General features: G+C 61.8%; 82 protein-coding genes and 2 pseudogenes (1 of these 84 only partly in view). 40 read left to right on the forward strand and 44 right to left on the reverse strand.

The genetic code is table 11. The features are described from left to right. Positions 1-525: the 3' portion of an LOG family protein gene (locus NET03_RS10180; RefSeq protein WP_252128808.1), read on the forward strand. It extends 81 nt beyond the left edge of the window; the window shows 525 of its 606 coding nt (coding positions 82-606); its start codon lies off the left edge, out of view; the stop codon is at positions 523-525. Here the strand turns inward: NET03_RS10180 and NET03_RS10185 are convergent. After that, positions 522-1286 (reverse strand): VOC family protein, encoded by a 765-nt coding sequence (locus tag NET03_RS10185; RefSeq protein WP_252128809.1) that lies wholly within the window; start codon positions 1284-1286, stop codon positions 522-524. The two genes, NET03_RS10180 and NET03_RS10185, sit on opposite strands and share 4 nt — an antisense overlap. Positions 1287-2004: 718 nt before the next feature. On the opposite strand from NET03_RS10185, the gene mbhE reads away from it, so the two are divergent. The 7 genes and pseudogenes from mbhE to mnhG all read left to right on the forward strand — a co-directional run bounded on the left by mbhE (position 2005) and on the right by mnhG (position 7859). Next, the gene (gene mbhE, locus NET03_RS10190) at positions 2005-4326 is read left to right on the forward strand and encodes a hydrogen gas-evolving membrane-bound hydrogenase subunit E (protein ID WP_252128810.1); all 2322 of its coding nucleotides are present in this window, start codon (positions 2005-2007) and stop codon (positions 4324-4326) included. Continuing rightward, a complete protein-coding gene (locus NET03_RS10195; protein WP_252128811.1) occupies positions 4326-4748 on the forward strand; it encodes a Na+/H+ antiporter subunit B in 423 nt (140 codons plus the stop codon). The genes mbhE and NET03_RS10195 overlap by 1 nt, the downstream gene beginning before the upstream one ends. 3 nt (positions 4749-4751) lie before the next feature. Beyond that, positions 4752-5093 (forward strand): annotated as a pseudogene (locus tag NET03_RS10200) (Na+/H+ antiporter subunit C); the annotation flags it as partial. Between the two features lie 87 nt (positions 5094-5180). After that, positions 5181-6695: a Na+/H+ antiporter subunit D gene (locus NET03_RS10205; protein ID WP_252128813.1), complete on the forward strand. Its 1515-nt coding sequence runs from the start codon at positions 5181-5183 to the stop codon at positions 6693-6695. A 2-nt stretch (positions 6696-6697) separates the two neighbouring features. After that, complete coding sequence (locus tag NET03_RS10210) at positions 6698-7171, forward strand: Na+/H+ antiporter subunit E (protein WP_252128814.1); 474 nt, start codon at positions 6698-6700, stop codon at positions 7169-7171. Further along, positions 7168-7461: a monovalent cation/H+ antiporter complex subunit F gene (locus tag NET03_RS10215; RefSeq protein ID WP_252128815.1), complete on the forward strand. Its 294-nt coding sequence runs from the start codon at positions 7168-7170 to the stop codon at positions 7459-7461. The genes NET03_RS10210 and NET03_RS10215 overlap by 4 nt, the downstream gene beginning before the upstream one ends. Beyond that, positions 7458-7859: a monovalent cation/H(+) antiporter subunit G gene (mnhG, locus tag NET03_RS10220; RefSeq protein WP_252128816.1), complete on the forward strand. Its 402-nt coding sequence runs from the start codon at positions 7458-7460 to the stop codon at positions 7857-7859. The genes NET03_RS10215 and mnhG overlap by 4 nt, the downstream gene beginning before the upstream one ends. A gap of 15 nt (positions 7860-7874) precedes the next feature. Here the strand turns inward: mnhG and NET03_RS10225 are convergent, their stop codons facing one another. From NET03_RS10225 to NET03_RS10250, 6 genes are all read right to left on the reverse strand, one after another. Then, the gene (locus tag NET03_RS10225; protein ID WP_252128817.1) at positions 7875-8120 is read right to left on the reverse strand and encodes a hypothetical protein; all 246 of its coding nucleotides are present in this window, start codon (positions 8118-8120) and stop codon (positions 7875-7877) included. 26 nt (positions 8121-8146) lie between these two features. Further along, entirely contained in the window at positions 8147-8491 is a 345-nt protein-coding gene (locus NET03_RS10230) for a cupin domain-containing protein (protein WP_252128818.1), read from the reverse strand. Between the two features lie 19 nt (positions 8492-8510). After that, the gene (trpS, locus tag NET03_RS10235) at positions 8511-9515 is read right to left on the reverse strand and encodes a tryptophan--tRNA ligase (protein ID WP_252128819.1); all 1005 of its coding nucleotides are present in this window, start codon (positions 9513-9515) and stop codon (positions 8511-8513) included. A 685-nt stretch (positions 9516-10200) separates the two neighbouring features. Then, complete coding sequence (locus NET03_RS10240) at positions 10201-10617, reverse strand: acyl-CoA thioesterase (RefSeq protein ID WP_252128820.1); 417 nt, start codon at positions 10615-10617, stop codon at positions 10201-10203. Positions 10618-10647: 30 nt separating this feature from the next. Further along, on the reverse strand, positions 10648-11874 hold the full coding sequence (locus NET03_RS10245) for an MFS transporter (protein WP_252128821.1): 1227 nt from the start codon (positions 11872-11874) through the stop codon (positions 10648-10650). 21 nt (positions 11875-11895) lie between these two features. Next, complete coding sequence (locus NET03_RS10250) at positions 11896-13170, reverse strand: MFS transporter (protein ID WP_252128822.1); 1275 nt, start codon at positions 13168-13170, stop codon at positions 11896-11898. A 307-nt stretch (positions 13171-13477) separates the two neighbouring features. Here NET03_RS10250 and NET03_RS10255 point away from each other — a divergent pair, with 307 nt between their 5' ends. Next, positions 13478-14761: an aspartate aminotransferase family protein gene (locus tag NET03_RS10255; RefSeq protein ID WP_252128823.1), complete on the forward strand. Its 1284-nt coding sequence runs from the start codon at positions 13478-13480 to the stop codon at positions 14759-14761. A gap of 652 nt (positions 14762-15413) precedes the next feature. After that, a complete protein-coding gene (locus tag NET03_RS10260; RefSeq protein ID WP_252128824.1) occupies positions 15414-15902 on the forward strand; it encodes a VOC family protein in 489 nt (162 codons plus the stop codon). Between the two features lie 149 nt (positions 15903-16051). Here NET03_RS10260 and glpK read toward each other — a convergent pair. Next, positions 16052-17569, reverse strand: a pseudogene (gene glpK / locus NET03_RS13855) (glycerol kinase GlpK). A 205-nt stretch (positions 17570-17774) separates the two neighbouring features. Further along, positions 17775-19466 (reverse strand): glycerol-3-phosphate dehydrogenase/oxidase, encoded by a 1692-nt coding sequence (locus NET03_RS10275; RefSeq protein WP_252128825.1) that lies wholly within the window; start codon positions 19464-19466, stop codon positions 17775-17777. A 596-nt stretch (positions 19467-20062) separates the two neighbouring features. On the opposite strand from NET03_RS10275, the gene NET03_RS10280 reads away from it, so the two are divergent. The 4 genes from NET03_RS10280 to NET03_RS10295 all read left to right on the forward strand — a co-directional run bounded on the left by NET03_RS10280 (position 20063) and on the right by NET03_RS10295 (position 24845). Next, positions 20063-21718: a PDZ domain-containing protein gene (locus NET03_RS10280; RefSeq protein WP_252128826.1), complete on the forward strand. Its 1656-nt coding sequence runs from the start codon at positions 20063-20065 to the stop codon at positions 21716-21718. Between the two features lie 188 nt (positions 21719-21906). Next, entirely contained in the window at positions 21907-22755 is an 849-nt protein-coding gene (locus NET03_RS10285) for a YhjD/YihY/BrkB family envelope integrity protein (RefSeq protein WP_252128827.1), read from the forward strand. Between the two features lie 73 nt (positions 22756-22828). Continuing rightward, positions 22829-23857, forward strand: coding sequence for a thiamine pyrophosphate-dependent dehydrogenase E1 component subunit alpha (locus tag NET03_RS10290; protein ID WP_252128828.1), 1029 nt, complete (start codon positions 22829-22831; stop codon positions 23855-23857). Between the two features lie 22 nt (positions 23858-23879). Beyond that, positions 23880-24845 carry an alpha-ketoacid dehydrogenase subunit beta gene (locus tag NET03_RS10295; RefSeq protein ID WP_252128829.1) on the forward strand — a complete coding sequence of 322 codons (966 nt, stop codon included), beginning with the start codon at positions 23880-23882 and terminating at the stop codon, positions 24843-24845. Positions 24846-25127: 282 nt separating this feature from the next. Here the strand turns inward: NET03_RS10295 and NET03_RS10300 are convergent, their stop codons facing one another. Continuing rightward, on the reverse strand, positions 25128-26801 hold the full coding sequence (locus tag NET03_RS10300; RefSeq protein ID WP_252128830.1) for an FAD-dependent thymidylate synthase: 1674 nt from the start codon (positions 26799-26801) through the stop codon (positions 25128-25130). 882 nt (positions 26802-27683) lie between these two features. On the opposite strand from NET03_RS10300, the gene NET03_RS10305 reads away from it, so the two are divergent. The 4 genes from NET03_RS10305 (at position 27684) to NET03_RS10320 (ending at position 30843) form a co-directional block, all read left to right on the forward strand. Then, positions 27684-28577: a KaiC domain-containing protein gene (locus NET03_RS10305; protein WP_252128831.1), complete on the forward strand. Its 894-nt coding sequence runs from the start codon at positions 27684-27686 to the stop codon at positions 28575-28577. Continuing rightward, positions 28574-28963 carry a regulator gene (locus tag NET03_RS10310; RefSeq protein ID WP_252128832.1) on the forward strand — a complete coding sequence of 130 codons (390 nt, stop codon included), beginning with the start codon at positions 28574-28576 and terminating at the stop codon, positions 28961-28963. Before NET03_RS10305 ends, NET03_RS10310 begins: the two co-directional genes overlap by 4 nt. Before the next feature lie 964 nt (positions 28964-29927). After that, positions 29928-30323 carry a hypothetical protein gene (locus NET03_RS10315; protein WP_252128833.1) on the forward strand — a complete coding sequence of 132 codons (396 nt, stop codon included), beginning with the start codon at positions 29928-29930 and terminating at the stop codon, positions 30321-30323. A gap of 4 nt (positions 30324-30327) precedes the next feature. After that, entirely contained in the window at positions 30328-30843 is a 516-nt protein-coding gene (locus NET03_RS10320; RefSeq protein WP_252128834.1) for an NUDIX domain-containing protein, read from the forward strand. Between the two features lie 868 nt (positions 30844-31711). Here NET03_RS10320 and NET03_RS10325 read toward each other — a convergent pair. Genes NET03_RS10325 through NET03_RS10335 form a run of 3 tightly spaced genes read right to left on the reverse strand, consistent with a single transcriptional unit; the run spans position 31712 to position 34976 of the window. Beyond that, positions 31712-33133 (reverse strand): ABC transporter substrate-binding protein, encoded by a 1422-nt coding sequence (locus NET03_RS10325; RefSeq protein ID WP_252128835.1) that lies wholly within the window; start codon positions 33131-33133, stop codon positions 31712-31714. Between the two features lie 45 nt (positions 33134-33178). Next, positions 33179-34021: a carbohydrate ABC transporter permease gene (locus tag NET03_RS10330; RefSeq protein WP_252128836.1), complete on the reverse strand. Its 843-nt coding sequence runs from the start codon at positions 34019-34021 to the stop codon at positions 33179-33181. Beyond that, entirely contained in the window at positions 34014-34976 is a 963-nt protein-coding gene (locus NET03_RS10335) for a carbohydrate ABC transporter permease (RefSeq protein ID WP_252128837.1), read from the reverse strand. The genes NET03_RS10330 and NET03_RS10335 overlap by 8 nt, the downstream gene beginning before the upstream one ends. Before the next feature lie 198 nt (positions 34977-35174). On the opposite strand from NET03_RS10335, the gene NET03_RS10340 reads away from it, so the two are divergent. The 5 genes from NET03_RS10340 to menH all read left to right on the forward strand — a co-directional run bounded on the left by NET03_RS10340 (position 35175) and on the right by menH (position 41018). Then, entirely contained in the window at positions 35175-36029 is an 855-nt protein-coding gene (locus NET03_RS10340) for a glycerophosphodiester phosphodiesterase (protein WP_252128838.1), read from the forward strand. Between the two features lie 369 nt (positions 36030-36398). Beyond that, entirely contained in the window at positions 36399-37058 is a 660-nt protein-coding gene (locus NET03_RS10345) for a TetR/AcrR family transcriptional regulator (RefSeq protein WP_252128839.1), read from the forward strand. After that, positions 37058-38434 carry an isochorismate synthase gene (locus NET03_RS10350; RefSeq protein WP_252128840.1) on the forward strand — a complete coding sequence of 459 codons (1377 nt, stop codon included), beginning with the start codon at positions 37058-37060 and terminating at the stop codon, positions 38432-38434. The genes NET03_RS10345 and NET03_RS10350 overlap by 1 nt, the downstream gene beginning before the upstream one ends. 5 nt (positions 38435-38439) lie before the next feature. Further along, a complete protein-coding gene (menD, locus tag NET03_RS10355; protein ID WP_252128841.1) occupies positions 38440-40188 on the forward strand; it encodes a 2-succinyl-5-enolpyruvyl-6-hydroxy-3-cyclohexene-1-carboxylic-acid synthase in 1749 nt (582 codons plus the stop codon). A gap of 14 nt (positions 40189-40202) precedes the next feature. Next, complete coding sequence (gene menH / locus NET03_RS10360; protein ID WP_252128842.1) at positions 40203-41018, forward strand: 2-succinyl-6-hydroxy-2,4-cyclohexadiene-1-carboxylate synthase; 816 nt, start codon at positions 40203-40205, stop codon at positions 41016-41018. A gap of 26 nt (positions 41019-41044) precedes the next feature. Here menH and NET03_RS10365 read toward each other — a convergent pair whose 3' ends face one another. From NET03_RS10365 to NET03_RS10390, 6 genes are all read right to left on the reverse strand, one after another. After that, positions 41045-42073, reverse strand: coding sequence for a hypothetical protein (locus NET03_RS10365; RefSeq protein ID WP_252128843.1), 1029 nt, complete (start codon positions 42071-42073; stop codon positions 41045-41047). Positions 42074-42649: 576 nt separating this feature from the next. Next, the gene (locus tag NET03_RS10370) at positions 42650-43804 is read right to left on the reverse strand and encodes a hypothetical protein (RefSeq protein ID WP_252128844.1); all 1155 of its coding nucleotides are present in this window, start codon (positions 43802-43804) and stop codon (positions 42650-42652) included. Positions 43805-44185: 381 nt separating this feature from the next. Continuing rightward, positions 44186-45034 carry an alpha/beta fold hydrolase gene (locus NET03_RS10375; protein WP_252128845.1) on the reverse strand — a complete coding sequence of 283 codons (849 nt, stop codon included), beginning with the start codon at positions 45032-45034 and terminating at the stop codon, positions 44186-44188. Positions 45035-45052: 18 nt separating this feature from the next. After that, complete coding sequence (locus tag NET03_RS10380) at positions 45053-45973, reverse strand: GerMN domain-containing protein (protein ID WP_252128846.1); 921 nt, start codon at positions 45971-45973, stop codon at positions 45053-45055. Positions 45974-46061: 88 nt separating this feature from the next. Further along, entirely contained in the window at positions 46062-47186 is a 1125-nt protein-coding gene (locus NET03_RS10385) for an LCP family protein (protein WP_252128847.1), read from the reverse strand. A gap of 116 nt (positions 47187-47302) precedes the next feature. After that, positions 47303-48658 carry a bifunctional folylpolyglutamate synthase/dihydrofolate synthase gene (locus NET03_RS10390; RefSeq protein WP_252128848.1) on the reverse strand — a complete coding sequence of 452 codons (1356 nt, stop codon included), beginning with the start codon at positions 48656-48658 and terminating at the stop codon, positions 47303-47305. Between the two features lie 189 nt (positions 48659-48847). Here NET03_RS10390 and NET03_RS10395 point away from each other — a divergent pair, with 189 nt between their 5' ends. The 10 genes from NET03_RS10395 to NET03_RS10435 all read left to right on the forward strand — a co-directional run bounded on the left by NET03_RS10395 (position 48848) and on the right by NET03_RS10435 (position 63363). Then, complete coding sequence (locus NET03_RS10395) at positions 48848-49486, forward strand: orotate phosphoribosyltransferase (RefSeq protein ID WP_252128849.1); 639 nt, start codon at positions 48848-48850, stop codon at positions 49484-49486. Positions 49487-49508: 22 nt separating this feature from the next. Beyond that, entirely contained in the window at positions 49509-50324 is an 816-nt protein-coding gene (locus tag NET03_RS10400; protein WP_252128850.1) for a cyclase family protein, read from the forward strand. 226 nt (positions 50325-50550) lie between these two features. Beyond that, positions 50551-50679, forward strand: a complete 129-nt coding sequence (locus NET03_RS13620; protein WP_286207378.1) for a hypothetical protein — start codon at positions 50551-50553, stop codon at positions 50677-50679. A 289-nt stretch (positions 50680-50968) separates the two neighbouring features. After that, complete coding sequence (locus NET03_RS10405; RefSeq protein WP_252128851.1) at positions 50969-53284, forward strand: glycosyltransferase; 2316 nt, start codon at positions 50969-50971, stop codon at positions 53282-53284. A gap of 80 nt (positions 53285-53364) precedes the next feature. Then, on the forward strand, positions 53365-54936 hold the full coding sequence (locus tag NET03_RS10410; protein WP_252128852.1) for an ArnT family glycosyltransferase: 1572 nt from the start codon (positions 53365-53367) through the stop codon (positions 54934-54936). Continuing rightward, positions 54933-56321 (forward strand): alkaline phosphatase family protein, encoded by a 1389-nt coding sequence (locus NET03_RS10415; RefSeq protein ID WP_252128853.1) that lies wholly within the window; start codon positions 54933-54935, stop codon positions 56319-56321. The genes NET03_RS10410 and NET03_RS10415 overlap by 4 nt, the downstream gene beginning before the upstream one ends. After that, positions 56321-58393 carry a hypothetical protein gene (locus NET03_RS10420; protein ID WP_252128854.1) on the forward strand — a complete coding sequence of 691 codons (2073 nt, stop codon included), beginning with the start codon at positions 56321-56323 and terminating at the stop codon, positions 58391-58393. Before NET03_RS10415 ends, NET03_RS10420 begins: the two co-directional genes overlap by 1 nt. After that, the gene (locus tag NET03_RS10425; protein WP_252128855.1) at positions 58390-59541 is read left to right on the forward strand and encodes a glycoside hydrolase family 71/99 protein; all 1152 of its coding nucleotides are present in this window, start codon (positions 58390-58392) and stop codon (positions 59539-59541) included. The genes NET03_RS10420 and NET03_RS10425 overlap by 4 nt, the downstream gene beginning before the upstream one ends. A gap of 8 nt (positions 59542-59549) precedes the next feature. After that, positions 59550-62414: a hypothetical protein gene (locus NET03_RS10430; RefSeq protein WP_252128856.1), complete on the forward strand. Its 2865-nt coding sequence runs from the start codon at positions 59550-59552 to the stop codon at positions 62412-62414. Continuing rightward, the gene (locus NET03_RS10435) at positions 62401-63363 is read left to right on the forward strand and encodes a hypothetical protein (RefSeq protein WP_252128857.1); all 963 of its coding nucleotides are present in this window, start codon (positions 62401-62403) and stop codon (positions 63361-63363) included. Before NET03_RS10430 ends, NET03_RS10435 begins: the two co-directional genes overlap by 14 nt. A 2-nt stretch (positions 63364-63365) precedes the next feature. Here NET03_RS10435 and NET03_RS10440 read toward each other — a convergent pair whose 3' ends face one another. From NET03_RS10440 to NET03_RS10465, 6 genes are all read right to left on the reverse strand, one after another. Further along, positions 63366-64166 (reverse strand): ABC transporter permease, encoded by an 801-nt coding sequence (locus tag NET03_RS10440; protein ID WP_252128858.1) that lies wholly within the window; start codon positions 64164-64166, stop codon positions 63366-63368. 11 nt (positions 64167-64177) lie between these two features. Continuing rightward, positions 64178-65419 carry an ABC transporter substrate-binding protein gene (locus NET03_RS10445; RefSeq protein WP_252128859.1) on the reverse strand — a complete coding sequence of 414 codons (1242 nt, stop codon included), beginning with the start codon at positions 65417-65419 and terminating at the stop codon, positions 64178-64180. Next, on the reverse strand, positions 65419-66189 hold the full coding sequence (locus NET03_RS10450) for an ABC transporter ATP-binding protein (protein ID WP_252128860.1): 771 nt from the start codon (positions 66187-66189) through the stop codon (positions 65419-65421). Before NET03_RS10450 ends, NET03_RS10445 begins: the two co-directional genes overlap by 1 nt. Continuing rightward, positions 66156-67259, reverse strand: a complete 1104-nt coding sequence (locus NET03_RS10455) for an acyl-CoA dehydrogenase family protein (RefSeq protein WP_252128861.1) — start codon at positions 67257-67259, stop codon at positions 66156-66158. Before NET03_RS10455 ends, NET03_RS10450 begins: the two co-directional genes overlap by 34 nt. Positions 67260-67269: 10 nt before the next feature. After that, on the reverse strand, positions 67270-67791 hold the full coding sequence (locus tag NET03_RS10460) for a DUF4242 domain-containing protein (protein ID WP_252128862.1): 522 nt from the start codon (positions 67789-67791) through the stop codon (positions 67270-67272). 565 nt (positions 67792-68356) lie between these two features. Continuing rightward, positions 68357-68794 (reverse strand): cupin domain-containing protein, encoded by a 438-nt coding sequence (locus NET03_RS10465; RefSeq protein WP_252128863.1) that lies wholly within the window; start codon positions 68792-68794, stop codon positions 68357-68359. Positions 68795-68885: 91 nt separating this feature from the next. Between NET03_RS10465 and NET03_RS10470 the strand changes: the two genes are divergently transcribed. Then, positions 68886-69341 carry a TIGR03668 family PPOX class F420-dependent oxidoreductase gene (locus tag NET03_RS10470; protein WP_252128864.1) on the forward strand — a complete coding sequence of 152 codons (456 nt, stop codon included), beginning with the start codon at positions 68886-68888 and terminating at the stop codon, positions 69339-69341. Between the two features lie 38 nt (positions 69342-69379). Here NET03_RS10470 and NET03_RS10475 read toward each other — a convergent pair whose 3' ends face one another. Continuing rightward, complete coding sequence (locus NET03_RS10475) at positions 69380-69637, reverse strand: hypothetical protein (protein ID WP_252128865.1); 258 nt, start codon at positions 69635-69637, stop codon at positions 69380-69382. A gap of 123 nt (positions 69638-69760) precedes the next feature. Next, positions 69761-71833 carry a hypothetical protein gene (locus NET03_RS10480; protein WP_252128866.1) on the reverse strand — a complete coding sequence of 691 codons (2073 nt, stop codon included), beginning with the start codon at positions 71831-71833 and terminating at the stop codon, positions 69761-69763. Between the two features lie 728 nt (positions 71834-72561). Here NET03_RS10480 and NET03_RS10485 point away from each other — a divergent pair. The 3 genes from NET03_RS10485 (at position 72562) to NET03_RS10495 (ending at position 78015) form a co-directional block, all read left to right on the forward strand. Beyond that, the gene (locus tag NET03_RS10485; RefSeq protein WP_252128867.1) at positions 72562-75012 is read left to right on the forward strand and encodes a CBM96 family carbohydrate-binding protein; all 2451 of its coding nucleotides are present in this window, start codon (positions 72562-72564) and stop codon (positions 75010-75012) included. Between the two features lie 784 nt (positions 75013-75796). Next, the gene (locus tag NET03_RS10490) at positions 75797-77107 is read left to right on the forward strand and encodes an Nramp family divalent metal transporter (RefSeq protein WP_503008163.1); all 1311 of its coding nucleotides are present in this window, start codon (positions 75797-75799) and stop codon (positions 77105-77107) included. Next, positions 77107-78015: a universal stress protein gene (locus NET03_RS10495; RefSeq protein ID WP_252128869.1), complete on the forward strand. Its 909-nt coding sequence runs from the start codon at positions 77107-77109 to the stop codon at positions 78013-78015. The genes NET03_RS10490 and NET03_RS10495 overlap by 1 nt, the downstream gene beginning before the upstream one ends. 170 nt (positions 78016-78185) lie before the next feature. Here NET03_RS10495 and NET03_RS10500 read toward each other — a convergent pair whose 3' ends face one another. Beyond that, the gene (locus tag NET03_RS10500; protein ID WP_252128870.1) at positions 78186-78758 is read right to left on the reverse strand and encodes a Uma2 family endonuclease; all 573 of its coding nucleotides are present in this window, start codon (positions 78756-78758) and stop codon (positions 78186-78188) included. A gap of 1109 nt (positions 78759-79867) precedes the next feature. On the opposite strand from NET03_RS10500, the gene NET03_RS10505 reads away from it, so the two are divergent. Then, on the forward strand, positions 79868-81466 hold the full coding sequence (locus tag NET03_RS10505; RefSeq protein ID WP_252128871.1) for a multicopper oxidase family protein: 1599 nt from the start codon (positions 79868-79870) through the stop codon (positions 81464-81466). A gap of 107 nt (positions 81467-81573) precedes the next feature. Here NET03_RS10505 and NET03_RS10510 read toward each other — a convergent pair whose 3' ends face one another. The 8 genes from NET03_RS10510 to NET03_RS10545 form a co-directional block, all read right to left on the reverse strand. Further along, complete coding sequence (locus NET03_RS10510; RefSeq protein ID WP_252128872.1) at positions 81574-82395, reverse strand: SDR family NAD(P)-dependent oxidoreductase; 822 nt, start codon at positions 82393-82395, stop codon at positions 81574-81576. A 58-nt stretch (positions 82396-82453) separates the two neighbouring features. Then, entirely contained in the window at positions 82454-83269 is an 816-nt protein-coding gene (locus NET03_RS10515) for an SDR family NAD(P)-dependent oxidoreductase (protein WP_252128873.1), read from the reverse strand. Positions 83270-84529: 1260 nt separating this feature from the next. Continuing rightward, positions 84530-85198, reverse strand: coding sequence for a sulfite exporter TauE/SafE family protein (locus tag NET03_RS10520; protein ID WP_252128874.1), 669 nt, complete (start codon positions 85196-85198; stop codon positions 84530-84532). Positions 85199-85204: 6 nt separating this feature from the next. Further along, positions 85205-86029: a hypothetical protein gene (locus NET03_RS10525; protein ID WP_252128875.1), complete on the reverse strand. Its 825-nt coding sequence runs from the start codon at positions 86027-86029 to the stop codon at positions 85205-85207. Continuing rightward, positions 86029-86886 carry an ABC transporter permease gene (locus NET03_RS10530; protein WP_252128876.1) on the reverse strand — a complete coding sequence of 286 codons (858 nt, stop codon included), beginning with the start codon at positions 86884-86886 and terminating at the stop codon, positions 86029-86031. Before NET03_RS10530 ends, NET03_RS10525 begins: the two co-directional genes overlap by 1 nt. After that, entirely contained in the window at positions 86883-87788 is a 906-nt protein-coding gene (gene modA / locus NET03_RS10535; protein ID WP_252128877.1) for a molybdate ABC transporter substrate-binding protein, read from the reverse strand. Before modA ends, NET03_RS10530 begins: the two co-directional genes overlap by 4 nt. 26 nt (positions 87789-87814) lie before the next feature. Beyond that, complete coding sequence (locus NET03_RS10540; protein WP_252128878.1) at positions 87815-88933, reverse strand: XRE family transcriptional regulator; 1119 nt, start codon at positions 88931-88933, stop codon at positions 87815-87817. 487 nt (positions 88934-89420) lie between these two features. Next, positions 89421-89669 carry a hypothetical protein gene (locus NET03_RS10545; RefSeq protein ID WP_252128879.1) on the reverse strand — a complete coding sequence of 83 codons (249 nt, stop codon included), beginning with the start codon at positions 89667-89669 and terminating at the stop codon, positions 89421-89423. A 144-nt stretch (positions 89670-89813) separates the two neighbouring features. On the opposite strand from NET03_RS10545, the gene NET03_RS10550 reads away from it, so the two are divergent. Then, complete coding sequence (locus NET03_RS10550) at positions 89814-90602, forward strand: hypothetical protein (protein ID WP_252128880.1); 789 nt, start codon at positions 89814-89816, stop codon at positions 90600-90602. Positions 90603-90607: 5 nt separating this feature from the next. Continuing rightward, positions 90608-91402 (forward strand): hypothetical protein, encoded by a 795-nt coding sequence (locus NET03_RS10555; RefSeq protein ID WP_252128881.1) that lies wholly within the window; start codon positions 90608-90610, stop codon positions 91400-91402. Between the two features lie 593 nt (positions 91403-91995). Here the strand turns inward: NET03_RS10555 and NET03_RS10560 are convergent. From NET03_RS10560 to NET03_RS10595, 8 genes are all read right to left on the reverse strand, one after another. Next, positions 91996-92670, reverse strand: coding sequence for a sortase (locus tag NET03_RS10560; protein ID WP_252128882.1), 675 nt, complete (start codon positions 92668-92670; stop codon positions 91996-91998). A gap of 3 nt (positions 92671-92673) precedes the next feature. Beyond that, positions 92674-93039: a flagellar protein FliT gene (locus NET03_RS10565; RefSeq protein ID WP_252128883.1), complete on the reverse strand. Its 366-nt coding sequence runs from the start codon at positions 93037-93039 to the stop codon at positions 92674-92676. Between the two features lie 10 nt (positions 93040-93049). Then, positions 93050-93460: a flagellar export chaperone FliS gene (gene fliS, locus NET03_RS10570; RefSeq protein WP_252128884.1), complete on the reverse strand. Its 411-nt coding sequence runs from the start codon at positions 93458-93460 to the stop codon at positions 93050-93052. A 22-nt stretch (positions 93461-93482) separates the two neighbouring features. Continuing rightward, positions 93483-95462 (reverse strand): flagellar filament capping protein FliD, encoded by a 1980-nt coding sequence (fliD, locus tag NET03_RS10575; protein ID WP_252128885.1) that lies wholly within the window; start codon positions 95460-95462, stop codon positions 93483-93485. Positions 95463-95511: 49 nt separating this feature from the next. Next, the gene (locus NET03_RS10580; RefSeq protein ID WP_252128886.1) at positions 95512-95877 is read right to left on the reverse strand and encodes a flagellar protein FlaG; all 366 of its coding nucleotides are present in this window, start codon (positions 95875-95877) and stop codon (positions 95512-95514) included. Between the two features lie 261 nt (positions 95878-96138). After that, entirely contained in the window at positions 96139-98247 is a 2109-nt protein-coding gene (locus NET03_RS10585) for a methyl-accepting chemotaxis protein (protein ID WP_252128887.1), read from the reverse strand. 228 nt (positions 98248-98475) lie between these two features. Then, on the reverse strand, positions 98476-100458 hold the full coding sequence (locus NET03_RS10590) for a methyl-accepting chemotaxis protein (protein WP_252128888.1): 1983 nt from the start codon (positions 100456-100458) through the stop codon (positions 98476-98478). Between the two features lie 247 nt (positions 100459-100705). Beyond that, the gene (locus tag NET03_RS10595) at positions 100706-103753 is read right to left on the reverse strand and encodes a chemotaxis protein CheW (RefSeq protein ID WP_252128889.1); all 3048 of its coding nucleotides are present in this window, start codon (positions 103751-103753) and stop codon (positions 100706-100708) included. Positions 103754-103958: the final 205 nt, after the last annotated feature.

Raw genomic sequence — 103958 nt, forward strand, 5'->3', positions numbered from 1 at the left:
CATGCCGAGCGTCTTGCCCGGCTCCTTGCGGAGCGTGGTATTGGGATCGTCTACGGTGGCGGGAGCATTGGACTCATGGGCGTGGTCGCTGACGCCGCGCTCGAAGCAGGTGGTGAGGTGATCGGCGTGATTCCTGAGGTCCTCATGGCACGCGAATTTGCACATCCGAACCTCACCCACCTCCATATCGTTCGCACAATGCACGAGCGCAAGGCACTCATGTCAGATCTCGCCGATGGGTTCGTCGCACTTCCCGGTGGCTTCGGGACACTCGACGAACTCTTCGAGATCGTGACGTGGGCTCAGCTGGGTATCCATAGTAAACCAGTGGTGCTCCTCAACTCTGCCGACTACTACCGGCATTTGCTCGCCAGCGTCCGTCACGCGGTCGAGGAGGGTTTTATCACCCCGGAGCACGCTGGGCTCCTGGTTGTGACCGATGACCCCGAAGAGGCAGTCGAAGCTTTGTTAACCTATCAACCACCGATTGCGGTCCCACGCTGGGTGGGACGTGAAGAGCGCTAGCCCCCCAATCGCCGGAGCTGGAAGTGCGCGGTCCCCAACACGACCTCCGCATCGGTCCAGGCCCACAAGCGAGCGAGCGCCGGTCCCGGTCCGAGCCGTTCCATGCGCTCGACAAGTAGCGGGTTTCCGCCGGCGGCCAGCCCGATACGCTGCGGCCCCACCGCGAAGTAGTGCACTGTCACACCGAACTCGGCATCGTGCACCAGTTCACCATCCGTCGCAGTCACTGCTCGCCAGAGCTCGACCGCGTGAGACAGATCCGGTACCGCGATGAGAACCTCCGCCAAACCGCGCGTTCCGTTTGCATGCTCAGCCTGCTGCCCATGTGGGACGCGTTCAATACGTGGTGTCACATCCTCGATGAGGAATGGAACCAGACCAGTGAGTTCGTCCAGTGGTGTCGCTCCCTTCCAGGCAATCGTCACTCCATCTGGCCGCCGCCTGCTGCCCTCACTGAGACGTAGTGTGATGCCGCGTGCGACAATTTGCTCAACATCAGCCTCGAGACCGTCGCTTAGAAGGCAAAGATCGATCATCCCCCCACCTAGCTCGCGATACCGGTACCAGCGATGCTCTGGATGCGGTTCGCGAAAGGCGATGAGCTCCAAGTACGAGCCATCCGCGAACCCGATTAAGGCATTGTGAGTACCTGTTGGGTGCTCACCACCCCGCACGACCGTAAACCCAGCCTCGTGATATGCCTGAATCGCAGCCTCGAGATCCTCGACCAGGATCACAAGATGATCAACGTGTTGCAACATAGTTACCCTCCTCTGCACTCTCCGAGGCCTATCGTCCCAGTGTATCGGCGGTCTAGGCTCTTGCGCTTCCCCAATTTACCAATGCTGGTTCTTGTACGGTCTAAGAATGCACGGCGACTCTCACTCTCACGCAAAGGCTCATTGGCACAGCCTCCACCCGTTGCCAGAGAGAACCGCATCCTGAGTTCCCGCTCTTGGCCTCAATGTGCTGAACATGACCACGAGAGGCGACCGGCACTCGGCCTCTCCACACAAGCTGCTTTTGGTTCTGCTGCTCTCCCATGCCCCCAACCCTACCAACCGCTGAGCTCAGAAGTAGGAGAGCGTTAGAGCTCCAAGCACTTTCCACCCCCTAGTGCGAGCAACCATACGAGACATGGTTGCTCGAGTGCATCACTGCAGGACCTTTTGAGCAAGGAGTAGAGCCCCCTGGAGGATGACGACTACCCGTGGCAAGGCAAACATCTTCCTGCAGGACCCTAAGGCTGCACACGATGGGATCCTTGAGACCAGCCAGACGTTCTTGCCGAAGCGGAACGCATCTAGGTACACTGGCCGAAGCCGTGCCAGCGGCTCGCGGCAGCTCGAGGTTTCCGCGAGACGACCGAAGGTCGTTCGGCTGTCCCGCGGGAGCACTCGAGAGTGACGGCGACTGCTTGCTCCCGCACAGCCATGTGAAGGTTCGAGTCCGAGGTCGCTCAGGACGAAGGACTGAATGATGGGTGTCAGCCTCGCGCTCCTAGGGCTTCTCGCATTTGCCGCGCCTTGGCTCGCAGCCCGATTGCAACAGCGTTTCGGTTACCTCGCAGCGCTCGTTTCAGGCGGGACGTTTGTCTGGTTCGCCCTTCAACTGCCTCATGTCGTGGGCGGTGCCGAGCGGCTCGAGGAGCTTCCTTGGTTACCGACGCTTGGGACAACGCTGAGTTTGCGCCTGGACGGCCTTTCGCTCACTTTCGCGCTTCTCATCACCGGGATCGGAGCGCTCGTTGCGCTCTACGTCGTCGGGTATCTGGAAAATCACCCCCGACTCCCGCGTTTCTGGACCTCACTCCTCCTGTTTGAGACTACGATGCTCGGACTCGTTTTGGCCGACGATATTGTCCTGCTCTTCGTCTTTTGGGAACTCACAAGTGTCTCCTCCTTCTTCCTCATCGGCTTTGCGGATGAGCGCCCGCGCGCGCGGGCAAACGCCCAGCAAGCCCTGATCGTCACGGTGGCCGGGGGTCTTGCACTCCTTGTGGGGCTGCTCCTGCTTGCCCAGCAGCAAGGGAGTTTCCGTCTGCGCGAGCTCGTGACCATGGGTTCCCTACAGCCACCCGAGACGCTCATCACTGTGGCATTCCTGCTTATCCTCTTGGGCGCTGCAACGAAGTCTGCGCAGTTCCCCTTTCACTTCTGGCTCCCCAACGCCATGGAGGCGCCCACACCGGTGAGTGCGTACCTGCACTCGGCGACCATGGTCAAGGCAGGGATCTATCTCCTCGCCCGACTTCACCCAGTCTTGGGTAGTCACCCCTGGTGGCAACCATCACTCCTCACTCTCGGACTGCTCACTGCGCTCACGGGAGCGGCACTCGCGATACCGCAGCGCGACTTGAAGCGTCTCCTCGCTTATAGCACCGTGAGTGCGCTCGGGACGTTAGTCTTTCTCCTCGGCTTGGGAGACGCCGGGGTAAAGCCATTCGCACTCTTTCTCATCGCCCACGCTCTCTATAAAGGCGGAGCGTTTTTGGCTGCCGGTGCCATCGAGCACGTCACAGAACGGCGAACGCTCGACGCACTCGGTGGTCTCTGGCGAACCGCGCCGGTCCTCGCTGGTGCGACTGGGTTGGTGGTACTGGTTGCTGCTGGCCTGCCGCCCACGCTTGGATTCGTTTCCAAAGAAGCAATCCTGGAACTTGGTGTCGAAACGCTGTCTCCGCTGCTCCTCCTTCCCCTCCTTCTCGCCTTCGTCGGTCAAACCACCGTGGCGTGGCTCCTCCTCCGGCCACTTCTGGCACGTCCACCGGAGAGTCTCCACCTGCACCATGCACACTGGTTCTCGCTTCTGACTGGGCCGATGCTTCTTGGGCTGATCGCCTTGGGAGGAGGTTTTGCGCTCGATCCCCTTAGATCGTTGATCGCCGCAGTGATTGCCAGCGTGCAGGGAGCAACGCCTCCTCCAGTGAAGCTCACCCTCTGGCACGGGTTCACGGTGGCACTTGGCACGAGTGGTTTTATCCTCCTCTCCGCTGGACTGATCGCCGCGGTCTGGCCGCGCATCGCGCCCGTGGGGGACCGTCTGGCAATTACGGAACCGCTCGCCGAGCGCCCCCGCGGGCTCGGCCGTCTGGCACCCGAACGAGGCTACCAGTCACTCATGAGCATGGTTCTGCGCTTTGCCGACGTGCAGACCCGACTCCTTCAGAACGGCTATCTCCGTGTTTATGTGACGGTTATCGTCGCTACCGCGATCCTGTTGATCATCGTCAGTGTGCTGCGCAGCGGGCTGACGATACCGGCTCCGCTCCCACCTTTGACAATCGTCGATCTGCTCGATGCCGTTCTCGTGCTGATTATCATTGTCAGTAGCTTTGTCACCGTGCGTGCCACTGAGCGACTCGTCGCCGTTGCGGCGCTGGGCGCACTGGGGTTCAGCCTCGCTCTGCTCTACGCACGGTATGGTGCACCGGACTTGGCACTCACCCAAGTCCTGGTTGATACCCTGACGGTCGTCCTCTTAGTCTTTGCCTTCTACCGATTACCCCGGTACGCACAGCTTTCCTCGACTCCAGCACGCATCCGTGATGCCGTCCTTGCAACTGCCTTTGGTGTTGTAATGGGCGTCTTTGCGCTGCTGGTTCACTTCTTTCGGTACCCGGAACGCATTTCCAGCTATTTCGCCGAACAGGTGTATGAGGCCGCTCACGGGCGCAATGTGGTGAACGTGATTCTGGTTGATTTCCGTGCATTGGACACGCTCGGTGAGATTACCGTTCTTGGGCTCGCTGCACTCGGTGTCGCTGCGCTACTCGCTGTTGGGAAGGGGGCTCGGGACTGATGACTGCGCTCCCGTCGCTCATCCTGCGTACCGCTGTCCGGTGGATCTCCCCCCTACTGCTGTTGTTTAGTCTCTTCCTGCTTCTGCGTGGACACTACGAACCGGGGGGAGGCTTCAGCGGTGGCCTCATCGCTGCGACCGGTTTTGCGCTTCTCACCTTCGGCTATAGTTTGAACACGGCACGGCGTTTGTTGCGGGTACCTCCGATCACGCTCGTTGCCGTCGGTATCGGTCTCAGCCTTGCAACCGGGATCCTTGCGCTCATCACCGGGAAACCGTTCCTTACCGGACTTTGGGTCAAGGTTCCTCTTGCCGGGACAGTGACGCTCGAACTTGGCACCCCACTTCTCTTTGACGTCGGCGTGTACCTCACAGTCATCGGCGCGACCCTCACAATGCTGTTTGAGTTCGCAGAGGAGTGAACAATGGAGTTCCTCTTTGCGATCATGATCGGAACACTCTATGGCTGCTCGCTCTACCTCCTGCTGCGCCGTAGCATTGTCAAGCTCGCTATTGGGCTTATCCTTCTTGGCAATGGAGCAAATCTCCTCATCTTCAGTGCCGGCGGCTTGGTACGGGGTCGCCCACCGCTGGTGCCAGAGGACGCCACCAGCGTGCCCGCCCCGTACGCCGACCCGCTCCCGCAAGCACTGATCCTGACCGCCATCGTCATCAGCTTCGGCGTACTCGTCTTCGCTGTCGCGCTGATCTATCGAACATACCGCGCCCTGGCCACTGATGACCTCGACGATCTGACCGCGACCGACCGGCTCGGCGAAGTCCCTGAGGCAGCCCACCAGCCAGTCGTGCCGGTCGGTGTGTCGGCATCGAATTCCCAGGACGGACGGTAAGATATGGGTCTCCTGGTTACCTTACCGCTGCTCCTTTCCTTGGCTTTCAGCCTGACCCTCTTTGCAGTACGTCGCCGCCGAACGGCGAGCCACGTTCTCGCCATCATCGGTGCCTCGGCACTCCTCGCCTTAGCCATCGCCCTGCTTGTCGTCGTCGCACGTGAGGGGCTCCAAGTGGTCGCTTTGGGAGAGTGGCCCGCACCTTACGGCATTGTCCTGGTCGCTGACCTCTTCAGTGCAGCGATGGTTCTGATCTGTGCCTTGGTCTCCTGGGCAACGATCGTCTATGCGACTGCGTGGATCGACCCAGAACGTGAACGGACGGGCTTCTACCCACTGGTCTTTGCCTTACTTCTGGGAGTTAATGGGGCTTTCCTGACCGGTGACCTTTTCAACCTTTATGTATGGTTCGAGGTCATGCTGATGGCGTCGTTCGTTCTCTTGGTTCTCGGAGCCGAACGAGGACAGGTGGAGGGTGGAATCAAGTACGTGTCGCTCAATTTGCTCGCCTCGGCGTTCTTCCTCAGCGCTACCGGCATCCTCTACGGCATAAGTGGGACTCTCAACTTTGCTGACCTCAGCCGAGTACTTTCAGGCACCGACCCCCGAATCCTTGATCTGGTCGCTGTCCTATTCGGGATCGCCTTCGGCATCAAGGCAGGAGTGTTTCCCCTCTTCTTCTGGTTACCAGCATCCTATCACACACCCCCCGTACCGGTCTCAGCACTCTTCGCTGGTCTGCTGACCAAGGTGGGAGTCTACGCCCTCGTCCGCGTCTTCACCCTCCTCTTTGTCCACAATCCCGGGTGGACACATACGCTCCTTCTTGGCTGTGCGGCGCTCACTATGCTCACCGGGGTCTTTGGTGCACTGGCGCAACACGACGTCCGGCGCATCCTCTCATTCCACATCGTCAGCCAGATCGGCTATATGATCTTCGGTCTTGCCCTACTTACTCCGCTCGGCCTTGCAAGCAGTGTCTTCTACTTGATTCACCACATTGTCGTGAAGACCAACCTGTTTCTAATCGGAGGTCTCATCGAGCGCGCATTCGGTACTGGCTCACTCGATCGGCTCGGTGGGATATTTCGAGAGCGTGCCTGGCTCGGACTATTGTTCCTGATTCCGGCATTCTCCCTTGCAGGTATTCCTCCGCTCTCCGGCTTCACCGCAAAGCTCCTCGTTATCCGTGCCGGACTTGCCACGCATTCTTATCTTGCAACGGCAATCGCCGTCGTCGTCGGGCTCTTCACGCTCCTCTCTATGTTGAAGATCTGGAACGAGGCATTCTGGAAAGCTCCGCCCGAAGGAGGACACGCAGACACGGCTTCCGTCCAGTACAACGCTCGTCTCATTCTCCCGACCATCGTGCTCGCTGCGGTCACGCTCTATCTTGGTATTGCGGGTGAGATGCTACTGGGGCTGTCCATGAAAGCCGCCGAGCAACTGCTCGACCCGGCCGGCTACCGTGCTGCTGTGCTTGGGACAGTCAATCCTGTAGTAATCGCTGGAGGTTGAGGATGCGGGGGTTCCTCTTAAACGTGTTGCTTGCACTGGTTTGGACGATGGCCGTCGGGCGGTTCACCTTTCCCCAACTGCTGCTCGGGTTTGTCCTTGGCTTCATCATCGTCGCGATTATCGAGCCACTCTGGGGCAGCCCGAGGTACTTCCCGCGGATCACCCAGGGACTCCGCTTTGTCCTCTTCTTCTTCCGGGAACTGGTGCTCAGTAATCTCCGTATCGCCTATGACGTTGTAACCCCCAGACTCCAAGCCCGGCCACAAATCATCGCGATCCCTCTGGAAGCGCGCACCGACACGGAGATCACCTTGCTCGCCAACTTCTTAACACTGACCCCTGGGACACTTCCCCTCGATGTCTCCGCCGACCGGCGCGTGCTCTACGTCCACGCGATGTACGTCGACGACCATGACCGCTTTATCGAAGAGATCAAGCGCGGTATGGAGGCTCGCCTACTGGAGGCACTCCGATGACCGAGCGGCTCGTCGGTCTTCCTGTCTCCTCACCCCTCTTAACGATCGCGATGGTCATCCTCGTCGCTGCTCTGCTCCTTGCGCTCGTCCGCATTGTGCGTGGACCAACAATCCCTGATCGGGTCATTGCGCTTGACTTAACTGCTTCGCTCGTCGTCGGGCTGTTGCTTTTACTCGGAGCCGTACTGCAGCTGTTAGCGATCGTCGATATCGCCATCGTCCTTGCGCTGATCGCCTTTCTCGGCACCGTTGCCTTCGCCTCGCTGATCGAACGGAGGACCCGCGAATGATCGCGCTGGTAACTGGACTGCTCGCTTTCAGCGGTGCACTCTTAATGCTGATCGCTGCGGTAGGACTCCTTCGGATGCCGGACTTCTACATGCGCATGCAAGCAGCAGCCAAGGCCGGCACGCTGGGTATCCTCTTGATCGTCGCCGCCACGGGGATCACTCTTGGAAGTCTCTCCGCGTTGCTGCATGCCTTTCTGGCGAGTCTCTTCTTCCTCCTGACCACACCAATTGCAGCACACCTGCTCGGGCGGGCTGCCTACCTTTCGGGCATCCGCCCCATGGTCCTTGAGGATGAACTCGCTGGGCGTTACCACCCAGCGACACATGAGCTCCGTAGCAATAATGCTCCGGCCGCCTCCACACCAGGAAGCGACCGAATCGAGGAGACTCCGGCCTAGAGGTCGGGATCTGCTTTACCGCTTCCCCGTGGCCTCCTTCTGTTCCTCATCGCCTACTTGCCGCTTCTGCGCCTTGCGGGCAGCTCGCCACCGCAACATCGCCACAGCATCCTCGGGCGTGAGCGGCACACGCCCCTCCTTCGACTGACGGTACTTAAATGGATATCGGTGAGGCACACTGTGCTTCGGTTGCTTCAGCCGCTGGTTGACTCGCTTTCCTGCCTGCCGACGAAGCTTCTTGACCATCGATTCGACCGCCATTTGTGCTTCCTCCCATTTCCTCTACTTCACGGCGCCCTCTCGCGCCGCGGCACAAACATGTTCAACGTCTCGACTTCTTCGTCACCGACGACGGAGGCTCCATGTGGGACAGCAGAGCGGATCACCACCACATCACCCGGCTCGCAGACGATCTCTGAGCCATCCACCTGCAGAGCGAGCCGTCCACGCAGTACAACTGTGACCTGCTCTTCAGGATGCGCATGCGTCGGAAAAACCGCCCCCGGAGCGTAGCGATAGCGCACGAGCGTCTGCCGCTCGCCATGTACAGTCTGGCGGATGACACCCGGCTGCGGGCACTCCGGTTCGATTGTCTCCCACCGATAGCGTGTGACGGCCGGCAGCTCCTTCATCGGTCCACCTGCTTCCACGTCAGTCGAGTGGCGGGAGCCCGAGTCCGCAACGCTCACGCACCACTGCCATCTTTGCTGCCGCGAGCTCGCGCGCTTTGGCCGCACCTTCCTGGAGCGTTCGGATGACAATCGCTGGGCTTGCGGCGAGTTCTTCCAGCCGCTCCTGGATGGGTGTGAGCGCTGAAATGATCACCTCGGCCAAATCCTGTTTAAACTGGCCGTACCCTTTGCCTGCATACCGCTCCTCGAGTTCGGGAATTGGAATACCGGCGAGAAGCGAGTAGATCGTCAGCAGATTTGAGATGGCTGGCTTGCGCTCTTCGTCGTAACGAATCACCGTCTCCGAGTCGGTCACTGCCCTCCGAATCTTGCGGCGGATGACATCGGGCGGATCACGCAGTTCAATCCGACTGTCCGGATCCGGGTCACTTTTGCTCATCTTCTTCGTCGGATCCGTCAGCGACATGATGCGGGCGCCAGCAGGCTTGATGTCCGCTTCCGGTACCACAAAGGTCTCACCGAAAGTGTGGTTAAACCGGATCGCCACATCGCGCGTCAGCTCGATGTGCTGTTTCTGGTCTTCTCCGACTGGCACGACCGCTGCATCGTAGAGCAGGATGTCAGCCGCCTGCAGGACCGGATAGAAGAACAGCCCGGCACCGACGCGCTCCTGCCCCTTGGATTTCTCCTTGAACTGCGTCATGCGCCGGAGCTCCCCGAAGGTTGCCAGCGTCCCCAGGATCCAGCACAGCTCGGTGTGCTCCCGCACGTCGGATTGAACGAAGAGAATCGAACGTTCCGGGTCGATCCCTGCGGCAAGCAACACACTCGCCACCTCAAGCGTCCGCTGGCGGAGCTCCACCGGGTCGTACGGGACGGTCATGGCGTGGAGATCAACAATGCTGAAGATATTGTCGTATTGATCTTGCTGGAGCACCCAGTTCCGGATTGCCCCGAGATAGTTTCCCAGGTGAATACCACCAGTCGGCTGGATTCCCGAGAACGCACGCGGCTTCCCCGCCATCCTCGCTCCTCCCAATTTCCGACCCACGAGGATACCATGACGACCGGAACGCGATCGCGATGGCAGTACGGGTCAGAAACTCCGGTGTTGCCTATCCCCTTCATCGGGAGCGAATCTTTCGATCCAGACAATTGGCGTCCTCGGCCTCGTCCGCCGCTACGCCGACCGCTTCTTCCTAGCCTCTTGCTCGTTCGGATCCGTGCGGCCCACTCAGGCGAGCGTGCGATACCGGCTTTGCTTTGGCCGTGGCCCAAGACAGCTCTCGTATGGCTCGGGTGAAGGCCAGCCCCGAGCCAGATGCCAGGGTAGACACATCACCCTGACGAAGTGTCCCTTGGTAGACCAAACCTGGTACGCACCTTCCGCCGCGCCAGTTCAGGCCACAGAAAAGTACGGAATCTCGGTAAGGCGCACCACCCTCCTGGCCACTCACCTAGGGTCCTGCGCCTCCGACGTCCAAGCACACGCGCGCCATCCCTCCGCACCATGCGATACGGCCCCACACATGCTGTCCGCGCACTGCACATCATGTCTCTCTGGCTCTCGGGTGATCGAGGACTCCGTCCCAGAGGTTCCAGTGTCCAACACCCTAAGACTCAAGAAACCGCTGGACACACCTTACGGCCAGTCTGTTGTCGGGCATCCCCAGCTGACATCGCCTAGACAAGCACGACACTGTGCTCCTTCAGACTGAAGACTCACCCGCCTCGAACGCTCGGCGGAGTTCCTCTGGTACTGGAACTGGCCGCATGGTCCGTGCATCGACAAAAACCTGCACAAGATGTCCCGTGACCGCTGGCTCTTCCTCTCCGTCCTTCACCAGAGCGAAGTCCAGCCGGAGCGATGACCGCCCGATCCTGCTCACCCAAAGACGACACACACCTCGGTCGTGCACCCACAGTGGCTTCCGATAGTCCGCCTCCACGTGGACACGTGGGTTAACGATCCCGAGTTCTCGCATCATCCGCAGCGTGTAGCCGAGCCCGCGGAAAAGGGCGTACTCGGCCTGCATCACGTAGCGGAAAACGTTTGGATAGAAGATCAACTCCGCAGGATCCGCATCACCCCAGTAAACCACGAACGGTACTTCCACTTGCCGCACACGTACTCCTCTCCGTTCAACCTCTCGCTGCTATCTCGTGGATCGCACCGCTGGTTCCGCCATCACCTCCTGCACTGGCAACTGTTCGTTCGAGCGTATCAGGAAAGCAGCGGGCAAGGCTAAAGTAATCAATGCTCCACCGGCCACAGCGAACGGAAGCCAGGCCCCGTGCGTGTAGAGCACAGCACTGCCCAGCGCGCTCAATGCCGCACCGGAGATTCCGGCCGTTGTATATGCCCCTTGTACCCGCCCCTGGTGCTGTGGCCCCGCAAGCGCGGAGAGATACGCGTCGACAGACGGAGTTAACAACCCCGCAATTGCTCCTTCAACGGCGCCAAGCACTAACAAGGCAGGAATAGACGGGACACCGTACCCAACGATCACCCCCCCGAGCAATGTCGACAACACGGCGACACGACGCCAGCGAGGTCGGTGGTTCGCCAAGCGCGCTCCGATCGGCAAGGTGACAAGATTGGCGACGGAGAAGGTCGTATAGCTGATCCCCAAGACGAAGTCGCTTGCACCCAGCTCTTTGAGGTAAATGCTCCAGATCCCGCTGAAGATACCCACTGGAACCTCGAAGGCGAAGGCCAAAAGCATCGCAGCGAACAAGGCTCCACCCAAGATCGTGCGGAACGAATCGCGTCCTGCGCGCGGTACTGTCCCTGCTGCCGTCGTGCTCAGACGCCGGAAGGCCAGGAGAACGGGAAGCGCAAGCAGCATTTCCCCGAAACCGCTGAGCAAGAGGAGTACGACTTTCCCAACGAAGCTCGAGAGAAGACCACCAATCGCCGGTCCCAAGAGCCATCCCACGTTGAACATACCCCAGAAGGCGGCGAACGCTTCGCCACGACGCTCCACGGGCGTCAAGTCAGCGAGCAGCGCCCGCATGGCCGGGTAAATCAGCGAAAGCCCAACCCCCTGGAGCACGCGCAGAGCAATAAATGCAGCGGGGCTTTCCGCCCAAACGAATGCTGCCGTCGCGGCGCCCTCAATAATCAGGCCTGCAACGACAGGTCGCACCCGCCCAATACGATCAGCCAGCGCCCCAGCCGGGAAGAAGAAAACCAGCTGTGCGAGCATGAACGCTGAGGCCATGAGCCCAACAGTGCCATAGGAGGCTCCGCGTTCACGAGCGATGAGCGCAATGAACGGCACCACCAACCCAGTTATGAGCCCCGCAAGCAGGGTGAGGCCGAGCACCAGACGGAGCATCGGTTGCCGGAGTACCCACGGACGCGGGATCAAGTTGCGCATACCCGACGCTCCCCGGACAACTCAACCAACGCGGGACGCTGTTCGCGAGCGCTCCACCCACACCGATGACCGCCAGAGGATCGGGAAACGCAGCGTCACCACACCAACCGCCACAACCGCGAGCAGCGCAAGCATGCTGACCGCAAGCGGGGCACCCCACGTGTCGGCCAGCGCTCCGGCCGGCAACGTCCCAAGCGGCAGTAGTCCCCATGTCAAGAGATAGACGCTGTAAACACGACCGCGCACCGTATCTTCCACTGTGAGCTGTAGCAGCGTATTTGTCGCCGCCATATACACCGCACCAGTCACACCAGCGGCAAAGAGAAAAAGTCCGGCTAACCACGCAAATGGAGCCTGTGCGAACGCCAACACTGCCGTCGCAAAGAGGCCAACACTGACCACCAGGACCCGCGGTGACTCCCCGATATGCCGACGAGCCGCTACCGCGACCGAGCCGATGACCGCGCCGAGACCGTTCAGCGCCATGAGGATGCCGAGACCGGTTGCCCCCACTCCAAGTTCGTCACGAGCAAAAACCGGCAGAAAGTTCATGTACGGGAAAAGAAGCAGTGTCGGGAGCGCAGCGAGCACCATCAGCGCCAACAGCTGCTCGCGCCGCCAGACCACTTCTACACCTTCAACAAATGCTCGCCAGAAGGACCCCCCGCTCGAAGCCGGGCGAACGCGAGGCAGCCGCGCAGTAATTGCCACCGAGAGCAGTTGAAAGAGTGCGCAGACCCCAAAGGCTCCCGCCAGACCAACCGCTCCGACCAGCGGGCCAGCCAGGGCCGGGCCCACGATGCGCGGCGCGTTCTGGGCTGTCGACGTCAGTGCCACCGCGTTGACCAGCGCCTCGCGACCGACGACATTCGCCACCAGCGCGCTGCGCGTCCCAAACACAAACGCCATCCCGGTTCCCGAAAGGAAGGCAGCGGCCAGGAGCTGCCATGGTTGGAGTCGGTCAAGCCACAGGAGGACCACGAGCAACACGGTCACGACAGTAACAAGCACTTGCGCAGTCAGCAACACGAACCGACGGTCCAATCGGTCGATTACTACTCCCGCCGGGAGACTCACGAGCAGCATCGGGATCCCGTTCAAGAATCCTGTCAGTCCGACGAAAAACGGGGAATCGGTCAGGACAAGCGCCAACCATCCGGAGAGCAGCGACCACATCCAGAACGCCGCGTTGGTCGCAAGCGTCGTCCCGAACAGCAGTCTGAATGCCGGATAGACTCGCAACGAGTAAAGTGCTCCACCACGGCCAGCGGGCCGCTGCTCGAGGGACTCCACCACAGTCACGCCCCCCACACGCGCCCGATCCTACCACGCCGTTGGGCAAGAGGAACGCCTGGTCTTCCTCTGTGTCGGGAGCGCCTGACGATCCAGTTCGCCAGGTTTCCATCATGGGCCACAGCGTGATGGACCAAGCATCACATGCTACCTGTAGCGCATTCTCCCAACCCGCGGCCACATCGTCACCTCAGCCGTGTCGTGCACACCCGGAATCATCACACCGTACGGCACACATCAGCGTTAGAATGAGCCGGGGGCAGAAAGCATTGGGGCCGGTCATCGCGAGAATAGGATGAGGAGTATGCCGATGGGCACCATCGAAAAGTATCGGGAATACGTCTGCACCAGCTTCGTCGCTGCAGTTGAGCCGATCGCGGTCGAGCGCGCCAGCGGCGCGACCGTCGTCGACGTGAACGGGCGCGAATATATCGACTGCTTTGCTGGGATCGCCGTCACCAACGCTGGGCACTGCCATCCGAAAGTGATCGCTGCGGCTAAAGCCCAGGCCGACAAACTGGTCCATGCCGCAAGTTACGTCTACCATGTCCCAGTCGTAGCCGATCTGGCTGAACGTCTGGCCCAGATTACTCCTGGTGCGCTTCAGAAGACGTTCTTTGGGAACAGCGGTGCTGAGGGGATTGAGACAGCTCTCCGCATGGCGAAGGCGTATACGGGCCGCAACGAATTTCTTGCGCTAACACACTCATTCCACGGTCGCACGGTCGGCACACTCTCTGTCACTGGCAACATGCAGCGCAAGAAACGCGGTGGCCCCTACCTCCCTGGCGTCGCCTTTGCACCCGCCCCGTACCTCTATCGTAACCCCTTCGGCACCGATGATCCCGAAATCCTCGCCCAGCGCTGCGCCGAGATGGTTGAGTGGGCAATCAAGTATCAAACCTCGGGTAACGTGGCCGCCTTCATTGCCGAGCCAGTCATGGGCGAAGGCGGTATCATCGTCCCGCCCGCGAACTACTTCCGCTATGTCAAAGACGTCTTGGACCGTTATGGCATTCTGTTCATCGCTGACGAGGTACAGAGCGGGTTCGGGCGCACTGGGAAGTTCTTTGCCATCGAACACTACGGTGTTGAGCCCGACATTATGGTCATGGCCAAAGGCATTGCCGATGGCTTCCCACTTTCCGCATGCATCGCCCGTGCGGAGATCGCCGACTCGTTCCAGCCCGGTGAACACCTCTCCACCTTCGGCGGCAATCCGGTGTCCTGTGCCGCCGCCCTGGCCAATATCGAGGTCATGCTGGAGGAAGACCTGCCCGGCCAAGCTGCCCGTAAGGGCGAGTACGTCCTTGCACAGCTGCGTGAGCTCGCGACGGAACATGAGCTGATCGGCGATGTCCGCGGGCTTGGGCTGATGATCGGCGTCGAGCTCGTCACTGACCGCCGCACGAAGCAGCCGGCAACGAAGCAGGCTGCGGCCTTGCGTGCCTACTGTCGCGAGCATGGCGTCTTGATCGGCGTGGGTGGACAAGAAGGCAATGTGGTGCGTATCCAACCGCCGCTGACGATCTCCTGGGAGCAACTTGAACGGGCGCTGGCTGTCCTCGCCGAGGGGTTGCGGGTGATCACCTGAGACTATCGCCAGCCAGGAGCTGCAGGACTGCGCAACATTCAAAGCCAGCAGCTTACGGCAGGGCTCCGCTCGCTGAGAGCACGTCGCATCAGCTCTTCGCATTCGGGTTGGGTGACACGGCACCCTTCACGGGAGCCACCGCCAGCTTGCCCGGCCATTAGGCTGCTGCGAGTCGCCTGTTCAAGATCTCAATCCCTACACGGAGAACAACCCGATGGGCGCTCCTGGCACGCCCACCGTGGGTCTTTGACTCCGTGGGCAGCACCATTTCCCCTTGACTCAGCCTGCATGCGAGCGGCTCATCGCAAAGCTGCCTGACCACGTCTCTCTCGATCCATGGCCAGAAACCTGAACTCGACTCACAACATGCATGGCGCTTGGGACATCTCCACACCGACTGCATCAACCGCATGTCATGGGTGGGAGCTCCGCCAGCAGCAAACTGCCAGCGCCGTGAACCTGCGCAATACACGACGCATGATCACGCATGTCTGCAAATTTCACCTCCAACCCTCTTCACGGTCCAGGAAGGACTCCTCCCATAGACTTCCTCCAGCTTGTCGCAACCTGCTCCATCTTCCGCAGTGAAACTGGTACACTCACCATATCAATCAGCAAGAGCTGTTCGTTGCACGGGAAGGGAGCGCATCACATGCCGACTCGGGCGCTGAACCACGTCAGCATCGTCGCCAAAAACCTTGAAGAATCTGTCCGCTTCTACGAGGAGGTCTTCGGTCTTGTCCGCATCCCTACTCCCAACTTCGGCCACCCGGTCCAGTGGCTGCGTGTCGGTGACCTCCAACTCCATCTTTTCGAGCGGCCGGAGGATGCGCGTCGATACGCACATTTTGCGTTGACTGTCGATAACCTCCCAGCCATCTATGAAAAGGCGCACGAACGTGGTTGCCTGGACAGCGACACCTTTAGTCACTTTCTGGTGGAGTTGCCGAATGGGAACATCCAGCTTTACCTTCGTGATCCAGCTGGAAATTTGATCGAAGTTGACTACCCGAATGCCGAACTCCTTCCACCCGAGCTCCGTGCTCAGTGTGTCCGTCTCGCCGACCGTCACCCACAGAACGAGTGGAATCTCCAGGCAACACTTTTTCTGGAGGCACTCCCTGCGTCTTCCGCCGGGTAGGCGGGTAGATTGGCACGCCCGAAAGGTACGCTTGGTGTCATCTGATGCATGCCTCGAGGGGGCGTGGTAGAGCTGCTCCCGCGATTGCATCGCCTACTTACCCTCACCGCTGCTTCCGCAGACCACGGCGAAGCGCTCCATGCTACGCATCACACCTCGACCAAGCCGAAACTACGTTCCACTGCCTTCTTCCAGCCCGCATAGAGTGCCTCGCGTTGTTCGGCCGGCATGAGGGGAATCCAGCGTCTTGCTTCTCGCCAGTAATGAGCAATTTCCTCCTGGCTTTCCCAATACCCTACCGCCAGTCCCGCCGCATACGCTGCACCAAGTGACGTCGTCTCGCTGACCAGAGGACAGACGATCGGAACGCCCAAAATATCTGCCTGGAACTGCATGAGAAACTCGTTGCGCACCATCCCACCATCGACGCGGAGTTCGGCAAGCGGAATGTCGGAGTCCGCCACCATCGCTTCCACGACGCCCCGCGTCTGGTACGCGGTTGCCTCCAGTACTGCTCGTGCCACATGTCCGCGGTGGATAAAGCGCGTCAAGCCGACAATGACACCACGAGCATCCAGACGCCAGTACGGCGCGAACGCTCCAGAAAAGAACGGGACGAAGTAGATCCCGCCATTGTCCTCGACAGAACGGGCCAGTTCCTCCACCTCGGCTGGCTCGCTGATCAGTCCCAAGTTGTCACGCAACCACTGCACCAGAGCACCAGCGATCGCGATTGAGCCTTCAAGGGCGTAGACACAGGGACCGTCGTCGCCAAATCGGTACGCCACCGTGGTCAGCAGGCCGGCCTTCGAGGGGATCGGCTCTGTGCCCGTATTGAGGAGTAGGAAGCAGCCGGTTCCATAGGTGTTCTTGGCCATCCCCGACCGCAGGCCAGCCTGTCCAAGGAGCGCTGCCTGTTGGTCGCCGAGATCGCCGCACACTGGTACCGCCGCCCCAAGCGGCCCATCAGCCGCGGTGAAGCCATACACTCTTGGATCAGAGCTTGGTCGAATCGCTGGCAGCATCTCACGCGGGATTCTCAAAAGCTGAAGCAGATCCTCATCCCAATCCAGCGTACGCAGACTCATGAGCATCGTGCGGCTGGCATTCGTCACATCGGTAACGTGCGCCCCACCCCGCGGCCCTCCAGTGAGCCATTAGATCAGCCACGTATCTAGAGTGCCGAAGAGCGCCCCCCCCCGCTCCGCATCAGCCCGAAGTGCAGCAATGTGGTCGAGCAGCCAGCGCAGGTTGGGGCCTGAAAAATAGGTGCTGATCGGCAATCCGGTTCGCTCCCGAAAGAGCGGGCCATACCCCTCGCGCTCTAGCTGGGCGCAAATCTGATCGGTGCGCGTATCCTGCCACACAAGTGCGTTCGTATACGGCTGGCCCGTCTGGCGATTCCAGACCACAGTTGTCTCACGCTGGTTGGTAATCCCAATGGCAGCGATCGCTCCTCCCGGCACCCCAGCCCGTGCCAGTGCTTCCTGCACGACTTCCTGCGTCTGCTGCCAGATCTCCCGCGGGTCGTGCTCAACCCACCCTGGTTGGGGATAGATCTGTCGATGCTCGCGCTGACCCATGCTGATCACCTTGCTTTCACGGTCGAAGATCATTGCTCGTGTACTCGTCGTCCCCTGATCGATAGCGAGCACCAAGCGGCTCATCGTCTCTCCCCTTCCGCTGTCTTCGCTCGCTGGCTTGACGCGCTCGCATGCCAGGCAGACATTGCCGCCGTTCGCTCTCGGGTACGGCACACGGGGCGCTCTTTTGCGTCTGGCAACCTCCAGCACAACCACAGCGCCGCTATCACGGTGAAAACCCTTCCCTGCGCACTCTTCGTCTTTCTCCCGAACTCCGACGCTCCTACTCTCAGGTCACCGCGAGCGATGCTCCAATGCCCTGCTCGCTCGCACAGAGCGCCAGGACACGCTGTCGATAGGTGTCCATATGGCACGCAAGCTCATCCGGCTCCCAGCCGAGCTCGCGCGCCATCAGTTCTCCAACCGCCGAGAGCGCCCCGAGTCCGTGCTGCCGATCCGCGAACAGCACCCACGTGCGGCGCTCCAACACGTCTCCGATCCACAGCGCGAGTTCGTTCCGGCATGCGTACACCACTTCAGCCAAGAGGTATGGCAGTCCACGGACGATCGGCGATGCCAGCCGCTCATCCTCTGCTGCAAGCTCCAGGACGGAACGTGCGTCGGTGCCATATGCACGCAGTAGCCACGGTACGCTTTCCTCGACGCTGAGCTGCTGCGCCAACGTAACGATCGCCGGTATTGCTTCCTCCAGTCTCTCGCGTCCGACCAGTGGCAAACGCGCCGTCACATGGCGCACTGGCTGCCTCAGCCGCCGTTGGATCCGGTCCACCGTCTCCTCCGCCATTCGCCGATAGGTGGTGAGCTTGCCACCGAGAATGGAGATCAGCCCGCTTTCATGCTCAATGAGCTCGTGCGAGCGCGAAAGCTGTGCCGTCACCTCGGCAACGCCACGCCGGATGAGCGGCCGGTAGCCCGCGTAGGCGCTGATCACATCGGCCCGCGAGATCCCCACGTCGAAATACTGGTTGGCATGGTCAAGGAGGAAGTCCACGTCGCTATCGTCCGCCCGCGGGTTATCGAGCGGCCCAGCACCGGTGTCAGTCGTCCCGAGGATCGCGCGCCCCTCATACGGTATGACAAACAAGAGCCGTCCGTCACTCGTCTCCGGAATGACCACCGCAGCTTGCGTCACCCCGACTCGCTCCCGGGGCAGCACCAGATGCACCCCCTTGCTCGGCGCAATGTGGACTGTTGGTGTCCCCAAAGCGAGCCGTTCGATTTCCTCTCCCCAGATCCCCGTCGCATTGACAAAAATGCGCGCCTGAATCGTGAACTCTTCGCCGGTCAGCTCGTCCCGCACCTGCGCCGCACGCAACTGACCACCACTGCGCTCGAAGCCGATAACCGCACAGTAGTTGCAGATCGTTGCCCCATGCCTACGGGCCGACGCCAGGACGTTCATCACCAAACGTGCATCGTTCGTCCGCGCGTCGAAATACCCAAAGATCCCCAGCAGACCGCCCGTTCGCAGTGCCGGGACGATGTCCTGGACTGCTGACAGATTCAGCCGACGATGGCACTCAATATTGCGGCGGCCCGCCAGAAGGTCGTAGGCGAGTAGACCGAGCTCCAGGTACCCAAAGAGCAACGGCCCAGCCGGGGGGACAAACCGTAATCCCAGGGGCCGCCGATTGAAGCGGAAGATTGGAAGGACAAACAGCAAGGGCTCGACGAGTCGTGGTGCGTTGTGGAGCAAAAGTCCTCGCTCGACAAGCGCCTCACGTACCGGTCCAATATCAAGCTGCGGCAAGTAACGGATCCCACCATGCACAAGCTTCGTCGAAGAGCAACTCGTGCCGCTGGCGAAGTCGCGTCGCTCAACCAGCGCCACCCGCAGCCCACGAGCAGCAGCATCGAGCGCCACCCCTGCACCCGTAATCCCTCCACCGATGATGAGGACATCAAAGACGCTCCGGCGGAGCTGGTCCAGCAAGGAGGGGCGACTCTCCATTGGTTGCATGCAAACCATCCTCTCCAAGAGTCGATCAAGAGAAATCAGTGACGCTGCACACGATGGTGCGGCGCCGACTGCTGCTGGTCGGTGATCACAGACATTCCGACTGCTCACGATCCTCGCGAGGTCTCCACCTCGCCGATCGCCTTGCGATGAGGAACTCGCGCAGCTAGACAGGGTACCACCGAACGCTCTCGCATCGCTGCGCCAACCCCTCGATCCTCCTTGCTTCGATTCGCGCTCTCTCCTGGGGGGTCAACCCGCTCTGCAGGCAGCTCGTTTCCTCAGCCGCCCACCCTCTATCAGCTTCTCGTATTGCCACGTACTTCCGCGACCTCTGTCACCAGAAGAGCGCCTCGCCGACGTGCTGCCCATCTCGTCCGGAATCTCGCTGCTTCGAGACACCGAGCATTACTCACCCTCCATCGGCGCTGGGCCACAGGTGGCTGCCCATCGACCCCCCACTCTGTATCCCTTCGCGTCGCCAACCCAGGAGATGAACGTAGACGTGTTGGGAACTCCTGCCCCTGACTGGATTCCTTGAGCAACACGCTTGCCTGCACTACACTCCGCTGCGAGCGACGTTACGTGGAAGGCATACCATGAACGGCAGGACAGCTGGATCACAGCTCCTCGTAGCATCCAAAGCACATCACAAGTTCAGCCTGCTGCTTGCCTTGGCGCTTCTCCTGACAGGTTGCCGTGGCTTCCCCGCGCTTGACGGTACACATCGCACTCCCACCGTCCCGCGTCCAAGCGAGACTGAACTCGCCTGGAACGAGGTCGAAGCCCGCCTCGCGCCTGCCACGGTGCTCATCCGCTTTGAACTGCCGCAAGCTGGTCCATTTCTGGCCACGGGTGTCGCGTACGCACCGGGGTTCCTCCTTACCATCGCTCCACCACTTGAGGGCGGAGCACCCCAGCGTGTTCAGGTGCTCCTGCCTGGGTCGAGCGAACCACGCCCAGCCGAACTCCGCGGTGTCAGTCCCTGTGACGGTATTGCCGTTGTGGCACTGCAGCCAACCACGGATCTGTCACTTGCCCCTTTGGGCAGCGCGAGTGAGACGGACATTGGCATCGATGTCCTCGTCTACGGCCACTCAGCATCCGATTCCGATGGTGCGCCTGTGAGCGCACCGGCCGTCATCGCGGGGGTCACCACCGACACACGTCGCGCGATCGAGGAGATTGGCGTGACGATCGACCTGAGCGGCTTCACCGAGGGCTCACTCCTCGTCAACCGGCATGCCGCAGTGCTCGGTCTCTTGCTCCCAACCGGCCTGTTCTTGCCTGCCGAACGTGCCCGTGCCGCGGCCGACGTGCTGGCCGAAGGACGCGGCCTCCTCTGGCTGGGCCTCGGCCTCAGCCCGCACCGCAACCCACAACGCTTCGGGACAGACAAGGGACTCGTTGTTCTCCGCGTGACTCCGAACGGCCCAGCAGCCAGCGCTGGGATCGAACCCGGGATGTTGCTCACGCACGTCGACGGCACCGAACTCGAGTCGTTCGCTCAACTCTGTGGTATCCTGCGCCAGCACCGGCAAGGGGACGATCTACCCATCGAACTTCGACAGGTCACTGACCAGGAACTCATCGTTACCCAGGCACGTCCTCGCATTGGTGAATCCGCCCAAGTGCCCTTGACTGAGCTCCGCCGTGACCCACGGCCGCGTCCCGTGAGGACGCCGGTGACGACAACGTGGACGTTCGACCGCCCCGAGGAGGCTGCCGATTGGCCGACCGGTTCTAGTCAAGTAGGAACTGGCGAGCTCCGTGACGGGAGCTATGTCATCACGCTTAATCAGCCAAACGCGTTCGGGATCTTCCCTCCCCTCTCGCTCGGCGCTGGCACCGACCAGCGCATCACCGCCCGTGTCAGCCTCCCCGAGAATGCCGGTGCTGGTATGATTGTCCGCTCGAGCCAGGAGCCCAACGGTTCTCGCAATCTGTACTTGTGTGCCGTCGTCCGTGCGGGAGGGCAACTCGTGGCGACCTGCTCACTGGCCGTCGCCGGGCAGTCCGCTGTCCTCCTGCCCGTCACCCCACTTGCGGCGATCGATCCCGCGACCGACCCACTGGAACTTGAGCTCGCAGCCCAGGACACGCAGCTTATCTTCCGCGTGGCGGGGGAAACCGTCGCCGAGTTGGATGACCCGCTGCTTGGCTACGGCCAGGTCGCACTCTGGGTTGAGAGCTTCGACACTGTGCCGGTCACAGTCCGCTTCCACGAGGTACACGTCGAGCTTCTACCTCGGTGAGTAGGCGACGCTGGTAACGCGTTGGCCCGTCCCGCAGCAAGGTGCCACAGCCGGCTCTGTCATCGATGATCAGAGATGGACGACTTGCTCTGTCTCCACAACACCATGCGAGCGTAGTAACACGTGCACGACAGAGAAAGGAAAAGTCTCCGAGTGCGCTAAGTGGAAGCCTGGAGAGGACACGAGAAGTGCAGGTACTGCGATGCGTCCGAACCATTGAGCGTGTCGCCAGAGTTTGCTCCTTGTGGCGGGCATACCAATTCTTTGCACAACGCGATGGTGCGCTGTATGCTGCTGCCATTGCCTATGCAGCAGTGCTCTCGCTCGGCCCATTTCTGTTCGCCTTGGCAACACTCGGCGGTCTCCTGTTACGCGACTATGTGGCCCCGGCAACGATCATCGACTGGGTGACAACGCAACTCCCACAAACTGCGGCTCTCGCACCATTGCTCACATCGATGCTGGAACGGCAAGCTGAGGTGGCCAGCGGCCTCCTGGCTGTGGCCAGCGTGCTGCTCAGCCTGTGGGCAGCAAGCCTACTTGGCAGCACATTGCGTCATGCGCTGCGTGCTGTTGCTGCGCCGGCACTGCCTCGTGCTCCGCTCCGCGAACGCCTGATCGGTCTTTCAGCGACGCTGATCGCGCTCTTTACTGCTATCGCCTGGCTCGGCATCCTGGGGATTGTTGGTGGGCTCCTCGTCCAGCTCCCGTTCGTCTGGCGGTCCGTGATCGGGCTCGCCGCCTCCTGGCTCCTCTTCGCCGCCCTTTACGCATTTCTGCTCCCAGGGCCACGCTTACCCTACCCTGCGATCGTGCAGAGCAGCCTCCTCGCGGCGGGCTCCTGGGAACTCGCCAAGGCAATTCTCGCATTCCTTGCTCGAGGCCTAGGGCGATCGAGTGAGGTCTACGGCTTGCTCGGCGCGCTCGTCGCGCTCCTCGTCGCCGCACACGTTGCAGCGATGATCACGCTATATGGTGCGATCGTCGCAGTCATCTTAGCAGAGGATCGGTTCCACAGAGCTGAACAATCGACTTGAGCGCTGAAGCGTCATCCGCGATGATGCTCATACGGACGGGTCGCAACCGGACAGCCGAACGGAGGAGGCAACGATGCACCCCTTACCCTATCCCGATCGGGAGCGTGCGCTCTGGATCTACCGCCAAATGGTGCGCATCCGCGAGTTCGAAGAGCGCGTGAAGCGTACCTTTACTGAGCATCCCGGCATGATCCGCGGGCACACCCATCTTGGTGACGGTGCCGAGGCAACGATCGTCGGGGCGATCGCGGCCATCCGCCCAGACGACTACGTCCTTGCCACCTACCGCTGCCACGGCTATCTCATTGCGCTTGGGAGCTCTCCACGCGCCATGATGGCCGAAATCTACGGCAAGGCGACAGGACTCTCGCACGGGCTCGCCGGTTCGATGCACCTGGCAGACCCCGAGCACCAGTTCCTCGGCACCTCGGGGATTGTCGGGCAAGGCATCCCGCATGCGACCGGCGTCGCACTCGCGATTCAGGTCCGTGGCAGCGATCAGGTTGTGCTTTGCTTCTTTGGAGACGGTGCCGCAAAGCAAGGAGCATTCCACGAGTCGCTCAACATCGCCTCGCTCTGGAAACTGCCTGTGGTCTACATCCTGGAGAACAACCTGTACCAGGCGGTGACGCGCGTCGAGATGGAGGACGCCAATGCCGCCGCTGGCGAGCCGCTTTCCACTAAGGCTCGAGCCTACTCGATGCCCGGTGTGACAATAGACGGCACTGACCCGATCGCCGTCTTGACGACTGTTGCCAACGCTGTCGAGCGCGCACGACGCGGTGAAGGGCCAACGCTGATTGAATCAGTCTTCTATCGTTTCAGTGCGCATGGCAACATCATCGTCCCACCACCGGTGCCGCTGCACTTCGAAGAGCATGAAGCCCTCACCATTTACCAGTGCGCCGATGAGTACGAGCAGTGGCGCCAGCGCGATCCAATCCCGCGGTTCCGTGCGTGGCTCGGTGGGATCGGAGTATCAGAAGACGAACTTGTTGCGATCGAATCGGCCGCCCGCGAGGAGATGGACGATGCCGTGCGGTTCGCGCTGGAGAGCCCTTGGCCTGAGCCGGACATTCTCCAGCGCTACGTCTATGCCTAAGACAGAGAAGGGAGCAGCAAGCATGACCCGGGAGATCCCGTACATCCAAGCGATCATGGAGGCAATCACCGAAGAGATGCAGCGCGACCCCAACGTGATCTTTTACGGCCAGGAGCAAGCGGTCAGCGATGAGGACCCGATGGTTGTCGCTTTTGGTCGCAAGCGGGTCCGACCAACACCAATCTCGGAAACGGCCGAGATCGGCATGGCAGTTGGGGCGGCAATGGTCGGGCTCCGTCCGGTCGTGGAGCTCCTGATGACTGACTTCATCCTGGTCGCGCTCGACCAGGTGGTCAATGAAGCGGCACGGGTGTACTTCAAGACCGCCGGCCGGGTCAAAGTCCCAATCGTCCTCAAGGCTGGCTACGGTTTTGCCGCCGGGTGGTCCGTGCAACATGCGAATTGTTGGTATAACCTCTTCATGGGGGTTCCCGGCCTCAAAGTCGTCGTCCCCTCTACGCCCGCCGATGCGAAGGGGCTGATGAAAGCAGCTATCCGCGACGACAATCCGGTCGTCTATCTCCACAACTACATGCTCACCCTCGTACCAGGCCCGGTGCCAGACGGGGATGTCGAGGTCCCGATTGGCGTCGCTGACGTAAAGCGGTCAGGCCGCGACGTCACCGTCATCGCCACTGGCTGGATGGTGCAGCGTTCGCTCGAAGCGGCTGACCTGCTCGCCCAGGAGGGGATCGACGTCGAGGTCGTCGATCCCCGCTCGCTCGCCCCGCTCGACCTCGACACCCTCGTCGCCTCAGTCGAGAAGACGCGGCGGGTTGTGCTGGTCGATCAGGCACCACGCCATGCCTCGGCTTCCGCCCTGATTGCCGCGGAAATCGCCGAGCGCGCATTTGGTGCGCTAACTACACCACCGCGCCTCGTCACCGCGCTCGACACGAGCGTTCCGTACTCCAAACCACTCGAAGACGCAGTGATCCCGAGTGTCGAGCGCATTGTGCAGGCAATACGCGAAGTCGTCCAGGCCTAAGGAGCATTTGGAGATCTGTCCTCGAGCCAACCAGACGGAACCTCCTGCCGGTGAAGACGACAGGTCATAGCCGGCACCGGCAGGAGGAGAGCTCTGCCTTTTTCTTCTTCCTCAGCAAAAACGAACGTCCAGCAGAGGACGAGTTTCTTCCGTCCGGGGCGCACGGCACGCGCCGACGCCCTTGTACCGTTCTCCAGAAGAAAACGGTTTCCCCTCTTCAACAGCAGGAATCATGCGCCAACCGACCAGAGAATCCTGGATCACATGGCTGGTTGAATAAGCCTACAAAACGCGGCGCACACGCAGGGCATCGGGGTTGTATCCTCGCCAGACCGGGACACCACAATACCGCTCTCCTTCGGGGCAGGGTGGATGAAGCCCCGCACGATCGCGCAGGACGCACGGTGGTTGCGCCACATACTGCCCGATCCGCGGCAGGACTTGGCGCACCTGCTCCGTTTCCTGTCGCGCTGTTTCCCAGATTTCCCACTGGGCGTCAAAGCACAAGCGCTTGATCCACTTCCAAAGATAGGCAAGGAGTGTTCCAGACTCGTAAAACCGTACATGGTGCGCGTTCGGTAAGAGATAGAGCGCGTACTCGGCCGGTACTCCGGCATCAAGCAGTCGGTTCTTTGTCTCCCAGAGCACGCGAATTGTTTCCAGATACTCGTCAAGCGCTGCTGGTACGCGCGCGATGTCCTCGGGAACGATGACATCCGGCTCTTCCCGAAGATGCGCCAACAAGACCGGTCCAGAGCTCAGCGTCCCACGATGGCGCTGGTTCTGGGCATCTTCCGCTCCACTGATCCGCTTTTGGAACGTGAAGGACACGTGTGTCAGCGTCTGCATCAGCTTGGAGTGCATCGCCAAAAACAGCGGATGTCCCAGGTAGTGGTTCTTCGCTGGATCGAGCACCAGGGCAATAGCGGTATCGTCATCAAGCTCAGCCCGTGACCGACCCAGCACTGCACGCACCGCATCTGCCAGCACACGCTCCGCATCTGGGGTGTGAGCTACAAGTCGCGAATGGTACGGCCCAAGCGCCTCATCGAACTCGCGGAAGAACGCCTCACTCGCACTCCGCTCGAGTGCCGCCGTAAACGACTGCAACACCTGATATTCCAACGTCTCCTCAAGAGCCAGCACCGCGGGATCAAGCGGATGGCCCGGAGCACCAAGGAAGTTGGGATCGACCGCGAGCACCTCCTCGACCATCCGATTGACGACGTACCGCACTTCCCGAGGAGCATCCAATTGATTGGCCAGTACAAAGTAGCGAAGCAGCGTGAGCGCGTTGACGGTGTGGTAGAGATGCGCTGGTGTCGCCAGCGGAAGCACATAGCGCGCCACTTCCTGCGCCCGGCGCTGCACCGCCGTCCGCACCCGTTCTTGCACTTCTGGACGTTGACTCCGCGCACGCGCTGGGAAGACTTCGGCGTAGCGCACAGCAAGATCAGGCGTCAGGAGCTCGACTAACCGACGGTATCCGGCTAGCGCCCGCTCCATAGCTGCCCGATAGAGCGCATCCAGGGGCGCGGGGAGTTCCGGCGTCACCATCGTCGCGCCGGTCACCTCGCGGTAGCGCTGTGAGACCTGCTCCGAGTTGTAGAACGGGTGATGGTGAAAGAACGACCAAATGGCCAGACGCGAGACACCGTCCAGTACAAAGACAAAGTGGGCATGTTGAAACGTCGTGTGATGGCCTGCAGCAAACAGGTCCGGGTACAAGGCAGCGGCTCGCTCACGCCGTGCAGCACGTGCCGCATCACCGTTGCCGGCAACGAGTTCAGCCACACGCTCGACATTCGCCGGCCGTGCCCCATAACACGACCACGCAGCGGCCACCGTCAGCGCGAAGGGGTGCGTACTCGACTCGCTCCGCACCAGCCGCACGGTTGGCGGCGGCGAGCGGAACGGATACTCAACATCCAGCGACTGAATCGGTACCGTCGCCATCGGCGCCCCCTCTCGCGCTTGACCCGCTCCGAGTGTACGTCCAGCTATCACCCAGTGTAGCACAGTGTACGTACACTGGACGAGTGACCTCCAGCGTGTTTTGCCACCGTAGCTCCCTTGCTCCCACCGTTGGGGCGCTGCGACCGTTCGGGTGCGCGGCAGCCTCTCGATCGGCTCGGCGCAAGCGCTGCAACCGGCTACAGGACGGCCACGACAGAGGAGTACTTCAGGCGCAGCAGCTGCATACTCGATGACCACAAAGAGCACACAGCCGATCAAGCACCTCGCCACGCAACTCCGGATGCCTGGGATCTCCAGTCCCCTTCGACAATTCTCCTGGTTCACCTCAGGCTTTCCTCGGGCCAGCCCCCTCTTGGGGCAATCCCGCTCCAAGAGCGACACACCACGTCACGCTGGGCTCACCATTCATAAGCGCATGACCGTGGCGTTCAGCACTGTTTTGTCTCACTGGCAAGGGAATCATCCGGGACATTGCGTATCCGCAAAGCCCGCCATGAAAGCGCAAGCCCCAACGAACGCCCGCGGCGCGCCGCACTGCGCACAGGCCGCCAGGAGTTCCCGTCCGACTGCAGTACCCCGGCCGTACCCTCGGAAGGAACGCCACTTCCGCAGCATGAACCGACAGACCCGGCGGAGGATGGCCGACAACCTGCCAAAAGGGCGTTCCTACTGACGAGTCTCAATCTTCAGCGTGTCTCTTCGTCCTGATGTCTCCCGGAGAAGCATTGGAACAGCGGAGAGCATCCCACTCATCGCCCAACTGTCGCTCCATGAGACCACCGCACCTCACTCAGTGCTCAGGTATCGTTCGTACAGCACCGACGACTGCGCGAGATCGTTGAAGAACGAGGGAGCAAACCGATGCGCGAGCATGAACCGCTTGTTGAGGCAGTGACCCCGCTCGCCGAACTTGCCGAGAAGGTACCGACGCTGGAAGGCGTGCCAACCGGCGTCCCCGGGCTGGACGAACTCTTCTTTGTCACCGAATGGCGGGACGGCAAGCCGATGCGCCGTACGCTCGGCGGAATCCCGCGCTACGCCGTGCTCCAGGTGACTGGTGTCTCCGACACTGGCAAGAGTCTTATGGTCGAGCAGTTCGCGGTCGAGCGCGCCCGGCACGGAGAAACCTGCGTCTTCGTTACGACTGAGGCACCTGGGCCCTTTGCCGCGCTCAGCTTGCAACTCCGCGCCCGGGCGATGGGTGTCCCGGTCGAGACGATCGATCGCTCCGTCGTTTTGATCGACGCCGCAACACACACGAACCTGGCACACGATCTCGGCACACTCCTGAGCACGCTTGCCTACGCGATCCGCACGTATCGCGCGAAGGCCGTCGTCATTGACTCGTTGACCGGTTTCTACGAGGCGCGCGAAATGCAGGCGCGCGAGATCGTCCGGCCGCTGTACCTCTTCTTAAAGAGATGGCATCAGACCGCCCTCGCCGTCTCCCAGAAACGAAGCGGGCACGAGCTCCTCACCGCGGAAGCCGCCGGCGGCTTCGCCGTCGGTCATATCCTTGACGGCTCGCTCGTCCTCGCCAAGCAGACGATCCTCTCCCCTCAGCAGGCTCGTCTCTACCGCACTCCAATCGGCGAGACGGTCCGGCTCTTCCGCATCGACGGTTGCCGCCTGAGCGGACACGACACGACAACGCATCTGCTCGAGATCACCCCCGAGGGCTTAGTTCGCATCGGCCCGCAGCTGACCGAGTTGGTACGCAGCGCTCACGCCCGTGAAGAGGAGGGCGAAGAATGACTCCGATTGAGGTCACACCACAGCCACCCGATATCGACCAGCGGGCACTCCGCGTCTTTCTCAAGGCGATCGAACTGGTCGGGGGACCGCGCCAACTCGTGGAACTCCGCCGTCTCACCTGGCTGCCAAGCCTGATGGAGGCGGCCTACGCCGTCGTCTTGGCTGAGGAACATCACTGGTCAGCCGAGGAGATCGCCCGTTTCCTCGGCGTCTCGACCGCTGCCGTGCGCCACCTCTTGCGAGCGCCAGAGGCGGCAGTACTGGAGCGCTTGCGCGGCGAGGAGCCAAGCGAGCACAACGTCCATGTCGCTGGTGGACTCGCCAAACTGGCACTCGACGCCTTGCGACGGGAGGAAGAGAGCAGCTCGCCTGAGCCCGAAGAGTGAGGTGAACGGCCGCACTACTCTATTGTAGACAACCCGTCCGGCTTCCGCGTTTGTGAACGCGGGGTCTCTCAGCAAGGCACCTGCGCCTCAGGTCGTGTCTCCCAACACAACGCGAGGCGCACGGCTGCCCGAGGCGCAAGTCTGGATGGCCAACGCTGCATCTCTACCTCTTGTGGATTTTCTCTCCCCATTCACTGCTGCCGGAGAGCACTGCGTCATGGCAAGAATGGCTGTGTATGTCCTGCTCTTGCTGCGATCGTCGTGGATCGGGTCCAGCCAGCTCGGATTGCACGAGTCTTTGCTCGGCTCGCTATTGACGAGTCTCGACGCCTCGACACGTGCAAAGAGGCCCAGGCGGATTCTCGGCTCCTCATGCGCGGTATTCCCGCAGTGGTCACTGTGGCCTTGACTGGGAACCCCATCGTGTCGGCAACGACGGTTTGTTACTGCCCACCGCATGGAGTGAATGCTGGACACGCGTGACCCTCCCAATTGTCAAGCCTGCGATCCGTTGAGGCACGAGGCATCTCCCTGGAGACGGGGAACACGCTGTGCCCCCCTGGAAAGGCCTTGACCAGTCAAGTGCCGTCGAACAGCCCTGCCTTCGTCGCACCGTATGCAATCGTCGGGGAGGACGACGCGCACCAACTGCTCCACTCGGCAACCGAGCCCTCCAGAACACCAGGCGCACAGTTTGCAGAGCCCGAGTCGGAGCTTGGCAGGGGGCCACAGCCGACCAGATCAGCGAGACACGAGGAGAAACGATGGTTCCGGCATCCTAGGCCAGAGAGAGCGGCTGCTCGGCGTGCTTGGGAAACCAAGGAAGACTGTCTTCCCTGTCATCGGGCAGCGGCACGATGCTCCTACACCAGAAGTACGAAATTCCCACTTTCCTGCCAGTGAACTGGGTGGTATGCTGCGAGCGTGTCACACCGAGACGCACGGTGAATGACAGGATGGATGCATGGTTGGAGAGATCGAAACCTGGGACGGCACCCCGGAACGCGAGGATCTGAGCTGGTTGACCGAGCCGCCACTCTATTGGATCGTCGAGCATCACGAACCGCTCCCGCCCATTCCGGGCCTTGCCTACCTGGCGACCAACCGCTATGCCGACACTGCGTACGATCAGACCCTCGTCGCTACTCCCGACGAACCGCAGTTAATCGAACTGCTTCGCTCAGTACCCGGCGTCCGAGCGATCGATCCCGGCTATCTCCGCTATTTCTTCCAACAGGACACGGTGATCGCCGTCGTCAACGGCGCCGCGATCACCTGGTTCGAATCGGTTGACGAAGCCCTTCAGTGGGATCCCTTCGCCGATCCAGAGACAACCCTCCCACCCGGCCCGAGCTGCTGAGGCAATGCCCGCGCCTGACATCCTTGCCGTTTTCACCGTCACCCTTCTCTTCGCCGGGGATCACTGTCTCCTGCTCGAACGGAGTTCTCACCGGGCACGGCTCCCCGGCTTCTGGACGGGCATCGGCGGCCGCGTCGAGCCCCATGAGTTGAACCGACTCGCCCAAGCCGCCCGTCGCGAGCTCGCGGAGGAAATGGGAATCTCCCTTGACACCCTCCCCACAATCGTCTTGCGCCGCGTGCTTCTGCAGCACCGCCCGACAAGTGCTGAGCTGACGGTGCTCCTCTACTTCACTGGTGAACTCCCTGAGGCGATACCCCTGCCACCCGGACCGGAGGGAATATTCCACTGGGTCAACACCTCAACCCTCGAGACACTCCCCCTCGCCGATAACGCCCGGCTTATCCTCCCAAACCTCGTGACCGACCAGATCCGCGACCCCCAAGGCATCGAGCCGGTCAAACTTGGCATCGCCCGCTGTGATGCAAGCGGCCGCGTCTTGGACGTGCTTTGGGGGTGAGTGCCACGCACCACAACACCTTGGTGGTCCATACCTTACAACGGGTCGGACGCACCTCTCCCTCCGTGGCGACCCGCAGGGAGTCGTGGAAGACAGCGCAACGATTCCCCTCCTGAACCGGCCAGAATACTCGGGTGGAATTCCAAGGCGTCTTTTCTCTCGGCATTGATCACCGCCCCGCACCGACAAGGGACACTTGTCCGCAAAGACGCCGGGTACAGGAGAGCGGCAGAAGAAGGGCAGTACGCGACAAACAACGCACGCTGGACCGGCAGTTAACTGCGTCAAGCCATATAAGCAACCACTCGATTGACCACAGACGACACTCAGAGATCAACGATTATCACCTACTTCTTGACGGATGGACTCCTGCCCCACTTGCAGTCAAGGGACGGTACGTACCACCCCATCTGGGCATTCTGAATAGCATCAACAGGCGCTGAGAAGACACCCCGTGGGCTACCCGAGATCGCACCCAGTCCGCGGACGCACTATCCCAACTGGTCACCTCGGCCAATCTGCTACTGGCGACTCCTTGATCGCTGTGCTGTGGTCCCCATGTCAAGCACCACAGTGCACGAGGGCCCTGAGCAAGCGTCCGTTGTCATCGCGGGTACACCGTCCTTCAGCTCCGCAGCATGGCTTCGTGGTTAGTGTGCGCTATGGCAGTCCTCCAGTATCGTGCTTTTTCTTCGGTCTGCTCACACGGCGCATGGCCGGTGGGGGTCATGACGTCACGGTGCGTATCTCGGTCATAGCCGGTAGCAGTCGCCGCACAACCGCCCCAGTAAGGAGAACACCCCGGTCCCCGCTGGCAGCGGGAACCAGGGTTCCGGATGGGGCGAGCACCGGCAAACCAAGAGAACAATTAGCCTTCACGACGCTTCAGCTGCTCCACGACCGGCTTCGCCTCGCGTTCTAGCGTCTTGGCTACGTCCGCAAAGACAGTCCCCGGGTCCTCAAGTTGCACGGTCACACGTTCCAGACCTTTTCCAATGATCTGGTCGCCGTTCGGGATCCACACACGGGCGGCATCCTGCTGGCGCGTCTTTGGCAGCTGATCGACGGCCGTCTTGAAGTTCGGGTTCTGTTGGTAGAACTGCTGCATCTCTGAGCTCTGGACCGCCGACTTCCTCACCGGCATGTACCCAGTATTCTGTGACCACCACATGGTGTTCTCACGCGATGTTGCAAACGCCAAATACTTGAACGCCGCTTCCTGGATCTCCTTGGGCTTGTTCTTCAAGATCGCGAGGCCGGCACCGCCCGTGCAGCAACCAAATCCCTTGGGTCCCTCTGGCAAGAACGAGGTTCCAACCGGGAAGCTCGCCGACTTTGTGATTCCCCGCAGCGATGCTGTCGATGCCATCATCGCTACCGCTGCACCATTGACGAAGTCGGCGACAATGTCCTTCGATGGTACCGCCCACCCATCCCTGACCGTCGAGAGATAAAATCTGCCGGCTTCCACCGCGGGGGCTTCCTGAATGCGGATCGTGAAGTCCGGATCCGAGTAGCGGCCGCCCCACTGCCACACCACCGGCTGGAAGAGCCAGGCAATGTACGATGCGGCACTCGGATGTGCGAAGGCATAGCGTACAGTCTTACCACCTTCTTGCTTGACCAGCTTTGGCACCCATTCGACAAACTCTTCCCACGTCTTCGGCCCACGATCAGGCAGGCCAGCTTCCTGCCACGCCTGCTTGTTGTAGTAGAAGAGCGGAGTTGAGCGGGCGAACGGTACCCAGTAGATCACTCCCTTGCGAGTACCCTCCTCGATCAAGGGATCCACATAGTCCTTGGTATCGATTTGGTTGGCAGCAAAGAGGTCGTTTAGGGGCAGGAGGACATCGTTCAAGTAAAACTTGAACCACCACACGTCCGACAGCAATACGATGTCCGGTGTTGTTCCTGCTGCGAGCGCCTGTGTCAATTTTTGCGCAGTCTCCTCGTAGCTTCCCTGGTACTGATAGTCGACCACGACCTCGTTCTGCGACTCGTTGAAACGCTTGACCATTCCCTGCTCGGCTTCACCGAGGTTTCCGCTGAACGATCCCCAGTAGACCACCTTGACCGTCGATCCGGGAGTCTTCACCACCGCTGGCGCAGTCGGTGTAGCCATACCGCTCGTTGCTGGGGCTGCGGTGGGGCTGGGGGCCGCCCCGCCTCCGGTCATCGCCGGTGCGGACGTCGGTGTTGCTTGCTGCTGACCACAGGCAGCGAGCAACGCCACCCCCGATAGGCCACCCAAAGCGAGCAACAAACGGCGGCGAGTCAAGTTCTGCGGCATCGTGTCCCTCCTCAACACTTTAACAACCCACTTCCACGCCATCATTCATCCCTTCAGCGCGCCACCTCCGATTCCCTTCACAATCCAGCGCTGCGCTACCACGTAGACGACCAGCATCGGGAGGAGCGCCATCACGGTGCCAGCCAGGATCGGCCCCCAGTTCTGGACCCCCTCGACCTGGTAGAGGTACGCGACTCCGATCGGCACCGTACGCCACTCCAGTCGGTTGGTCGCCACCAGAGGCCACAGGAAGTCGTTCCAATGTGCCACCAGGTAAATCACGAGAAACGTCACAATGACTGGCTGAGAAAGTGGAAGCACAACGTGTCGGATCAACCCCGGATGTCCACAGCCATCCAACCGTGCCGCATCCAGGAGGTCACGAGGCAGCGTGAGAAAATGTTGACGGAAGAGAAAGACTCCAAACGCAACGGCTGCCACCGGAATAATCAACCCCTGGTAGGTGTTGATCCATCCCAGTCTTGCGATCGTCAAGTAGTTCGGCAGCAAAGTCACTGTGCTGGGTACCAGCAAGGCAGCGATTATGAGAGCAAAGATGAGCCCCTTACCGCGCACCCGCAGGAAAACGAGCGCATACGCGGAGAGCAGGGCAAAGAACAGCTCTAAGGTGACCGCCCCGAGCGTCGTAACGATACTGTTGACAAAGAAGCGTCCAAACGGTACCGCTTGCCAGGCTGCGACAAAATTAACCCATTGTGGATCGCTCGGGATCCAGACGGGCGGGAAGGTGTAGATCTCTCGGTTGGTTTTGAGTGCACCGGTTGCCACCCAGTACAGCGGCAATCCCATGACGACAACTACTGCCAAGACCATGAGCCCGAGAAGTACGCGTCCCACCAAACGTCGCCACCGGATCCTGCTAGTCATAGGAAACCCTCCGCTCACCGATGCGCACTTGCAGCAGGCTGATCACAGCCAGTAAGGCAAAGAGCACCACCGCTGCCGCTGCGGCACGTCCCGCGTTAAAAGCAACGAATCCTTGTTCCCAGATGTAGAAAAGGAGCGTCGTCGTTGCGTTGACCGGGCCACCATCGGTCAACACCTTGATCAGGTCAAAGGCCTGGAAGGAGCTAATCGTTGAGACAACAACGAGGAAGAGCGTGATCGGTCCGAGCTGCGGCATCGTGACAAACCGGAAACGCTCCAGCATCCCAGCACCGTCGACCGTCGCCGCCTCATACAGCTCCTTCGGAATCCGTTGCAGCCCGGCGAGATAAACGATGGTCGTGAACCCTACGTTCTTCCAGATGTAGACAAGGATTACTGCAACCATCGCCAGCCGAGGATGATTGAGCCAGTCTGGCGACACCGTCCCCAGCCAACTCGCGACCTCTGCAACAACACCAAAACGCGGGTTTAACATGTTGACCCAGAACACCGCGACCGCGGCACCACTCAGAACATAGGGGGCAAAGACCACACCGCGTGCGAGTGCGATCCCACGCAACGGCTGGTCGAGGAGCAGCGCGAACAACAGCCCCAGTACGACCGTCCCACCGACCGTTCCTACCGTAAAGACGACCGTATTGCGGGACACTTCGCGGAACTCGCTGTCCTCCAGTAAGAAGCGATAGTTCTCAAGTCCCACAAAAAGCTTGCTCGGGCTAATCAAGTCCCACTGCATCAGACTTAGGTAGGCGTTGTAAACCAGAGGCCAGTACGTGAAGACGGCGAGAAGCAACAAGTTCGGTGCAACCAAGAGCACGAAGAGTGGCCAATCCCCGAGCCGCCGCCGAAGGTGAAGCAGGAGCGCATTACTCGTGGTTGGGGTTGCCATCTTCGCCATGCGCTCCCGTTCCACGACGTCGATTGAGCGCTCCATCCTCACGCCTCCGCAGGCCTCATCCTGTCCTGACCCCATTCCTATCCGCCTGTGGAGGGGCAGATGTTGCGCTGCTGTTGCGATCGCCACGACTCGACTTGCCTGCAACTCGGAGAAGTCACAAAACGGCAAACAAGAACGTGTGCTTACCACCGAACATCAGAGGGAGCGATGGCAAAGTGCCGAGAGGAGACTGCGATGCTCAAGAACCCTCGTCTCCAGTCACTGAGCGGACGCTTCCCGAAGCGCCCCAGGATCATCGCCCATCGCGGCGCTTCGGGACTCGTCCCAGAGAATACGTTGACCGCCTTCGTCCTTGCCGCCGAGCAAGGGGCCGATATGGTCGAGCTTGACCTACGCCTCAGTAAGGATGGACACCTTGTTGTTCTCCACGATGCCTCTCTGGAGCGAACGACGAACGGTAGGGGATTCGTCCATGAGCACACTCTCGCCGAGCTCCAGCAGCTCGACGCCGGCTACGCCTTCACCCTTGACGGAGGCGCGACCTTCCCTTTCCGGGGGCTGAGACTCCGGATTCCTACACTCGAGGAAGTCATTGCCTCAATCCCTCAGCACCTCGGCATCAATACCGAAATCAAGTCAGCCCCGTGGGACCCAGCTGACCGCCAGCGCGGCCAGGTGATCGCCGAGAAGCTGGTCGCGCTCGTGCGGAGGCACCCTGATCTCCGCGAGCGCTTGCTTGTCTCGTCATTCGATGCCGCAGTACTCGACACCGTACGACACCTGGAGCCAGAACTCCCGCTCGGGCTCTGCACAATGCCCATCGCGCCACTTCCGGAGCAGCTCCGCACCACGGTCGAGCGCGGCTACGAGGCTTTCCATCCAACCGATATCGGGTTTGACGAACACGGCACTGCAGTCGTGCAAAGCGCCCACCTTGCTGGACTTCTCGTCAACGTTTGGACGATTGACTCTCCCGAGCGTGCCGTTGAACTCGCAGCGCTCGGTATCGACGGCATCATCACAGACTATCCAGAAGCGACCCGAAAGGCGATCGACCGAGCTCTGGGGTCCTTCACGGCTCGGCGGTAACTTCTGACACGGGGCAAGCTGGAACCGAGACACCCTGCAAACGGTCAGCGTGGTCGGTTTACCTCGGCGTCGGTGGAGCCTGCACAGAGGTTGACGGGGCACTGTTCTTCCCTAGCCGCTGACGTCCACCTCCCCACCTCATCTCCTCACCGTCATCCGGCGGTGCTACTCCCTCGACGGCCCAGTGAACAGCAACCCACCATGCCCTCCGGGGAGCACGCAGCACTGTTGGTGGCCACTGCGAATGCTCGCCTCAGCATGGACTCTTTGAAAGGCCAGCCTCCATGACGCTCGATCACCGCGACAGTCCGGTGAACCGTGCTACACTGAAACCCGACTGACGCGTCGGTCGGATTCAGGGAGGAGACCGTGCGCGGACACGACAGCCCAGCTCCCGAAGTGGCCACATCCACGGGCGCACTACAGCTGCGCGCCCGCGAACGCCGCGAGCGGATCCTCGACGCCGCGTTGCAGGTGTTCACGCGCCGCGGCTATCGCGAAGCGACGATGGACGACGTCGCCATCGCAGCCCGGACCTCCAAAGGCGGGGTCTACTTTCACTTCCCGGGAAAGGAAGCGCTGTTCCTCGCGCTCCTTGACCGCAGCGCCCAACTCTTACTCCGTCGGACCAACGAAGCGCTCGCTACTGCTCCCGATCCTGCTGGCAAGCTTGACGCGGCCCTCGACGTGATCTTGCGCCTCTTCAGCGAACACCATGCACTCGCTCGTCTCTTCCTCGTGGAGGCGCTCGCCGCTGGGCCAGCTGTCCACCATGCGCTCATCGAAGTACGGTACCGTTTCGCGACGCTCATCGCCTCCGAACTGGAGCGCGCTCAGGAGCAAGGCGCCATTCCTCCGCTCGACGCGCACCTCGCCGCCACGGCCTGTTTTGGCGCCGTCTATGAAGTGGTGACACAGTGGCTCCTCAGCGGGCAACCAGCCGAACTGACGCAGGCCGCACCGGAGCTGCGCCGACTGCTCCGCCGCATGCTCGGCATCCCGGAATCCCCCGAGAACAGGAAGACATGATGCGACGAGATGTGCTCGCCTCGACGTTTGCTGACCTGTGGGCGATCGCCGAGCGTCGTGCGCGCGCGCTGCGGCGACCAGTGCTCCTCAGTTGGTCGAAGCTCATTGAGCCGCTCGACCCGATCGCGCTCTTCGCCGCCGACACGAGCAGTACTCCACGAATCCTCTGGCTGATGCCGCAGACCGGTGAAGCCATCGTCGGGCTCCGCTGCCAACGCTTACCGATCCAGGAGATGATCCCAACCCCGAGCTCCGCGCTTGCCCGACTTGCCCACAGCTGGCGATGGCACACTGCGGAAGCCGTGCAGGAAGGGCCCCTCGCCCCCCTTGCCTTTGCCGGTTGTGCCTTCGACCCGGAAGACCCACGGATCGACACCTGGTGGGAACCGTTCGGCAATCTCCAAGCCTTCCTTCCTCGTCTCGCCTACGTGCAGCGCGGTGAGCTGTCGGCCCAACTCGTGCAGCAGACTGTTCGGCCGGACGACCTCGTGCCACTGACCACGCCAGCGTGGCCACCGGCGACGCCAACCTCATTGAAAACGCCGCTTTCAGTCGTGAGACGATGCGATCGAGTCTCGCGTGCGCACTGGGCCGAACTGGTCGAGACTGCACGCAATGCCATCCGCCGCGGCGAACTTCGCAAAGTCGTCCTCGCCCGCGCGGTTGAACTGATCGCCGAGCGACCGTTCTCGCTCGAGATCACGCTCCGGGCACTCGCCGAGCGCTACCCGACCTGTACCATCTTCGCGGTTGGCATCGGCGAGACCGTCTTCCTTGGCGCGACACCGGAGCGACTCGTCAAGGTCGAAAACGGTACTGTCATGACAGTGGCCCTGGCCGGCTCAGCTCCCCGGAGCGCCGATCCTACTCAGGACAAAACTGCGGCTGCCCAACTCCTCAAGAGCCAAAAAGATCGACATGAGCACGTGCTGGTTGTTGAGGCAATCCGCACGGCACTCCTCCCAGTGTGTCAACGGCTCGCTGTACCAGACGAGCCCCAGCTCCTCTCAATCGCAAACGTTCATCACCTTGCAACGCCGATCGCTGGTGTTCTGGCAGACGGTCAGGGCGCGCTCGACGTCGCCGCGAGACTCCACCCGACCCCTGCGGTTGGCGGGACACCCCGTGAGGCCGCGCTCGCCTTCATCCGTACCTACGAGCCTATCCCGCGCGGCTGGTACGCCGGTGCCCTTGGTTGGATAACTGCCAGCGGAGACGGGGAGTTCGTCGTTGGGCTCCGCTCCGGTATTGTCTGGGGCACGGTGGCGCGGCTCTACGCTGGCTGTGGCATCGTCGCCGACTCCGACCCAGTTGCAGAATGGGACGAGTCAGAAGCGAAGCTCCGTCCCATGCTCGAGGTCCTCGGAGGTGCGTGACACGCATGAACGACCGCGAGGCACTTGGTACCACCGTGGCCACATTTGTCCAGTCCCTGGCGGACGCGGGACTCCGGCATGCCTGTTTCGCACCCGGCTCGCGCTCCACTCCGCTCGTCCTGGCACTCGTCCGCGAACCACGTATTCGCCTCTGGGATCATCTGGACGAGCGCTCGATGGGCTACTTCGCGCTGGGTCTCGCCCGTGCACTCGACGAACCGGTAGCCGTGGTGACGACCTCCGGTACAGCTGCAGCGAACCTCCTGCCAGCCGTCGTCGAGGCCAACCTCTCTCTCGTTCCCCTCATCGTCCTCACCGCTGACCGACCACCGGAACTGCGTGACACCGGCGCACCCCAGACCATCGACCAACTGCGCCTTTACGGGTCGCACGTCAAGTGGTTCGCGGAGACACCACTCCCCGACGCGACGCCGCTTACACGGCGTGCTGCCGGGACAATCGCTCGCCGTGCCGTCACAGTGGCCCGCGCGCTCCCGCCTGGCCCCGTCCACGTCAACCTTCCCTTCCGCGAGCCACTCATTCCGTGTTTTACCAGTCCACCCGAACAACGAGACGGTCAGGCGCTCACACTGAGCACACAGCCAAATGGACAAGCGCTGGAGCCACTTGTCGAACTCCTCGCGACACATCCACGAGGGATTATCGTTGCCGGACCTCAATTCGATCCAGCACTCGCCGATGCAGTCATCGAACTCGCCGCGCTTCTCGGCTACCCAATCCTGGCCGATCCGCTCTCCCAGCTCCGTGCCGGACCGCATCCGCGCGAGCTCGTGCTCGACGCGTATGACGCCATGCTGCGGGAGCCAGCCGCTGTTGCCGCACTGGCCCCCGAACTCGTGCTACGGATCGGGGGGTTCCCGACCTCAAAGTCGTTGCAGCTTGCACTTGACGCCTGGGGAGAGGCAATCCATGTCCTGATCACTCCAGGGAACTGGCCGGACCCCCTGCACCGCGCCGGATGGGTCGTCTGTGGCTCACTGAGGCCGACGCTTCGCACACTTGCCAGGCTGCTCGCAGAGCGTGTCCCCCATTCTGACATCGTCTGGAGTGCTCGATGGGTACGACTCGACCGAGTCACACGGTCAGCACTGACCCAAGGACTGTCCCGGCTCGAGGAGCCGTTTGAGGGACGCGTCTTCACCGAACTTGCAACGCTGCTGCCAGACGGCGCGGCACTCGTCGCCGGCAACAGCATGCCAGTCCGCGACCTCGACAGTTTCTTCCCCACGATTGAGCAGCGGGTACAGATTTTCGCAAACCGGGGCGCCAACGGCATCGACGGCGTGACCTCGACGGCCCTTGGTATCGCTGCCGTGCACCCTGGCCCCACTGTGCTCGTCACGGGTGATCTTTCCTTCTACCACGACCTGACCGGACTCCTCGCTGCGCGACGCCATCAGCTGCGGGCAACGATCGTGCTCCTCAACAATAACGGTGGTGGTATCTTCTCGTTCCTACCGCAGGCATCTGAGGTACCCGAGCACTTCGAATTCCTCTTCGGCACTCCTCATGGCCTCGACTTCCGTCATGCGGCAGCGCTCTTCGGCCTAGAGTATCGGCAGCCCCCCAACTGGTCGAGTTTCCGTGCTGCGCTCCGCGCGTCGCTCGAGAGCGACCGTGTTACCGTCATTGAACTCCGGACCGATCGACAGCGTAATTGGCAGCTGCATCAGGAGCTGTGGACAGAGGCACGAGCCACTGTGCGCGCCGCCCTCGCCGAGGATGCACCGTGAGGGATCCCTGGCAGGTGCAGGGCACACTCGAACTCCGCGGTATCCACTATCACCTTCGCGCCGCGGGCCGCGGTTCGCCGCTCCTGTTGCTCCACGGCTTTACTGGATCGGGCGACACGTGGAGCGACGTGGCCCCAAAGTTCATCGTCCGCGGTTTTCAGCTCCTTGCCCCGGATCTCCTGGGACATGGGGCAAGTGATGCCCCGACAGATGCCAGCCGCTATGTGGTGAGCGAGCAAGTCGCCGACCTCCTCGCACTCCTCGATGCCCTCGCGATCGAGCGAACGGCAGTCCTCGGCTACTCCATGGGCGGACGATTGGCACTCCACCTCGCACTGACCGCACCAGAGCGTGTTTCTCGACTCGTCGTGGAAAGCGCGACACCCGGAATCGCTGATCCCGTTGAGCGCGCCGCTCGCCAGCAAGCTGACGAGGAACTCGCGCGGGCAATCGAGGAGCGCGGCCTTCTCTGGTTCGCCGAGTACTGGGATTCCCTTCCGCTCTTCGCCAGTCGCCACCGCCTACCGGAGAGCGTGCGAAGACGGCTCCGTGCTCAGTGGCTCACGCAACGGCCACACGGACTGGCCTCGTCGCTCCGCGGCTTCGGCACAGGGACGATGCCGCCAGTCTGGGGGCGCCTCCAGGATCTGCGCTGCCCGGTGCTTGTGCTCGTCGGTGCACTCGATGAGCGGTACGTGGCCATTGGCCGAGCAATGATGTCCCAACTCCCTCATGGAACAATCGTCATCGTGCCGGACGCCGGCCACACCGTGCACCTTGAGCAACCGGAGCACTTCTTCGTCGCCGTCGAGTCATTCCTGCGCGTGTGACGGCCGCTGCCGAGAGCATCAGGGAATCAATCTCGGGGAGCAAGTGGGCCCATCCAACAGCAGGTCGTCTCCCGAGGTAGCGTGCCTAGTTCCCGCACGGTATCGGAACGGAGCTCGCGGCGCACAACGCGAAAGCCTGTCCCTTCGTCGAGCAACAACACAACCACCCCATCATCAAGGAAGTCGAGATCCACAAGTCGTTCGTCCAGAGCCAGTGTTCGCGGTACCGTCCGCGACCGGAGCTCGACGAGCGCGAGCACGGAAGACGAATCAGCTCGCCACAGCACCACCCAGGCTACCGTACCGCTGCGGTCCACCCGCAACGCCTTCCCACTGGCACGCGAGACGAGTCCTGCCTCGAGCCAGACGAGCAAGCTCTCGAGCACGTATCCCGAACGATCCAGAATAGAGAGCACCCCCGACTCGGTGAGGACGTACTGATACTCGCCGCGCTCCGCTACCCCGACAACCGGCGAAACCTCCGGCACCCCAAGTGCAATCAGGCGTTGCGGTGGGCTGAGCGTGATCCACCGCCGGATGACCCCGTTCGTCGGATCGATCCCCAACAATCCCGAAAACGCGAGCGGCCAACGACCGAAGCGGAGTCGCTCGCACGCAAGCTGCACCTCCCGGCTCGGTTGCGCGAGCAGCCAACAGCCCGGCACCAACTGCTGCACCCATGGCCTCCAGGCACGCGATTTAAGGTCAAACGCAGTGATCCCGCGCAACTCTTGACCACCGAAGGACTTTCGCACCATGACAAGGATTGCATCTGTATCCGCCCAGCTCAGCAACGACCAAGGCGAGTCAACCCGACCGTACGGATGTATGCAGCTCAGAAAGAACCATCCCGGCGGGGAATCGGCTACGATCCACTCGAGTGGCCTTTCAATCGACAGGACGACAAGGCTGCGCTGCAGCACAGCGACCCAACGACCGTCCGGCGAAGGCGCAACGTCGCAGACCGGATCAGGCGGCAAGCTTCCCCACCACCGTTCACGGCCATCCCGGCTGTCCAGTGCGATGAGCTGGCCAGGGCGCGCGAGGAACACCACTGTTTCTGGTCTCGGAGCCTGAGCACACCCAACAAGAAAGGCGATCAGGCACAGCAGCCAGCTGCGAAACCAGCCAAGCCGTGACCCGAGCCTTGGACACGCGCAGTACCGAGTCGATAGCGTACCCATCTTCGTGTTTCATGACTCGCTGAATCGTTCTCGGTGAGAGTATAGAACCGAATCGTCACGGCGTTCACCCCGCCTGTGCTCCCAGGGATGAGGCACTAGAGGAACTGTTAGCAGGTGCCCCCTTCGCTGGTCGCCAGAAGTTGAATCTTTGCCCTCTCATCGATGGTCGCGACACCTCACTCCTACCAACCGGCATCAATACTGGGGTACCCTCTGGACGTCTCTGCTTGGGTCACGTTCGCACGCCCTCTTTGGAGTCAACCAAGTTATGCGGCGACGGCTGACGATCATCAGGTACAGCATGCTTGCCACGCGCGATCGCAAGATGAGGGACTCATTCAATTCCACGGAGAGATTCATTCGCCTGTGTGGCACCGTGTCTGACATCGAAGCGCACTCCAGGAATGCGAGCAGTGTGGTTCGTCATGAGCGCGACTGCTGAGCCATCTACTGCCCCCCTGATGCTTCCCTCGCAAGCGGCCCCACCCAGCAACACACCTCGTACTCACCCAGTGTCGCGAGGATGCGCTCTGCGCCGGTGCGGAGCTCGCGGCGCACAACCTGCCGCTGCCCAGACGCCTGCTCGAGTACCATCACCACGACACCATCGTCAACAAAGTCAAGGCCGATAGCCCGGGCCGGAAGCTCAACGGTCCGCACCACGCTCCGCGTCCGCAGTTCCAGGAGCGAAACCCGTAAACGATCGTTTTCCTCCGCGAGGACGACCCACGCCGCCGAGCCATCCCGCGTGAGGCGAAGGGCAATCCCACGCGCTCGTTCCTTGAGACCGGCCTCCCGCCAGACGACCAGCGATGCCGTCTCTCGTGCTATGTCATCTCCGATGAGAAGGACACCTGACCGCAGGAGGATAAAGAGCACTCCCCGCATTTGCCGAACGGCCACTGGTGGTGCTCCAAGCTCGAGGCCTTGCTGGCGCAGCTCTGGTGGCAAACTGAGTGGGAGGCGCCGTTGGACGACTCCGTTCAGTCCATCGATCCCAAGGAGACCGACGAGTTCATCTGGTCCGCGGCTGTTGGGTAGTCTCACGCAACGGATGTGGAAACCGACCACTGGCTGATCAAGAAGGTCACAGCCAAATGGAACCTCGTGCACCCAGGGACGCCATGACTGTGAGTCGAGCTCAAAGGACGCAAGAGCCCACACATCCGGATAGGCAACGTTCTTGCGGAGCAGCACGAGCAGCGTCCGCTCATCTGCCCACGCTAAGAGCCTTCCACCTGGCCAGAACCACGCAGTCGGAGAGATACAGCTTGTATAGAACCACCCCTGCGGCGGCTCGATCACGAGCGGCTCAGTCTGCTCACCAACGGGCAAAAGCACAAGCACGTGGCCTACCGCAGCCACCCATTGCCCACTCGGCGAAGGCACAATCTCGCAGACGAATTCCAGCGGGATCGATGTCGCCCAGCGTTCCTCTCCATCCGTTGGATCAAGCGCAACAAGGTGCCCCGGTCGGATGGCATACAGTACAAGATCGCTCCTCGGATGCTCTCCACAGGTGACCGCCGTCCAGAGGAAGACAACGAGGAAGAAGAACCGAGCGGCGATCAGCCACTGCTGACCTTCTTTCCATCGGCTCACGACTGGCAGTCCCATGGCCGCCCGTGGTGACGAGATCGGATCGGATGCAAGCCAGTGTACCAAAATGACTGGTCGGTGACGCACGGCAGAAAACCGCGAGTCCCTTGGCTGGGAGACGAGCCCCAACGGCGCGCCTGGGATAGGAACCACCCCCGCGCACTCGGTCGTCACAACGAGCAGGGAGCCTCCCGTGTCACGGACGCTTCTCACCAACGTAGATGAAAGATGTGTGCATCTTGTCAGCCGCTGCAAGGTCGCAGGGAAGCAAACACGATCGCACTGAAGTCGGTCAAAGCCCATCAGGACTTGCTTCAGTCACTCGTGAAGAGCCACTTCTCGCGCCGGAAGGCACCAGGAAACCCAGTCCGCCTCGCTGTCCACCTACCCACCCGCGCCAGATCCGGCGGCCGGATCATCCACAGCAGCACGGCCGGTCACTTCCTCGCTAAAGGCGAGGACAACTTCTAAGAATCCTTCGGGCTGCTCATGATGGATGGCATGCCCGCTTCCCGGGAAGCGCTCGAGGCGTGCATTCGGCAGTAACCGCAACGCTCGCTGGACCGTATCGTCGTCCAGCACACCACCCAGAAGCGGATCGGCTTGCAGAATCAAGGTTGGCTGGACGATCCGCGGGAGCAGGTCGAGCGGCTCCGGTTGCCGCCCCTCATCGAGGAGCGCCAAAATGGGGCCATCTGCTGTGCTGCAAAGCCAGAGTGCACTCCGCTGCCAGTCCTCGGGCGTCCCATCTGGATCGAGTTCGCGCGCCAGTTCGTAAGCCGCCTCGACACCGGCTCGCTTTGCCGCCAGCAATGCTTCGAGCCAGAGCCGCGTCCCCTCACTCGGAGGTGCCAGCGGAGGATCTTCGAGCACGAGCGCCCGCACGACCATCGGCCATTCGGCAGCCAGAACAAGCGCTACGAGAGCTCCCAGCGAGAACCCGATGGCCACCACGGACTTATTCAGCCTCATCGCCGCAAGCAGACGTGCTGCGTCGTCCGCGTAGTCGCGCAAGGTGTAGCCACCTGCCGGCTGAGAACTCCTCCCGTGCCCGCGGAGATCGAACGCGATCACCCGCGTCTTCGCGGCCAGTCCCGGTACGACTGGGAGCCAAGTCTCCCAGCGATCGTAAAGCCCATGGAGCAGCAGCACCGGCGGCGCATCGGTCTCCCCTGCTTCGGCGACCCAAAGCCACAGATCGCCGAGAGGCTCCACGCGCTCGCGGATCTCCATCCTCGCGTCCCCCTTGTCTCACGGCTCCAGTCGGAGCGGAATTTCGACGACATTGATCTCGGAACCATCTTTCGCCGAATACTCCCACAGCCGCAGCATCCCATCTGTCGGCTGTGGGACTGAAAAAGCAATGGTCACATCAAACGAGCCGCGCGTCCCGCTCCCAGATGTCGCCATGGCCGGCTGCTCATACAGTACCGATCCGTCCGCTGTACTCAGGCGGACCATGAACATGGCCTCGAACGTGTTCGCCGTCCCCGTCACGCGGAGCGGACTGCGCACCGTCTCACCCGGCCCGGGTGCTTCCGGGAAAATGAGCGGCAGGAGGTCTTCGAATTCATCGCGCCCCGGCGGCGGTTCGACGATCACTCCTTCGCCACCAATCGCTGGTACCGGCTGACCATCCAACCGGAAGCGGACTGCTTGGACCGTCGGAAACTGTGTCAGTGTGAAGACCACCTGGGCAACGCGAGCACGCATGGAGAAGGAACCACCACCGCTGGCAAAGTCCGACGAAAGGTCCACGGTTGCCACCCCGTCCGCGATCGTCAGCTCGCGCAGCTCCGTCCCAACCGGAATCTCGGTCCTGAAGCCCCACTCCTCCTCGCGGGGAGTCGGTCCAGCCAAGAGCTCGAGGAGCGCTGCCGTGCCAACAAGCGGCGTTTCCGGAATCGGCCGACGAACGACTGCCAGCTTCTCCCCTCGCAGGAAGTAGACTGCGACGAGTGTCGCACGGCCCGGTGTTGCCGTCACCTCAGGCGTTCCCACGGAAGTAGTTGATGCAGGCGTTGGCTCGACCGTTGGGGTTGGAGCGACCGTCGGCTCAGCAGTTGGCGTCGTCGCACTTCCAGCGCCTGGCGTCGGCGTCACCTCAGCCTCACGACAGCCGATCAGGAGTGCACCAGCAGCGAGCCAAATGACGAAGTTGCGGCGTCGCATACCCTCAGTCCCTTCTCCCGAATGCAGTCTGCCGGTACGCTCCCCGGAATTCCTCCGGTGCTCACCAAGCCTACCGCACCGGCGCCTTTCAGCGGGCTCCCGGAGTAGCGTGGAAACGTCGCGTCACCTCAGCACGGATCGCGGGCCAGTCCCCAACGAGGACAGCAGCTCCGCTGGGGAGTGTCGCGTCCTGGACCATCCCTGCCAACGACGCTGTCTCTATCGGTTCAGGTGAAAGCTCAAGGCCAAGCCGAGCCAATGCCAGGACCTGCCGGAGGCCCAGGTCGGTTCGCACTGTCTTTCCGAGCGCAGCAAGGAGCTCCGGTGCCCGCCGCAATGCCTCGATGCGGAGCGCCTGCGCCTGGAGTGCGGAGAGCACCTGCTGCTGGCGCAGCCCGCGAGCCAAATCATTATCGTCGTGCCGTGTCCGCACGTAGGCAAGCGCCCGTGCACCATCAAAACGCTGCAGGCCCGGTGCGAAGTAGAGCCGCTGATACGTAAAGTCCGCTCCTGGAAACTCGTCGTCCTTGAGCGGTGCCGGCACATCCACCACCACGCCACCGAGCAGGTCGACAATCTGCACGAAGCCTCGGAAGTCAACCACGGCAAAGGCATCGATGCGAACACCGAAATTGTGCTCGACTGTCCTCATCAAGGTGACCGGCCCACCGGTTCCGTTCGTTTCCCCGTAGGCATACGCTGCATTGATCCGGTCCCAGCCAACTCCAGGAATCTCAACCAAAAGATCCCGCGGGATAGAGAGCATGACCGCCCGCTTTGCAAGCGGATCAACCTGCGCCAGGATGATTGCATCGGCGAGCGGCAGAGCCCCCTCGCCCGCACGCTCAAGCGTTGTATCAATCCCAATGAGCAGAAGCGTGATCGGTTCACTCCCCTCCCAACGTGGGAGCTCTGTTGGCGTTGCTGTCGGTGTCGGCAGATGGATTGTCGTTGGTCGAACCGTTGGGAGCGGTGGACTTGGAGCCCGCGTCACGAGATCAGTTCGGGGAGCGGGTGTCACGAAAATGGAGCGGTAGGCCTCCTGCGCCGCGAGCCCAAGCCGAACGAGGTACCAACCAGCCGAGACGAGAGGAATCAGAGCCAAAAGCGAGAGCATGACAAGGCCAACACGCCACACCGGTCGGCGAGCGCGCACTCCTGGGCGCAGCTCGGATTCCGGCGGATGCTCTCCCGCCTCGGATCGATCCCCCACGGCTCCACCTCGGGTCGGATCGCCCCGAGTCTACCAGACCACCAACTCAATCGCCTGCTGTCGTATGGCTCAAGAGCATACTCGCTCGTCACCCACAGCGAGCGACAAACTGGCTTTCAGCCGAAGAGGACCTCCTGCTCGTGCGGATCGCTCGTCGCGATCCCCAGTGCCTCACGCGCCGCCGCGACCATCCCGAGTGAGCCAGTGACCAGCACGAGATCGTCCGACGCGGCCCGCGCGAGCGCCTCTGCGAGCGCTTCTGATACGGAGCGGAAGGCCTTCGCCTCCCCTCCAGGTACAAGACTCTTCCAAGCCTCCATCAGTCGCTCAGCCGTTGCCGCACGTGGTGCGAACCCCTCGACGGCGAAACATGTGTTGGCCAGGGGCGCAAGCGCACCGACGATCCGCTCGATCTCCTTGTCCCGAAGGACTCCAAGTACCAACCAGAGGCGGTTCCAGCGGAATGCCTCGCACACAGCTTGGGCAAGTCGTTGCGCCGACTCGCGGTTGTGCGCCCCGTCCACCACAATCAGCGGTCGCTCACGCAGCACCTCGAGTCGCCCCGGCCAGGAGACACTGGCAAGCCCCAGGCGCACAGCCTCCTCTGACGCCGCGATTCCGGCCTCCGCAAGCCAGGGCAACGTGGCGAGCGCGACGCCTGCGTTCTCTACCTGGTGCGCACCGCATAACGCCACGGCGAGTCCCGCGAGCTCCAGTCCAGGACAGCGGAAGACAAAGTCCTGCCAGCTCCCCTCCACCTGCCACTCCCGCCCTCCGAGCCACAGCGGTGCAGCACGCTCCCGTGCGACTGCCTCAATCACCGCTGCAGCGTCCGGCTCCTGGGGAGACGATACGACTGGTCGTCCCGGTTTGACGATACCCGCCTTCTCACGTGCGATCGCATCGAGTGTCGACCCCAGGATTGCCATGTGGTCGTAACCGATCCGAGTGATCGCGGCCACGTCCGGCAGGATCACGTTTGTCGCATCCAGCCGTCCGCCAAGCCCTACTTCAATGACTGCCACGTCGACCGTGGCACGCGCGAACGCCAGGAAGGCAAGGACCGTTACCAGCTCGAAGGCCGTCGCAGGGCCCCAGGCCGGTCGCTCTGCTTGGAGGGCTGCATCGACCGCCGCAAGCTCTGCCATCAGCTGGCCAAACGTTTCAGGCGCGATCGGCTGGCTATCAATCTGAACACGTTCACGCAGCGTGTGCAGGTGCGGTGACGTGTACAGCCCGACCCGATAGCCCGCCGTGCGCAGCACTGCTGCGAGCATGGCTGCCGTTGAGCCCTTCCCTTTCGTCCCAGCAATGTGCACACTGCGGTAGTGCTGCTGGGGATGCCCGAGCGCCGCACAGAGCCACGCAGTCCGCTGCAGCCCAATCCCCTCATCGGCGAACGGGTTCGCGACAAAGCCACGGTCATACCCAGCGCGGTCACGCAGGAAACGGAGCGCCTCGATATAGTCCACCTATCTTCCCTCTCCGGTTTATACTTCCAGCCACATGTCAGGTGTGTCGGGTGAATGGGTGTTCGCTCGACCTCCCGCGACCAGCCAGACGAGCACCGAGGCCGAGTGTAGCGGCCAGCAGCGAGCGTGCGCTCGCCACGCTGCTCGCCAATGCACGCACAGCCTGACCATCATGGAGGTGGGAGAACCGTGCTGTTCGGCACTGAAACGAATCTCGACATTGCGCGTGCCCTCTTTGAACTCGGTGGGGTCATGTTCGGTGAGTTTGATCTTGGTCCCACCGCTGGCCGATCTCCGGTGTACATTAACCCGCGTGTCCTCATCAGTGAGCCGGCGCTTCTTCGTCGCATCGCGCTCCTCATCCACCATGAGATTCAAGCCGATCAAGCTCGCCGTCGGCCACGTCTCTCTTCCTTCGCTGCCGTTGCGGGGGTCCCAATGGGGGGACTGCATCTTGCGACTGCGTATGCCTTAGTGAGTGACACCCCGTTGATCTACGTTCGGCCCGATGCGCAAGAACCCGCGCTAGAAGGCCGTATCGTCCCCGGGCAGACTGTCCTGGTCATCGACGATCTCATGACTGGTGGCACCAGCCTGCTTCGCACAGCGCGGATTCTGGAAGATGCTGGTCTCACGGTCCGCGACTTCATTGTCCTCATCGACCGGGAGCAGGGGGGCGCCGAGCGCTTGCACGCCCACGGCTATCATGTCCTAGCCATCCTCCGCTTACGAACAATGCTGACCTATTACTTTGAAAGCGGCATGATTGACAGCCAACGCTATCGCACGGCGATGGAATACCTCGAACGGACGAACCGGCGAGGGTGAAAGCTGGGGAAGGAAGCCGCCAATGCCGTACCGCGGCCTGGTCGCTGGCCAACCAGTGCTGGTCTTCGATCTTGAACAACCACGCACGCCAGAGATGCCGATCTACTCAGCACATCGCCCCGGCTACGTCCCTGCCCTCCATCGTCGGCATACCGATCCACCCCCGAGTCCCACAGCCGGTTCCCGTACGTCGGCTTCTGGCTTGCTGATCATGATGGAACATACGGGAACACATATCGACGCCCTCTGTCACCAGGCACTCCACGGACGACTTCATGGCGACGTCGACGCGGTCACTGCTGCGGGACCACGTGGATTCTCTCAGCATGGTGTCGAGACACTTCCACCGCTCGTTGTACCGGGGGTTTTGCTCGATGTTGCTGCCATCCGCGGTGTCGATGTTCTCGCGCCTGGAGAACTCGTCACCGCTGCCGATCTCGAGGCCTGCTGCGTACACAACGGTCTCACACTCGAGTCCGGAATGGCCATTCTCGTCCGGACCGGAAATGGTCGATTCTGGCGCGATCCGGAGCGTTACCTTGACGCGCCAGGGATCGCACCCGATGCCTCGCGCTGGCTCGCCGCACAGCGACCGAGCGTGGTGGGCTGCGATACGATGACCTGGGATCTCCCCGGACTCGTTGACCCGGAACTTGGCTGCGATCTCCCCGGACACGTGATCTTCCTCGTCCAGTCCGGCATCCCAATCATCGAGAACCTGGCCCTGGAAGAACTCGCGGCGTATGGCGCGCGGCGTTTCACTCTCGTCTGCACGCCACTACAGCTTGTCGGCGCAACCGGCTCACCGGTGCGACCACTGGCTCTCGTGCCGGCCTGAAGCCACTTCTGGGACCGCAATACCACGGAAGAAGACCAGCAAACAGCCCCGGACCGATCCTGATCATCATGCGGACACTTTGCTCGGTGCGGGTGAGGCGCACCTGCAGAGTACGACCCCGGTTCAGCCAGCCCGCCCTCGCGAAGGCGAAATGGGCGTCTCCACCGCACATCCGTCGCGTGTGATAGGCTCAAGCGAACCAGGAGCAGGACAGGATGGTTCACCAATGATGGGCAGTGATGACTTCGATCGTGCGGTCCTCCTCGCAGTGGCACTCATACTCGGCTTGTTGCTCTTCGCCTGCGTGGGGCTTGCTCTCCTCGGCTGGATGGCACTCCGGCCCGACTCAACCTGATGCTCTACCAGAGTTGACCAGATCCTGGACAGCCTCTGAACAGCACGCGGAGAACCGGTGAACTGGTAGATCCCCCTCCAATCGTTCATCCTCAGGTATGTCGATCATGTGAACGACTCGACTAGAAAGGGAAGGGCTCCGGTCCGGCACGCCTGCTCCTACCACCTCTCGGTACCACACGTGCCCTGCTCGCAGCTCAAGCGTACGTGTGTTTTGCCCAACATCGCTGTCACTGCGTGCCGGTCGACGGCTCCCCCCATCCATCGATCTTGGAGAGAGGAACTCATCCATGACTACTCGCGTCACGACTCGTGATAGATCTCTTGCGATAACGACGGAGACCGCTCTCGCGACTGCTGCCCATGCCACAGGACACACGCTCCCGGCTGTCAGCGTCATTATCCCCACGCGGAACGAGACGGAGAACATCGAGCCGCTGCTCGCTCGGCTCTTGCCACAACTGCCGCCTGACTCGGAAGTGCTCTTCCTCGACGACAGCGATGACGAGACACCCACTCGTATCCGCCAGGCTGCAGCCTGCAATTCACGCATTCGACTCATCCATCGGCCGCCCGGGAGTCGCGACGGCGGACTCGGCGGAGCAGTACTGACCGGCTTTCGCTCGGCACGCTGCGAATGGGTCGCCGTCATGGACGCCGACCTTCAGCATCCGCCGGAGCTCCTGCCGCGACTGCTGGCGGCAGCGCAACTGCATCGTGTCGAGCTGGTCATCGCCTCGCGCTATCGTGACAACGGTCAAGCAAGCGGCCTGCATCTGCTTCGCCTGGCGATCTCGCGAGCGTCGACGACAGTGGCACGTCTTGCCTTTCCGCTACGCTTGCGGAACGTCACCGATCCGATGAGCGGCTTCTTTCTCGTCCGGCGAACGCAGCTGCAACTCGAGAGTCTTCGCCCCCGTGGCTTCAAGGTGCTCCTGGAGATTCTTGTTCGCCACCCACAGTTGCGCGTTGCCGAGGTGAGCTACGTCTTCGGTCGACGTTACGCCGGGCGGAGCAAGGCGAGTGTGCGCGAAGGCTTACGGTATCTCGGACATCTGGCGACGCTCCGTCTGGGCGAGGAGCGAGCGCGCTTCGCCGGTTTCGCTGCCGTTGGCACGACTGGACTTGTCGTCAACACGCTCGCGTTGCTCGCCTTCGTGGAGCTTGGTCAGCTGCACTATCTCCTCGGCGCTGCGGGGGCAACACTCGTTTCCAGCTTCTGGAACTTCACCTTCACCGACAAGCTCGTCTTTCCCGATCGACGCGACGGGCGCCGATGGACGACGCGCCTCTCGCTCTTCACTGCCGCCAACATCGCTGGGCTTCTCGTCCGTGGCCCACTGCTCGTGCTCCTCACCTCGATCGTCGGAATTTACTATCTCTTGTCCAACATCCTCTCCCTCGGTGCGCTGGCCGTGCTTCGTTTCGGCATCTCCACGGCCTGGATTTGGCCCACGCACCGACGGCGCTTCTCCTACGACCTGCACGGCATTCTGACGGTAGAGTCCGCAGTGAATCTTCTTGAGCTGGACCGCTTCCGGGTAGACCAGGTTGAGCGACCTGACATCACGATCGAGATCGGCGGTCTCCGGTCGCCAGGCCCGCTGGCTCGTTTCGGGTGGGTCGACGTCGCACCAGACAGCGAGCAACCACGTCGGATCCGCTACGATGACGGGCTCGGCCCCTTCGGCTTCTGGTTTGAGGCAGACTTAGAGTTCCCGATCCGCATCACTGCCTCGCCCGCATTACGGCATTCGCCGCACGTGCTCTACACGAACGTCCTCGAGCCTATCCTCCGCTGGAGCTTTGTTCGCCGTGGTTACGCGCTCGTCCACGCAGCCTGCATTGCCGCTGGTGACCGCGCGACCCTTGTCACCGCTCGCACCGACACTGGGAAGACAACGACGATCCTCCACATTCTCCAGCACCAGCGCCGCGCCAGTGACCGCGGAGCGTTCCTCTCTGACGATCTCACGCTGCTCCGCTCCGACGGGCTTGTGCTCTCCTATCCCAAGCCGCTCACCATCAGCCAACACACCGTTGCTGCAGTGCCGAGCGCACAACTCACACGCTGGCAGCGTTTCGGCCTGTTCTTGCAGAGTCGTATCCACTCGCGATCGGGACGTCGTTTCGCCCTCTTACTCGCCTCGACCCGACTCCCTGTCGCGACTATCAATCTCTACACTCAGTGGCTGGTTCCGCCACCCAAGTACCATATCGAGCAACTCGTTCCCCAAGTTCGACGCCAAGCCAGAGCACACCTCGCACACATTGTCGTCATCGAGCGCGGTAGTGAGGCAGCACGGCCACTCGAGCAGACCGAAGCCCTCCACATCCTGCTCGAGAACGGTGACGATGCTTATGGCTTTCCACCCTATCCGGCAATCCGCCATCTCCTCACACGTCCGCTCGGCCACGACCTGACCGCAGCGGAACGGGCTATCGTCGCCACCGCCTTGCAGGGCGTGACCTGTCAGCTCTTGCGACGACCCGCGCTCGACTGGTGGCGACTGATTGCTGAGCAGATCGGACTGGACAGTAACCGAGCCGCATTGGGGTCACTGTTCACGTTGCCAATCACTGTCGAAAGTCGGACCGGCCGATGAGCGGACTCCATTCCCTGAGAGGTACAAGCTTACCTTCCCAACCCCAGAGCCCTGCGAGTCGTCACCTGGGTTCGGCTCGGTTGACACGCCGGCATCCCACACCCACGTCGTCCTCGGTCCTTGACCGTTACGGGCCTTCGGTTCTGTTTGCCATCGCCCTGCTCGCCGGCACACTTCTCCGCCTCTGGCAACTGAATCGTTTCGGCGTCAACAGCGACGAAGCCGTCTATCTTGGCCAAGCTGCCGCACTGGCACATGAGCCGACGTTGAGTCGCCTCTTTCCACTGTTCCGCGCCCATCCGCTGCTCTTTCCCTTCTTCGTTGCCCTTGCACTGCCCTTCACTGGCCGCGAGGCACTCGACCTGGCTGGTCGGCTTCTCGCCGTTGGCTTCGGACTGGCAACAATTGTGGTGACTATGGCAATCGGCCGCCTGCTCTTCGGGCGTTGGGTCGGCGCGACCGCCGCTCTTTTTCTTGCTCTCATGCCGTACCACGTCACCGTGTCCCGCCAGGCATTGCTGGACGGGCCGATGGCCTTCTGGGTGACGCTCACCCTTCTCGCGCTGGTTCGCTTTGCGGCAACGCAGCGGACCAGCTGGCTCGTGGCAAGCGCTGTCGCGCTCGGACTTGGAGTGCTCACAAAAGAGACGGCAGTTATCTTCTTCGGTGCCATCGTCACGACCTTTGCACTCCATCCGGAGCTCTCTGGTCGCCCCCGCCCACTTCTTGTCGCCCTCGGCGCGTTCATAGCGACAGTTACCGTCCATCCACTCGCGACGTTCCTCGCTGGTGGCAGCGGAACAGAACGAACCTCGCAGTATCTTGTCTGGCAACTCTTCCGCCGTCCGAACCACGAATGGTGGTTCTACGCGTGGACGATCCCGCCAGCGCTTGGACTGGCAGTCGTCGCACTTGCTGTTCTTGGCATCATCCTTGTCTGGAAAGTGTGGAGCTGGCGCGAGACGTTGCTCGTCGCTTGGATTGTTGTCCCCTTCACCTTCTTCCAGGTCTGGCCGACCAAAGGGTTCCCGTATCTCGTCGCGACGACGCCCGCTATCGCGCTTCTGGCTGCTCGCACGCTTGGACGTCTCTTCGCACTGGGATCAGCTCGCTCCGGGAGTGTTCTGCCTACTCGTTCCAATTGGCGGCGCGGCATCGCACTTGTCACCGTGATTGCCGTTGCGGGATCGCTTGCCGTCCCCTCAATCGCTCAGCTCCGCGCTGTAACGAACGGCACCTTCCTCGCTGGCTCAGGAGGCGTTCCTGGCGGCCGGGAAGCAGGCGAGTGGGTCCGAACCCACACGCCGGAAGGTACAAAATTGCTGACCATTGGCCCCTCAATGGCCAACATCATTCAGTTCTACGGGCATCGCAAGGCCTACGGCCTCTCGGTAAGCCCAAATCCGCTCCACCGCAATCCGACCTATGAGCCGGTGGTCAACCCAGATCTCTGGCTTCGCAACGGCGAAATCCAGTATGTGGTATGGGACGCCTATTCCGCTGCGCGTTCGCCATTCTTCGCGGAAAAGCTCCTCACCTATGCGCGACGCTATCACGGGCGGGTCGTGCATACCGAACTCGTTCGGACCGTCGATACGCAAGGCCGGCCAACTGATCTTCCAGTCATCGTTATTTATGAGGTGCGCCCATGAAACTCGTTCGTCCGCTGCTGACACTCTTCCTGTTCGCTTCCTTCTGGCTCCCCCTCCAGCCGGTGCATGCTGCACGCCCCGAGCCGAATACGCCGATTCGACATTTCATCGTTCTCATGCAGGAGAACCACACCTTCGACAATTATTTTGGCACGTATCCTGGTGCGGACGGCATCCCTCCGGATACCTGTATGCCAGTTGACCCCACAGATCCTGCGAGCGAGTGCGTCGAGCCGTTCCATATTGGGAATCTTCCCATTGAAGACCTCGATCATAGCGTTGTGACCTTCCGCCGCCAGTTCAACGGCGGCCGCATGAACGGCTTCATCTGGGCTCTGCGCCTCCGCAACCACGACGGCCGCATCGCAATGGGCTACTACGATGGCCGCGATCTGCCTTATTACTGGAATCTTGCCAGTGAATACGTCCTTTTCGATCGCTTTTTCAGTTCAGCACATGGAGGAAGCGTCTGGAATCACATGTATTGGATCGCTGCCGTGCCTGGTACCGAAAAGAACAGTATCCCAGCGGAAGGATTCTCGAACGACATCGTCACCATTTTTGATCGACTCAACGAGGCTGGACTAACCTGGAAGTTCTATATCCAGAACTACGATCCCTCGATCACCTACCGGACACGGACCGAAGTTGTTGGGCCGCGCGCCGCGCAAGTCGTCTGGTGCCCTCTCCTGGCCATTCCGCGCTATCTGGACAATCCCGAACTCTTCCGACACATCGTTCCACTGGATGAGTACTTCACTGATCTCCAAAACGGCACACTCCCCAATGTCGCGTACATCGTGCCTTCGGGGGCAAGCGAGCATCCTCCTGGCAGCATCCAAGCAGGCCAACGTTTTGTCCGCTCGCTCATCCAGGCACTCATGCGAAGTCCCTATTGGTGGAATTCTGCCTTCCTCGTCACCTATGACGACTGGGGCGGCTGGTACGACCACGTGCCACCACCGCAGGTCGACGAGTATGGTTACGGTTTCCGTGTTCCTGCGTTCCTTGTGAGCCCCTATGCGAAACGCGGTTTTATCGATTCAACCATCTATGACTTCACGTCGATCCTCAAGTTCATCGAAGAAAATTGGGGCCTCGAACCACTCGCCGAGCGCGACGCGCGTGCCACAAGCATTCGGAACGCCTTCGATTTCACCCAGCCACCCCGGCAGCCGGCTTTCATTCCTTGGGACTGGCCACCACCGCCTCCCACTCCTGAACCAAGACGTAGTGCCGTGTTCGGTCTCTACGGCCTCACAGTCGCCCTTGCACTTCTTACTTTTCTCATTCCGGCGCGACGCATTCACTTTCTCCGCCGCTCGCTCTCCTCACGCCGGTCGCGCCCATCCACCCCTACCCACCGAGGGGAGGGGAAGCGCTAATGCGCCGATCGATTTTCTTGCTTGCTATTGCTTTCACCTTCCTACTCGCCACTCCGGCTCCCGGGTTGGCCCAAGCGGAGCCACGTCCGACAGCTCTCCTCATCGAAGCGCCGGCCGCTGTCCCTGTCGGTGAACGCTTCGCTGTGGTCGCACGCCTCAGTGGCCCGAGCGGCGAGATCTATGGAGCGGTCGAGAATGAAGCACTCCAACTCCTGATTGATGGCATTCACTTCCGACGCGAACGCACCAACTTCGCTGGCGCAGCCCGATTCATCGTCACCCAATCCCTACCGATCGGTTCACACACCTTGACCGTTGTTTATCAAGGATCGCGCTCACTCGCACCAGCGGCAGCTTCAGCAATTGTAACCATCGCGCCAGCGGTCCTGGAAATCAAGACCGTTCCGGCTCTCCCTGGTATCGAGGTGCGAGCGCTCGGCAGAGCCTTCACCACAGGCGCACACGGCACCGTCCAGATCCCCTTCGATCAGCCCGGCAGTTACCAGATTGAGGTGAGTCGTACCATCATAACCCCTGAACAAACTGCACGCTTCTCACGCTGGAACGACGACTGGTTTTCTCCGCTGCGCACGGTCATTATCCCCAAGCATCGGCACCTCCAAGCCGGGTACGACGTCGAGACCGCTATCTCCTACCGTTTTATTGATCTTGACGGCCAGCCTGTTGACCCACGTCGCATCGAGCGGGTTGTCCTTAAGAGCAGCATCGGGGAGGTCCGCGAGTTCACCCCTGATACTGCGCACATAACTGTTGGCCCTATCAAGGCAAGCCGAGCGATCCCGACCGCTGCCGGATTAACGGTCAGTCCTGTGCAATGGTCGATCGAAGCTGTCTATGTGCGCGGCACCAACGTGGTCAACCGCAAACAGCAGCGCTTCTACCCGATCGACGAGCACGACTGGACGATCACGCTTCTCCTCTACACGGCAACGTTTTCCGTTCGTGACATCTTTTTCGGTCTCCCCGTCGGCCAAACTGTGCGGCTGACCTACCCAGATGGCTCAAGCGAACTCGTTCCACTTCAAGATGGCCGTGGTGTCGTCCGCTCGCTCCCACGTGGAGAGTATCGGGTGCAAGTAACTGGTATCTACGGCTGGAGCCCGACAGCGCCGCTCGCCCTGTCCCGAAACCAAGACGTTGATCTCACCGTATTGAGCGGTTTGGACCTGCTCCTCATCTTGATCCTGGTGTCTGCCTCTGCGACCGCTTTAGTGCTGGCTGGCCGCCCACAGTTACGCCATCTGCGTCGCTGGATCACTCAGAACCGGCGCCTACCAACGCCTCAAGTTGAAACCGAAGGACGTGCTCGGCGGCTCGCACTAATCGCCCTGTTGGCGCTCACCCTTTCCGGCACCATCTTCCTCACGCAGGGGCTCGCCCGCAGCCAACGTCCCCGTCCCTCGACCGCTTCAACCGTCGTCCAGCGCGTCTCTCCCTCTGCAGCACCAGCAACTGTCCCCCGCGTATCGACGCCGGAAACTGAATCGACTCCCGAGCCGCTCGACATACGTATTGCACCAGAGTTCGCCGCGTTCTGGGAGACGAACGGAGCCTTAGCCGTCTTTGGGGCAGCGATCGATGCTCCTCGGTGGGCACTCGGGGAAGACGGCATGCGCGTGTACCTCCAGGACTTCACGTTCGCCCGTCTTGAATACCGACCCGACCTCGTCGGAACGCCCTACGCTATTCAGCTGGCTCGCCTGGGAGTCCAGGAGGCTGAATTGCTTGGCCTTCTCGAGAGCGAGCCGTTCCGCCGTCGGAGTGCCGACACGCCGCCGGGCGCCGACTGCACCTATTTCACCCAGACCGGCCATTGGCTCTGCGGGAGCCTCCGCGCCTTCTGGCGACGGAACGGGCTCGAGCTCGGTGACCCAGGGATTTCGACACGCGAGTCGCTCGCTCTCCTGGGCTATCCGATTAGCGAGGCCTTCCTCGATGAGGTCGGACGTACCGTACAGTACTTCGAACGCGCGAAGCTCGTGGTGTACCCCGAGTTCCGCGGCACTGCCAACGAAGTCATTCGCGACCCTGTGATACGGAGGGCACCGTGAGACACCGGCTGATCTCACTTGCGCTTGTGGCACTCTGCGGCATTGCATGGTGGTTCGCGCTGCTTCCAACTCGCGAAGCCCGAGCCGCTTCGCCCATCCCCGTGTTCGCCTACTACTACATTTGGTACGATCCGACATCCTGGAATCGGGCCAAGAGCGATTACCCGCTCCTTGGTCGTTACTCGAGTGACGACCGTGCTGTCATGCAGCAGCACATCCAGTGGGCGAAGCAGGTTGGCATCACCGGCTTCATTGTCAGCTGGAAAAGCACTCCGACGCTGAATCGGCGGCTGGAACAGCTCGCGGATCTCGCCGAGAGCGAAGAGTTCCATCTTGCCATCATCTATCAGGGGCTGGACTTTGAGCGCCGGCCGCTGCCCGCCGAACGGGTTGCCAGCGACCTTGCAGCGTTCTGCGGCCGATGGAGCGGGCGCAACGTCTTTAATGATCTCTACGGCAAACCTCTGATCATTTGGTCAGGAACGTGGGAATTCTCCGTCGACGAAGTGCGGTTGGTTCGTGAACGCATTGGTAACTGCGCACTTCTACTCGCCTCGGAGCGGAACGTGACAGGATATGAGCGCCTGGCCACCCTCGTCGACGGCAACGCGTATTACTGGTCGTCGGTCGACCCGGAGACCTACCCTGATTACCTCGGTAAGCTGCGGGCATTGAGCGACGCTGTCCACCGCCATGGTGGTCTCTGGATCGCCCCCGCTGCTCCTGGCTTCGACGCTCGCCTAATTGGCGGAACGCGCGTCGTCGACCGCAAGGACGGCGAGACACTGCGACGACAGCTCGCTGCCGCCTTCGCATCAGCACCCGACGCGATCGGCTTGATCAGCTGGAACGAGTTCAGTGAAAACACGCATATTGAGCCAAGTCTCCAATACAGAGATCAGGCATTGCGGATCCTCGCCAGCGTCCTTGGCACCTCGCCGCCCACTCTCCCGGAACTCGGTTCCGAGCCGCTGACTCCCACCGGCCCTTCTTATGGACTCCCGCTCCTGGTGCTAGCTGCCACGCTCGTCCTCGGCTCCATTGTTTTCCTCGTGCTCAGGATTCATCGCGTTACCACTTACCCAGGCAACAGAGCCGACGCGAGCCCGACCATTTCCTTTGATCATAGTCATCTTGGAGAACCATGAGGCAAGTCATGCGATTCGAAGCAGCGCGCTTACTCCTCACCCTCCTCATTGGCCTCGCCCTCGCACCCCCCTTCGCAGTGCACGCGACTGAGGGAGCAGTGACTGGACAGTGGTTCCGCCTCGAAACACACGTACACTCCGTGTTCAGTTCGGATGCCGTCGCCGATGTCGGCGTCTTGGCAACGACTGCTCGCACGCTTGGTTACAACGCCGTCTTTCTTACCGATCACAATGACGGGAATTCCTTCCAAATTGTCGGCGAGACAGCGAATCGCCGGACTCTCGACGAAAGTGACGAGGAGTGGGAAATCCATCGGCGCGGAAAACTCAACGGAGCCACAGCGCGCCTCGAAAGCACGACCGCCTTTCAGGGGACCCGTGCCCTCCACCTGGCCCTTCCGCTGTCCTCATCTGGCACGTTGGCGATTTGGGCTCGCCGTGGGCCGCTCATCACCGCGGGTCCGGTGACGCTCACCTTCGCTGTCCTTGTCCAACAGCTCGATCCAGGAACCGGCTTTGCAGCTCTGATCTCTCTCGGCGGTGCACCAGACATCGGGAGAACCGTTGGCTACACGACGGAAAGCGGTAACGTCCGGCTCGGTCACAGCGTAACGTTCGCGTGGACCATTGGGCAACCACTGTTATCAGAATCCACACCGTCGCACCGCGTTATTGTGTTCCCACTCCCGGAGCCAGCACACGGGAAGTGGACGGTCTATACCATCCACGTGAGCGAAGCGCTCGCGCAGCTCCGGCCTGACGAACGCCCCCATCCTTTCGCCGCCTTCCTCTATCCACGGTTTGCTCTCTCGACAACTGGCGGTGCCGCCGAACTCTTCCTGGATGGTGTGACACTCCGTGCTGAACGACCACTCTCCCCGGCAGAGGAGTTTGTTGCCCGGACCGCCCTCTGTCAGGCATATAGCGACGCGTCCTTCCAGGTCTTCTGCGGCCACGAGATGGGACAACAGCGCCATACCACCCGCTTCGACTTCGCTATCACCGATTCTTCGCAGTTCCACAGTTTTCAATTCGGGACGGACGGTATCCCATCCGTCCAGCGCGGTGGATATCCCACTCAGCTTAACCACCCTGGTTCGACCATCAGACTCCGTGAGATCCTGGAGAACCAAGCGTATGGTGCCGACTTTCTTGAAGTTCGGAAGCCTGAGTGGGCCGCTATCTGGGACGAACTCCTGCTGCAGAGTGTCTCTCTCCTCGGTTCCTGGGGCACCGATAGCCACGAACTCATCGACCGTGGAAATCCTGCGACCGTCGTCTTTGCCTCTGGCCTCACACTGGACAGCATCGTCCACGCCCTCTATGAGGGTCGGAGCTTTCTGGCCCGTAACACCTTCACAGGTACCCTGCTCTTCAGTGCTTGGCCCGATTCGGCCACGCCCTATCCCGCACGGTATCCGATCTTCGTCTCGGACCGTGCCGCTATGACGACAGTATTTCTGCGTATCACCGGTGGTCTCCCCGCTGGCAGCCACCTCCGTTGGATCCGCAATGGGCAGCTCGAGCAGGAACAACTCCTTTCCGGTCCGGCAGCTGACGTCACGCTACAGCTCTCGCTCGAGGGACCACTCACCGTCGTCCGGGCAGAAGTCTTAACTCCCGACGGGACACGTCTCGCCCTGACACAACCGCTCCTTTTTCGCGACATCCCCGGGATGCCCGAACACGACCGCCTCGCTGTCATAGGGATCAACCCACTGACCGGGCCGGGCTATACGCGGAGCGTGGCTGCTGGTATCGTCGACGCCGCGTGGGATTCGGCCGTCCACGCGCTCCTGCTAACCCTCCAAGCGCCATCCGCTGCTCGCGTGGTGCTCAGGCTCGAAACCGAGCGCCCCGCTACCCTCGATCTCGCCGGCACTCCTCTCCCTGCTCCCGCACCCGGATCAACACTCTCGTTTGTCCAACCAGCGTCGATCACGGATCTTGTTGCCTGGTTCGACGTACCCCGGTTCCCGATGAGTCGCCCCCCACCCGCTGCCCCGCACAATTTTGCTGTCCAAGCAATCGACGCGACTGGTATCGAGCTCTCTTGGCAACCGACCTCAACAAAGGATCGACCCGTTCGCTACGGTGTGGAGCGGAACGGTCAACTGCTTGCGCTCGTTGGCTCTTCACTACGTTTCACTGACCGCTCTATCCAACCCGGCCAACACTACACCTACACCGTGCGGGCATTCGACCTCACTGGTCTCCCCTCCCCACCGACTCGAACACGGACAGTAGCAGTTTCCCCACCTCTCCTTTTTGCCGACGACTTTGAGAGCGGTTCTCTCACTAGTTGGTCAGCCACAGGGAGCGTTTCTCTCCGAGAACGCAGCGGCAACGCACTGAACCACGCAGTACTTCTGGAACTAGCCAATGGACCAGCGACACTGCAACGACGGCTCGAGACTCCACCCCACTCGCTCATCATCCGGTTTCGGTTCCAGCTACTTGACCAGGGGTCGCAGCCGCTCTCGTTGCTGACCCTCGTCGCGCGAACTGGCCAGCCATTGCTTCAGCTTATCCTTGCCCCAGATGGCCGCCTCATCTTGCGTGACCGCGATCGAACCGCCGCGAGCCAAGAACTGGTCGCATTCGGCGTCTGGTATGCGTGCCAACTCCTCCCGCAACCCTTTGCTCAGCAGAAAGTCCAATGTCAGCCTGAGGATCGCTCGACTGATGCGATACGAGCACACCTCTCAGTTCCCGCTCGTGACATCAGCCTCGTCGTACTGAGCTTCGGTCAGCAGACTGGGAGCCCACGTGCTCGTCTCCTTTTTGACGATATCCAGGTCGTTCAGCGTGATCATGCCTACGAACACTCGATCCGTCCCTGGTCCTGGGGAGTCTCCCGTGCGCGTCGCTGACGTGCTCTGTCGCCTTGTAGGAACACTCTCCTTGGTGCTCCTGGCTGCTGCGTGTGCGACGAGCTCTCCTCCACTGCCTCCGTACGCAACGCAAGCGGGTCTTCTAGCTCGCGATACCTGCTTTGGTGTTGAGCACCTGCCAGGAGACTTCGAGGTGATGGCGCGGCAGATCATCGATAACCCAGCTGCCGCACAGCACGACAACCCCAGTCTTCGACCCGCCCAGTTTGAGGCTTGGCAGCGGCTGAGCGGCGCTTGGCTGCAGTATGCCTACGAACCCCCGAGTATGCCAGCGGAAGACGCGGACGGCTTTCTTAGCCAAGACGAGTTGGAGCAGGCGCTCGCCCAAGCGCACGCGGAGCGCCTCGATGCGCCGTTTACCGCTGCTGCCTGTCGGCTCGACTTCTTCGCGACGGCACAGCGTGCTGAGGCAGCCTACCAGGTGCTCGTCCAGACCACTCCAGGGCAATCGCTTCCGCATCGTCCGCGTGGCGATGCAAGTCAATTACGTCTTGCCTCTGCCACCCTGCCGGGGTTCGCTCGCCTCACGCTCTGGTTCCGCGTGGAGAACGTCCTGGCCGCTGTTTCGGTTACAGCCCCCTGCAACCCGCACGAACCAGAACGTTGCCGCCAGGCACGTGACCGCACAGAATCCTTGGCCGCGTTGCTCCTGCGCCGCATCATCACTCGCGTCCCCGGAATCCATCCCCTAACGACGCCAAGTGCCCTTGACTCACGCGGCAGCGCCGAACTCCTCTGTCCTGAGCGAGACTACACAAGCTGCGTCGCCGAGATCATGGCAGCGAGAGAAGCCGCACAGCCGTTTGCACTCTGTATCTCGTCGTACGGCCAGTGGCAACTCCTCCCAATCATCGACGGCGAACCTCCTCGCTGCCCTGAGGATTGGACGGTCGCTGCCGAATTTGGCCCTCGGCCTACTGGTTCTTGACCTCAGCCAAACTCTTCCGCCATGGGAGCAGGCACGCGCCGGACCAGCGCGCGAGCAGGTGCCGCTGGTCGTTCTCTGAGAAGCCAGCGTGCAACGCCGTCCAACACGATACCGCTCGCAGCAATCACCAATAACATGGCCACCAGCTCCCCATAGTCGAGGCGATCGCGCGCGTCGAGGATGGCATAGCCGAGGCCCGAATCGACCCCGAGCATCTCGGCTGGCACAAGAACAATCCACGCGACACTCACCGCAAGGCGCATTCCAGCCAGCACGCGTGGCCGCACACCGGGCCACACCACGTGCCAGAGGAGCTCCCAGCGCGAGGCTCCCAGACTTCGCCCGACAAGTGGCCACCGTGGGTCGAGATGCGCCACCCCGTCCGCTGTACTCAAGAGGATCGGCCAGGTAGCTGCCATGACAATCAGGAAGACAACCGAACGCGTTCCCGCACCGAAGACGAGCAGGGCAACGGGCATCCACGAAAGCGGGGAGACCATCCGCAGCACCTGCACACTCGGACCGAGCATTTGTGCGATCCAACGCACGCTCCCAACAGCTACCCCGAGCGGGATACCGAGCGTCGCGCTGAGCACCAGGCCCAGCGCGACGCGCTCAGCACTCGCACACAGGTGCGACCAGAGTTCCCCACTCTGTGCAAGCTCGACGAGTGCACGCAGCGCCGGTCCAGGGGCAAACCGACGCGCGAACGAGTCCGCACTCGCGAGGACAGCGGTCGCGAGCCACCAGATAAGGATGAGTGCTGCCAGACCACTCGTTCGCAGTAGGACATCGCGGAACACGCTGCGCACCTTCACGGCTCGATCCGTTCGCTGCGATTCAATGATTCGGGAAGACCAAACGCCGCTGGCCCGCCCTCACGCTCCAGTGCCTGCAAGACGAACCGGTCATCGACGAGCTCGCGATGCGCCTGCTGGGGATCAAGTGCATGCAGGAACGCGGCATCACCCTCGACCTGAGTCCGGCGCAAGTGTTCAAGAAGCGCCACCGTGTAAGACGGGAACGGATAAGGACGAAAGTCGATCCGCGCCGCATTCCACTCCGGATGCCGAATGATCCCCTCCTGCACGTAGCGGTCATGCTCATGATCGAGCAAGACACGCTCGATGGTCTCCAACGGCTGAGGGAGGTACCCGCGATCACCCTGTTTGGCGAGCAGCCGCGCGGCCTCAGCCCGGTTCTCCCGAGCGAAACGCTGAGCCCGCACGATCGCTGTGACCACCGCTTGCGCCCACTCTGGCTGGGTCGCGGTCTCCTCTTCGCGCAGCACGACAACGCAGCAGGCGTGATCCAACCAAACATCGCCGCTGAAGCGAAGGATCTTGCCAGCTCTTTGCACCTCAGCAAGCGCGTTGAACGGCTCGGCAACGATGTAGCCAGCAATCGATCCGTTCGCCAGCGCCGGTGCCATGTCGGCCGGTGCCATCACCACAAGCTTGACTGTTCGCTCGCTCGCTGACGGGTCACCCCGTAAGAGGGCCCGCAAGCCCGCTCGCTCAAGCATGAGCTGCAAGAGCACGTTGTGAATCGAATACCAGAACGGCACTGCGATCGTCTTCCCTGCCAGGTCCTCAAGCTGCTCAATCTCTTCCGCGACGGTAAGGGCCGAACCGTTGACGTGGTCCCAGGCCACAAGCTTCACCGGTACCTGCTGGTTGAAGCGCATCCAGATCGCCAGCGGCATCAAGAGATGCACCACATCAACCTGCCGGGCCTGAAAGGCTTCAGCGATCTGTGCCCAGCTGCGGAACATTGTCGGCGGTTCGACTGCAAGTCCCAGATCCTGGTAATACCCCTTCGCATGCGCAAGGAGCAATGGTGCCGCATCCGTAATCGGGAGGTAGCCGATGCGCAGCCGCCCGCTGGCTCCAGCCGTCACCCCAGTGCTCGACGGCACCATGACTGTCGGACTACTGGCTCCCGACGACGCAGTCGGTGATGCTGTCGGCCTACCGCTGCACGCCGTCAGGAGAGGAGTGGCCACAAGGCCAAGGAGTGCCCGCCGGACGAATGCTCTTCGTGTGACCAGAGACATTACGCATCCCTCCCTGCAAAGGCCAAGCGCGGCACTGCATCGACCGTCTCGGCAACGCCGTACCCCTCGAGGACGTTGCGCCGGAGCTCCGCTGCCTCATGCTCGCTGACCCACCACTGTCCAATGACTCTCGCTGGCTGCCCACCCAAGAGCAGCAGCTGATCGCCGACGGTGAGCGCTTCGTCGAGGTCATGGGTCACGAGCACTGCTGTGACCCCTAAATCACGCACCAGCTCACGCAGCCATTGCTGAGAATTCCGCCGCGTCGGCGGGTCGAGTGCAGCAAACGGCTCGTCCAAAAGTAGGAGTCTTGGTGCCGTCGCCAGCGCCCGCACGAGATTCACGCGCTGCGCCTGCCCTCCGGAGAGCATGCTGGGCAAGGCACTGGCAAGGTCACGCAGTCCACTCCGTTCCAACAGTTGTTCGACCATGCTTGGATCGACGCGCTCCCGGTTCACCTTGAAGCGGAGCCCAAGCGCAACGTTGTCCGCGACGGTGAGCCAGGGCAGAAGACTCGGTTCCTGGAACACCAACCGGATGTCCCGACGAGGAATGAGACCAGCGCCGTACTGCACTTCACCACTCGTTGGTGCTTCCAGACCTGCAAGAATCCGTAAGACGGTGGACTTCCCGATCCCGCTCGGACCGAGGAGGACCGTCACGGCACCCACAGGTACGGTGAGCGACAACCCTCCAAGCACGACACGTTGGCGTCGCCTGTGCCCATACACCTTTGTTACGTCGATAAGCGTAACTGCTGCAGCTCCCATCGTAACTGCCCTTCTGTCGGTGTCTGGATCGGTAAGAAGGCTGCTTCGCGTTGCCGGCGTGCGGCCGGGCTGTCAGCCCGATACGCCTGACCTCCTTTCGTCTTCGCTTCGAGTGCGACTGCAGAACAGGCGAGGCGCATTGCCGCAAGCCGCAGTTCGAGCGCCCGACAGCGTCGCTCACGATCCGCCGGCCGCAGCGCTTCGGAGAGGAGCTCACGGAGTTGCTGAGCCAGCCAATCGCGTTCGTACTCGCTCCGTTCGAGCTCCGAACGGAAGACTTCATTCACCCCGCGCAGGGACGCGCGTGCCTCGGCAAGCGCACGGGCAGCGAGCCCCCAGCAAAAGCTGGCCTGAAGCCCCAGAAACGCCGGCTGGATTCGCTGCAGAAAAGCGACGACATCATGGGCCAGAACCCACTCCTGCGGAACACGGACGTCGATAAAGCGCAAGGAGGTACTCGCCGTGCCCTGCAGAGCAAGGAGCGGTGGATAAGGGTCAACCACCACACCGGCCGTCTCACTGGGCACCGCTACGATGACTGTCCCATGGTCTTCCTGAGCTGGTGTCACGACCAGGAATCGTTCGGTCAGATTCGACGCCCAGGGGACGAAACCGTGCAAGACGAGTTCGTGTTCCCACTGCCACCCCGCCTGCACTGGCAAGGGACGCCCTGTCTGGGCATGGCCGAGAGCCGTCGCCAGTGCGGTACTCCCCCAGCGCTCGGCCCGCTCCAGCTGCGGCAGGAATTCCACCCGCAATGGTGAACCCCGATCCGCATAGGCCAGGTACAACATCGTCATCACATGGCACCAGAGCGAGAAAGCACTCGCAAGATCCGACCAGGCAATCGTTGCGAGCAGCTCGCCGGCCCGCTGCAGATCGAGAGGTGCGGGCACTGCAGGAGAATCCCACTCGACCCGCGGCAACAAGCCCTCGGCGGCCAGCAGCGTCAGCGTCGACTGCGCGGGGAGCTCACCTGCATCAATATGGGGTGCCCGCACCTCTAACACTGGTGCGAGTCGCTCCTGCAACGCAGGATCGATGAGCGTCGAGGCAAGTGCCTCCGCCATTGCTTCCCCCTCACGAGCACAACCGCGTCAGCCGGTCGACCGGCGCACTCACCGCCTGGCGTGCGCGATGGACCGCCGCTTCATCCGGCGCCGCGTAGAGGCAGACACACTTGGCCATGTCCTCCCGGACATACGTGCGGAGAAAGCGCACTTCCGGCACCTGGGCGTAAAGTGGCGACTTTTCCGCCTTGCGCTGGAGATATGCCTCCATGGTCAGCCCAGCAGGCAGGTCCCACTCTACGAGATAGTTGGCGTCACCTCGCTGCGCCTTGACTTCCTCCAACGATTGGCCGACCAGGCGGACCTGCGCGAAGTCTTGGGGCCCAACACCGGTATGTTCCAGACTCTTTTGCAGTGCCTCTCCATCGCTATGCTCAAGGACCGCATACAGAATGGCCAAATCTTGCCCAACCTGATACTCGATCACCTCACCACCAACCTGCCGTACCGCTCGATCGATCGCTGCAAAGAGCGGCTCCAGCTGGGTACGATCGCTCGCCTGCACCCGATACTCAGCCAGAAATAGCGGCATACCCTCACCCTCCTGTTCTTCGACAGGCACAACCTACCGTTCGCTCGATCACGAGACCGAACGCGATGACACTCATCCTCGACGGCCAGCAGCACCACACTTCCGCACGGCAGCGGGCCGCCGAAGCAGCGCGTTGAAAACGGTCAGTGAGGATTGTTTAGGGGCGACAGTCGCAGATGCGAGGCCAGTAGGAGTAGACCCCGATCATCGTTGGGCACGGCGCAATCATGAGACGGCAACGGCGACGGCGGCAGCTGCATGACTGCCACCAGCGGTATCGTCGGCACCGTTGCACGGGCGCTTCTCCAGTCACCGCACGCCCTCCGCGACCGAGTGGCCGCAACACACTGTACTCCAGTCTATCCAGCGACCCACGAATCGTCAATACCTAAAGGCACGTCCTCTTCCCTCTCGGCCCTCCTCTAAAGTCGCTCGGGCTCCACGTCACCAGGCGCAAAGAACCGCTCCACGACTGAGCTCTTTGTTCCTCACGTCCGAGCGATTCCAGAGAGCTGCCTCGCGACTAACCAACAGTGTTGGCAGGAGTGTCGCGAACCGGAACCGCTTACACGCTGTGATGGCTGGTCGTTGTGTCCCCCTCAAAGACCTCATAAGGAGAGGGAGTTGGCCATTCGGGGAGCAGCGGCACTAGCATGATCCCGGCAACGACCACCAGCCGTAGCGTTTCTGTGCCCGTATTGAAGACCCGGTGCATTACGTTTGGGCGGTTGAATACTGCACAACCTGGACGCAAGGCATACCGCACTCCATCCGACTCAACCTCGCCACTGCCTTGGACCACGTAGTACACCTCTTCGCAATTGTGTCGATGCAGAGGACTATGGTGCCCCGGCTCAATCTCGACGACACCAAGACAGAGTGTCATCGCACGGAACCCAGTCTCCGGATAGATCAGTTTGAGGTCGCGCACTGAACGGTCACGCTGCTGCATCGGAGCACCTTCAAGGACTTCTTCGGGATAGATCACCACACGTTCACTCATCGTGCCCTCCGGATACACCGACGATCCGGCGATCTCTGGCTACTGATCCGGGAGCATCCTATCATGCAGGAGTAATACCTGAGGAGCGGGAATGATGAGCGAGCGAGAGCGCCAGACAGGCACGGTACTCAACGCACAACTCCGGGCCTTCCTGAACCAGCAACGAGTGGGTCATCTTGCGACTGTCAGCCGAGCGGGTGAGCCGTACGTTGTCCCCGTCTGCTATGCCGTCAGCGAGGGCACGATCTACACGCCGATTGACGAGAAGCCGAAGCGACCTGGCGCTCTGCTTCGACGGGTGCGGAACGTCTTAGAGACCGGGCGCGCAGCGCTTGTCGTCGACCGCTATGACGAAGACTGGACGCGCCTTGGCTGGGTGCTTCTCCGTGGATCGGCAGAACTCCTTCTCCCGGACTCTCCGGAACATGCGCAAGCTGTGTCCTTGCTCCGAAGGCGATATCGTCAGTACCAAACGATGCGCCTCGAGGAGAGGCCTCTTATCGCACTCCGGATCGAGCGGGTTGCAACTTGGGGCACGCTGCACTGACACCGGGTGGCAGTTTCGCTGCATAGCTCCCCAAGGTCTCAGCGAAGTACGTGGACCAGCGTGTAGAGCCCCATTGCCACCATGAGTCCACCGGCAATGATCCCCGACCAGCCGCGCCGCGCAGCCGCTGTGCGAGTTCCCTGCAGGGTGATGATCGCCGCCGCGGCACTCGAGACGCCAACCATCACTGGGCGTGCGCTGTCGGCCAATTCACTACGCCGCAGCACTGTTGCGATCACAAATAAGACCGCCAGCAGGAACGCACTGACCACCGGACCAAGCCAGACACTTGGCACCCGTTTCTCCACCCCAGGCGAATACCTCTTCGCCGGGGAATCTTTCTGCCGCAGGACAGGCAACGTCGTCACGGTGCACCCCCGAACCATCCACGGCGTCCCTGCCCCGTTTTACCATGGCAGTCAGGCGCTGGACTTCAGGGGAAGTTCGAGGAACTCTCCACCACGGATCGCTCCGTCCGGATCACCGACTTCCAACTGCCACAGGTATTCGACGATCCACTCCGTCGCTGACTTGAGATACCTCCGATAGGTGCTGAAGGGAATCCCCAATCGCTCGGCCATCCGCTCCTGCGACTCAATCGGCCGCAGATAGGCACTCTCCGCTACGAGCTGCCAACGGCGATACTGTGGACGCAGACCGAGCTCGGTAATCGCTCGCTCGAGCAGTTGCCGCAGTGCATGAATGCGTTGCAGCTCACTCGCTCCTGCCCCGGCCAGGCGCGTCACGACGCGCGATGAGAGGAGCGCATTCCCCCGAAGGCGCTCCGGGCGGCTCACGTCTCGCAGGGCCTGCACCACCGCGACCGTGAACAGCGATCGATCCAGTGCATCGCCCTGCAGCACGATTTCGGCATCCTCTTCCAACGCATCTGGCTGAGCCAGCCACTCTGTGATACTGCGCCGACGCCAGTCGCGGACTCCAAGGACAAACGGCATTCCCGCCCACTGTGATCGAACAGCCTGAATGTGGAAGACTTCCCAAACTGTCGCCCGATGAACGGTAGCTTCGTCACTGAGGAAGCCGCAGACTGCCAACTGCGGCATGAGCAACGCCCGTTCCCAATGCAACTCCATCGCCAATGCGACTAGGCTCTCAGGAGATTCCTTCTCCGAGGGAGCGATCCAGCTCAAATGAACCACTGCGCGTTCACCGGGACGAACATGCATCGCCTGGCAAAGTTCAGTGAGCAATGCCATGCTGTCACTTGTTGTTCCCCACACCGGAGCGTCTAATGGGAGTGTGGTTGTCCAGGCGAGCAACCGCCCAGCGCCATCGCGGATTCCTCGACACAACGCAAGACCGTGGGTGAGCCAGCCGTTGAGCAGCGCTCGCATTGGTGCGACAGGTACCATCGCCAGCGCGGCCTCTTGCTCGTCGCGGCGCAGCACGCCCACTTCCAAGCCACGCGCGAGACCAGTCACAAGTGCGCGCCGAAACGCCCCACGCTCGTCGGCAAGCACAAGGAGACGCAGGAGATGCGGCAAGCGAACAACACTACTCCCTCGCCGAAGGGCATCGATGCTCGCAGCTCGCAGCTGCGCTCGCAGCTGGACAACACGCTCCGGATCTCGCCACAGCAACGAGTCGATGAGGAAGGAGCCAAACGGCTCTCGAACGGCCAGTCCATGAGGGGTGACGACCGTGACCGGCTGCACACAGAGCCAACGGAAGAGGGCACCAGGATCTCCGTCCTCGAGGACCGCACGGAGCGTTCCTTCGCTCGCCACACCGGCGAGGGCAGCGATTTCCAGCGCGGCACCTTGGTCCGACTCTGGCGTATTCATCGCTGAACGCAGCACTGCTTCAGCGACCTCAAGGAGCGCAGCATGGGAAAGTTCATCCGCGCGAGTCACCGCTCGCTGTACCAGGAGCGTCAGTGTGAGAGGGTGCCCTGCTGCGACTTCGGTGATCCGTTCTGCGGTCTCTCCAGCAATACCAGCGCGCGTGCAATAGCTTAGGGCAGCGGAGCGCGACAGCGCTTCCAGGCGCACAACGTGCAACAGGGCACTCCAGTCCGCGTCCTGGAGCCAGCTGGCCGGTGGGAGCTGCCGCATCGCTAACACAAGGAGGAGATCACCACTGCCCGCGAGTTGGGCTGCACGCAATGCTTCGTCGAGTCCTTGTTCTGGCTCATAGTGGTCGAGCAACAGCACTCGTCGGCCGATCGCGGTGAAGAGTTCTTCTAAGGTCCTTCCCGGCAACCCGAACTCCTGTGCGGCGTAAGCGGCGATCTCCTCCGGTGTTCGCTGCACCGCCTTGTCTACCAACGCCGAGGGAACACCCAGCTCCGCACAGCATCGGACGAACTCTCGCAGCAGAGCACTTTTCCCGATGCCGGGTGGCCCGGTGACCGCAATAGTTCCAACGGGTGCTGGCCCGACGAGGAACGCCACGAGCTGGGCCAGTTCAGCTTCGCGATCCACAAATCGCTCGTGCAGTAAGCGAGACGAATGATCGAGGAATGCCGCCATTGTCAGTCTCCCTTCCCCCTGAGGCAGTCATAAGGGAAATCTCTCTGCCGCTCCAGCGGCCCCGCCGAAGCCGTTGCGCTGGATTGGGAAATTTTTCCTAGCCCAACAGTACCACAGACGACCGCCCAGCGCAAGACCGTTTATTTCATCTTCAGTGCGTCGACTTTTCGAAAGATAGCGAGATCTGCGTATGCATGCGCCGATCTGATAGCTAGTCAAGGATGACCATTCTCATGACAGAGGACTGCCAGAGTTTGTTCGATTTCTTTCCAGATGGTGCTCATCCCTAGAACTGAACCTTTGTCCTGTTGTCACAACCCGTGGCTCTTGCTACCCTCCCACGCCGTCATACGGGGTGACGCACACCTCGCTGGGAAGATCGGGTAGGGGAACAGGGGAGCAGCGGATGCCGCACCGGTCCGGTCGACCGGGGGACGATCGGCGATCAGTGCCATGGAAATCAGCTCGCTCCAGGAGAGACCACGAGCTGCCGAGCACTCCGGAGCATCAACCATTCCCCATCCGTGGTCCACCATCGAGCACCAAACCAGTAGGCTGACTGTCCTCCGGTCGGATCTCTCCTCCATTCGTCCTGATTGCTCCTAGTCCATCCCGGGCACCTCTCTTGGGAGCACTGTGCCTTCTCTGGCACCACCAAACATCCGTAGTTCTGACTGTCGAGGGGCGAGCCGGCCGGTTCCGAGATCACTGCGTAAGGAGGTCACGACGTGCAGCACTGGAAGACCCTGCGCGACCGACTCGGCGCCGTGAGCGCCGTCATCCTCGTCATCGCGACGCTCTCCGTCGCCTGGATCAGCCGCAGCAGCGGTGCACCCCAGACGCTGACCCTGACTCCTGAAGCGGATGCCTCTGTCTACGAAAGCAAGCCGACCCAAAACTATGGTACTGCCACCGCACTCCGAGTCGATGGCTCACCGATCATGCGGAGCTACCTCCGCTTCGACCTGACCACTGTCTCAAACACGATCACTCGCGCGACGCTCCGCATCTACGCCCAAAGCTCACATCGCACCGGCTATGAACTTCGTCCCGTCTCTGACACAAGCTGGAGCGAGCGCACCATCACATACCAGAATGCCCCAGCAGTCGGGAGTGCGGTCCTTGGACGCTCCGGCGGTTTCTCCAGTGGCCAGTGGACAACCATCGACGTGACCGCCGTTGTCCAGCCGGGAACCAAGCTCAGCCTCGCCATCGTGACGACTGATGCAACACAGATGAACTTGGCCAGTCGCGAGACTGGCGCAACTGCACCCCAGCTTGTTCTTGAGTTCGCAAACGCGAATTCCGCCACCCCAACCCCGTCATCCACCCCAACCCTCGCTGCCCCTTCACCCACCCCAACCACTGCACCCACGCCCAGCCCCACCCCGGGCCCGCCGGTGACCGGTGATAGTCTCTCTTTCCCGATCCGTGCCGCTTTCTACTATCCCTGGTTCCCAGAAGCCTGGCGCCAGAGTGGCCTCTATCCCTTCACTCATTACCACCCGTCACTCGGTTACTACGACACCGGTGACGCCACCGTGATCCGCCAGCATATCGCTGCCATGCAGTATGGTGGCATCCGGGCCGCAATCGCCTCCTGGTGGGGTCAGGGGCATCACACCGATGTCGACTTCGCCAAGATCCTTCAGGCCAGCGACGGGACCGGCTTCAAGTGGGCCATCTACCACGAGCAGGAGGGCCAGCGCGACCTCACCGCAGACGAGATCCGCAGTGACCTCACGTACATTCGGGATCGCTACGCGAGCGATCCGGACTACCTACGCGTGAATGGCAAGTTTGTTGTCTTCGTTTACAACGCTGACGATTCTTCCTGTGAAGTCGCCGACCGTTGGGTGCCCATTGCACGCCAACTTGGGGCCTACCTTGTCCTGAAGGTCTTTGTCGGCTACCGCACGTGTCCGACCCAACCCGACTCCTGGCATCAATACGGCCCTGCTGTCGCCGCTGACCAGCAGCGGGGCTTCTCCTACACCATCTCGCCCGGGTTCTGGCTCGCCACCGAGAGTCAACCGCGCCTGGCTCGCGATCCCAACCGCTGGGCACAGAACGTCCGTGACATGGTCGCGAGCGGCGAGCCCTGGCAGTTAATCACCACCTTCAATGAGTGGGGCGAGGGCACCTCGGTGGAATCGGCCCAACAATGGGCTAGCTCGTCCGGCTTCGGCGTCTATCTCGACATTCTGCACACCAACGGGCAGGGCACTGCTCCTTCGCCGACACCCACTCCAGCACCCACACCAACTGCGACTCCCACCCCGACACCAGTGCCAAGCCCGACACCTACGACACCCCCCTCCAGCACCAGTCCGGTGACGGTCGTCGCCGTCGGTGACATCGCCTGTGACCCTGGTTCCTCCAGCTGGAACAACAACAACGGCACGGCGACCTCCTGTCGTCACAAGTACACCGCCGAACTCACCAAGCGGCTCGGCCCCACCTACGTGCTGGCGCTTGGTGACCTCCAGTATGAGGACGGGAGTCTCTCTAAGTTCCAGCAGAGCTACGATCCGACCTGGGGCCAACTGAAGGCGATGACCAAGCCGGTTCCTGGAAACCACGAGTATCTGACCTCGGGCGCCGCTGGCTACTTCGATTACTTCGGCACGCTCGCGGGTGATCGCACCAAGGGCTACTACGCCTTCGATCTGGGCAACAACTGGATTGCGATCGCCATCAACTCCAACTGCTCCAAGATTGGTGGCTGTGGTGCTGGATCACCGCAATACCAGTTCGTCCAGAGCGTGCTCGAGGCGAACCGTGGGAAGAACGTGCTCGTCTTCCTCCACCACCCGTACTGGACGACCGGTAACTACTACGGCCAGTACAAGTCCAGCCTGGGACCGCTCTACCGCCTGTTCGATCAGTATGGCGTTGATCTCTCCTTGGCTGGACACGATCACAACTACCAGCGCTTCGCTCTCCAGAACGCCGACTCCGTCTGCAACACGGGAACCGTCCGCCACTTTGTCGTCGGCACGGGCGGGAAGAACGTCTACGATGCGGACGTCCACGCCGCCGATGAACCCTGCGACGAGGTGCGCCTCGACAACGTCTACGGCGTCCTCAAGCTCTCGCTCTATCCGGATCGCTACGAGTGGGCATTTGTCCGGGAGGATGGCACAATCCTCGATCAGGGAAGCACCCCCGTACGGTAAACACTTTCCACTTCGTGGCTCGGAACAGGCTGAAGCCTGTTCCGAGCCACCTTCCTCCCTCAGTCGCCCACACCGACACGACCTCGCCACAGAGAGTGACGGCAGAGCGCGGGCTCAACTGGAGCACGTGCGCGCCTTTCCTGCCGAAAACTCTATAGTCCCAACGGCGTCCGAAAATCGTTCCGATCGCCTGCTCAATGCGCAGCTGCGCGCGCTCAACCGTTCACTAGGCGAGTAACGTCGCTACCGACACCCTAGCCGCCTCGCATCGATGACCCACGTACCCCACGGTAGTGATCCTAGGAACCAGCATGTACGCGCCCAACTCGCTCCCGCCGAGCACCGCGGAGCGCTCCTTATTGCCAAACAACCGTACCGCCGCCTGCATCGGGATACGATGCCCAGTGTCAAGCCCGCACAACGCGGAAGATAGGTACGCCGCATTGCTTGCGCGCATGGCCATTGCGTCAAGCCCGCACAACGCGGAAGATAGGTACGCCGCATTGCTTGCGCGCATGGCCATTGCGTCAAGCCCGCACAACGCGGAAGATAGGTACGCCGCATTGCTTGCGCGCATGGCCATTGCGTCAAGCCCGCACAACGCGGAAGATAGGCTGCCTACAGGCTCCGTACCCACCGCCCACTCCGCACCCCAGGAAGTCATCGTACGTATCTACCCGGCTTCTCCAAGAAGTCGTCCTGAGGACAAAGGGGGACACCACCTCCAACGTCCGGAGCCTCGAAATCCCTGTTACACTCGTTTGCGTGAAGAGTATTATTAGCCTTGTCTAATTCAGTGAGGCAGGTAATGGACACTCCGTCACAAGAGGCCAAGTCATCAAACCCGGTTGCGGCCCGTCGAGGGAGCTTCCGCACTCGTCCCTTGGCCAAAGGCCTTCCCTATCTTGGCCCTGCGTTTGTTGCCAGTGTCGCGTACATCGATCCTGGCAACTATGCAACGAACATCGAAAGCGGGGCTCAGTTCGGGTACACCCTGCTCTGGGTCATCTTTGCAGCAAACTTCGCCGCGATGCTCATCCAGTCGCTTTCCGCCAAGTTAGGCATCGCTACCGGCCACAACTTGGCAGAGATCTGCCGCGAGCGCTTTCCCCGCCCCGTTACCTGGGGCATGTGGGTGGTGGCCGAGCTCGTGGCGATGGCAACCGATCTTGCGGAGTTCCTTGGCGCAGCGCTTGGCTTTGCCCTGCTCTTTCATTTCCCGCTTTTTGTTGGTGGGCTCTTGACCGGTATCACGACGTTCGCGATCCTCGCCCTGGAGCGGTATGGGCACCGGCCGATCGAGGCGGTGATCACCAGTTTGGTGGGCGTCATCGCTGGCTGCTATATCCTAGAAACGATCCTTGAAGAGCCGGATTGGGGAGCCATTGCGACCCACGCGGTGATTCCGCACTTTGCTGGGCCGGAAAGCGTCCTCCTTGCCACTGGTATCTTAGGAGCAACCGTCATGCCCCACGTGATCTATCTGCATTCGGCGCTGACACAACACCGGATCGTGCCGCAGTCAGCGGAAGAAGCGCGCCGCATCTTCCGCTTTGAGATTCTGGACGTGGTGATTGCGATGGGCATCGCTGGGCTGGTGAACGCTGCCATGCTGGTGATGGCGGCCTCAACCTTCCACGCGCGCGGGCTGGCACAGGTGGGGACGATCGAAGAAGCGCACCGCACGCTCGAGCCGCTTCTCGGCTCGTTGGCCAGCACGGCTTTTGCCCTTTCGCTCCTGGCCTCCGGTCTCTCCTCCTCGACCGTTGGCACCATGGCCGGGCAAGTTGTGATGCAGGGATTCCTTCACCGCACCATCCCGATTTGGTTTCGTCGGGGGATCACGATGCTTCCGGCATTGGTGGTGATTGCGCTTGGGCTGGATCCCACACGCACGTTGGTCATCAGCCAAGTGGTCTTGAGCTTCGGCATTCCTTTCGCGCTCATTCCGCTGATTCTCTTCACGGCCAAGCGCCGCCTGATGGGGGAACTGGTGAATCGCCGCCTCATCACGGCGCTGGCCAGTTGCCTAGCTGCCTTGATCATTGCTCTGAATCTCTTTCTGCTCTGGACAACCTTTGCTGGTGGTGCCTGATGAGTGCTCCTTCCTTCTCCCGCATCCTCGTCCCGCTCGATGGGTCACGCCTGGCTGAGCAGATCTTGCCGATCGTGTCTGGTATCGTGCGGCATTGTGGCGGGGAACTCATTCTCCTCCACGTCCTCGAACCCGCACCACCCGAGCAGATCCACGGCGAGCCGCACCTCGCTATCGCCGAAGAGGCCGCTCGTTATCTGGAGAACATCTCCCAACAACTCGTGACCCACACCATCGCGACACGCATTGTCATCATCTCCGCCGATCGCGAGGCGGTGGCAGCCTGCATCGCACATCAAGCACGCGCACTCGAGGTCGACGGCATTGCCCTCACCAATCACGGTCATGGAGGTCTACGCGGGTTACTCTTCGGTCGTATCGCACAGCAGGTCCTCCAGCAGGCAGAACTCCCCACGCTCGTCGTGCGCGCTCTTCGCAACCGTCACGGCACGCTCCAGCCCGCGAGTTTCCAGCGCCTCCTGGTCCCGCTCGATGGATCTCTGGAAAGCGAGCGCGCAGTACCGCTTGCCTGGCATCTGGCGAGCTGCCTTCCTGCTCGTGTACTGCTGGCACAGATTGTCCCCACACTCGAGCGCCTCAGCCTCAGCGAGAGTGCTCCCGCCGTCTTCCTGCCCAGCGCGACCGCTGCGCTTTTGGAGCTCGAACGGGAACGGGCAGAGCAGGAACTCCAGCAGATGGCTGCAACCGCCCCAGCGGGTACGACCGTCACTATTGCCGTCCGGCAAGGGGATGTCGTAGACGAACTGGCCCGATTGACCACCGAAGCGGACCTCGTTGTCATGACGACACATGGTCGAGCGGGATTGCCAGGCTGGCTCGCCGGTAGTGTCGCTGCCCGCCTCCTCGAGCGGATCTCCGTCCCGCTGCTCCTGGTTCCAATCAGCTAAGGACGAGCCAGTGCTCCCAGTTGCGCCAGCCTTCCGTATGGAACACGCAAGGAGCATGCTGGACTTCACTGATGATCCTCTCCAAGGTGGAGCGGCGTGCTTGCAGGAGTGCAAGGGGTAACCGCCCAGCTCACTCCGAATCTTCAACCAAGACGAAGACGGGCAACATTTCACCTATCCACCGCAAAGAGGTCACTCACCTTCACGCGGAAGCCTGGCAGCACCTCGCCACCCTCCAACTCCTCCTCCGCACTGAGCTCCCGTACCACCCCACCCCCCTTATACACCGTCACCGCCCGACTCCGCGGCCACACCACCCACACCTGCCGCACCCCTGCCCCCAAGTACTCCCGCACCCGCTCGTGTACCTCCTCCGCCCGATCATGCGGCGACACAATCTCTACCGCCAGATCCGGCGCCCCCGGCCAAAACCCCTCTGGAATCCCTCCCTCCGGCACCCGCTCCCGCCGCACCACCGAGACATCCGGTATCCGCACCGTGTCCGGATTGCGGCGCAAGATATAGCCAAGTCCATCTCCGAAGACCAAACCAAGTCCGCGTGCCGTCACAAACTGGTGCAGCAGCATCACAAGGCGAACGACAATCGCAGCATGCCGAGCCCCAGCCCCAGGCATTTCCACGAGTTTCCCTTCATGCAGCTCGTAGCGCATCCCCGGCTTCTCCGGGAGCTCCAGAAGCTCCTCGGCCGTGAGCAACGCCACGCGCTCTTCCGCCACATTCATCGTCTGATGCTCCTGTTTCGGCAGATCCAGCCAGCACCGCGGAAAAACGTCGACGTCACCACAACCCAGTTCGGTGATCTTCCTGTAAGTGAATGCCATCGATGGCGCGAGTGCAAGTAAGCACCCTCACCGGGGACTGCTGGCATCAGACTGATCCCCCAAGACGGCCACCATCACCAGAACCTTCCACTTCCTATACGATTCCGGCAGCGCCAACCAATGACTCTGTGTGCCCTCCTGCATTGAATCAGGGCGTTCTCGGAGGCTCTCTTGAGTGGGAACGAGGGAAGAGCAACACGCTTCCTGTACGGACGGCGCAACTGGGACCACGGTGTTTCTCTGGTAGGCCTCCGCCTTTGTATTGGCAGCACAGCATGCGATACCTTCCGCAGCGTGGACATTGCTACACTTCACCTCGTTGGTGGTGCAGAAACCACCCGCGGTGCACGAACAGGGTGTGGACATGCTCAGTGCTGCTAAGACACAAACGACACAAGGAAATTGGCGACCATGTTCATTGATCCTCGCGGTATCACTCTCTCTCACCGCACTGACATGTCTCCTCGCGGCACACCACCCCGGCACTGCCAGCCTGACCAACCACTTGCGAGGTGTTCTCTCTGTACCGGCAAATTCGCCCCTCCCACATGAGACGTCTTGTGTGCATTACGCCCAGCACGTGCACGCTGTGTCTCCATCCCTGCAAGCCAGCCTGATCACGCACGTTTCCGCCTTCCACCCATTCCCGGTCGCCTCACGCTTCACCATCCCCGCAGCCCTTGTCACAGCAGTAACACCCTGCATGAGCGGGCTTGGATCGGCTCTCTGCCAGCTTGTGGCTGTCCTGCTTGTGGTTGTGGGATGGATCGTCCATCATTCTCGTCAGCACAGCACGGCACTCGCCTACACTGCGCCACAATCCCCACGTCGACTTCTTCCTGCCCCTCTCGGCACATCCACCCGTGTGACTTGCGTTCAATTCCGCTGCTTACGGAATTGATCCCCTCTCCTCATTACTGGACCCCCGCTCCAGCGAGCAGTTGGCGTACTCGTGCTGACTGCAGGCGTGACGACGTTGGCCCAGAGTGAGAGACCATAGGGAGATCTCGATGCGGAACTCACAATTGGTCTTCACATCTCGCCGATTCACCCGTCGAGCCACGCTCAGCCTCGTGGGTGTCGGTGTTCTGACCACCGTACTCGCTGCGTGCCGTCAGTCACCCGCCACCAACACGGCGCAGATCGTCACACCCACAACACCTAGCACTCAGCTCACGCCTGGGCTTTCCGGGGAAACACTCACGCCAACAGCAAGTCCGACTGCGGTGAGGACGTATCGCGTCGAGACAGTGGTAGCTGAACTTGAAGTCGGTTCGCATCGGGTGAGTACCTTTACCTATAACGGTCAGCTTCCCGGACCTGAGCTCCGTGTTCGTGAAGGTGAAGCGCTCCGCGTCGTCGTTGACAATCGTCTCCCTGAACCAACGACCATCCACTGGCACGGCATCCCCGTCCCGAATGCCATGGATGGGGTAGCGGACGTGACCCAACCAGCCATCGCTCCCGGCACCCAGTTCACATATGAGTTTGTGGTTCCTGTGGCTGGCACCTACCTCTACCATACCCACGTCGGGCTCCAGCTTGATCGTGGGCTCTACGGTGCACTCATCGTTGAACCCCGGCAGGAGACGCTGAGTTACGACCGTGAGGTCACGCTCGTTCTCGACGATTGGCTGGACGGCATCGCCGGCACCCCAGAGGACGCGCTTCAGCAATTGGTCGGGGCCGGCCACGATGCACATGGTATGGGCCACGGCACTATGCCAATGACCCCCGGGATGAACACAATGCCAGGGATGGGCACGATGCCCGGAATGGGAACGATGCCCAGTATGCCAGGTGGGTCACCACCGGAACTCACTCCCGATCTCGTCTATCCCCTCTACCTGATCAACGGGCGATCGGTTGATGCGCCCTTCGCGTTTGCGGGCAAGCGCGGCGAACTGCTCCGCCTACGTCTGATCAACGCTGCCTCAGCCACAATCTTCCGCGTCGCGCTTGTCGGGCACCGGCTTCGCCTCGTCCAAGTCGACGGGCAACCGATCGAGCCACTCGAGGGCGACGCGCTACGAATCGGGATGGGCGAGCGCTACGACGTCCTGGTGCAGCTCGACAACGCTGGGGTTTGGCCGCTTGTTGCCTGGGCCGAGGGAACAAACGCAACTGCGCTGGCCGTGTTGCGCTACGAGGGGAGTGGCAGATCGCTTTCTCCAATCACCACGCGCCCGGCTGAGTTGGCTGGTGAACTCCTGCATGGCCTACGCGTCCGCTCAGCGAACACTGAGAGTGCGCCGTTCACGCCCGATCTCGAGCTCCCGGTCGTCCTCAGCGGTGGTATGGGGCAGTACGTCTGGACAATTGACGGCCAGGCTTATCCGGACGCTGAGCCGATCCACGTCAAACTCGGCCAACGCGTGCGCTTCCGCCTACAGAACATGACGATGATGCCTCATCCCATGCACCTACATGGTCATTTCTTCCGCGTCGGCCAGTCCCCGCAGGGAGCACTCCGCGACACCGTCCTCATCGACCCCATGCAGGAGGTCACAATCGACTGGGAGGCAGACAATCCCGGCCTTTGGGCCTTCCACTGCCACCACCTGTACCATCAGGAGACAGGGATGATGCGGATCATCGAGGTCGGTTGAACATTGTCACGGGGACGGGCGAAAGACCCGCCCGTCCCCATGCGTCCCCGCTTGCTCCTCGAGCCATCCAAACAGACACAGCGTCGTGAGCTGCCGGAGCCAACCCATCACACAAACGCGTTCTCGGGATCCGTTCGACCTCCGGGTACGATTGAAACGGCCCCGTCGATCGGAATGGCCGCACCAGTCAGGTAACCGGCCTCTCGGCTGGCGAGATACACAACCAGACTTGCGATCTCTTCCGCTGTCCCCGCACGGCGGGCCGGAATGGTCGGTGCGAGTCGCTCGAACCGTTCTTCCGGCCACTGCGCCCGGAGCTCTGGTGTGACCACAAAGCCTGGGAGGATGGCATTCACCGTGATTCCGTGCTGGGCCACCTCGGTCGCCAGATGCCGAGTGAAACCGTAGAGCGCCTCCTTTGTCGTCACGTAGGGTACGCCGTGGAGGATACTCGCTCGGATCGCGGCGATGTTTGAAACGTTCACGATGCGCCCGAACTTGCGCAGGCGCATGTCCCGAACCACTGCCCGGCTGAGATAGAACGGCGCATGCACATTCAGCGCGACGCTGCGCTGCCACTCCTCGGTCGGGATCTGATCAGGACGATACGCCGCTGAACGATACTCGGCATTGTTCACCAAGATGTCGATCTTGCCGAATCGTTCGATGACTTGTTCGACGAGCTGATCGGCCTCCCGTGAGTCAGTGATATCGGCAGAAAACGCCTCTGCAACAAAACCGAGCTGGCGGAGCTCGCTGGCGGTCGCTTCTGCCACCTCAGCAACAAAGTCGTGCACCGCGATCTGCGCGCCTGCGCGCGCCAGCTCTCGGGCGATCGCCATGCCAAGGCCACCGTTGGCGCCACCACCTGCTCCTGTCACCAGTGCCACAAGCCCACGAAGATCACACGGTCCGCTACTCCTGGTCATGAACCTGTTCCTCTCCGCCTTTCCGGCCGTCGAATCACTCCTGGCAAACGTGCCGGCCTCACTCACCGGTATCCTTGCCACTTCGCCGCTTGAGCTCAGCAAAATCACCGATCCCGCTCGACACGCCACGGTCAACCGGAATAGCCGCCCCAGAGATCGCCGTCAGCGACGGGTGGCAGAGATACGCGACAATCCAACCGAGCTCCTCTTCAGGGTGGATCGCGCGGTACGGCCCCTCGCCCTGGACCCAGTCCGGTCGCAGTCGAAGCACCCGTGGGTTGAGGAGCCCAGTCGGCATCAACGCGTTCACAGTGATCCCGTATTGCGCGACCTCGTAGGCCAGCTGGCGCGTCAGGCCGAGCAGTCCCGTCTTGGCCGTCGTGTAGGTCACGCCCCCGACGAAGCCAGTACGCACCGCCGCGAATGAGGAGATGTTGACAATCCGACCGAACCGCTGAGGAATCATGTAACGTAAAGCAGCGCGGCTCATATAGAAGGGGCCATCCAAATCGACTGCCAGCTGGTGATGCCAGATCTCATCGGGCAGGCGTTCCACAGCCGGAATCAATCCACTGATCGCGGCATTATTGACCAGGATATCGATCCGCCCGAAGTGCCGCACCACCTCGTCCACTATCCGATCGGCAGCGTCCGGCTTCGAGACATCGCCAACGACCGCGATCGCTTCCCCGCCACGCTGCTGAATCTGCTCTACCGTGGCCTGCGCGAGTTCCTCGCTGATGTCGTTGACGGCGATGCGGGCACCACGGCGCGCAAGGTGCCTCGCGATCCCTGCACCACCCCCACCCTCCTCTCCACGGCCGGCACCGGTCACCAGTGCTACCATTCCCTCCAGCCATCGTTCCTCAGTCATCGCCAACGATCCCCCTTCTGATCACCTGCGTACCCACTCGCTCGCCCGCTCGGCCTTCCGCACCGGTCAAACCGGTGATCATCGTTCAGCAGCCGGCCGTATCTCCCTCTCACTTCCCCGACGGACGCCTTGTCCTCGTCGCACCAGTCACACCGCCCCGCCTATCGCTCACGTCAGACCCGTACCTGGGAAATTCGGCTCTGTGCCCAGCAGAAGATGTCCGTCGACGTGCCCTGTTCGTTTCCAAGGCTCCTTGCCGACCGCTGCATCCGGATCCGCTCCCGCCCAAATGAGGAGTCCCCGGTCCACGCTACTGTGACCGCCAACCAGTGCTTCGGCTCGTGGCTTGGGCCGAACCTTATGAGTTTCGCACTGAAGTATATGGCGGGCCTTATTCCCGAGCAATCCCCCATGTTGTGCTGTCTTGACGTTGCGCTCACTGGGCAAATCAGAAGCTGCTCAGTAGGCTCGTGAGCGAAGAGGTTCGAAGCACAGTCTCGGGCCCCCGCCCAAACAGTCTCCTGGTCAGCCACACGATCAGTCCCCGTGACCCCGTCCCCACGGAGAGCCCTCTTGCTGGTACGGCATCATAGACCGCTTGGGGTTCAGCGATGGAGAGCCATCCTCTCACGGCGAGCGACCGAGGAGTGGTCCCAACCGCGCTGACAGCCTTGGTTCAGCAGCCCGTTCGCGCGCGGACCAGAAGACGATGTACCGGAATCATCTCGGTGACGCACCATCGCGGCATGACTCCTCCGGCCAATACACCCGACCTGATGAGTCACCAGATGTGCCACCCTCTCGGCCTAACCATTCCCTCCGTGCCACTCGAGTGCATCCCTCGTCGCCGGCCCCGCTTTTGTGCGTTCAGGCGACCGCTACCCCAAGGACCGTCCCACCGTTGCAGCCCTCAGGCCCTCCTCACCCTCTGCAAGCGCGCCCACGAGATGAACTCGCCGTGGTGCTTGAACAGCGACCTGTGCTCCGTCCAGAACCACGAGAGTGTTGGTCCGTCAATCCGCCGGCGCACCCCACTATCCGGCAAACGCCCGCTCCCCCTCCTCATTGGGGTAAACGTTGTGCCCATTCCCGAGGAGACCTCTCACCGCCGCTTGCCAAGCGCACGCACCGCCGAGAAGATGAGCAAGGCACCGAGGAAGACCTTGAGAAAGATGCCGGGCGCAAACCCTGCCAGCCACCCCCGAGGCAGACACCAACGATCGAGCCAAGTGCCATCGGGAGCACCGTTACTCGCAACGGTTAACGGTCGCGGAACGCTCCCAGCCGCGCGTATCCGACGAGGCCGATGAGCATAGTCGGTAGACTGAGCAGCGGACTCGCCGTCCCTGCCGCCTTCACATCGAGCCCGAAAAGGAGGATCAAAGTCGGAATGATGAACTCGCCGCCGGCCACGCCAAGGAGACTGGCCACCAGTCCAATCCCAAGCCCACACAGCGCTGCTACCACCGCCTGACCCCCCTCGGCATCCGGAAACGGTGAGGGGAAAGCCGGTAGGAAGGCCTCCACGATAATCAAGGCACCAAGGAAGACCAACAACCCGACAAGCAATCGGTGCACACTCTCATCGCGGAGACGATAGAGGATGCGCGGGCTCACAAGCGCGGCCGCAGCAGCCCCGACCGTCATCCCACCGATGACCCATAAGCGACCCAGGACCGGGTCGAGCGACAGCGTCCGCGAGCGTACAAACGGGGCAAAGAGCAGCGTGATGAGCGTCACCCCGAGGCTCAACGGTACGGCCAGACGCGGCTCGTATCGCATAAGCCAGGCCACCACTGGAATACGGAATTCTGCGCCACCAAGTCCAAGGAGCCCTCCGACACCCCCGACCGCCGCCCCCCAACCGACAGCCTCCGTTGGCCACCGACGCGGCACCGCGGTCTCTCCATCACGCGCCCCGACGCCCATCACACTTCACCCTTCTCGGGACATTACCGCCCCGCGCCATGCAGTGATCGCCACGAGGACTCCTTCTGCCACCCGCCGTGGCCGTTCACCAAGTCCCTGCCACTGTCCAGCCGGTCCGCGTGGATCGATCTCGAACACCTTCGTGCCAACCGTGACTGGCACTCCATCCCGTGTGAGTCCACGGATCGCCCCCGAGATCAGCGCCCGGATCTCGTACCGCTCACCGCCCTCGCAGTGGAGGACGGCGACAAGATCACCCGCCGCCACAACCTCCCCGATACGCCGCTCAGTGCGCCAGACTCCGGCGCACGGCGCGTAGACGTATCGGTCACGGCCGTGCCCGGCAATCTCGCGTGGTTCCCCCGCCAACGGCAGGTTCGCACCTTCCCAGCGGACGGCCCCAAGCTCCTCCCAGCTTGTCTCGATGGCAACGTCCACCAGCTCTCCCGCTACAAACCCTGGCCCTAAGCCAATGGTGAGCTGCGCAAGCCCACGAAGCGGTGTTGGTTGAGCACGCTTCCGCATCCGCGCATCGATCACCACGTCCGGACGATACCGTGCGACCAACTCGACCAGATCGTCACCGACAACCAGCGGCACTGCCGCGCGTGCCTGGAGGAGCTGCTCCACCGCCTCGACGGTCTCCGCCCGCTGCGCCACGACTCCTTCGAGCACCGCGGCGCCATCGAACACCGCATCCGCGAAGGCCATGCCACGCCGCGTCACCGCGGGCATCGGATCGCTCGCCACGATGACCTGATACTCCTCGCGCCACAGATACCAGGCAACCGCCGATGCAACATCGTTGGCACCGAGCACCAGCGCCCGCATCACTGGGCCTCGCGCGTCCCTTGCATCCGCTCTGCAAGTAAGAAGATCACGAGGCTGACCAGAAACAGCATCGCGGCCATCGCGACGGCTTCCCACAGGTCAATCTCCATTGCCGTCCAGATCGCCAGCGACATCGTCTGCGTCCGGCCCTGGAAGTTCCCAGCAAAGAGGAGTGTTGCCCCGAACTCGGAGACCGCCTTAGCCCAGCATAACGTGATCCCACTGACCAAAGCCGGCAGTGCGAGCGGTAAGGTCACCAAACGGAACGCTTGGCGCGAGCTACATCCATCGACCTGTGCCGCCTCTTCAAGCGATGGGGAGACGCTGGCAAATCCCTCCAAGGCGGTACGGATATAGAACGGGCTAGCCGTGAAGACCTGCGCCAACACGACCGCCGCGGTCGTGAACGGAATTTGGATACCGAACGCATCAAGGTACTGCCCAAGCAACCCCATCCGTCCAAAGAGCATCAAGAGAGCCACACCAGCAACCATCGGCGGCAAGACCACCGGGAGCCCCACGGCGAGTTCGACAAGCCGACGGCCAGGGAAATTCCAGCGCGCCAAGATCCAAGCCACTGGTGTCCCAAATACCAGCGCGAGAGCCACCGTGATCAGACTAGTGACAAGCGTCAGCCGGAGTGCATCGAGGAAGAAGGGATCACGGGCATAGTGCGCGAACGTCTCTGGGCTAATCCCCGCAGCTCGCACCAGCAATGCGACTGATGGCATGACCAAAAGGGCGAGCGACACCACGACCGGCCCAATCAGGAGAGCACGACTCACCCGCTGCGAGAAAGGACGTGAGCCCCTCCCTCTCCCTGCTCGCAACGCCGGATATTCCAGCGCTCGCGTCATGAGCACTCCTCCGTTCCCGCCTGCCCCGGCTCGACCGGCTCGAACCCATGCTTCTGCAGCACTGCTCGGCCCTCTTCGGACTCGACGAGCGTGACGAAGGCTTGCGCCAGCACAGGTGCCTTCGTGTCTTTCACCACCGCGATCGGGTAGCAAGCGGTGACGTTGACGTCACTAGGAATGTCGATCGAGAGAACATCGGCACCAGCTGCCTTAACGTCAGTCACGTAGACGATCCCAGCATCCGCCTCCCCCAGTGCCACCTTGGCCAACACCTGCTTCACGTTGACTTCCTGAGAGACCACGTTGGCCAGCACCCGCTGCGCAAAGTCCGGCCCGTAGCCCGGCTGCTGGCTCGCCCGCTCAAGCACCTCACGTGCATACTTCCCGACCGGGACATTCTCATGCGCTAACACCACCTTGACTCCCGGCTTGGCCAAGTCAGCGAAGCCCTGAATACCCGTCCGGTTCTGCTTCGGCACCACGACTGTCAGGCGATTCTTTGCAAAGATCCTCGAATCGCTGGCGACGAAGCCACCGTCCTGTGCCTTCTTCATGTTGATCAGGTCAGCAAAGGCGATGACGTCCACCGGTGCACCCTGCTCGAGCTGGGCCACCAGCTGCGCCGACCCCGCAAAGTTGAACTCAACCGTTGTCCCCGCATGAGACTGCTGAAACGACTGCGCCAACTCCTGGAACGGCTCGAGCAAGGACGATGCTGCAAAGACGATGACCTTCTGCCCACCGCCCGACGATGCGGCTGATCCAGTTCCTGGAGTTGCACCACCACTCGAGCCTGTCGCCGCTCCTCCACCTGATTGTCCGCCGCAGCCGGCAAGGACACCGAGCAGGAGTGTGAGCACCATCAGCCACACTGCACGCCGTCGCACCGATCGACGAACCATCGCCTTCCCCTGCCCTCCCGTTACCATCACTCCACCGACTGCATCACCAACCGACCACTCTCTCGCACGTCGTAGCCCGCTGCCTCGAGCTGCCGAAGAAATGCCCCGCTCGCCACCAGCTCGAGAAGATCCCGCACTGCCGGCTCGTCCAGGAACTCGACGGGAATCACAAGGTCGTACCGCTCCTCGAGAAGTGGTAAGAAGTCAAGCCCGTGGGAACGCGCCACCGGAGAAACGAGCGGGCCCGCGTCAGCCAAACCACTCCTGACCGCATCCGCTACCGCCCGATGTGAACGCACCGCCCGCTCATACCCACGAATGGCCTCGATGGGCACACCCGCACGTTGGAGCAGCGTCTCGAGCACGAGCCTACTACCGGATCCCGGCTCGCGATTCACAAGTGTCAACTCCGGTCGCGCCAGATCGACGAGCTCGCGGATACCGCGCGGGTTTCCCGGTGCCACGGCTAACCCCTCGACCCACCGCGAAAGCGTGACCACCACTACTGCACGGCCCGCCAGTTCGCGACGAATCACCGGCAGGTTGTACTCCCCGCTCTCCGGATCCCAGAGGTGTGTTCCAGCGATGTGCACCTGACCACGCGCCAGCGCCCGGAGTGCCCCAAGGCTCCCCACGGGAATCCAGACCACGCGGAGCTCGCGGTGCCAACGGCCAAGGAGTGATGCCAGAAGACCGAGAGCTGGGTCGCAGCCAGCCAGCACCAGTCCCCGCTCGAGCGACACGGGATCGACCAGAGGCTCCACCTGGAGTCGCTCACCCCGCCGCTCCCGGGCAATCCCCTCGGCTTCATTCGCCTCCCCAGCGAGCGGCCAGGCCACGAACTCCCGCCCGATGCGCACCAGATGCACCCGGAACGGGAGCGGCGGCAACGGCTCGGCTACCTCCGCCAGCTGAGCGTCAACCACTTGGGGCTCGGGGAGAGCGAAGAGGTCCTCCACCGAGCAACCGAGCACACGTGACAAGCGCAACGCGACCGTCACGCTCGGCGTAAGCCGGCCCGCCTCGATCGCCACGAGCGTCTGCCGACTCACCCCCGCTCGTTCCGCCAACTGCTGCTGCGTCAACCCAAGAGCCTGGCGACGCTCCCGTACCCGGACGTTTAGTTCCGCTCGCCCACTATCCATTGCTCCCCATCACTTTCCCTCAGATAGTAATTCCGAGTTGACACGATGTCAAGCAAAGACGACAAAACACTTACCGCTATCGGGTTCCACATGCCTGAGAGGATCCCGCGCAGATGATGACAGGAGTCGCGAGGCCGACGAGGTCACCGGACACAGGCGAGTCAGCGTCTTCAGATCGCGCGAAGACTTGGTCCCTTCACGCCCAACACGCGACAGCTCACCGGCCAGACACCCATGGACGCATACTGGGCCTCCAGTACCGGACCGGCACGACCTCATCCGGTATCTCGCACCACGGCCACAATCGTTCCTGCAGCGGCGACAAATGTTCCTGACGTCGCTCGCGCCAGGTCGCGCGGGGTCGCCTCTTGGCGTCACCAAAGCCGAGCCAGTCGCTCACGGACCAGGCCACACCCCGGCCGGACTACACACAACCGCGCCGACCGCTTGCACGGCAACCCCCCGTGGGCACCATGTTGTTTTCCAGCTACCCACACGAGGCAACTCGACCACTCCCTTCCCGTGACAACCCGTGCAGCACACGCCCCTCCTCCAGCGTTGGGAGCGTCGCAATGACACCCAAAGGCCCCGTCCCAAACAGGTCCTCCGACCGCAGCGCGTGCACGCCACCAGTGATGACAGGCATCCCCGTCGACGAATTGCCAGCAGCCGTCGGTGCTCGCTGCATACCCAGCCGCTGCCAGGGGAACACACCAGACCCAACGCGATGGCGCACGACATACCCCTTGACAGGCGACCGCCAGCCAAAGACAATGTCCTTGGTAGGCGGATCACCGCGAGAACGTTGTGCCTGGAGTTCCTGAATCCGAATGCGGTTCCCTGCTTCGATGCTCCTCGCAAGGTCGTGGAAGAGCGATCCATGCAGGAATCGGCAGCGCCGGCCACCGACGAAAGATCACGAGGGAGTCGTCCTCTTGTCTACTCCCTCGCGAAGGACGCGGGGGATGGAAGCAGCTCACCCTGGCGGTGGGTTCTGGTCGGCTGTGGTGCTGCACTCGTCCTCGCCTGTGTCTGTCTCGCCGCCGCGTTCGTGACCGTTGTTTTCTTGGAGCAACGCTCCGCAACCCCGACTCCACTCGTGGCGCAACGCCCACAGCAAACACCTGTGGCAGAGGCCACACCACGGACAAGGCCGACACCGGCCCCGACAAACCCTGCCCTTCCCACCGATTGGCAGTGGTTTGATGATCCCTCAGGACAAGTCAGTCTCGCTGTCCCGGCAGGATGGAAGTACTACTGGGAGGAGCAGACCTGCTGCAACGTCACACTCGTCTCGTTCGATCCCGGCCAGCTACCGACTGGGCGGATCGATTGGGCACCGCCAGGCTCTGGAGGAGAGCATGAGGTTCCACCGGGGGAGGTCGTCGTCGACCTTTTCCTCGCCACACCACCCTTCACCGAGACTCCACCGTCGTTTCGTCGACCTCCAGACGGCGAAGAGATCGTCGGTGGACGGTACCGTGCACAGCTCTACTACGGTGCCCCGTTCGCCGAGTGGCCACATGACCAGGCGATCACCTATCTCTATCAAGACGACCAAGGGCGCGACTGGTGTCTCGTCGCTTACTTGGGTACTCCCTTCGATCAAGCGACCGACACGTTGGCGATCGTCACCGCGATCGTAGCCAGTATTCAGCACGGAGGCTGATCACGATGGAGCCAACCGCCCCACGCCGCCGCACCGGCCTCTATATCCTCGGCTGTCTCGGCGCACTGGTGGTCGTCAGTTGTGTCGCCGTCCTCGGGGCGGGGGGAAGCTATTTGGCCTGGCAAGTTTGGCGAGAGGTCGAGCCCACACTGCCTGCACAAGCGCTCGCGCCGCTCCCGCCGACGCAATCGACACCACCGGCTGACCTTCAGGTCCAACGTTCCCCCACGCCCTCGCGCACTCCCGCCATTCGCCCAACTCCTCGGCCGTCTCCTACTCCAACACAGCCAACGCCGACTCCCGGCCCGGCAGTCATTCCAGACTGGCCAACCTACGATGACCCTGGCTACATCCGCTTCCAGTATCCCCCCAACTGGCTCGTCGTCACCACCCCTGAGGCTCCGGAATACAACTCGCGCAGCTGTCACTGCTACTGGATCATCATGAGCGAGCAGATGGTTCAAAACTGGCCGATCCCCGAAGTCGTTGCAGACTGGTTCAATAGACGCAGCGTTGACGACCTGCGTCCTGGCTCGGTCTACATAGAGATTCTCCGTCTCGACTCCGAGTATGCACCTACCCTGACCTTCGGGCCGACGACCGCACGCGTGACAATCGGCGGACAATATGAGGCAGACGTCTATGTCACGGACGAATCGGGGCGTATTTTCATGTACCACTACCGTGACCAGCAAGGGCGTCCTTGGGTCATCGCCATACGCCTGCCGAGCGGTCTCGACGAGAACAATCCCCAGGTACGTCGCATGCTCGGCATCCTTTGGACAATCGACCACCGCTGAGGAAAGCCTCACGAGACATCGCCCGGACTCAGTCCAACGAGCAGGAGATCGTGCACCGCTCCAGCAGCCTCGCAGCGAGTGTGTCACCACTGCCAAGCTCGGGGACACGCAGAGAGGCTACTCGCTTTGCAACATCTGCACCGTGCGCCTCCGCTTCTTCGACCGCACACGCGGACACACCACCACACGCAACAGGTCGCTTGCTGGTGCCCAGTTGTCCTTCACCGTCGGGAAGGCACGACCGACCGTCGAGATGTTCCTGTCCGTGAGCTCAGACACGGATAACGAGACCTTCCTCCTCCGCTCTCCCGCTCGCAGGCTCACGATTCCCGTCCGGTCTTCCCGTTCATTCGAACCAGCACTTCCAACCGCGGCTCACCAGGCGACGTCCACTGTCACGCGCCCACCACACGGGAGCAAGGAATGCCGTGTCCACACGCGGTTCTTGCATCCCGCGCGAACAGCCGAATCGAGGCTCGGCCCATGGTGGAAGGAGTTGTCACCTTTCTCTCTGTAGTGGGTGCGGAGCAGCACCACCGGTGGGTCGTCTTCCCCAACGTCGTGCGCTTGTTCGTCCCACAGCTGGTCAGGCGTCAGTCCTGCCGGGCCACCGCCGGACGGACCGGCTCAGCGCGCACCACCAGCCGCTTGTCGTACCGTCCATCGGGAAGACAGGTCAGGAGCGTGAGAACCTCCTCGCTGGTCTGCCGCAACACTGAACGGTCGCTCTCCGGTACGACCAGCACCTCCGACACGCGGTAGACGAACGTTCCGGCCGCGCTCCAGACCGTCACCTCATCGCCTGGTCTCACCTCGAGCAGGCGCCAGAACACCCCCGCCCCACGCTCTGTATCCACGTGCCCGGTGATCGCGATGTTTCCCGGCTCACCCGGATTGGCGGTACCGATCAGGTGTGCCGCCGCGTCGTGTGGCACGGGCCAATGCCAGCCGCGTTCATCTTTGACTGACACCACGTCGACCACTGGCACATCGATTCCCAACCGGGCAATCGCGATGGCAGTCGCTGGCGGCATGCGCAAGCGAAAGAGCGCCCGACTCGCGCTTCCAGTCTCGGGGGCTGAGCGTCGTGGCGGTGCAACTGGCTCCGCCGGTGGCGTCGAGACCGTTGCATGCCGTACAGGTGTCGGTACGGTCTGCTCTGGCTCAGCCGTCGTCGTCCGCTGGATTTCGACTCGCACACAGGCCACGGCGAGCAACGCCAACGCCGCGACCAAAAGCGGTACTGGCCCCGGTGCTCGCCGTTCCATCGCTCACGCCTCTTCGTCGATCAGTCCTGCTTCGTCGCTCGTCCCCAGTGCTCGCCGGTAGCTCTGTGCCGCAGCCTCGTTCCGCTCCAGGGCGCGTTGCTCTCCTCGTGTTTGCTGCAATGCCTGCTCGACGAATGTGACGAGCTCGCGGTCCAGCTCCTGGACCTCGTGGAGTACTGCGGCAATGGCATCGCGAGCTGCTCGGCTGAGCTGATGCGGATCAACCTCCTGCAAGCGCTCCAACAGCACTCCACGCTGCTGGAGATACGCCGACGCTTCTTCCCATCGACCTGCGCGCACCGCCTTGAGCTGCGCCAGTGTGAGATCCCGTAGCTGGACCGCAACCTCGAGCACATCCGCTTCCTGCACTGGATCCCTCCTACGCTGTCGCAGCCAAACGTGCCGCTGCCGCGTTGGCGGCGCGCTCCTGTGCTGCTACCTGCTCCCACGCCTCGAGCAAACTGGTGAGGAATTGCCGCACTTCACGGACAATTGTTGCGTCCTTCCGCACGTTGGCCTCGATCAGCCGGCGCTGAACGTAGTCATAGATCGACCAGAGTTGGTGGGCAAGTTCGCCAGCCTCTAAGTTCACGCTTGCCATGAGCTCCGACACGATCTCCTGCGTGTGCACCAAGCGCGCGTGCGCGCGCGGCACATCGGCGACTACGATCGCCTCTGCCGCCTCCTCAAGCAGCTGCACTGCCCGTCGGTACAAGAGCACCACGAGCTCCGCGACCGAGGCCGTCTCGACTGTCACTTGCCGGTAGCGCTGGTAAGGGTTCGCCAGCATCGCCCACCTGCCCTTTCCTGCCTCACGAAGCACCGAGCATCTTCACGATCTGTCCTTGGAGTTGCGTCCCCTGAGTTTGCATCTCCGCAAGTATCCGTTCCAAGGTTGCGAACTGGCGCACGAGCTGCGCCTTGCGATCGTCCAACCGCTGCTGAAAGCGGTCAATTTGCTGGTCGATCGATCGCAGTTGCTGCTCAAAGGCATCGCCACGTACCCGCACCAGCCCATCGCGGCCCAAAATCCCGTTAAGGTACCGACCGAGCTGGGTCAACACGCCTTCCTGCTGCGTCACGCTGATCTCACTCGTTGCACCAGTGAGCGTCGTCGCCGCGCTGAGGGTGAGCCCGGGCACTAACGTGGTGTTCGAACCACCAGCGGTGATGGTCCCTGTCGCGCTCCAGAGGAGCTGGTTCGCCTGATCACGGAACTCCGCCGTGAGGTTCCCGGCCCCATCCGAGGTGATGACATAGCGCCCACTCGCTGGCGGCCGTGGCGTACCCGCGACCCGTACGATATCTCCTGGTGTCGTCAACGTTGCGCGGCTGGTTGCACCGAAGAGTTCGAACACTGCATCAGGGTTCTCTTGCAGTGCCGCGCGCAGCTTGCTCTCATCGAGCTGGAGCTGATTCGTCGTCCCCACCGCCGAGCCGACCGGCCCAAAGCTGATCCCCACATCGGCGAGCGTCCGGAATCGTCCACCGGCGTTGATCGCTGGACTCGTTACCAGACGCCGGAGCGTCGACTCCACTGCCCTGACCGCGCTGTCACCGAGTAATGTCCCGGCTGTTTTCGTCGTCGCATCGTATGACGTCTTCTCGGCGATGAAGCTGAGCACGCTGTTAAACTGGTCGACAAAGCGCCTGACAGCCGACACGGCCCCATCGGTGTCAGGTTCGACCGTAAAGCTATAGGGCGAGCTCATCGTTCGCGTCAGGGTCAATGTGACACCGGGAATCGCGTCGCTCACAATATTGCTTGCGCTATACTGCCAGGTTGCCCCGCCGTCGAGGCTGTAGACCGCGTTCTGGCCAAGCTGCTGCTGATTGGGATCGAGCCCCAGCGCAGTGGCCAAGTTCCCAGTGTCACTGACCGTGATCGAGAGACTCCCTGTCGTCTTCGCGGTCAGCACAACCCGATCACTCGTGGCGTCGTAGCTGGCAGTCACACCGGCATTAGAGCTGTTGATCCGGTTCACGATGGTGCTCAACGAATCGACTGCTGGATCGTAATTGATCGCCACACCGTTAATCGTCAGCGTCCCTGCTCCACTCACTGGTGTTGCGAGCATGGCCTGGTTTAACGGCACGCTCGTCTTGACCACAGCCAAGCTGCGTGTCCCAACGATGGCATCACCTGTACGCGGTGCCCCAAGGAGCGAGGTCACTGAGAGGAAGTTTGACGTATCGCCAAGGGCACCGAGCTGCAGTGGCCCTCCGGGGGTTGCCGCCTCAATCTTCAGCCGCAGTCGTCCATCGACCGTCACAAGACTGGCCACAACACCGGCGCCGCTTGCGTTTATCCGATCTACCACATCATTGAGTGTGTCGACAGCTGGATCAACGGTGATCGCCACACCATTGATGGTGAACGAGCCAGCGGTGACGCCACTGCGCAGGTTGGTGTTGTTCAGCACCGCATTGGGATCGATTTCGGCACCGATCGGCCCGGTGCTGCGTAGCGTCGTTGACGTCGCCAGCTGCTGGATCTGGATGGAATAGGTACCAGCAACTGCTCCCGGTCGTGCGCTCGCAGTGAAGGGAGCGTTGCTGTCACTCGGTCGCACCGTGAAGCCAACCACGGTACTGCGTTGGACGAGTGAGCTGAGCGCACTCGCCAGATTCTGCAGGCGTGTGCCAAGGTCCTTCCACGCATCACGTTCCTTTTGAATCTGCTGTTTGCGTTGATTGAGCCGATTGATCGGTTGCTGCTCGACCCGCAGGAGCTTCGAAATAATGTCCTGAGTGTTTAAGCCTGAGGCCAAGCCATCAAATGTGATGCTCATGGGAGACCCCTTCCAAACGCCGCTGATCTCGGCCGTCTTGCAAAAGCGCTCACTCTCCGCCCCTCTGCTCCGCAAGCTCCTGCAGCAACTCCTTCAGTCCACCCGGCGGTATCTCCCGAATGACTTCTTGTGTCTCGCGGTCGATCAATTGCACGACCCAGTTACCGATCCCTGGCCGGACGTAGTAACGCAGGTAGACGTCACGCGGTATCTTCCGTACCAGCTGGGGATCAAGACTGAGATCCACCCGATGGGCTGGAATCAAGTCACGCTTCTCCTCCTCGCCACGACGAGCCACACCGGTCGGCGGCGGGCTTGGCTCTACCGGCTTCACCGGCTGCAGCGAGCTGCTCCCTTCGACCGCGCCTGGTTCATTCGGGCCTACTGGTGGGACCGGTGTGATCGGCGGGTTCATCGCGCTCCCTCTCGCGATTGGTCAAAGTATCCCTGCGACCGTTCCTTCCTACTCCGGGATATTCGGCAGGGATGCTGCCCAGCTTTAGGGGAACTTGCCTCAGCGGGCACGCTTGTGTGCTTGTGCGCTATTGCCAAAAACAGTCGCCCGCGCTGCTCCTCTCGCCCAGCTCTCCTCACGCCCAACCAAGCCAGAGGGCACAGGAGACGACTGATGTGCCTCCTGTGCCCTCTCTTGGCACGAGTCGGTGCCTGCGGAGCGTCACACTCCGCGGTCAACCACCACGAGTTCCCGGTGTCCGTTTGTGCCTTCTCCCACGCCCACCGCCGGCCAGTGGGCTTCTTCGTCTACCTTAGTCTCTCTCCCCAGCTCAAAGCGGGCCAGCACCCGGCGCAAGTCGCGCGCCACTTGGTCCAGATCGCCCGCCGAGGCACTGACCTCACTGACCTGCGCGGTGAGTTCTTCCGCTGCCGCCGCAACTTCTTGCACCGCTGCGGTGTTCCCCTCCACCAGTGTGACGACCTGCTGCACGTCCTGCCGCATCCGACCAATCGTAGAGGCGAGTTCCGCAGCTGCTGCACTGTTCTCCTCAGCAATCGCTGCCGTCTCTTCCATTAGCGTCTTCAACTCGCGACTTTCTCGGCCAATCGCCTCCGCGGCGACAAGTACGGTGCGGCTCTGCGTCTCCACCTCCTGCGCTGAGCCCGCGAAGGCCTCGAACGCCTCGCGCAGCAAGCCTGCTCGCTCGCTCACCGCCTCGACCTGTTGTGCACTGGCGGTCATCGCATGCACGGCACGCTCCACCAGCTGCTGCACGTTTCCGATCAGTTCGGCAATCTGTCGCGTCGCCTCCGCCGAACGCTCAGCAAGCTTCCGCACCTCTTCTGCGACCACCGCAAACCCCTTGCCTGCCTCGCCGGCACGGGCCGCCTCGATCGCTGCGTTCAGCGCCAAGAGGTTCGTCTGCTCGGCAATCCCCTCAATCGTTTCCACAATCTGTCCAATCTGTCGCGAGCGTTCGCCCAGTTCGCTCACCGTACGCGCCGCGTCAGTCACCCGTTCCTGTGCGCCCATCACGTCCCGGAGCGTCCGCTCGACTGTCTCCCGACCAGCCTCCGCTCGTCCGGCATTCGCCTGTGCGGTCGTCAGACCAGCACGTGCCAATTCCTCCACTCCACTCACGCGCTCACTCACCCGCTGCGCGACTTCCACTGCGCGCTGTAACGCACTACCCTGCTCCTGAGCTGCTTTCGCCACTGCTGCGACTGTCTCGGCCACCTCTTCCAGTGCGTGAGCAAGTTGCGTCACGCGCGCCGACTGCTCACCCGATCCGGCAGCAACCGCACGGGCTGCATCAGCAGCCTGCACAGTCGCGTGCTCGATATGGGTTGCCTGCTCGCGCAGAGCTCCCGCCGCCTGCGCCACACGTTCTCCGAGCGCACGCACCTCACCGAGTGTCGCCCGCAATGCCTGCGTCAGTTGCTGGAACGCCGTACCAAGTGCGTCACGCTCATGCACGAGACCGACCTCGGTCCCCAGCTGTCCGCGGCCGACCCGTACTGCCTGCTCGGTTACCTCCGTGATCCGCGCAGCCATTTGCCGGAACTGCCTCACGAGCCGTCCCAGATCATCTTGTGCAGCATACTGCGGCAGTTGCAGCCCCTCTACTCGACCGGCTGCAATCGCCTCTGCTGCGTCAGCTAATAGACGCAATGGACGAGCAATCTGCCGGCTTACAAGCCACGAGAGCACGGTACCCACGGCGAGTGCCACCCCGAGGAGCGTCCACATCAGGAGCGAGCGCTGCAGGCTGAGTTCCACGAGGATCGCCCCATGCTCTGCAATGGCTGGGCTGTAGATCTCGTCCTGCAAGGCGTTCAGTGCCTCACGCATTGGCACAAAGTGCGCCCGTACCACAGGGAGCACGGTGAGCGCCTGTTCGGTGTTCCCCGCTGCACTTGCTGCGGCCACCTGCTCAGCTGCTGCGAGCCATGCCGCCCGCTCTCGTTCGTAGATCTCCCACTGTGCTCGCTCCGCGTCGCTGCCTGCCACGAGCGCCTTATACTGCTCCCAACGCTCGCCTGTCTGCTGCGCGTTCTCACGAAAGTCGGCCAGCTGCTCTTCACGCTCTTGCGGATCGCTCGTCAGCAAACTCCGCTCCAGCGCATACTGGGCCTGATACGCGTCGCGGTCGATGTTCAGCAAGAGTTCAATTGCGGGCACCTCATGTTGGAGGACACCACGTGCTTGGCGAGTGATGGACGAGAGACTTAATGAACCGAGCAGGATCCCTAAAGCACCCATCCCGAGCACTGTCATCACGAGTAAACGCAAGCGCCAGCTCAATGTCACTTGTCCTCTGACCGTCATCTCGTTCACTCCTCTCCCTTCCTCTGTTGTGCAGCGCTGCAAAACCTCTTATTTCCTCACTACTCGGCACGATCAGGTACCCCGAGCTCAAACGCCGCCTTCGCCCGCACTTTCGCGCAAGCTCCCCCGAGGCCGAGCGCCAAGCACCCGCCGACCCGATTCCGAGCAATCTCGGCAGTACCCCTTTTTGCGTAGCAGGACCACAGCGGTGCTACTGCGTGGAGAGAGTCAGACACGAGAAACTGTGGCCAGCATCCTATCCTGGACTTCACCACAAGCCTCCTCGACCGACGACTCCAGCCAACCGTCGGACGGGAGAACACGGAAGCGTCGTGAGATCCGGGTAAGTTCCGAGGCCAAGCGACCGAGTTCCGCGGCACTCTGCCAGATCGCCTCACTCTCGTCTGAGACTTCTTGCGTCGACTGCACCACATGCTCGACGGTTTGCGTGTTGTCCTTAGCCAAACGAGCGATCTCCTCCACCGCCGCTTGTCCTGCGACGACCAGCTGCGCCAGCTGCCGTGCCTCCTCCGCATTCCGAAGTGCAAGCTCAGCAGCACGCTCAATCTCAGTACCCAATGCCTGGCTCGCGCGGAGCATCTCCATGATTGCTCGTTGCAGCTGCTCATTGTCATGCATGATCCTTTCAGCCATTCGCCCAATCGCGTCAAAGGCCTGCTCAGCGTTGATCACTGCTCGATGTCCGACGGCTACCCCTTCCCAAGAAGCACTGATGGCTGCTCTGACCTGCTCGAGCGCTTGATCGATTGCTGTTGCGAGCTCACGCACTTGATGCACCGCAGCTGAAGACTGCTCCGCAAGTTTGCGCACCTCCTCTGCGACAACGCTAAAGCCCTTTCCAGCACCTTGTTCAGCCCGTGCCGCCTCGATCGTCGCGTTCAGAGCCAGGAAGGCCGTCTGCCTCGCAAGACCACTAATCGCGTCGACAATGTGGTTGATCTGACGAGCGGAGAGACTTAATGTCTCCACGACTGTGAGTGTCCTCTCGACCTGCTCACGCACCCGATTCATCTCCAAACGAGCGTGGGACACAACGTGGACACCGTACTCCGACTCTCGACGGTTCTGCTGCGCTGCTTCCTCCACAGCACTCGCCAGTTCCCGCGCTGTCACCCCGCGCTCAAGCACCCAGCGGAAATGCTTCGCCACCCGCTGAAGAGCCTCTTCCTGTTCCGCTGCCGCCTGCTGCACCACAGTTGTCGTGTCACTCGTCCGCGCCACGAACCCAGCAACAACCTGTCCCTGCGTCGCCTGACGCTCAGAAGCCCCAGCGATCTGCTGCATCCCCACCGAGACCACGCTGACCCGGTCGCGGATACGGCGTGCGATCGCCTCATTCCGTCGTCCTGCATCCTCTACTCCTTCGGCCACACGCTGCACGTCGCTGATCAGCCGACTGAGCTGCCGCAACGCCTTCTGAAACGTCACACTGAGCTCTGCCAGCCGGTCGAGCATCCCATCGAAGGCCTGTGCCATCCGGCCGATTTCATCAGAGCCGTGCACTTGCAACCGCTCCCCAGACACGCGAAAGTGCGCCGTGAAATCACCTTGTGCCAGACGCTTGAGCGCTGCTTCTAGCTCCGGAAGCACTTGGCTCGCCAGTCTTCGGCTGGCACTCTCCACTCGCGTCATCGTCCGCAGTGCTGGTCGAAGTACGAGTGGCCACGAAAGGAGCAGCAGCACCGCGACCAAAGCGCAGGCCATTGCCATGCCCTGCAGAACTCGCAGATGTCGCTGTACCAGTGTTTGCTGATCAAGCAGCTCCCTAGACGTTGCCGCGCGCAGCGACTCCAGCGCTTGGAGGGCACGACGATGCTCCTCAACTCCCACTTCGCTCTGCAAAGTCGCGGTTCGAGCAAGATACGCTTTCAGAATCGCTTCGAACTCACCTTCCTCCCCCTGCCCGCTGGAGCTGCCGGAACCACCGACCAGCGTCAACACCTCCCGGAGCGCTGCACGAACCTGGCTCACGGGGTCAGTGAAAGGTTCGTGAGTCGTCTCAGCGGACAGTGCACGGATAGCTGCCTCTGCTTCCGTGAGAGCAGCAAGAAGTTCACCCTGTTTTTGCGCATCAGCCAGACGTCGCTGGAGTGAATCGAGCCAGAGTGCGCCAAGCGAACCGAGACTGAGAAATATCGCTGCCGACCCGATAACAATGACGAGTAATGTGCGCCGAAATCCGATCCACATTCCCAAGACACCCCTCCATGCCTACACCACAGTAAGAACTATCGGCTAGCCCGAGCCAGCGCTAAAGGGGCTGGCTCTCGGCTCAGCGCATTGCTGCGATCACTGCAGCCTGCTTCTCGGCTCGAGCGAGCACGGACAGGGCATCAGCAGAGGGGAGAAACACGAGCATACCGAGCAACGACGTGATGCAGGGTACCCGATCCTCGGATACCCCGCTGTCGCATTCTCGATCTGGCCTGGGATCTATCTACCCTCGCCGCCCCAGGCAGACGCTCGCCAGCTTCTCCAGTTCAACCACCTGCAAGAGGCAATCCGGCAAGGTCGCCACTGAGGGAACAAGTTCGGCCAGGGCACCGAGGTTCCCCGTCGGTTCCCGCAGCTCACTTGCTGGGACGCGAATGGTGCCACGAATACTCTCGCCGCGCAGCACCATCGGCCCAAGACTCGTCAGCGTGACGACGTCGACCGCCTCACCGTTTGCCCGCACCGGTCGTCGGAGGACTCCACCGAGATCGAAGACCGGCACAATCTCGCCGCGGATGTTTGCCAGCCCCAGGAACCCTGCGTCCTCGAGTGGTGTCGGCGTGACCCCATCCAGCGTCGTGATCTCCCGCACCCGGTCGATCGGCACCCCGTAGACCTCCGGGCCAAGATTGACAGCAAGCACGTGGACCGTCTCATCCTCCGCTGCCCGTTGCTCTACCCCATCCGGGTGGGACTCCTCGTCGTGGACGACCAACTGTCGGAACTCCTCCAAGAGTTCGCTCTGCTCCAGATCATCAAACTTTCCAAAGACGGCATTGGCTCCGGCTGCCAGCAACCGACGTTGAAGCTCTGGGCCAGTCGCCTGGTCAGAGAGCAACTGGGAAAGGACAACGATCGGCACGTCCGACCGCACTGCGGTCTCACCAGCACGCACTGCCTGGATCAGGTCGAGCCCGCTCTTGCCCGGCAGCATGTAGTCGCTGATGATCAGCGCCACATCAGGCACCCGGGCAAGGAGGACGAGCGCCTCCTCGACACTCCCAACTGCGCTGACATCGTAGCCGACCCGCTTGAGCACGGCCTCCAGTGCATCGCGGTAGAAAACGCTGTCCTCCACGATCAGCGCCTTCTTGCCCCGCACCGACCGCGCCTCCTGCTTCACCTCGTAGAGTCGCCGCAGTTCCCCGTGCACTACAGTTGGCACGTCGACCATAAGGTAGACTCCGTCCGAGAGGTTCAGCAGACCGGCTACCCCGTGGCGATCCGACGGCTCCGGTTCCACCCCAACCCGTCCGATCCGCACCACCTGTGACGCCACAAAGCCACACTCGAAGTTGTCCGCCCGGAGCAGCACCGCGATCCCACCGCTTTCCATGCCTCCAGCGCCCATCTTTAGGGCCCGGTCGAGGTCAATCAGTGGAATCAGCGCCTCCTCGGTTCGGTAATAGACTCGTTCGCCAAAGATGGCGAGCTCCTCCGGGGTAAAGCGCACAATGCGCGAGACGAGCCGCACTGGGAGGGCATAGCGATGCTCCGTATACCCCTTAAGCAGGACAAGTCGTTCGCCCAGGTCATCCTCCGCCGCATGATGCTCGTGCACCAACCCGATCTGCATCTGTTCGGTCTGAATCCTGGCCATCGCGAGTCCAGCCTCAGCGAGGATCTTGTCCGGTTCCAAGATCAAGACGATCTCCCCAGTGCCGAGGGTTGCCAGCCCACTCACGCTCTCAACCCCGCGTAGGAGGTTCCCCACAGGCTTCACGATCAGTTCCTCGAACCGGGCAATCCCGTCGCAGAGGAGCCCGGCAAGCGTCCCCTCACCGCGGAGCACCAGGACGTAATGCTTCCCCGTCTGTCTCTTCGCACCGTCATCCCGCTCTGGCCAGCTAGACAAGGTAAACAGCGGCACCAGCTGATCGCGCAAGCGGAAAACATCTTGCTCACCATAGTGCTCGATCTGCCGATCAGTGATCAGCACGATCTCCTGGACGACGTTGTACGGGATACCCAGGAGATACCCGCGTGCTGTGAAGACCAGCGTGTTCATCACCGAGACCGAGGTCGGCACGACGAGTCGGATCGTCGTCCCTTGCCCAGGCACTGACGAGATTGTGAGATTGCCCCCCAGCTCCTGCATCCGCACGGCGACAACGTCCAGCCCCACGCCACGGCCAGAGAGCTCCGTGGCCTGATCGCGGGTGGAGAAGCCCGGGCGTAGCAGCAGGGCATTGAGCTCAGCCTCACTCAAGGTGGCCGCCTCGCGAGCACTGACAAACCCCCGCTCGACCGCCTTCTGGCGCACCGCCTCGTAGTCAATTCCCTTGCCGTCGTCGCTCACCTCGATGACCAGGTTCGACCCCTCGCGGCTCGCCCGGAGCGTAATCCGCCCGCGTGACGGCTTACCGAAGGCAATACGTCGTTCCGGCGACTCGATCCCATGGTCGACCGCATTGCGCAGGAGATGCACCAAAGGATCACGCAGCTCTTGTAAGATCCGCCGGTCAACCTCCAACCGACCGCCGTCGATCACGAGGTCGACCTCCTTGCCTGCCACCCGTGCAGCATCGCGCACCACCCGCGGCATCTGCGCGAAGAGCGAGGAGATCGGCTGCAGTCTGGTGAGCGCGGCAATATCTTGGAGTTCGGACACCATCACCGAGAGCTTCTTCGACGCACCGACCAGTTCTCCGTCCTGGAGATTGGCCGCCAGCGCTGTGATCCGGTTGCGAGTGACGAGCATCTCTTCGGCCAGTCGTCCAAGCCGATCGAGCACGTGCACTGGCACCCGTACCGTGGAACTCGCCAACTCGGCATCCGCCGTGCGGCTCTCCTCGCCGCGTCCTTCGCCGTCCACCTGGCTGGCCTGGCCTGTGCTACCAGTCTGCGACTCGCTGGTTGTTGCCGCTGTGGGGTGCTCCGTCGCCACCGTAGCCGCACGCTGCAACCGCTCGGTCAGCGTCCCCAGCCCTGAAGGTGGTTCCCCCTGTCCCGCCAGATGGGCCAAGTAAGCACGCGTCTGCGAGACCGTTTGCAGGAGGAGATCGACGTGGTCTGGCTGCACTGGGGCTCCCTTGCGCAGAACATCAGCAAGATGCTCTGCCGCGTGCACCAGCGCTACCAGATCGCTCAGATTAAGGTAGCCAGCGCTCCCCTTGGTCGAGTGCAAGTGGCGGAACACCTCGTTGAGCAGCCGCTCCTTCTCCGCTGGCGTTTCGGCCCGCTCCAGTTCCACCAACGCTGGCTCAATGAGCTCCAGCCGTTCACGTGTCTCTTCTATGAACATTTCGATGAGTTCACGGTCCTCACCCATGGCCGTCGTCCCTCCTCTGCCCTAGGCGCGCATCGATCTCACCACGCTCCCCGACCGTTCCCACCTGGCATGCTCCGAACAGCAAGACCGCCCGCAGGCTCCCCGTCCCATCGGTGCCCATTCGCTGCCGCTGCCGCCTCCGTTCGGGCTGGCACCGGTACTGAACCGCGCTCCTCGGCTGCTATCCGGAAACGCTCCACCAGTG

This window comes from Thermomicrobium sp. CFH 73360, assembly GCF_023806465.1.
Taxonomy (GTDB): domain Bacteria; phylum Chloroflexota; class Chloroflexia; order Thermomicrobiales; family Thermomicrobiaceae; genus Thermomicrobium.

Bases quoted from the DNA above. Each gene is read 5' to 3' on its own strand.
- NET03_RS10420 (WP_252128854.1), top strand. From the start codon at position 56,321: ATGCGCCGATCGATTTTCTTGCTTGCTATTGCTTTCACCTTCCTACTC.
- NET03_RS10340 (WP_252128838.1), top strand. From the start codon at position 35,175: ATGCTCAAGAACCCTCGTCTCCAGTCACTGAGCGGACGCTTCCCGAAG.
- NET03_RS10210 (WP_252128814.1), top strand. From the start codon at position 6,698: ATGCGGGGGTTCCTCTTAAACGTGTTGCTTGCACTGGTTTGGACGATG.
- NET03_RS10185 (WP_252128809.1), bottom strand. From the start codon at position 1,286: ATGTTGCAACACGTTGATCATCTTGTGATCCTGGTCGAGGATCTCGAG.
- NET03_RS10595 (WP_252128889.1), bottom strand. From the start codon at position 103,753: ATGGGTGAGGACCGTGAACTCATCGAAATGTTCATAGAAGAGACACGT.
- NET03_RS10550 (WP_252128880.1), top strand. From the start codon at position 89,814: ATGCAGGAATCGGCAGCGCCGGCCACCGACGAAAGATCACGAGGGAGT.
- NET03_RS10310 (WP_252128832.1), top strand. From the start codon at position 28,574: ATGACTCCGATTGAGGTCACACCACAGCCACCCGATATCGACCAGCGG.
- NET03_RS10555 (WP_252128881.1), top strand. From the start codon at position 90,608: ATGGAGCCAACCGCCCCACGCCGCCGCACCGGCCTCTATATCCTCGGC.
- NET03_RS10305 (WP_252128831.1), top strand. From the start codon at position 27,684: ATGCGCGAGCATGAACCGCTTGTTGAGGCAGTGACCCCGCTCGCCGAA.
- NET03_RS10325 (WP_252128835.1), bottom strand. From the start codon at position 33,133: ATGCCGCAGAACTTGACTCGCCGCCGTTTGTTGCTCGCTTTGGGTGGC.
- NET03_RS10445 (WP_252128859.1), bottom strand. From the start codon at position 65,419: ATGTCTCTGGTCACACGAAGAGCATTCGTCCGGCGGGCACTCCTTGGC.
- NET03_RS10525 (WP_252128875.1), bottom strand. From the start codon at position 86,029: ATGCGGGCGCTGGTGCTCGGTGCCAACGATGTTGCATCGGCGGTTGCC.
- NET03_RS10455 (WP_252128861.1), bottom strand. From the start codon at position 67,259: ATGGCGGAGGCACTTGCCTCGACGCTCATCGATCCTGCGTTGCAGGAG.
- NET03_RS10560 (WP_252128882.1), bottom strand. From the start codon at position 92,670: ATGGAACGGCGAGCACCGGGGCCAGTACCGCTTTTGGTCGCGGCGTTG.
- NET03_RS10380 (WP_252128846.1), bottom strand. From the start codon at position 45,973: ATGCGACGCCGCAACTTCGTCATTTGGCTCGCTGCTGGTGCACTCCTG.
- NET03_RS10295 (WP_252128829.1), top strand. From the start codon at position 23,880: ATGACCCGGGAGATCCCGTACATCCAAGCGATCATGGAGGCAATCACC.
- NET03_RS10330 (WP_252128836.1), bottom strand. From the start codon at position 34,021: ATGACTAGCAGGATCCGGTGGCGACGTTTGGTGGGACGCGTACTTCTC.
- NET03_RS10315 (WP_252128833.1), top strand. From the start codon at position 29,928: ATGGTTGGAGAGATCGAAACCTGGGACGGCACCCCGGAACGCGAGGAT.
- NET03_RS10195 (WP_252128811.1), top strand. From the start codon at position 4,326: ATGACTGCGCTCCCGTCGCTCATCCTGCGTACCGCTGTCCGGTGGATC.
- NET03_RS10495 (WP_252128869.1), top strand. From the start codon at position 77,107: ATGAGTGCTCCTTCCTTCTCCCGCATCCTCGTCCCGCTCGATGGGTCA.
- NET03_RS10215 (WP_252128815.1), top strand. From the start codon at position 7,168: ATGACCGAGCGGCTCGTCGGTCTTCCTGTCTCCTCACCCCTCTTAACG.
- NET03_RS10290 (WP_252128828.1), top strand. From the start codon at position 22,829: ATGCACCCCTTACCCTATCCCGATCGGGAGCGTGCGCTCTGGATCTAC.
- NET03_RS10405 (WP_252128851.1), top strand. From the start codon at position 50,969: ATGACTACTCGCGTCACGACTCGTGATAGATCTCTTGCGATAACGACG.
- NET03_RS10415 (WP_252128853.1), top strand. From the start codon at position 54,933: ATGAAACTCGTTCGTCCGCTGCTGACACTCTTCCTGTTCGCTTCCTTC.
- NET03_RS10225 (WP_252128817.1), bottom strand. From the start codon at position 8,120: ATGGCGGTCGAATCGATGGTCAAGAAGCTTCGTCGGCAGGCAGGAAAG.
- NET03_RS10505 (WP_252128871.1), top strand. From the start codon at position 79,868: ATGCGGAACTCACAATTGGTCTTCACATCTCGCCGATTCACCCGTCGA.
- NET03_RS10480 (WP_252128866.1), bottom strand. From the start codon at position 71,833: ATGGCGGCATTCCTCGATCATTCGTCTCGCTTACTGCACGAGCGATTT.
- NET03_RS10320 (WP_252128834.1), top strand. From the start codon at position 30,328: ATGCCCGCGCCTGACATCCTTGCCGTTTTCACCGTCACCCTTCTCTTC.
- fliD (WP_252128885.1), bottom strand. From the start codon at position 95,462: ATGAGCATCACATTTGATGGCTTGGCCTCAGGCTTAAACACTCAGGAC.
- NET03_RS10430 (WP_252128856.1), top strand. From the start codon at position 59,550: ATGCGATTCGAAGCAGCGCGCTTACTCCTCACCCTCCTCATTGGCCTC.
- NET03_RS10400 (WP_252128850.1), top strand. From the start codon at position 49,509: ATGCCGTACCGCGGCCTGGTCGCTGGCCAACCAGTGCTGGTCTTCGAT.
- NET03_RS10205 (WP_252128813.1), top strand. From the start codon at position 5,181: ATGGGTCTCCTGGTTACCTTACCGCTGCTCCTTTCCTTGGCTTTCAGC.
- NET03_RS10470 (WP_252128864.1), top strand. From the start codon at position 68,886: ATGATGAGCGAGCGAGAGCGCCAGACAGGCACGGTACTCAACGCACAA.
- NET03_RS10245 (WP_252128821.1), bottom strand. From the start codon at position 11,874: ATGCGCAACTTGATCCCGCGTCCGTGGGTACTCCGGCAACCGATGCTC.
- NET03_RS10350 (WP_252128840.1), top strand. From the start codon at position 37,058: ATGCGACGAGATGTGCTCGCCTCGACGTTTGCTGACCTGTGGGCGATC.
- NET03_RS10255 (WP_252128823.1), top strand. From the start codon at position 13,478: ATGGGCACCATCGAAAAGTATCGGGAATACGTCTGCACCAGCTTCGTC.
- NET03_RS10580 (WP_252128886.1), bottom strand. From the start codon at position 95,877: ATGAACCCGCCGATCACACCGGTCCCACCAGTAGGCCCGAATGAACCA.
- NET03_RS10335 (WP_252128837.1), bottom strand. From the start codon at position 34,976: ATGGAGCGCTCAATCGACGTCGTGGAACGGGAGCGCATGGCGAAGATG.
- NET03_RS10375 (WP_252128845.1), bottom strand. From the start codon at position 45,034: ATGGAGATCCGCGAGCGCGTGGAGCCTCTCGGCGATCTGTGGCTTTGG.
- NET03_RS10465 (WP_252128863.1), bottom strand. From the start codon at position 68,794: ATGAGTGAACGTGTGGTGATCTATCCCGAAGAAGTCCTTGAAGGTGCT.
- NET03_RS10585 (WP_252128887.1), bottom strand. From the start codon at position 98,247: ATGACGGTCAGAGGACAAGTGACATTGAGCTGGCGCTTGCGTTTACTC.
- NET03_RS10530 (WP_252128876.1), bottom strand. From the start codon at position 86,886: ATGACGCGAGCGCTGGAATATCCGGCGTTGCGAGCAGGGAGAGGGAGG.
- NET03_RS10515 (WP_252128873.1), bottom strand. From the start codon at position 83,269: ATGACTGAGGAACGATGGCTGGAGGGAATGGTAGCACTGGTGACCGGT.
- modA (WP_252128877.1), bottom strand. From the start codon at position 87,788: ATGGTTCGTCGATCGGTGCGACGGCGTGCAGTGTGGCTGATGGTGCTC.
- NET03_RS10590 (WP_252128888.1), bottom strand. From the start codon at position 100,458: ATGTGGATCGGATTTCGGCGCACATTACTCGTCATTGTTATCGGGTCG.
- NET03_RS10300 (WP_252128830.1), bottom strand. From the start codon at position 26,801: ATGGCGACGGTACCGATTCAGTCGCTGGATGTTGAGTATCCGTTCCGC.
- NET03_RS10450 (WP_252128860.1), bottom strand. From the start codon at position 66,189: ATGGGAGCTGCAGCAGTTACGCTTATCGACGTAACAAAGGTGTATGGG.
- NET03_RS10230 (WP_252128818.1), bottom strand. From the start codon at position 8,491: ATGAAGGAGCTGCCGGCCGTCACACGCTATCGGTGGGAGACAATCGAA.
- NET03_RS13620 (WP_286207378.1), top strand. From the start codon at position 50,551: ATGATGGGCAGTGATGACTTCGATCGTGCGGTCCTCCTCGCAGTGGCA.
- NET03_RS10520 (WP_252128874.1), bottom strand. From the start codon at position 85,198: ATGGGCGTCGGGGCGCGTGATGGAGAGACCGCGGTGCCGCGTCGGTGG.
- NET03_RS10500 (WP_252128870.1), bottom strand. From the start codon at position 78,758: ATGAATGTGGCGGAAGAGCGCGTGGCGTTGCTCACGGCCGAGGAGCTT.
- trpS (WP_252128819.1), bottom strand. From the start codon at position 9,515: ATGGCGGGGAAGCCGCGTGCGTTCTCGGGAATCCAGCCGACTGGTGGT.
- mnhG (WP_252128816.1), top strand. From the start codon at position 7,458: ATGATCGCGCTGGTAACTGGACTGCTCGCTTTCAGCGGTGCACTCTTA.
- fliS (WP_252128884.1), bottom strand. From the start codon at position 93,460: ATGCTGGCGAACCCTTACCAGCGCTACCGGCAAGTGACAGTCGAGACG.
- menD (WP_252128841.1), top strand. From the start codon at position 38,440: ATGAACGACCGCGAGGCACTTGGTACCACCGTGGCCACATTTGTCCAG.
- NET03_RS10280 (WP_252128826.1), top strand. From the start codon at position 20,063: ATGAACGGCAGGACAGCTGGATCACAGCTCCTCGTAGCATCCAAAGCA.
- NET03_RS10460 (WP_252128862.1), bottom strand. From the start codon at position 67,791: ATGCCGCTATTTCTGGCTGAGTATCGGGTGCAGGCGAGCGATCGTACC.
- NET03_RS10540 (WP_252128878.1), bottom strand. From the start codon at position 88,933: ATGGATAGTGGGCGAGCGGAACTAAACGTCCGGGTACGGGAGCGTCGC.
- mbhE (WP_252128810.1), top strand. From the start codon at position 2,005: ATGGGTGTCAGCCTCGCGCTCCTAGGGCTTCTCGCATTTGCCGCGCCT.
- NET03_RS10260 (WP_252128824.1), top strand. From the start codon at position 15,414: ATGCCGACTCGGGCGCTGAACCACGTCAGCATCGTCGCCAAAAACCTT.
- NET03_RS10275 (WP_252128825.1), bottom strand. From the start codon at position 19,466: ATGCAACCAATGGAGAGTCGCCCCTCCTTGCTGGACCAGCTCCGCCGG.
- NET03_RS10510 (WP_252128872.1), bottom strand. From the start codon at position 82,395: ATGACCAGGAGTAGCGGACCGTGTGATCTTCGTGGGCTTGTGGCACTG.